Consider the following 115,343-nt stretch of genomic DNA (forward strand, 5'->3'; position numbering starts at 1 on the left):
AGTGGGGCATCAACGCAAGTTATGGCTATCGAGATGATGATCCCTTAGGCAATAGTAGAGCTGATTTATTCTCTGTCGGCGTGACTTTTGATCTGCCGCTATTTACTGATAATCGTCAAGATATGACAGTAAAATCAGCTGTGTCAGCAACAGAAGCGGTAAAAACCGAAAAAATATTATTACTGCGTCAGTTACTCGGAGCATTTTCGAGTGCACAAGGGCGTTTATCACGATTAAACAATCGTAAAATACTCTACCAAACAAGACTGTTGCCACAAATTCACGATCAAGCAGAAGCTTCATTAACAGCATATACCAACGATGATGGCGATTTTTCAGAAGTCGTACGATCACGCATCGCCGAACTTAATGCTGAAATAGAACAACTAAAAATTGCGGTTGAACAGCAAAAAATAATTTTAGAACTGAATTACCTTTTTGTCGGTAGTTTGGCTATGAACAAAACGTCGAACAATCCGCAGCAAACTTTTGCTCAGCGTGAGGAAAAATAATGACTATCAACCAACATACCAACGACTCAGTAGAACGCCCTGTAGTAAAAGTCAGACACATTACGTTAACAGGCATAATTTTAGGCTTAGTTTTTGGAGTACTAATTACCTTAGCTTTAACAAACTTTTTCCCCACTACAACAAGTGTTAGTGATAACAAAACCAAAGAAAATAAACCTTTATATTGGGTTGCTCCAATGGATGCAAACTATAGACGTGACCAACCGGGTTTATCTCCCATGGGCATGGATTTGATCCCTTATTATGGTAGTCAAAACAATACGATTGATGAAGGTGCCGGCACCATCAAAATTTCACCTAGTGTTATTAATAACTTAGGTGTACGTACTACCACAGCGACTTATAGCCCACTAAAGACCACGATAGAAACAGTGGGTTATGTCACTTATGATGAGGATAAATTAGTACATATTCACCCTCGTATCGCCGGCTGGGTTGAAAAGCTCTATATCAATGCTATTGGTGATCCAGTGACTAAGGGTCAAGCACTTTATGACATCTATTCACCTGAATTAGTCAATGCACAAGAAGAATTACTACTGGCATTAGATCGAAAAAATAAACGTTTAATAACCGCCGCAGAGAATCGTCTTATCGCCTTACAAATTCCTCAAAAGACTATTAAGGCGTTAAAAAAAGATAAAAAAGTTCAACTGAACGTTACTTTTTACGCGCCACAAAATGGTGTCGTAGAAAGTTTGTTTATCAGGGAAGGTTTCTATGTAAAGCCAGAAACCATGATGTTATCTATCGTCGATTTAACGCAAGTCTGGGTGAAAGCAGAAGTATTTGAGCGCGATGTATTTAAAGTCGCTATCGGTGATAGTGCCAGTATGCGTTTGGATTATTTACCGTCTAAACAATGGCAGGGTAAAGTTGAACACGTACATCCAATGTTAAACCCAAATACCAGAACAGGTATTGTTAGACTGCATTTTAATAACCCGAACGGTGATTTAAGACCGAATATGTTCGCGCAAATTTCAATTGCCATCAATGACAACGAATCCGCTTTGCAAGTGCCAAGAGAAGCCGTTATTCGTACAGGTAATCAAGACAGAGTGGTTTTAGCACTAGGTGAGGGTTATTTTAAATCGGTCGCTGTGAAAATTGGCCGTTTTGACCGTGATAATATCGAAATTATTGCAGGCCTTTCTGCAGGAGAAAAGGTGGTCAGCTCTGCTCAATTTCTACTTGATTCTGAGTCCAGTAAAACTTCAGACTTTAAACGTATGCATATTGAGGAATTTCAATCTGATGAGGCTACTGACGAAAGTAATAGTGCTGTGTCTTCGGCAACGGTCCATGGCACAGTCACTTCGGTGATGACCGATCACCGCATGGTGACTATCGATCGTGAAGCGATTGAAAAATGGAACCGAGCGCCTGCCAGTGTAGATTTCATGGTAAGTGACTCCGTGGATATGACTCTTTTTACGCTTGATGCTTATTTAATGTTTACCTTCGAAATTAGCGATGGCGAATTCATTATTGTTAGTGCTATGACCATGGAAAAAGGCATGTCTCATGACATGACTAAGGCAACTATGACTAAAGGAGATACACAATGATTGCTGCCATTATTCGTTGGTCAGTAGGCAATCGTTTCTTCGTCATATTGGCCACTATGATTTTAGTGGGCGTCGGGTTGTATTCAGTAAAAAATACGCCTATTGATGCATTGCCTGATTTATCTGATGTGCAAGTTATTATCAAAACGAGTTATCCCGGACAAGCACCGCAAGTGGTTGAAGATCAGGTAACTTATCCGCTTACTACCGCCATGTTGTCAGTACCTGGCGCGGTAACGGTGCGTGGTTTCTCTTTTTTTGGTGATTCTTATGTCTATATTATTTTTGAAGAAGACACTGACCTTTATTGGGCTCGTTCACGGGTATTAGAATATTTAAGTCAGGTATCTCCTAATTTACCGAGCGATGCAAAACCGCAATTAGGCCCTGATGCGACAGGCGTTGGTTGGGTATACCTCTATTCGTTGATCGACAAAACCGGCCAACATGATTTAAGTCAATTACGTAGCTTACAAGATTGGTTCTTAAAATATGAACTGCAAACAGTCAAAGGTGTTTCAGAGGTAACGGCACTGGGCGGCATGGTCAAACAATACCAAGTACAAGTTGATCCAGACAAGCTGCGTGCTTTTGGTATTCCACTGTCTCTTATCCAAACGGCCATTAAACAGGGTAACCAAGAGATTGGCGCTTCTGTGGTAGAAATGGCTGAAGCTGAATACATGGTAAGAGCAACAGGCTATCTTAAAGGCGTAGACGATCTTGAAAATATTCCCTTAGGTGTTAATAAAAACGGCACTCCCTTGTTACTGAAAGACGTTGCACAAATAGGTACGGGGCCACAAATGCGCCGAGGTATTGCAGAGCTAAATGGTGAAGGTGAAACCGTCGGTGGTATTGTGGTGATGCGCTTTGGTGAGAATGCTCAGCAGGTCATTAATGGCGTAAAAGCTAAACTAGAGCAATTGAAAAAAGGCTTACCTGAAGGGGTAGAAATTGTTCCCGTTTATGACAGATCAGCATTAATTGAACGTGCAGTAAGTAACTTGGCGATGAAACTGTTAGAGGAGTTTGGTGTTGTCGCATTAGTGTGCGTTATTTTCCTCTTTCATTTACGCTCTTCTTTAGTGGTGATCATTAGTATTCCTGTTGGTATTTTAACAGCTTTTATCGTGATGCATGCGCAAGGTTTAAATGCCAACATCATGTCTCTTGGCGGTATCGCCATTGCCATTGGCGCTATGGTTGACGGTGCGATTGTGATGATTGAAAATATGCACAAGCACATGGAGCATTTACCCCAAGATCAACCTTTATCAAATGAAAAACGTTGGCAAATTGTCATTGATTCCGCCAGCGAGGTAGGTCCGGCATTATTCTTTAGCTTGCTCATAATCACAGTCAGCTTTGTGCCGGTATTTACCCTTGAGGCACAAGAAGGTCGGATGTTTTCCCCTCTCGCTTTTACTAAAACCTATGCAATGGCCGCCGCTGCTGCGCTAGCGATCACCTTGGTACCGGTATTAATGGGATATTTTATTCGTGGAAAAGTATTGGCTGAACATAAAAATCCGGTAAATAAATTCTTAACAGCACTATATATGCCGGCACTGAAGACAGTACTACGCTTCCCTAAAGTTACCCTATCAGCCGCTGTCATTGTGCTTATTATTGGCATATATCCATTAGATAAAATCGGTAGTGAATTTATTCCACCGCTCGATGAAGGTGATTTAATGTATATGCCAACCACCTATCCAGGAATATCTATCGGCCAAGCAAGGCAGTTATTACAACAAACCGACAAACTGATTAAAACCGTACCTGAAGTTAAGACCGTGTTTGGTAAAATGGGACGCGCAGAAACGGCAACTGATCCAGCACCGTTAACCATGATAGAAACCTTTATTCAATTTAAGCCAAAAAGTGAATGGCGCGAAGGTATGACTATCGCTCATTTGAAAAAAGAATTAGATACATTAGTAAAACTGCCCGGTGTCACTAATGCTTGGGTTATGCCAATAAAAACCCGCATAGATATGTTAGCTACTGGGATTAAAACACCGGTAGGCATTAAAATATCTGGGCCAAAACTTGATAAAATTCAAGAGATTGGTCAACAACTTGAAAGTATTTTGGCCGACATACCAAGTACTGCTTCGGTTTATTCTGAGCGTGTTGCAGGTGGTCGCTATATCAAGGTTGATATTCAACGTGGTAAAGCGGCACGCTATGGTTTAAATATTAGCGACATTCAACAAGTGGTTGCCACCGCGATTGGTGGTATGAATGTGACCAATACCGTAGAAGGGTTAGAGCGTTATCCGGTTAGTTTACGTTATCCTCAAGACTACCGAGACTCACCAGAGCAACTTTCTCAACTCCCCATAGTGACACCCAATGGCCAGCGAATTTCGTTAGGTGATGTCGCCCATGTATTTATTGAAGAAGGGCCGCCAGGCATCAAATCAGAGAATGCTAGGTTAACTGGCTGGGCTTTCATTGACTTGGCAGATACCAAAGGCGTTGATGTGGGTAGTTACGTGGCCCACGCACAAGCTGTGCTCGATAAGGAATTAAAACTACCTACAGGTTATTCAATTACGTGGGCTGGTCAATATGAGTACATGCAAAGAGCAAAAGCCAAACTGACGTATGTCGTACCGTTAACATTAGCTATTATCATTGTATTACTGTATTTAAATTTCCGAAATGTGATTGAAGTTGCGATGATTTTAGGTACGTTGCCGCTTGCCTTGGTGGGTAGTATCTGGTTAATGTACTTGCAAGGTTTCAACTTCTCTGTTGCAGTAGGTGTCGGTTTTATTGCGCTTGCGGGTGTTGCGGTGGAAATTGGTGTTATTATGCTAGTTTATTTGAATCAAGCATATAATGCCTTAATAGCCGAGAATGCTACATTGGGGAAAATAACGACTAAGGCTGAGCTGTTCCAAGTTGTGCTACATGGCGCTGGTTTACGAGTAAGACCTATTATGATGACCGGAGGAACAGTGATCGTAGGCTTATTACCTATATTATACGGCACAGGTACCGGTTCAGAAGTGATGAGCCGCATTGCTGCACCTATGGTGGGTGGTATGGCGAGTGCTATGCTATTGACCTTGCTCGTTTTACCTGCTCTCTATTATTTATGGCGCTCAGCAAATTTACCAACGACTCTGGTTGAAGTTCAAGAATAATAATATGATAAAACACACTAAAAACTTTATAGCAGTTAGCCTAGCGTTCTGGCTGATATGCACCAGCATTTTTGCTAAACCTGTTCAGGCAAATGTCTTAGTGGTCGCTTCCGATGAATGGTGCCCTTATATCTGCGACGACACTCATCTTCCTGGGTTTTTAGTTGAAATAGTCAATGAAATCGCTGCCAGTAATGGCATTAAGGTAAAGTTTGCTTTGACGCCATTGGCAAAAGCCTTGGACCTCACCCAAAAAGGGAAAGTAGATATATTGCTTGGTTTGACATCACAACATATAAATGATTTTACACTCCAAAAAAGTCGCTTAAGCTTTGGCGGTTTATATAACGACTTTTATGTGCGCGCTAATAACCCATGGCGTTTTCAAAGTATTACAGACTTAGCAATGGCCCTAAAAAATAATGCTATTTTAGGGACAATTAACGGTTATGAGTATGGCGACAATATAGGTAATTTATTGAAAAATAATGCTGCACACATATTTTCAGCGAGTGGTAACTCTCCTTTGCAAAAACAACTGAAAATGTTGCAATTGGGGCGCTTAGACATTTTATTGGATTCAAGATTTACCGTGCAATATCAACTCTCTAAATTGGCAAGTAACTCCTCAATGATAAATGCATCAACCACATCCGAGTCAACAATCATTTATGCTGGCACAGAAGGTGACTTTACCCCATTATTTTTAGGATTTTCTCCACTTTTGAGTAAAGAGCTGATACAACTTTTTGATAATGAGTTAATTAACTTTAGAGAAAATGGGCGACTAAATAAAATTTTAGCAAAATACGGCTTAAGAGATTGGCATCAACAGTCGACTACCGAACGAGATAAGACATCATCGTCCTTGATCGAAGGGTAAAGTCTTTTTGCAAAATCACCCTGTTTTCTTATTACTTTACCCATAAAATGAAGACCATAAATGCACTATTTTAAAATAATATTACATGCTGTCTTAATGAGTTTTCTCGCTATATTTAGTGTCAATGCTAATATAGAAATCATTCAAGTCCCATTAAATAAACATCAATGGAGCTATGATACCGACCCTTATGGTAGCGAAGCGATTATTAATGAGAAACTTATTAGGCATGGTGGTATTTGGATTAAATTTAAGCGAGTACCACGCGTCGATGCCAAACGTAATTCATGGGTTGAATTAATTCACCGTTTACCTAACGCTTCTTTGGCAGGTAGTCAAAAAATACGTTTAACCTACCAATGTGACATCCCCCTCATAATCAAGTTATCTCAACAAGAATATGGTAAACAAGGCGACCGAAGTGATGCCTATTACCAAATAGAATTACCACCAGCGAACCAGTGGTCAACTAAGGAAGTTAATTTGCAAGATTTTTCTAGACCAGATTGGACACCGGCTCACTCATACGATCATGGTTTAATACTCGATCATATTGATGCCATTTATCTAAGTCCTAGCATGACAGATAAAGACGGTGGCGAAGCGATTTTACAAGTACGTTCAATTACCCTATTACCTTAAAAGATCTTTTTCGCGATAACCGTGTATTAACACGCCTTCAATCAAAATAACCAATCTACCTGAAAGCGCTTTGTTACTAACTATATTTTCATGTGAAACCAAAATATATATTGGTTGGAAAGGTGCTTATGGACTGTCTACAACAGCTCAACACTATGGTAAAAACCTATGAGCTTAACGCTATTTTCTAGAAGATGAATGGAGTTTAAGATACTATTTTTTCAAGCCAACAATACTATATTCGCCCCCGACAGTAAGCTGAACCGTCACAGGCTTGTTTGATGTATTTTTCCAGTACCAACCATGAATACCGGCAAATGGCGTAGTAAAACTACCTTTCATTTCCGTTAACGTCGCAATAGCATAACTTTCATAATAACCTGTGGTATCTCCTTCAGGCTCGCCGTGTAAATCAAAGAAAAGTGGAGCGCCATCAGTATGCCATTGATATTCCATTTTTTTAAACTGCGCCATGGCAAACTTATACTCAACCCCACGTCCAGCAGGAACAATTACGTCAATACTATCTGTTTTATGCTGAGCATCTGTGCTGAGTTTCTCACTTTGTTCTGTATTAATTATCGCAGTCCCCTCAGGATTGGCTAACGCCGTTAAACCAAGTTGAGTGCCAATACCTGTAGGATCTATATTGTATTCTGCTGGCAAGATAAAACTGATCAGTACTACGCCAGCAATCATCAGCGCGATAACGGTTGATTTAAATAAAGCCTTATTTGATAACGTATGTTGCATAAATACCCGTTCTACTTGAAGATGCATGACTCAGCTGGATTTAGGGAATGCTGAGCAAATCATACTCTACGTTAGATTTCTTTTTAAGGGAATGACCCTTACTAAAAAAATGCGCCTTGATTATGAATCGCTCAGACTTCCTGAAACGAGCATATTCAAGTCGAACGGGGATTTGTCTCTTAAATATCGAATTGCGTCAATGAGTGTATTGCTAATATTGAAAAAACCGCTAACCAGTAAAATAACCCGTTAACTGAAAGCCTATCAACATAAAACCCGCACTCATTAATATCGTATTACTTACCGTTGAAAATTGTGCAAACGAATGATGTTTTCGCCAAAAGCTAATGAGCAGTAATATAAAGGTTAGTGCAGCAAACTGCCCTAACTCTACCCCTAAATTAAAGGCGATCAAGTTCTGCCACAAGCCCGCTTGGGGCAGTTGAAACTCTTGTAGTTTTGTCGCTAAACCAAAACCATGGAACAAACCAAAAATCAGTACGGCTATTTTAGCATTTGGGCTAAAACCTAAGAGACGCTGAAAACCACCCAAGTTATCAAAGCCCTTGTAAACCACAGACAAACCAATAATGGCATCAATGATATAAGCATTCACTTGCACATCACCAAGCACACCAAAGAGCAAGGTTAAGCTATGCCCCAAGGTAAACATGCTGACATACAATAAAATATCTTTGCTCTTGTATAGAAAGAATATTACGCCTGCTAAAAACAGCAAATGGTCATACCCGGTCACCATATGTTTGGCACCAATGTACATAAAAGGAAAGAATTGCACGCCGGTATTATTTTGTAAAAAAAGCCGAGTACTTTCATCTACGCCGTGAGCCATGGCATTGAAAGAGGCTAAACTCACCACACTCAATATTAGGGTGATTAAGGCTAGGCGACTACTTCGAGAAAACATTAATAACTCCGCTGATTTGCAGACTGTATTGAGTGATTAAGATAATTGCTAAAAGATATCGCAATTAAACTGAGTACATAATGCCAGTTAAATAATTTCAGACAAGCCCTGTCATTAAGATTTATCTGCTCGCTCAGCACAGACAAAACACAAACAACACAAACAACACAATATTCAATGCGCGTTAATTTCACATGATGAAATTTTCATCAATATTTTGTCGTGAAAAACATTGCCGTAAAAATGCAATTCACTTTTTAAAACCCTACACCAACGCACTGTTTTAGCAGAACTTCATCGCTTAATATCCGTTTTTTATACTGCCTTTAACCAAGTATTAAGTAAGTTTTATTAGCCTTCTGTGACACTTTCGGTAACAAAAACATCAAAGCTGACACTTGTGTCAAGTTATGATTCTGCTATAGTAAATCCATACGAATATTCAACTCGACACAAAAAATCAAAATTAAAGCGGAAAGAATAATGGTAGCAAATACAATAAAATTCCTGTTAAACAATGAGCTGGTAAAGATTGAAAACTTAGATCCTAACAAGACTGTTTTACAATATTTACGTGAAGAGCAATTTAAATCTGGCACAAAAGAAGGCTGTGCTTCAGGTGATTGCGGGGCTTGTACCGTGGTATTAGCTGAACTAGATAGTGAAAACCCTGCTCAGCTTAGTTATAAGTCGATTAACTCTTGTATTACTTTCGTCGGTAATTTACATGGTAAGCAATTGATCACCGTCGAAGATTTGAAAGAAGGTGCTCAGTTGCATCACGCTCAACAAACCATTGTTGATAACCACGGTTCACAATGTGGATTCTGTACCCCTGGATTTGTTATGTCTTCTTTTGCCTTGCATAAGCAAAATAACAAACCAAATCGCGCTGAGGTATTAGAAGCTTTAGCGGGTAATTTATGTCGTTGTACTGGCTACCGCTCAATTATCGAAGCGGCAATTACCTCGAGTGAAAGTGCTGCAGAAGATTCATTTGCTAAACACTACCAACAAACAGTTGCCGCACTTACAGAATTACAACAATCACCTACGCCAGCTTTAGCGGGTAATGGCCATCACTATATTGCGCCAAAAAATATTGATGAGTTAGCAACTGAGTTAACCAATGAACCTACATCAATGTTAGTGGCTGGTGGTACTGATTTAGCCCTGTCGGTTACTCAAAATTTAGCCACGATTGATAAGCTTGTGTATGTCGGTAATGTTGCAGAGTTAACTACTATCGAAGAAACTGATGATGAGATAATTATTGGCTCTGCTCTACCTTACAGTGAATTTATCGATACCTTGCATCATTACTACCCTGATTTAGGGGAGATGATTGAACGTATTGGCTCTAAGCAAGTACGTAATACCGGTACCTTAGGCGGCAACGTTGGAAATGCCTCACCTATTGGTGATATGCCACCGGCATTGATCGCTTTGGGCGCGACTATGACGCTGCATGTTCAAGGTCAAGAACGTACTATCTTAGTTGAAGACTACTTTGTCGACTACAAGAAAACGGTGCTCAAATCATCCGAGTTTATTAAATCAATCCAAATACCTAAGCCCACCAAGGGTCAAACATTAAAGCTTTATAAGATATCAAAACGTATAGATGACGATATCTCAGCGGTATTAGCTGCCTTTTTCATCGAACAAACTGGCCAAAAAGTTACCAATGTCCGTTTAGCATTTGGTGGTATGGCCGCTATTCCTAAACGTGGTCCAGCAGCAGAAGCGGCATTAATAAATGAAGACTTAACAAAAGAGTCTGTCGCGCGAGCTAAAACGGCCTTAGCCACTGACTTCCAACCTATGTCAGATGTGCGTGCTTCTGATAAGTACCGAATGACCGTAGCGCAAAACCTGATTGAAAAATGCTATTTAGAGCTGCAAAGCACCAATGCAAGAGAAGTTATTGAAACACGAGTGGTAAATTATGCGTAGTCTTATTGATGTAAAGAAAGCCGTTACTAATAAAGTACAAACTAACACAGACAAAAGTGTTGTTAACGGACAACAACATGTTGGTTTAGGTGGCGTAGGTCGTTCTAAAAAACATGAAAGTGCTGACAAGCAAGTTGCTGGTGAAGCTATTTATGTTGATGATCGCCCATCACTGCGCGGTGAGTTACATGCTGCAGTAGGTCAATCGACCATGGCACACGCCAATATTATTTCAATGGACTTATCAGCCGTTAAAGCTGCTGAGGGTGTGGTAGCTGTCATTACGGTTGAAGATGTGCCGGGACATACCGATATTGGCCCAGTATTTCCTGGCGACCCAGTTCTTGCTATTGGTAAAGTTGAATTTATTGGCCAACCGCTTTTCGCCGTCGCAGCAACCAGTTTCGATCTTGCGCGTAAAGCTGTAAAACTGGCGAGAATTGAATACCAAGAACTTGAAGCGGTACTTACCGTGAAAGATGCCTTAGCAAAACAAAGCTTTGTTCGTCCACCGTTTACCATGAAACGTGGTGATTCTGCATCAGCTATAGCAGCAGCAGAACATCAATTATCGGGTGAAATCCTAGTAGGTGGTCAAGAGCATATGTATCTTGAAGGGCAAGTATCAACGGCTGAACCAACCGAAGATGGCGGCATGAGTATTTTCACATCTTCGCAGCACCCGAGTGAAGTACAAAAGTTAGTGGCTGAAGTGTTGGATATACCACTAAACAAAGTATTAGTTGATATGCGCCGTATGGGTGGTGGTTTTGGTGGTAAAGAAACACAGGCCGCACCTTGGGCATGTATCGCCGCTTTATTAGCAAATGTTACGCAACGTCCTGTTAAGTTTAAGTTAGCCCGTATGGACGATATGGTAATGACAGGTAAACGTCATCCCTTTGAAAATAACTACACCGTAGGCTTTGACCAAGATGGTCAGATCAAAGGTATTAACATCGAAGTTAATGGTAATTGTGGATACTCACCAGATTTATCTGATGCCATTGTTGATAGAGCGATGTTCCACTCAGATAACGCTTACTACTTAGATCAAGCCACAGTTACTGGTAATCGTTGTAAACTGAATACCGTATCTCATACTGCTTACCGTGGTTTTGGTGGTCCGCAAGGCATGATGACCATTGAAATGGTAATGGATGATATCGCCCGTCATTTAGGTAAAGACCCGTTAGAAATTCGTAAAATCAACTTATATGGCAGTGATGACCGTAACGAAACCCACTACCATCAACAAGTTGAGCATAATAACTTAAGCGAAGTTATTGAGTCATTAGAAGAAAGCTCTGATTACCAAGCGCGTCGAAAAGCTGTAACTCAATTCAATGCCACTAACAGTATATTGAAAAAAGGCATTGCCTTAACGCCTGTTAAATTTGGTATTTCCTTTACCGTTCAGCATTTGAACCAAGCTGGTGCACTTGTTCATATATACACTGACGGCACCATTCACTTAAGCCATGGTGGCAGTGAAATGGGTCAGGGGTTGAATACTAAAGTTGCGCAAATTGTTGCAGAAGAATTCCAAGTTGATGTTGATACAGTTGCCTGTTCTGCTGCACGTACTGATAAAGTACCAAACTCATCACCAACAGCAGCCTCATCAGGTACGGATTTAAATGGTAAAGCAGCAGAAGCAGCCGCGAAAACCATTAAACAACGCCTCATTAATTTTGCTTGTGAAAAATACCAAGTTGAAGCAGAGCAAGTTCAATTTGAAAACAATAATATCATTGTCGGTGAACAAACGTTCTCTTTCGCTGAATTCTCACAAATAGCGTACATGGCTCGCGTATCTTTATCTTCTACAGGCTTCTATAAGACACCTAAAATTCACTTTGATCGTGCTACAGGTAAAGGTCGCCCGTTCTTCTATTATGCAACAGGTGCTGCGGTATCAGAGGTTGTCATTGATACCTTAACGGGTGAATACAAAACCTTACGTACCGATATTTTACAAGATGTAGGTCACTCAATTAACCCCGCCATTGATATTGGTCAAATTGAAGGCGCTTTTGTACAGGGTATGGGTTGGTTAACCACTGAAGAATTAGTCTGGAACGAGCAAGGTCGCTTACTTTCAAACAATCCAGCGACCTACAAAATACCAGCAATAAATGATGCACCTGAAGATTTCCGTGTTGCCTTAGTACCTGATGCACCAAACCGCGAGCACACCATTTACAACTCTAAAGCCGTTGGTGAGCCCCCCTTTATGTTAGGTATTTCCGTTTGGTCTGCACTTAAAGATGCTATTGCCAGTGTCAATAATTACCAAACAAGTCCTGCGCTAGACACACCTGCAACACCAGAACGAGTGCTGTTTGCTGTTGAAGCAGCTAAACAAAGTCAAGGCGCAGCGAAGTAATTCGTCTTATTGAGGAATCTCATCATGAAAATGAATTGGACCGGTGCAGCGCACCAACTGAACAAGCAAGGTAAAGCCTATGTTATTGCAACAATTGTTGGGGTAACCGGTTCAACACCGCGTAATAGCGGCACCAAAATGGTGATTACCCATGATGAAATTTTTGACACTGTAGGTGGTGGACATCTAGAGCATAAAGTCATTAAACATGCACATCAGCTGTTAGTGTCTGGAGATGAATGCCAGCAACTTGAACACTTTCAGCTAGGAGCACAACTTGGTCAATGTTGTGGTGGTAATGCCAGCGTCTTATTTGAAAGTTTCAAAGCCAGTGGAGTCAATATAATGCTGTTTGGCGCGGGTCATGTAGGCAAAGCTCTCATGCCTATTCTTGCGGGATTACCCTGCAGCATTACCTGGGTTGATAGCCGTATAGAACAATTCCCTGAAGATGCTAGCCATTATCATAATGTCAGCACACTGGTCAGCGAGGATCCGGCTGAAGAAGTTGCGCTTATGCCTGCGAATAGTTATTACATTGTCATGACGCATAACCATCAACTGGATTTTGAGATTAGTCACAATATTTTAAAACGCGCTGATTTTGCGTATTTAGGATTAATTGCCTCTGATACTAAATGGCGCCGTTTTCAACAAAGATTTCAGCATCGTGATATTGATAAAAACTTAGTCAATAGGATGAATTGCCCAATTGGTTTACCACAAGTTCAAGGTAAGTTGCCTATGGAAGTCGCGGTGTCAGTCGCGGGTGAAATTATTCAACTTTATCAAGCTGAACTAGCATCACAAGCATTAGTAAATCCCGATGCCAATAAACAAAAAGATGCCAAACCACAAAGTACTAAACAAGGTATTGCTTGGCACGAATTAAAAAACTTAATAACTGAAGAAGTCAGTTAGCCAATTTATGCCGTCATATTAATCAGTATCCTAAACGTTCGCGTTTATCAAATTTAAGGAGAAGCAAGGTGTCTCATTTTGCTCTACAAAGTACACAAGTAGTCATTGCAGGAAAAATGATCGCAGCCTGCGTCGAAATTAAAGACCAGCTGATTCATGCTATTCATGCTTATGGGCAAGAATTAAGTTGCGAAGTTAAAGACTTTGGTGAACAAGTGATTATGCCTGGCTTGGTCGACTCTCATGTTCATATTAATGAACCTGGCCGTACTGAATGGGAAGGTTTTAATACCGCGACACAAGCTGCTGCTGCAGGTGGTATCACTGCCTTAGTAGATATGCCGTTAAACTGTATTCCAGTGACAACAACCAAAGCCGCTTTTCAAGAAAAACTCGACTCTGTTGACGATAAACTTTGGGTCGATTGTGGTTTTTGGGGCGGAGTTATCCCTGATAATATTGATGAACTTGATGATTTACTCAACGCGGGTGTTTTAGGGGTTAAATCTTTTTTAATTGATTCTGGTATCGAAGAGTTTCCTCCTGTAGAAGCAAAAGATATGCGTGCTGCTATGCCAATTTTAGCTAAACATGATGTGCCCTATTTGATTCATGCAGAACTTGATTGTGGTCATTTTGATGATGTTGAAATCACTAAAGAATATGACTCTTTCTTAGAGTCACGGCCAAAAAGCTGGGAAAACAATGCTATCTCATTAATGGTTGATATGGCTCGTGAATCTAAAGCAGCTGGTGATAACTGTAAAGTGCATATCGTGCATTTATCTTCTGATGAAGCATTAAGCACTATTGCTCAAGCAAAAGCTGAGGGATTACGTTTTACGGCAGAAACCTGCCCTCATTATTTAACTATCGCCTCTGAAAATATTCCAGATGGCAAAACATTATTCAAATGTTGTCCACCAATTCGTGAAAACAAAAACCGTGAACACTTATGGCAAGCCGTTACCGATGGCCGCTTAGATTTTATCGTTTCGGATCACTCACCTTGTACACCAGAACTAAAACATATTGATACCGGCGATATTGAAAAAGCATGGGGTGGTATTTCAGCGCTGCAATTTGGTCTAGCTCTGATTTGGACTGAAGCGAAAAACCGTGGTTTCACCTTGGTAGATCTCGCACGTTTAATGTCACAAGAAACCGCTAAATTTGCTGGTTTAGACAGTATTAAAGGCGCAATTAAAGTGGGTAACCACGCCGATTTTTGTGTGTTTGATGAAAAGTTTGAATACACCATTACCACTGAAATGATCAAGCACAAACATAACATTACCCCTTATGCCGGTCGTAAGGTGTTTGGCCAAGTAAACCATACCTTTGTCCGTGGTTTTCATGTGTATCAGCAAGATGAATTCATTAATTCGCCCGTAGGCCGCCCCTTACTTAAAGGTCAGTTGTAAGGCTTTTAATAAATACTTAATAGTTAATATAAAAAGAACACAAAAAATAACATACACGCAATGTATCAGAGTCGACACAGGCTTGCCTGACAATGCAGTAACTGGAGATTAAAAATGATTGAAGATTGGTTAGCACAAAACAAATTGTCGGCAGAAGAAGCTGTATTAGAGCAAAAATTAAAGACACATTATGTCGATTTAGCTAGCGAACGTGTTGGTGGTGAAACTCTATCTTGTAGTGATGATTTTTTTGCTGAAATGGAAAACTTAATAAAACCAGGTCGTGGTATTTTTATCGAAGAAAAGTTTACTGAACGTGGTAAATGGATGGACGGTTGGGAGTCTCGCAGAAGTTATGGCCGTAACAATGGTCGTGATTCAGACTGGTGTATTATTCGTTTAGGTATCAGTGGTGTTATCCGTGCTTTTGATATCGACACCAACTACTTTCGTGGTAATGCCCCAGAAAAAGTATCGGTGGAAGCCTGCGTCAGCGAAGTGCAACCCAACAAAGATACCGTTTGGCAGCCAGTTTTTGAAGCGACTGATGTTAAAGCGCATAGCCAAAATCTTTTCGAAATATCGAATGAGACTGCTTTCACTCATGTGCGTTTAACTATGTTTCCAGATGGCGGTATTGCGCGTTTTCGTGTCTACGGTGAAGCAGACGTTAACTGGAATGATTTTGTTGATGGTGAATTAATCGATTTAGCATCGATTAGAAATGGCGCTAAGGCATTATTAGTTAGCGACATGTTTTTCAGCGATAAAAATAATCTGATTATGCCTGGCCGTGGCGTGAATATGGGGGATGGCTGGGAAACCAAACGTCGCCGTGATCCGGGTCCTGATTGGTCCATCGTAAAACTTGCTGCAACGGGTAGTGTCAATAAAGTCATTATAGATACCTGTCACTTTAAAGGTAACTTCCCAGACACCTTTATGCTTGAAGGTTGCATTAGCGATAGTGATGACTTCACAGACAACGCCGCTAGCGTAACTTGGACACCGATTATCCCAAGCACTAAATTATATGCGCATCGTGAACATTTATTCACCAAAGAAATTATCACCGAAAAAGATCAACCTTTTACCCATGTGCGATTAAGCATCTTCCCAGATGGTGGTATTTCTCGTATGCGTGTTTTTGGTAACCGCCAAGGTTAATAAGCACTTTATTAGCCATATTAAGTACACGGTACTGTTAATCAGTGCCGTTACTAGAAGCGAATAATGATTGGCCACTACTGCCTTTACTAATAGGCAGAAGTGATTAAAGGAAACTAAAATGATATTAGAAGATTTAAACCAATTACCCGCAGCAGAGGCTAACCACACCTTTATGCAGTGTTGCACCTCAAGTACTTGGGTAAATAAAATGGTTGCAGCGCGTCCTTTTAGTTCTGCGCTAGCAATAAAAAAAGCCGCTGACGATGCGTGGCAAGGTTTGGCTGAGCAAGATTATTTCGAAGCATTTGAAGGTCACCCCAAAATTGGTGACGTCAACAGTTTGCGTGCAAAATATGCAAACACCAAAGAATTAGCAGGTAACGAGCAAGGACTAGTGAAAGAAGCCAATGACGAAGTACTCAAAGTGCTGTCTCAAGGCAATGCAGATTATGAAGCAAAGTTTGGCTTTATTTTTATTGTCTGTGCGACAGGGAAAAGTGCAAAGCAAATGTCAGATTTACTGCAAGCGCGTTTACCAAATAACAAAGCACAAGAGCTTATTAATGCTGCAGAAGAGCAACGTAAGATTTTTCAACTGCGTATCGATAAAGCCTTAGCTGAAGCTTAACCGCAATTGTTTTGAACAATAATGCCATTTTTTAAGGAAAAGTTATGAGTCAAATTACTACCCACATACTTGATACTACCCGTGGTTTACCTGCACAAAATGTACCCATCACCTTGTTTTCGCAGGACGGAGATGCTTGGAACAAAATCAATGGCGGTGTTACTAATGAGGACGGGCGTCTTCCCGGCTTGTTAGCTGCAGATGAGACATTACCAGCAGGTATTTATCGTATGCACTTTGCTACAGCCGTTTATTTTGAAGCCAACAACGAAACAGGTTTTTATCCTTACGTTGATATCGTTTTTGAAATAGATGCCAGTGGCACTCATTACCATATTCCATTATTGCTAACTGCGTACGGGTACTCTACTTATCGTGGTAGCTAACTTCTCGTTAAGTAGTAGTTAAAACAGTTTTAAACCATAACAGCAAACCGAGAGAGTAAGATGAGCGACAAAATCATTAATGTTGTACCCCAGCAATTAACAGCAGACAACTTTGCTATGTATGGCGATGTCATTTCAGTGTCCGACAATGCTGAACATTTTGCTATTAATGATGGCCATACCATACGTTATCACGATCTTGCCAACGTTGATGTGGCTGAGCAACAAGGTAAAACCCTGCTTAATATTTTTCGTTCTACCCCGCTGGCTTTTCCGTTACCGATAGAAATGATGGAGCGTCACCCCTTAGGCAGCCAAGCATTTATCCCTATGAGCAACCAACCTTATGTGGTTGTCGTTGCACCATCAGGTGAGCTTGATACCAGCAAAATTGAAGTGTTTTTAGCCACGAGTAAACAAGGGGTTAATTACCATAAAGGTACTTGGCATCACTTTTGTTTAGCGCTCAATGAAGTGAGTGACTTTCTCGTGGTCGACCGTGGCGGTAAAGGCGATAACTGCGATGTTGAAAAACTCGACGGTTCACTTGTCATCACCTTATCAACAGAGAAGTAAAAGATAAAACTAACACATTGAATGAACAGCACGGTATGAAACCGTGAACAACAGCACTACACCCAGTAATAGCAAAATTAAATAAGTAATAGGTTAAGAAATATGTCGAACAACACTGCAAACACTTCTTCAACAAGTGAAGCAATAAATAAAGCTACAAGTACCGGCCGAAAAGCCTACCGTGGCGAAGTGCTGCACTTTTTAGCAGATCCTGCCAAAGTATCTGAAGAAGAGAGTTATCAGTACTTTGAAGATGGACTGTTAGTCATCAATAATGGTTTAGTGGAAACGTTAGGCAACGCGAAAGATGTACTGAGAACGTTATCTACTGACGTTGTCATTACCCAATATGATAATGGTCTTATCATGCCAGGCTTTATTGATACGCATGTTCATTATGCACAATCTGAAATGGTTGCTTCTTACGGCGAACAGTTACTCGAGTGGTTAGAAAACTATACCTTCCCTGAAGAAAAACAATTTGCCGATATGGAGCATGGTAAACGTGTTGCTGAATTTTTCTTAAGCCAATTATTAGATGCGGGCACCACCACGGCATTAGTTTTTGGCACAGTACATAAAGAGTCAGTCGAAGCCTTTTTTACCGTCGCTCAACAGAAAAAATTACGCATGATTTGCGGTAAAGTATTGATGAATCAAAACTGTCCTGAGGATTTATCAGATACGGTCGAATCAGGTTACGCCGACAGTAAAGCGCTCATTGAAAAGTGGCATAACATTGACAGATTACAGTATGCAGTAACGCCACGTTTTGCACCTACCTGTTCAACAGAGCAACTTAATAAAGCCGGTGAGTTATTAAAAGAATATCCAGGTGTTTACCTGCATACCCACTTATCTGAAAACAAAGATGAAATCGCTTGGGTAAGTGATCTATTCCCTGACAGTGATGGTTACCTTGATGTGTACGATAAAAGCAGTTTATTAGGTCGCCGTAGTGTTTTTGCTCACGGTGTACATTTGCATGACCATGAGTGCCAGCGCTTAAGTGATACGGACTCAGCAATTGCTTTTTGCCCAACTTCAAATTTATTTTTAGGCAGTGGTTGTTTTAACTTAAAACAAGCAGAAGCATTTGATGTGAATGTTGGCTTAGGCACTGACATCGGTGCCGGCAGCAGTTTCTCTATGTTAACCACACTCAATGAAGGTTACAAAACTCAACAGTTACGTGGTGATAAATTAAGCCCCTACAAATCCTTATATTTAGCGACCTTAGGTGGCGCTATTGCCTTAGATTTAGCAGGGACTATTGGTAATTTTGTTCCAGGAGCTGAAGCTGATTTTATTGTGCTTGATTATCAAGCAACACCTTTAATGGATGTACGCATTAAACGTTGTAAAACCTTAACCGAAAAATTGTTCGTCTTGAGTATGTTAGGCGACGATCGACACGTCAAAGCCACACACATCATGGGTGAACGTGTTTAATTAACAAATTATTTAATAGCTGAAACTTGCGAATACCGCATCAGAAGTACTCACAAACTTCAGTTATCAACTAATTCACTCATGGTAGATTTATTTTAAAAAGCTTCACTTACTAAAAATTAAGAAGCCAATAAAAATACCAGTACTAGATTTAACAGGCGGTTGCCAAGCGCGGGGCTATGGCAACATCACTTACAAACCATATTTTAAAAATATTAGTTAATCATAAAATTATAAAACGTCTACCCAAGGTAGGCGTACAAAAGGAAAGACTATGGACCCGTATATTACTGAGTGGTTAAATTTAATCATTCGCTTCGCACATCTTATTGTTGGTATCGCTTGGATCGGTGCATCATTTTACTTTGTTTGGTTAGATAACCATCTTGAAAAACCGCCCGAAGAAAAAGCTGAAAAAGGCATTTCTGGTGATCTTTGGGCCATTCATGGTGGTGGCTTCTATGAAGTAGCCAAATATAAATTAGCACCACCTAAAATGCCAACCACATTACATTGGTTTAAGTGGGAAGCTTACACCACTTGGATCACAGGTTTCTTATTACTCTCACTTATGTTCTATGTTGGCGCTGAGTCTTATCTGATTGACCCACGCGTGCAAGCATTAACTCAATGGCAAGCCATCGGCTTAGGTCTAGGTGCTATTACTGTGGGTGTCGGTAGCTATGAATTATTAGTACGCACTAAGCTTAAAGATCATGGCTTAGTATTAGCCGTTATTTTATTTATTATTGCCACCGCTTTGTCTTATGGCTTAACGCAGGTATTTAGCGCCCGTGGTGCTTATATGCATATGGGAGCTATTTTAGGTACCATCATGGCTGGTAACGTATTTTTTGGTATCATGCCATCTCAACGAGCGTTAGTGAACGCCGTAGAAGAAGGTGCTACCCCTGACGCTAAATATGGTCTTAACGCCAAGTTACGCTCAACGCACAACACGTATATCACCTTACCTGTGTTGTTTATCATGATTTCAAATCACTACCCGATCACCTATAACCACAGTGTAAATTGGTTAGTATTAATGGCCATCATATTAATCACTGCCGCCGTACGTCAGTATTTTGTTTTACGCCATTTTGGTAAACAAAAACCTATGGTGCTAGTCAGCTCAATTATTGCCACTATCGTACTTGCCTATGTTATTGCGCCTAAATCTGTCGAACTTTCTGCAGAGCAAAAACTGCACGACGTCAGTAATGCACAAGTACAACAGATTATTGAAAATCGTTGCAGTACCTGTCATTCAGAAGTACCAACAGATGATGTATTTAAATCACCGCAAGGTGGCGTTATCTTTTCTGACATTGCTTCAATCAAACAATGGGCACCCCGCATTGAAGCACGCGTTGTGCACTCTAAAGACATGCCGTTTATGAACAAAACTCAAATGACAGAGGAAGAACGCCTAACGCTGTCGCTGTGGTTAAGCAAAAATGAAGAGCAAGAGAAAGGATAAAGAATGAAGCAAAAAACAATCAAGCACGGTTATAAGGTTGCAGGCTGTTTGTATAACTTAGTCAATCATGAAGTATTACCTGGCCTTAGCATTCATGCCAATGACTTCTGGAATTCTGTGGCTGAGGTATTAGCTGAATTTACTCCACGTAATCAGCAACTACTGGTTACCAGAGCCAATTTGCAGAGCCATATTGATGTTTGGCACACCGATACCGCAAATCAGCCTTTTAACCAGCAGCGCTATGAGTTGTTTTTAAAAGAGATAGGCTATTTAGTCGATGAAAAAGCAGATTTTACTATTTCGACTAAAAATGTTGATGATGAGGTTGCCCTTGTCGCGGGCCCTCAATTAGTCGTGCCCTTGATGAATGCCCGATTTTCACTTAATGCAGCTAACGCACGCTGGGGCAGTTTGTATGACGCTTTATATGGTACCGATGTTATTGGTGAAGATAATGGTGCTCAACAAACCAAGGAGTTTAATCCGGTTCGAGGACGCAGAGTGCAAGCATACGCACGCAGATTTTTAGACGAAACCTTACCGTTAACCCGTGGTAGCCATATTGATGCAGTGAAGTACCATATCGTCAAGCAAAAATTTACTGTGACTCTGTTTACGGGTGAACAAGTACAGCTCAAAAATGCTGAACAGTTTGTCGGTTATAACGGCTCGATCGCTGCTCCGTCCGCACTGCTTTGCCGTCACAATGGCTTGCATATTGAGATCCAAGTAGATAAAGATAATGTTGTTGGCAAAACCGATGCTGCTTCAGTTAAAGATATCGTCTTAGAATCAGCATTAAGTACTATTCAAGACTGTGAGGATTCCATTGCGGCGGTTGATGCCTCTGACAAGACCTCAGTTTATCGTAACTGGTTAGGCTTAATGAAAGGCGACCTTGCTGAGATCATTCAAAAAGGCAATAAAACCATCACCCGAAGTCTGAATCACGATCGACATTATTTATCTCCTAAGCAAGAAAAAATGACGTTACCTGGTAGAAGTCTGCAATTTATTCGTAACGTAGGTCACTTGATGACGACCGATGCTATTGTAACGGCCACAGATGAAAAAGTGCCTGAAGGCATTGTTGATGGCCTTATCACCAGTTTAATTTCACTGCATGATTTACAAGGTAACTCGAAATTTAAAAACTCTAAACAAGGCAGTATTTATATTGTAAAGCCTAAAATGCATGGCCCTGAAGAAGTTAGCTTTAGTCATGATTTATTTAGCGCCATTGAACGTCATCTGGGATTAGTCCAAAACACCATCAAAATGGGTATCATGGATGAAGAACGTCGCACTTCTGCTAATTTAAAAGAGTGTATTCGCGCCGCACAAACACGTCTTGCCTTCATTAATACCGGATTTTTAGATCGCACAGGCGATGAAATTCATACCAGTATGCACGCCGGCGCTATGACACAAAAAGCCTTGATGAAAGATGAGCCTTGGATTACAGCCTATGAAGATAGAAATGTTAGAATTGGATTGCAAGCAGGCCTACAAGGTAAAGCGCAAATAGGTAAAGGTATGTGGGCAATACCCGACCAAATGGCAGAAATGGTAAAAAGTAAGATTGCCCACCCAAAATCAGGAGCAAATTGTGCTTGGGTTCCCTCGCCTACTGCCGCTACCTTGCATGTCATGCATTATCATAAAGTTAATGTACAAGACATTCAAAGTGCCATGAAAGCTGAATTTTCTTTACCTGGTACCATTGATGATTTAAGCGAATTATTAACCATTCCCTTGCTAAAAAATCAAACTGAATTATCAACAACGGCCATTCAAAAAGAATTAGACAACAACATTCAAGGTTTATTGGGTTATGTCGTCCGTTGGGTGAATCAAGGCATTGGCTGTTCTAAAGTGCCCGATATCGACAACATTGCGCGCATGGAAGATAGAGCGACCTTACGGATATCGAGTCAACATGTTTGTAACTGGCTTCATCATGGTGTGATAAATGAGAGCCAAGTGCTTGAATCGCTCAGACGCATGGCTGAAGTGGTCGATTTTCAAAATGCTGGCGATAGTAGCTACATTGCTATCGGAACAGATTTTAATCATAGTATTGCTTTTACGGCTGCCGTAGATCTTATTTTTCAAGGTAAAGAACAACCAAGCGGTTATACAGAACCATTATTACATCAAAAACGTCAAGAAGTGAAAGCCATGCATTAGCTTTATAAGTAACAATTGACTCACCATTTAACGTTCACTTCACCGTGTTTAAGAACCATATTACTGCCACATAAGTAATGTGGTTCTTGCTTTATAAATAAACGCAAAACTCAACACCAGCAATCAATCATAACTTCGATTAAGTCAAAGTAATTGTTATTTATACTATGGCTGCCAGATAACATTTGTTATAACATTATTTTCTGCATCATCAATGAAGTTATGAGGTATTTGTGTCGGTAAAAAAAGAATCCGTAGGGCAAGTTCGCCAAAGGAATGTTGCGCTTATTTTAACGGCTGCTAAAACAGAGTTTGTTTCACATGGTTTTAAAGGTGCGTCAATTAAGCGCATTGCAGAACGCGCAAATATTCCCCGAGCAAATATTCATTATTATTTCAATGATAAAACCGACCTTTACCAACAATTGCTTACCGAAATAATTGTCAGTTGGAATACCAGTTTCGATACTTTAAGCATTAATGATGATCCAAAAACAATTCTTACTGCTTATATCCATGAAAAAATTATGCATGCTAAGCACGACCCTGATGGTTCAAAAATATTTGCCAGTGAAGTCATCCACGGTGCACCTATACTTAAAGACTATTTACATACCGAATTTAAACAATGGTTAGATGAAAAAATAACAGTCATTGAAACATGGATTAAACAAGGGCAAATAGACGTGGTTAATCCACATCATTTGTTATTCCTAATTTGGAGTTCTACACAGCATTATGCCGACTTTAGTGTCCAGGTATTAGCTGGTTTTGGTAAAGAAGCAATGAACGATGATGATTTTGATGATGTCATACAATCACTGACCTCAATTATCTTGAAAGGTTGTGGTTTGGCATAAATTGCATCACTAACTTTCTTTGGCAGAGTTAAAGCTATCTAGCTACACAGACAACTTTACTGGCATTGTTGACAAGATTTATTGAAAGGCATACTGTCATCTTAGTTTTGACAGTTCCTAGACCCTGAGAAAACGTAATAGATATTTAAAATATGAAAATTGAAGAGATAATGAGTGAAGAAGTCACATGCATAAATTTAGATGATAGATTATCTGTTGTCAGAGAACTATTTATTAAGCATAAGTTTCATCATCTCATGGTTACTGATAGTAAAAACCAACTGATCGCTGTCATTTCTGAAAGAGATTATTTAAAAGCAACCAATTCAAACATAGAGCTTCCCGCCGCTAATGAAAAAGATTTAGCGATGCTTAATAAACGTGTGCATCAAATAGTATCGAAAAAGTTAGTTGCCATTAAGCAATTTAGCCCCTTTAGTGAAGCAATAAAGACCTTTCATGATACCGGTATGTCCTGCCTTCCGGTAATCAATAGCAATAATCAACCTGTCGGAGTTATTACGTCTCGAGACATAATAAAGTGGCTATATAGTAAAGTGAATTCAGCTAAGTCTTAGTCCAAAGACTTTAAACAAGGTAAATTTCATCAACTAATACTGTCGAGTTATCTCATTAATATCGACTCAACAGCGTAATTATTGTCATCATAACTTGAGCACAAAGGGAAGAAATCGTATTTCAACGAGCCAAATTTGCAAATACTTAGTATACTTTTCGATAATTCTCCCAAATTCGACGCCTCAAAAAGCACTTTGTATTTCACATAATGAAAACTTAAGGTGAAATTTTTCGCAAAAAAGCGCTTTAACTTTCACTATGTGAAAAAAAAGACCATCGAAAGATGGTCTTTTTTCATTAATAAAAATTTTCGTTAAGGTTTTATTGGGATAACGCGTCCTTTAATGCTGTTAAACATAAGGCAACATTCTCACTTTTAGCGGCATGTCCCATCAGCCCAATACGCCATGCTTTACCAGCAAAAGCCCCTAATCCTGCGCCTATTTCAAGGTTGTAGTGCTCTAATAGGTATTCTCGTATTTTTGCATCATCAGCCCCCTCAGGAATGTAGATAGCATTCAACTGAGGTAAGCGTTCTTCTTCAGGCACAATGAACTCAATACCTAGTTCTTTCAAGCCCTTAGCTAATACTTCGTGTTGTTCTTTATGGCGTGCCCAGCTGTTTTCTAGCCCTTCATCATGCAGCATGACTAACGCTTCATGTAAGGCGTATAAAGAATTCACCGGGGCTGTATGGTGGTAGCTACGCTTACCTTCACCAGACCAGTAGCCCATCACTAAGGTTTGATCTAAGAACCAACTTTGTATCTGCGTTTTACGATTTTGTACTACCGCTACAGCCTTAGGGCTAAAGGATAGAGGCGATATGCCAGGCACACAGGACATACATTTTTGCGTCCCCGAATAGATAGCATCTATGCCCCATTCGTCCACTTTAAGCTCCACACCGCCTAATGACGTCACTGCATCAACAATTGTTAAACAATCATGCTCTTGTGCCATTTTACATAGGGCTTTGGCGTCTGAAACCGCACCCGTTGAGGTTTCAGCATGAACAAAGGCTAAGAATTTGGCGTCTGGATGGTCATGCAATGCCGCTTTTACCTTGTGCGTTTCAACAGCACGCGCCCAAGGAGAGTCAACAACCACGGCCTCTGCGCCTATTCTGTTCACGTTTTGAATCATACGGTCACCAAAAACACCATTGCGACAAACAATTACCTTGTCACCCGCTTCAACTAAGTTGACAAAACAGGCTTCCATCCCTGCTGAACCGGGGGCTGATAAGGCAATAGTGAATTCATTTTTGGTTTGAAAAGCGAATTGCAATAATGTTTTTACTTCATCCATCATATTGATAAATAAAGGATCAAGGTGACCAACTGTTGGTCTAGCTAGTGCAGACAGAACACGGGCACTTACATCTGAGGGACCAGGGCCCATTAAAATTCTTTGTGGGGGGTTAAATGAGTTAAATGTCATAATTGCTCTACCTTCTCTTTTAGTTTCAATTTTTAGTTGTGTTTATAAAACAACCTGATGTATCGTAGTAAATCGCAACCTGACACAAGTGTCAAGTTATGGAAGATTTGCGAAACATAGACATATTGAAAAAAAATATAATTAAAATTAAAATTAACACTACATAACATTAAGAGAGACAATATGAAAATTTCAGCACCACTTACCGCCCTTGCATTAACCGCTGCGTTAAATGCACCTATGGTTTCAGCAGAAATCTGGGGAAATACAGAAGTACAATTACAAGCACTAGGTGAATTAGAGCGACCAGGTACAGGTGGCACCGCTGATACGACCATCATCACCTTCCAACATGCTGGTGGCTGGGAATATGGCGATAACTTCTTCTTCATGGATTATTCTCGTTATTCAGTAAATAACGATGCTAACTTCCCTGTAGCAGACTCAAGCGAGCTTTACGGCGAGTGGTATTCAAACTTTAGTTTAGGCGCAATTAGCGGTAATGACCTTAGTTTTGGCCCGGTAAAAGATATCGGTGTAGTCGCGGGCTTTAACTTTGCCCCTGAAGTGGACAGTGCTTGGGTATTACCTGGTGTTAGATTTGCCTTAGATTTACCCGGTTTTGCGTTTGCACAAATTGATGTCACTGGTTATATCCATCAAGGTGGTGGCAGCGCTGATTCTCCTGTCTTTACTGTTGTTGATGAAGACTCTAGTTTTATGGTTGATTTTGCTTGGGCGTACCCGTTCAAAATTGGTTCAACAAGCTGGAGCATAGAAGGTCACCTAGAGTACATTGATGGTCGAACACAAGTGAATAACTTTGGCACCACAGAACTCGAATCTTGGATTTTGTTTCAACCACAAATTCGCCTAGATTTAGGTGAAGTATTAGGACAAAAAGCGCAACGTTTATTCGTTGGTATTGAATACCAATACTGGAAAAACAAACTGGGTGAGAAAGGAACTGATGATAATACCGCACAATTTCTTGCGGTATGGCGTTTCTAATGAGCCAAAGTTTCTTTGTCGCTATGCTGTTTGAAAATATCGGCTTCAGCAAAGATTAGCGGCATAAAAACTCAAGTAGCTAGGCTATGAATTCGTTATTTTAGTAACGAGAATAATTAAAAAACCTGCCAATTTCATTGTGCTTATTGGCAGGGGTTTTACTATCCACATTTTGAAGATTCCAAATTACATCGCGCCACTTTAGCGCAAAAATTTGTACAATTTAACCCTACTTATATTCTTATTAGCAGGGATTTCAGCTGCTCTCTCAATGAAAGGTGCATTTCACTGATCTAGCTGAAGTTTATTTACGTAAAACCACCATATACATTTATTAAAAATTATTACCAATTGCATTAATTCTGGCATTCAACAGCCCACACCAAGCGGCGTATTGATTACCGTATTAACTTATCACCTAACACTATAAAAATAGGTCAATTATGTCTGATTTTAAACAAGCAGCACTGGATTATCACGCCTTGCCAACAGCAGGAAAAATCGCTATTGCTATCACAACTCCCGCTGAAACAAGCAGCGATCTATCACTCGCCTATAGTCCTGGTGTCGCTGAGCCTTGTCGAGAAATTGCCAAAAACCCTGACGATGTTTATAAGTACACTGGAAAAGGCAATACCGTTGCCGTTATCTCAAACGGTACTGCAGTATTAGGTTTAGGCAACTTAGGTCCTATGGCATCAAAACCAGTCATGGAGGGCAAAGCATTACTATTTAAACGTTTTGCTGATATAAACTCATTCGATATTGAAGTAACGCATCGAACCCCTGAAGATTTCATTAACACAGTTGCCGCTATCGCAGATAGTTTTGGTGGTATTAACCTAGAAGATATCAAAGCACCTGAGTGTTTTATCATCGAAAAAGCCTTAAAAGAGCGCTGTAAAATACCCATATTTCATGATGATCAACACGGTACTGCCATAGTGACCGCTGCTGCAATGATCAATGCTTTAGAGATTCAGAATAAGAAAATTGAACAAGCTGATATCGTTTGTTTAGGTGCTGGTGCTGCGGCTATTGCCTGTATGGAATTACTGATCCAATGCGGTGCAATGCGTGAGAAAATATACATGCTCGACACCAAAGGTGTTATTCATACTCGCCGTGATGATTTATCTGAATATAAAACCCGTTTTGCCAATAACACAGACAAGCGCACACTCGATGATGTCATTGAAGGTGCTGATGTATTCTTGGGTGTTTCTGGTCCTAACTTGCTCAGCGCCGAGCAGTTAAAGAAAATGGCTAACAACCCTGTGGTATTTGCTTGTTCTAACCCAGATCCAGAAATAAAACCAGAGCTAGCACATAGTGTTAGAAGTGATTTAATTATGGCGACCGGTCGCTCTGATTATCCAAACCAAGTGAACAATGTTTTATGTTTCCCGTTTATTTTCCGTGGTGCATTAGATGTCCGAGCGCGTAAAATTAATAATGAAATGAAAGTAGCCGCGGTGCATGCAATTAGAGAACTAGCCAAGCAAGACGTTCCGGAAAGCGTGTTAAAAGCGAGTAATGAAAAGCAGCTTTCTTTTGGTAAAGGTTACATTATTCCTCGTCCAATGGATCCAAGGTTATTCAAAAATGTCGCCTTAGCGGTTGCTAAAGCTGCCGTTGATTCAGGTGTTGCTGCTTTACCTTTACCTGCTAACTATATGGATAATTTTTAAAATTTTTTCTCTCATTACAAAAAAGCCGCTTTTTAGCGGCTTATTTATTACGACTTTTTATAGCTAAATCATGATTATTATAAAAACTACATCTAATAACGAATGATTCGCATCCAACTATATTTTATTTTTTAAAAATGTTTTACAATCCTCAAAATATCACTTCAATGCTGACAAAGCTCCCCTGTTAAGTTATCTCGTTTGCTAGCTCAGGGCTTGTCAGTGCTAGATCTAGGTCACTTTATGAATATAAGAAAAACGTTATTTTGGTTGCATTTAATCGTAGGCTGTAGTGCAGCTATTTTTATTTTTTTAATGTCTATCACGGGCGTTGCATTAACCTATGAACGTCAGATGATTCAAGCTGCCGAACAAAGCGATTACCCAGCAGCACCAGCCACATCAAATGCCAAATTACCACTAACAAAACTGTTGAATATCGCTAAGCAATATCCAAGTGAAAAAATCGCTCAAGTGGTGGTAGAAAATCAGCCCAATGCACCGATTATGATTAAAGATGGCAGAAAAACACTCGCTTACCTGAACCCTTATACCGGAGCAGAAATAGCGATACCGGGTCAAGGGACCAAAACCTTCTTCCGCAAATTAAGAGCTTTTCATCGTTGGCTAACTTTTGATGGAAGTTTCAGTCAATCCGGTCGAGAGATTAATGGTATTGCCAATATCATTTTTATTATTTTAATACTTTCAGGGCTTTATTTATGGCTACCTAAGCGCTTTAACAACAGGGCATTCAAACAAAGATTAACCTTGTCTGGAAATTATCCTAACAAGCGTGCGAGAAATTACCGATGGCATAATGTTTTTGGCATCTATATCGCGCCAGCACTCTTTATCGTGGCAGTTACTGCGATATTCTTTTCCTATAAATGGCCCGCTCAAACACTTAAAAGCTATGCCTCTACCGAGTCTACTAAGCTCACTAAACCGGTCGAAGTTTCAGCTCAACAAGGTGAGTCGCAATTGCCTATTGCTAAGCAGCTGGGAAAAATAAAACAATATTACCCACAATGGCAACGTATTCAGTTTTCATTAGATAACAACCCGACGAGCAGTAAAATTTACCGTGTTGATATGGGCAATGGGGGCGAGCCACAAAAACGTATCTCGATATTATTAGACGCTTCAACTGGGGCGATGATCCAAGAACAAAGATTTGAGCAACTATCAACATATAGCAAGCTACGTAGCTACATTAGATTTCTGCATACGGGTGAAGTCTTTGGACCACTTGGACAAACAATTGCTGGCTTAGCGTCGCTATTTGCATGTTTGTTAGTCTATACCGGTGTAATGCTTTCTTGGAAACGTTGGAAAAATAGTAGAAAAGTAAGCGACAATGTATCCGCGCAAGTCAATTAACAATGATTTCACAACATTGCTATCAGTAGGGCCTTACTTGGCTCTACTTAAGCGAAGGCATTAATCGCGTTTATATAAAGACTCTATCGTGCTTGTCGCAATAGTATTCGCATTAATCATATAACCCGTTAACGCGCCTGATGCTCCTTCTGGTAACTCAAGTTTCTCTACTGATAATGCATGAACAGTAAAGCGATAATGATGAATTCCGTGGCCTTTTGGCGGACAAGCACCGCCGAACCCTCGATAACCAAAATCATTTGCAATTTGCATACTGCCCTTAGGTGCTAAACCTTTTGTAGCATTGCCGGCGCCTGTGGCTATTTCGGTCACAGTGTGAGGGATATTTATTATTTGCCAATGCCACCAACCACTTCCTGTTGGCGCATCAGGGTCATAAACGGTAATCGCAAAACTTTTCGTCCCTTCTGGCACACCTGACCATGTTAACTGTGGTGATAAATCACTACCATCACAACCAAAGCCGTTAAACTCTTGAGCTTTAGTCATAAATCCGCCTGCTGTAATGTCTTTACTTTTTAAGGTAAAGGTATCGGCCAAAGTACTAAAAGAAAAACTGCTTAAGAGCAAGGTGGCTAATGTGAATGACTTAAACATAACAATGAACCTTATTTTATAAATTGCTATTTGCTAGTTAGCAATTGATTAATGATAGTTAAACATTATAGCGATATCATAGCCATTTTACGGTATCGATACTACTAATGTTGTCTTAACCATTCTGTTAGACAAATTTTATTTAAACTTACACATACCATGTCCTAAAACGTCATTAGGCCTTAGGATGTATCCATAACGACTATAGAAAGCCTCTTTTCCATGTGCAGCCAACAAACCTATAGTAGCGCCTTGAGTAGTAGCATTAGATAAATAGTCTTCAATACTTGCCATTAACGCCGCACCAATACCAAGCTTTTGGTAACTTGGCTCAACAACCACATCTTGAATATAGAAATACATGGCACCATCACCAACGACTCTTCCCATGCCAACAAGTTGGTCATCGTGGTAAATAGCTACATGAAACAAGCTATTACTTAAGCTCCTTTCAGCGAGGAGTGCATCAAGGTTGCCCCAACCTACTTTGCTGCGCAGTATCAAAAAATCTTCAACTGACGGGCTTTCTAATTTTAAGCAAAATTTTGCGGTTGACACTGTCATCTTCCTATATGCTAACGAGGTTAATAGTATTACCAATCAAACAGTAACACTGTAGTGAGTTTTTTTGAATAGCCATTTTAACGGCTCGATAAGAGCTTTAAAATATACTACTAACTTAACTTCTGGGATAAAAGGCATCATGAAGTTGGCTAATTTAATTTTTAGAAAGCAAAAAATTGACTGTTTAAATGAATAAACAGTCATTGTGAATTGTTGCCCATAAAAGGCCTATTTATTAACTGAGTTAAAAATAGTGTCAAAGAGTGAAATACGTTGCTTGCCCTTTAGCTTCAGCTAATTCAGCTGCGACAGAAGCTACAGCTAAATCTTGTAAGCCAACGCCTGTGCCATCAAACAAGGTGATTTCTTCTGCCGATGTTCGACCGGCTTTAGTACCGTTAATCACTTCGCCAATTGGCACAATATCACTCTGTTGAATAAGCTTTTGTGCAATCGCATGTTGTGCTTCACCAAGGGTAATGGATTGCGCTAATTCATCGGTAAAGACCTTAGCAACTGACAGCAATTTAGCATCAACCTCTTGCTTGCCGACAGTGTCGGTTCCCATACACGCAATGTGAGTACCTGGCTTGATCCAATCCTTTTCGATTAGCGCTTCAAATGCTGACGTAATGGTAATAATAACATCTGCTTGAGCACAAAGTGCTTCACGTGTTACCGACTCAAACGGTAAACCTAATTCTTTCGCAACAGCAGCAAGCTTAGGTATTTGCTCAGGGTGAAAATTCCAGCAAACAATTTTTTCAAAGTCACGTTGCTCAACAGCGGCACGTAATTGAAAAGTAGATTGGTGACCGGCACCGACCATGCCGAGCACTTTTGAATCTTTACGCGCTAAATGCGCGATAGACACAGCAGAAGAGGCTGCCGTTCGCACGGCTGTTAAGTAGTTACCACCAACAAGAGATCTTAATTGACCCGTGTCAGGGTTAAATAAAATGACTGTAGACTGGTGGTTAGTCAGGTCCTTTTGTACGTTGCCCGGCCAGTAGCCACCTGACTTTAAACCTAATACCATACCATCACGGTCAAAGCCTGATTTAAAACCATAGAGGGCATCCGCATGACCAATGGCTTCGCGTATAACCGGAAAATTGTAAGCGGTATTTTTAGCCATGGCAGAAAATACGTTTTCTACCGCGGTAAAAGCATCTGCTCTGCCCATAACTTGTTGGCAAACCGCTTCTGAAACAACGGATACACCCTTGTTAGCGGGTATAGCGTTTTTTTGTGACTGGTTTTCTTTTGAATCACTCATCATTAATGTCCTAAAAATGGGAAAACTCTCAACAGAAGCTGAGAGCATAAATAGTTTATTAGTAAGCTTTACCACGCGCAGAAACTGGCCATAAGGTTTCTACCTTGCCATTACGGACGCCAACATAATAATCGTGTACGTTACACGTTGGATCACAATGCCCTGGTACTAGTTTTAGCTTTTCATTAATTTTAAGTGCGCCGTTAACGTCTGAAATAACACCATGTTCATCAGAACATTTAATATATTCAACATCGTCACGACCAAAGATATACGGTAAACCACTATCTACTGATTGCGCTTTAAGCCCTGCATCACAAATAGCTTTGTCAGCTTTAGTGTGGCTCATAACAGAGGTTAAGATGAATAATGAGTTTTCAAATTCTGAAATACGCTCACCTTTTTCATCATGAATGCGCTGGTAATCTGCATCCATAAAAGCGTAAGAGCCACATTGTAATTCATTGAAAACACCCGAGTTACCTTCAAAGTAATATGAGCCTGTACCGCCACCGCCAACAATGTCACACTCGAGCCCTTCCGCTTTAAGCATGTCGATTGTACGAGCAACCATGCCTACTGCAATGTCAATTTTCTCTTTACGTTCTTGATAGTTTTCCATGTGCTGCATAGCACCTTGATAAGCCTGAATACCCGAAAACGTAAGACCTGGCGTGGCAGAAATCGCTTTAGCAATATCAACAACAGGCTGACCTTCACTCACACCACAACGACCCGCGCCACAGTCAATTTCAACTAAACATTCAATTTGCGTATCGTGCTTATTCACCGCCGCCGCAAGTTCAGCAACGTTTTCAAGATCATCAACACAGACCAAGATACGAGCGCCAAGTTTAGGTAAACGCGCTAACCGATCAATTTTTGCGGGTTCACGTACTTGGTTAGACACTAAAACATCTTTGATACCGCCCCGTGCAAAGACTTCGGCTTCTGATACTTTTTGACAACACACACCGCAGCTGTCACCAAGCTTTTCTTGTAAAAAAGCGATATCTACAGACTTATGCATTTTTCCATGCACACGATGGCGAACGCCCATCTCTTTAGCAAATTGTCCCATCTTAGTAATATTACGTTCTAACGCGTCTAAATCGATGACTAGACATGGCGTTTGAATATCTGCTTCATTCATCCCTGGCAGCGCTGGAACGTCGTAACCTACTTCTAAATCGTTTACTTTTGTCATCTTCTTCTCCAAAATTTTAATGAGTACTTAGTTAATTTTTAATTTTAGCTTTGTATAAGGTTCAATCTGAATGTGATTTTATTTTTTTGTAACAGTGCTTCTGCTTAGGTCTTCATCCACGGTAATTTATCTAAATCGACATTACCGCCGGTAAGAATCACCCCAATACGCTTGCCTTTAAATACCTCGGGGTTTTTCAAAATAATAGCGAGCGTTACTGCACTGCTTGGCTCTACGACAATTTTCATGCGGATCCAAATAAGCTTCATTGCCGCAACAATTTCATCTTCAGTTGCCGTTAAAATATCGGTGACATGGTTTTTCACAAAATGCCAGGTTAAGTCTTTTAACGGAACCTTAAGGCCATCTGCGACTGTATTTGGTGCATCGTCAGCAATGATGTGACCTGCTTTAAATGAACGCGCAGCATCATCTGCATTGAGAGGCTCAGCCGCATAAATTTTTATTGTTGGATTGGTAGTCGACAGCGTTAAACACGTGCCTGAAATCATGCCGCCACCACCAATTGGCGCGACTACGGAATCTAAATTAAGCACTTGATTAACGAGTTCTTTTGCACAAGTTGCTTGTCCAGCAATAACACGTGGATCGTTATAGGGGTGAACAAAGTCAGCCCCTGACTTAGCAACAACATCAGCAAAAACTGCTTCACGCGAACTAGTAGAAGGCTCACATTCAACTATGACTCCGCCATAACCTATGACAGCATCTTTTTTAGCTTGTGGTGCTGTACTTGGCATCACTACAGTCACGGGTATGCCACGCCTTCCCGCAGCATAAGACAATGACAAAGCGTGATTACCTGATGAGTGTGTGGCAACGCCAATTTTTGCTTCGGCATCAGTTAAGCCAAAGACGGCATTACAGGCACCGCGCACTTTAAAAGCGGCTGCCTTTTGCAAGTTTTCACATTTAAAAAACAACTCAGCACCCGTTAATTCATTGAGGAAACGTGAGGTTAATACTGGTGTTTCATGAATAAAGGGTTTAATGCGTTCGTGAGCAACGAGTACATCTTCGTAGCGTGGAATTGTCATGGTTGGGTTAGGTGAACTGCTCATAAGTGCCTCTTATATATTTCTTGCGGTTTTTGCCGTCATCGTAGTCATGGTTTTAACCGTGACGTTCATCATGTGGTAAGTCGTATTTATCTTTATGAGCCTTACGGTGACTCGTAATTTGTAGATGGTGCTTACCTTCTCAATATTTTTCGCTTCAATTTCACCTTATGGAAAACAGCTAGCTCAGGCAATCAGGATGAATTTCAGCATGTGGAATAGCGATTTATTAGCACAATAAAATGTCTTACAGACCACTGATAAATAAGGGAGTATATGAATGTCGAACACACAGAATCCTATGAATTCCACTATGTGAAATAGGCAATTACAAACTAATGCTGGTTTTTGTCAGTTTTAGCTTTATATTAAAAATTGAAAACAAAAAGTTGACACAAGAGTCAAGAAAGAGGATGTTATAACAGTTCAATTAATTATTGGTTCATTTTTAATATGAGTAAATCTTCAAAATAACGATGTTATTGGATAGAAAGACGCTATAAAAAGAGCATTTAGATAGTTTGATTGGTATTCGATAAATTTTACACTGAGCGGCAATATTATGACTAAAGTTAAACCAGAATCTCGCATTCAAGTAATCGATAGAGCAGCCACATTACTAGACGCTATTTCACGCTATACCATGCCGGTAACACTTAAAGCGCTTAGTGCCGATACCAATTTAGCACCATCTACTGCTTTTCGAATATTACATTCTCTTATCGATAATCACTTTGTTGACCGAGACAACTCAGGTAAGTACCAGCTTAGTGGCAGGCTCATTAGACTCAGCAACTACCAATCTCAGCACGTAGATTTTCGTAAGATAGCATTGCCTTACATGGAAAAACTGCGTGATAAATTTGGTGAAACGATTAATCTCACTACACGTGAAGGCGATGTGATCATTTACGTAGAAAAAGCCATTCCCAATAGAATGATGCATGTTCAACAAATCATAGGCAGCCGTGCGCCGCTGCATGTTACAGGTGTCGGTAAAATGATGTTAGGTATGGAAGGTAGTGAAGGGATCAGTGGCTATGCCCAGCGCACAAATTTGCCAACCTATACCCGTAAGACATTTTCAAGTATTGAGAGTTTAGAACGTGAATGCATGCATTGTGTTGAGCAAGGTTTTGCCTATGACAATGAAGAAGCTGAAATAGGCGTAGGCTGCATTGGCGTTTTATTATATGACAGATATGGTGAAGTGGTCGCTGGATTATCCGTATCAGCCCCCATTGAAAGACGTAAAGATGAATGGGTTAAACACTTAATCAAAGCAGGGAAATCAATTTCCGTTGAGCTTGGTTTTGTAAAAAATCAACAGCCAATTAAAGAAGCCAGCTAAGCAAAATTAACTCCGCAAGGGTATTTTATCACCGCCACCTTCATCTCTGCGGTAAACCCATCCCCTCAGAAAGGAGCTCAGGATATAAACCAGATTTAAAATTAAAGAGTGGAAACTATGTTAACAATAAATAGACTAAGCCAAAAAGAAGCAAAAACCATCATAGATGGTGCAGTAAATAAAGCTAATGAACTCGGTGTTCCAATGTGCATTTCGGTGGTAGATGAGTCAGGTAATTTAATTGCCTTTGAACGAATGGATGGTGGTAAAGTTCACAGCATTACCATCTCGCAAGATAAAGCCTTTACTGCAGCATCCGCACGTAAAGGTACTCATGAATTTAACAAAGCATGTATTCCAGGGCATAAAAATAATTTATTTGGAATTCATACTGCTTTAGGCGGTCGTATGTGTATTGTTGGCGGTGGTTTGCCTATCACCTTTAATGGCAACGTGGTCGGTGGTATTGGCGTTAGCTCAGGCTCCCCTGAGCAAGATTTAGGTTGCGCTCAAGCAGGCATTGATAGTTTTAGTCATGCCTATGGCTAACGAGTCAGGCAAAGGTGAATAGGTGTTTTGGGCCACCACAATATCATTCGCTTTTGCCTAATTTAAACCCCACGTCACTACCCCATAATTCTTGCTATCATTCTGCTCATAAGCGAGACAAAATCCCCTCAGGAGCAGAGTACTTCAATACGAAATGGGACACCATTGTAAATATATATTAAACTTAATCGTACTAGGGTCTGTTGATTTTCGCGGTTAAATTTTGTTCGCATTTTTTAAAGGAAGTAAATCGTTTTAATCGCGTCGAGTAGTGTGTAGTCTAGTCACTCTAAGCAAATACTACTCAACAATGAGTAAGACGCTTTTAGCCGAATCCTTCGGACAGCGTTCGTTGGACATTTTTACGGCGTTATCGCCTTTTTATGTGGAACAACCACATGGCAAAGGCTCTGCCTTGTATAAATACCCAACAAACCGCTGCAAAAACAATCTCGAAAGTTCAGCAGACCCTAGCCTCTTGGAAATAGTAGTAACGGGTGACTTTTATTTCTTATTCGCGATAAAATTCAGTCTTAGCTTCATTACCTTTTATTTGAAGCACGGCGAACCTCGTTTAACCCTTAGGCTAAATATGCAGCATAGTTATTACGTTAAGACATTATTATCATTACTCTTCTTTTCCAGCACATTATGGTCCAAACCCTCACACCTGTCAGATAAAGTCGTCATTCCAACAAATAACTGGTCAAGCCAACGGGTATTGTCCAATGTTGTTGGTCAGTTAATTGAAAATTTAGATGTGCCAGTAGAATATGTCAACATCAGTGCTGACCGTCAATGGGGGGCGCTAAAACGCGGCGTTATTCATTTTCAAATAGAAGTATGGGAGCCCTCTATGGGACAAGAATTTAATCAGCTGGTCGCTAGCGGTGACATTATTGATTTAGGCACACACGAAGCTAAAGTAATAGAGGATTGGTGGTACCCTAAATATGTCGAAAATTTATGTCCTGAACTCCCCCAATGGCAAGCATTAAACCAGTGTAGAGCACTTTTTAAGGGCTCAAAAACAATGGGCAAGGGTATATATTTTGGTGGCCCATGGAATTATGGTGATGCTGATATTATTCGAGCACTAGGGCTAAACTTTTCCATCGAACGTTTACCTGATGCTGCTGCCCTGTGGAAAGAGCTTAGTCGTGCGACTCAACAAAAACGCCCTATCCTTATGTTAAATTGGAGCCCTAATTGGACTGACGATTACATCGACGGTGAGTTTGTCAATTTTCCACTTTATTCAGAGCAATGTGAAAAAGAACCAGAATGGGGACTCAATAAAAAATTAGTTAAAGACTGTGGCAACCGTAGAGGCGGATGGTTAAAAAAAGCAGCGACCCCCAATTTAAAGCAAAGATTTCCTTGTGTGTATAACTTAATTCAAAACATTAGTTTTACTAATCGAATGATTTCAGATGCTGCTTCTTTAGCTGTTGTTGAAAAACTATCAGATCAAGCCGCAGCTATTGAATGGTCAAAGAAATATGCTAACAGCATCAAAAAATGGTCATCACTAACATGCCAGCAGTAAATCCAATGTTATATTGCTAAGTGCAGTATTTAGCCTCTTTAAAATTAAATTTAATATACGTCAGTAAAAGTATTCCACACGCAACAATACCGGCGGTTATATATAAAGCGGGATTATAACTATTAAATTGTTCAATCAACGCCACGCAATATAATGGTGCGATTATTTGTCCAAACCCGTATGCCGATGTTATTGCTCCCATAATGAAAACAGGATTTTTATAACAAAGCTGACCGCCAAAATTCATAAACAGGGCGACTAAGCCAATAAAGGTAGCACCAAAAAACATCCCACTCATAAGGTTCATAATAATATTATTCGAAAATGTCGGGATTAAAATGCCAATAATCTGTAAAAACATTGCGATTATCATGATATTAATACTGCCAAAATGATGTGCTAAGCGCATCCACAAAATACACGACGGGATCCCAGCAAGTCCGACCGCTAACCAGACAAAACCACCACTACCTCCTAGTCCATCTAATGAGTTGACTATATCCGGCAGAAATGTTGCTTGTACCACCATGCCAACCCCTTCGGTAAAATAGGCACAGATAAGTAAGATAGCAATAGGAGAAAAAAGTGACTTATCAAATTTATGCTTAACAATGTCATTGCTAGCTTGTTTATCAAAGCGTAAGACATAAGCAGAATAACAAGCGAAAAGCGCACCAAACCCGGCCAAAACCAACCAAGCATCTTGCCAATTTCCACCATAATAAAAGACGCTTCGCATCAGAAGATCAGTAATGACGATTGAAAAACCTAAGCCGGTGAAATGTATTCCCATGGCCTTAGTTTTATTAGTCGACTGTAGCTTCAGCATGACAATCGCAGAACCAACAACAAGCGCCATTGCCGCTCCAAACCCGGCCAAAAATCGAGTAATAACCCACACGGTACTATTTTCAGTAACACCTAAAGCAAAAGAGCAAATGACACATAACAATAAGCCGAATCTGAAATATTTTACTTTGGCATATATATCTTTAATAAAAATAGAAAAAATAGAGCCACTTAAATAACCAAAGTAATTTATTGCGGCAAGTACACCTGCAAAAGCAATGCTAATTGAATCTTCTAGCATCGCTGGCAACAGTGAAGTGAAAACAAAACGAGCAACGCCAACTCCCACGACGAGAGCTAAAATACCGGCCAATAAAATTGCACTATTACTCTGTCGATTAAACTGCACCCTATGGCTCCATCAAAATATTCTTCACTATACCTTGCAGTGTATAACCAACAGAGATAAATACGTAAATCACCAATGATGATGGCTAATATTTAAAATGAAGATATCAAAAAGCTGATTTTTAAATATAATATTAAGCTTGTTCTTATTGAGGACAGAGAGTGTTTAGATATGTTGATGCCATAAAATACGAATTTCTTGCAATAACGCTTTAACAACAGGATCTTTTGCTCTATTTTTAGCAACGACAAAGTATAAAGGAGCTTTAAAATCTAGTGCAGAAATAACTTGTACTCTGTTATCTTTTTCCGCTATCCGAGCTTCTTCCAGGGTGGAAAAACTCAGACCAAAACACTTTTTAACCAACGCTAAACGGGTGCCATCATCACTAGACTTTAATACTGAGATAATATTTTTTCCCAGCTTAGCTTTGAGTAAATCATCAAAGGGACAATATTCCCCCATCATTATCCAAGGTTGTTGACTGAGCGCTGATGCGGTTAAGGCTTGGTTAACATCAAAAGTTAACGGTGCAATCGTCGTTATTATCTGCTCCGATACCTTAATACTCATAAAATCATCTGGGATCTCACCAAAAACATAACCGCCATCTAGTTGCTGACTACGAATATCTTTCAGTGTTTTACCGCTAGATTGTTGTTGAATAGCCAAACTTATGCCCGGACAATTTTCTTGTAAATTTTCCGCAAGCTCAGCCAATCTAACTTGCTCAACATTCAGGTTATTGCCTAGTCTAAAGGTGCCAATAATTTCATGTTGATTATCAGCAGCAAGATTGACTAAATCTACTGCGCTATCTAACGTTACTTGCGCTTTTGTTAACAGTAATTGCCCTTTTGCAGTCAAAGCCATACCTTTACTAGAACGAGTAAATAGAGATGTTGCCAACTCTGCTTCTAAGCTTTTAATATGGGCGCTTATCGCAGGTGGCGTAGTATATAAGCGTTTAGCTGCTTGAGTTAGGTTACCTGTTTGAGCAACGGCAACAAATGAACGCAGGTGATAAAACTCCACAGAAAACTCCCTCAATTTCTTTCTTGATGTTAACGTTTAAACGCTCTTATCACGCCTACTCTACCCTTTTCATACTATTGACAACCATTCATTTATACCGAAGACAACCTAAAGGATAAATGAATTCATCTAGTCAAATAGCCACGTTATTCTGAAGTTTTTCTACTTAAGGAACAACGATGACTCATTATAGTAATGCATTTTCTCAACAATTAATTCCAACACAACAAGTGAATAATTATTTTGCAGCCAAACTTGCCAGCGAAACCGATTGTTCTGATGTTTATAGCGATATAATACAAGACAGTAAACACTATGTGTTATTAGATGTGCGCGCTAAAGAAGCTTTTAAAAAAAGCCACGCTATTACCGCGGTCAACTTACCCCACAATGAAATAAGTGCTGAGTCTTTAGCTAACTATGAAAAAGATACTTTGTTTGTTGTGTACTGTTGGGGACCCGGCTGTAATGGTGGCGCAAAAGCCGCATTGAAGATTTCTGCCTTGGGTTATGGTGTTAAAGAAATGTTGGGCGGTATTCATTATTGGGAAGATTTTGAACGATACCCAGTCAACCGTCATGCAAATAAAGCACAAACCTAGGGCGATATCCGCTCCACTTAAAGGTGTATGATTCTGTCGGAATTAGATAGCTTTTAGGTATAATGCCTACGAGGTATATTCTATACAAGGCAATAAAGCCGTTGATATTTCGGCTTTATTGCCTAATTACCATGCCATAGAAAAATTATGCTGTTCAGGGCTATTTCCTACTGCTTCAAGCTTTTGAACGTCGCTTAACAGCACTTGCTTAATTTCATGCCCCTCAAGAATGCTTAGATATTCTTGCTTTTCAATCAGCTCGATATCTGATGCTACGCCATGATAGTGTTGATTTTTTTTGGTTGTAACCTTAATTAGGCTACGGCGCATGCAGACAATTTCAAAATAGTCATGCGCCTGACAACTGATGTTCTTTACCATAAATTACTCCCGCCCTTTACAATAGCAATTTTCCAGCATTATTTGATGCCAAATCGATAGTAAATGAATTATAAACGAATAATACTGTGCCCTTGGTTAGCAATACGCTCTTGCACCTCGAGATCAGCAAGTTCGCTATGGCAAAAATTGCAGCGGCTTTGCTTAATATTGTCTATTTTCACTCCTAGTGTCTCGAGATATTGTGCAGCATATAGTTCTACCTTCTTGATATTTTCATTATCCACCAAGACATCAAAATGAATATATTGGCCTGAGGTAGTCATTACATGAGTATCAAAAACATGAATTTGCATATACATTACTCCTACTCAGCAGCTTTATTGGCTTTTACCGGGTAAACTTAAATCACCTGATGCGATGTCAAAAACATCGGTGACACACAGTAAAGGCGCATGAACTTGCTGGTTTATTTTTAATCCTGCAGTAACGCCATCAAATGAAAAGCTTTCAGGAAAACCAACTGCAGATAACGGCACTCTGATTAACACTTCAGATTTTGCTAAAGTAAAGTCAAATCCTGGACTATCTATAAAGAGAGGTAAATTTGGCCAGGTTATTGGTAATTTGGGAGAGCTACCCTGTGCTATATCTTTCACTTTTAGAGCGCCTTCACCACAATCATTATCAGGCACAAGGACTACCCAGTGACTGTGCCATTTATCTCCATCATTAGTTTTATTGCCATCACCATCTTCGTCATATAAAGGCGTATCGTCAAAGTCTGGATGCACAGTCAAAGCTAAAGATAGAATACCTTGATCAGCTTCAAAACCTGCTGCAGAACTGTTTAATGAAGTTGGCCAGACATAGCTATATACCCCTGCCCCCGCTAACTGGCCAGTTTTCTTGGGTTGTTTATTACCAACCTTGCCTGTTACGGCTTGTTGAAAAACCAGATGACTGCCTTGGGTAATCACCTTAGCATGGACAATATCAAACTCAGTAGCAATAGCCGCTGATCTCGATGCTTGAATGTGACCGCTGTGCTTATTATGAGCGAAGGTAGTTGTTGTCAGCAGCAGGGTGCTCAATGATGCTGCAATTAATATCGGTAAAGTTTTCATAATTAATCCTTTCACTTAACTTATCTATGGGTGGATCACTACTTACTACGGAATTCAATTTGCTATATTCATATCAAACATGGTTTCGACTCAAAACAACTTATATTTAAGCACAAGAAAACTCTGCTTGTCAAATATGTTTTGACTCGATACTATTAGAGTATGAATGATGAACTATTTAATTTAATCGAGCGTTTAGCCAATTTACTCCGGCAAGAAACGCGACTGGAAGGGCAAAGTTTAGGCTTGCAACCTATACAGCAAGAAGCTTTGTATTACTTATCAACTTGTAATCGTTACTCAGATACCACCTTAGCGGTCACCGAGTTTTTAGGATTAACTAAAGGCACGGTATCACAATCGTTAAAAATTCTGGAAAGCAAGGCCTTAATTAGTAAAGTAAAAGACAAAAAAGATAAGCGCATTACCCATTTAAACGTCACTGAAGCAGGTCGTGAGTTTTTAAAGAAAACGTGTCCACCACAGAAGTTTACCGATGCTATAACCAGTTTGTCTATTGATGAAGAGTTTGAAACAAAAACATTACTGAAAAAAGTATTAAGTAACTATCAACAGGCTACTGGGCGAACTGCCTTTGGCGTTTGTCAGCATTGTAAGTTTAATCGCAAGACGAGTGACGGCATTTTATGTGATTTAACTAAAGAGGCTTTAAGCAGCGATGATATTATGCTTATCTGCAGAGAGTATGTCGTTTAAGCATGATCTAACAACCTAAAATTCCAATTTTCTACTTCATTATTGACCAGGCGTTGTTCCACTTTTTCCATCCAACTAGCAGATAAGGTGTTTTGCTCTTTTAATTTTAACAGTTTCTCTGTGTTCAAAGGGTCACCAAAAAACGTCTCACACACTGCAGTGATTGTCATGGCATTGTCAACGCGATCGATTAACTCTAACGGTTCTTCAACACTGACCATGCCGGGTTGAATAACGCGATATAACCAACCACTACGACTAACATCCTGCATATCAACCGATAAACCTTCGATTCCCCAACGTTTATTGAGTTTAAAACAAGGAGATCGAGGTTGACTCACTTCGATAATCGCTTCTCCCCATTGATAGCGATCGCCCAAACAGACAGTCTGCTCTGTCATACCTATTGAGCTCATATTCTCGCCCATACCGGCAGCTTGCCAAGCACTATTGCTATTATATTTCTCTTGCCAATAGCCATAATGCTCAGCTGGATATTGATGTAACGCACGCTCTAAGCCACCATGATGCAGTTTGTCAGCACACTCATCACCTGCTAATCCATCAAATGATAAATACACATTAGTATTTATCGGTTGCTTGTCTATTGCGGTTTCAATACCGTAACGTACAGCCACTTTTCCGCAATAAATATTGGTCAAATAATGTGTATTGTTCATGCGCAATCCTTTGGTTAAATTATGTTTTGGACGGTAATTTTCTGACGGCTGAATAATAGAAAAATAAACAGGCCAAAAACCATAAATCTTTAATGAGAAAATGTCCCGTCGTTGATAATAATGTTTCACTTGATAATGAAGCAGAAAAACTGATTAAAAAGGTTTGAGTTACCACAAAAACCATGCCGGACATCAAAATCGCCGGCACAGTCAATTTCGGCGAATAAATAGCTAAGATTAACATAACAACAGCAATTAAATCATATACGCCAATAATATTTGACGTTGTTTGTATGCTAAAGAAATTATACAACCAGCCCATAAAAGGAGAGCTTTTTACTAAGCCTTCTATCCCTTGTGCTTCAAGTAAAGTGAATTTCATACCGCCAATCCACAATAAAACTAGCAATACTGGCAAGATACTGATCCAAGCTTTGACTAGCGGAGAAAATGTGCGTTTTACTAACAAGACTCCTATCGATAATAAGGCGAAATACTTAATCACCCCTTGGCCAGAGCCGATAACAGGAAATCCGCCCATAGAGGCTATCCACATAGCGTTACTCAGCAAAGACCCCAAAGGCACTATGCTAATCGCGATCAGTAAATACCCCAAAATGGATCGAAAGTTATGTTGCTTTATAGATAAAAATGCCAATACCGCACTCGAAATAAAAGCGAAAGCGGCAATCGAGTTAAATACTTGGGCGGGTAATATATCAGAAATGAGATAAAAATCTGTCGTTAAGGTTATATGCTTATGAGGGCCCAACAGTAATATGCTTAGTCCTAACAGTGCAGTAGAAATACCAATTAAGAGTAAAGTAAAGTTAAGATGTAGCGTCTTCATATAGATCCTGAGCGTATAAAATAATAAGTGCCAATAAGACCTGATTAACTGGATATTATTTCGTAAGCAAAGAATAAATTAACCCGTGAATGTTATGCAACATGGAAACATATAATGACCTTTCCATTAGCTAATCAGCCAGCAAGTTTGTAGTCCATATACGAATATCTTTAGTGACCTGAGGTAATGGACGCACACCCGATGTTAAAATAACATCATGAAATGCAGCTATGTCGAACGAATTTCCTAATATTTCTGTTGCACGTTGTCGTTCGGACAAGATTAAATCCGCCCCTAACATATAACTCAAGGATTGCCCTGGCATGGCAAGGTAGCGATCAACTTCAATTTCTATTTCTGCTCGTGACATAACTGTATTCTTTATCATAAAATGAATGGCATCATCGCGTGACCAGCCATGCACATGTAAACCTGGTTCTACAATAAGACGACTAGCTGTCCATAGATGCTTAGTAAGCATGCCTTGACGATCAAATGTTGAACTGTATAGCCCTATTTCATCAGCTAAATATTCAGCATATAATGCCCAACCTTCAAGGATGCCAGAGTTATACCCCTTGGACGGTGTCTCCCGTGGATATGTCACCCAGAGATGATGGCCAGGTATACCTTCATGAAAAGCAATCACCTCGGACATTAAATGCCTTTCATTCGACCGTGATGTATTAATAATATAACTCGCGGGTTCGTCTCCTTGAGCTCTACTATAATACCCAGCTGGTGCGGAGTCTTGCATATATTTAGGCATCACAGTAATAGCAATTTTTTTATTTATTTCTTTAGAAAACCAATGCTGAGATTTATTTTTTGCTCGTGAAATGGCGCTTTCTGAGAGTGTGATCAATTCATTAGGCAAAATACCATTTTCTTTAGCTTGAGCACGTAAATCAGCAAGTATACTTTCAACTGTATCCCCTGCTTTCCCCGTAGCTAATAATTGCTTTCGCGACTCGTTAAGGTGCTTTTGACCAATAGCTTCGATTTCAGCCAAGGAAGGATTCAAAGTGGTCCACCATTTAACTGCACTCGAGAAACATTTATTGCCACCTTTAAAAGATGAAAAGCCTGAATCTGCTGTTGAGGCTGGCATATATTCTTGATGGATAAAATCTTCGAACTCTGCAACTGCAGGAGCAATTTCATGTTTGATTAATGTATTCCACTTAATCGCATTTTTATTCTTCGTCTCCCTAAAGATATATTTGGAATTTTTACTCGTTAGGGCTTCAACAAGGTCACGAACCTGTTGGTGCACACGTATCACCACCGCACGTGGTGCCGTTTGCTTAGTAGGAATATTGGTACGTAAAGTGTCTATTGTTTCATTAATAGCTGCAGGAACCTGTGACCACCTTACAAGAGCTTCATTTATAGAGTCTGGCGAAGAGGCGATCGTCCCTTGCCATTGCCTAGGCCATTTGACTTGCCAACCAAGCACTTGGTTTAAATATCTTAAATCAGTTTTGCAAGCTTGTAGTGGTTTTGCCGCTATGCCAGCATCTGCAACAAGAGTTTTGGCTTGTATTGTGCTACAAAACAGAAAAGTTATGGCGATCAAGCCGGTAGTTACGTTATTCATATCCTTGAAACCTTATTTAATTTCTACCGCTAAATACGTCATTGATATGCCTGTTAGGCGAGCATACGCATGGTTCAGGTATATCTTAGGAAAATACACTTTTACCACATTTCACACAGTAGGCCTGACAATTGAAAGCAAGATGGGATTGCTTTTTATATCAATAATCATTTTCCTGTTTGAGTAACAATGAAGTTGATGAGCATATCCGCGCTGTTCGAGCCCACTTTATGATTTACCTTAATATTGCATATTTTCAACCTGTTAATAAAAATAGAAATGTAACAATGAATGACAAGGACAACGAGTAGCAGGCTAAAGAGCTTGAAACCCAGATAAAAAACAAAGCAAAATCACTGCTACATTTGCTTACATTTACGCAGCTTACAATTTCACCTAATCATTGTATTTTACAGTCTCATTAATTTAAGGCTTTGCTATGAATGGATTTCAGATGAATAAATGGACAGCAAAAATTATTTTACTTATAGCGCTAGTTACACTGACAGCTTGCGGTGGCGGCAGCGATACTAGTACCAATAGTAACGAAGTGGAAAAAAGTGAACCAGCGATACCAAGAGATACTTCACCAGAAGCCTTTAGTTTTGAACATAAAACAGAACAGCCGTTAGCAACAAAAATCACATCTAACTCAGTGAAGGTGACGGGTATCAATGCATCCAGTCCCATTAGTATCAGTGGTGGCGAGTATGCTATTGATGGTGGTGATTTTTCAACTGCCTCTGGCACAGTTACCGATCAACAATCCGTTACCGTGAGAGTTCAATCCTCAGCAAGCTATTCAACATCAAGTGAGGTCATTCTCACTATTGGCGGTATTAGTGAGAGTTTCTCTGTGACAACTCATAGTAGTCTGACTAAGTTTGCTCACGAATTAAGCACTGACCTAGACGCTCGCTATGCCATCGTTAACCAACCAGCTCGAGGGCGTGTAATAGTTAGCCCTGACCTAAAAAAATTAACTTTTCAGGCGATGAATAGCTTTGATTACTTACAGGAAGGAGAAACAACCCAAGAAACAATTCAGGTAACGCTTTTAGGTGATAAAGAAAATACAACTTATGATCTGAGTTTTACCATCGCAGGGCATCTAAACTCATCCATTTGTGATGATAGAGCAATTATTAACTTATTACCTAACGAAGTGGGCCAACCTTTGCCTCATATTCCTGAAGGTAATTGTGTTAGTGTTGATGCTTCGAGTGTCAATAAAGGAGGCTCTTGGGTTATATGGACCGGTGACGATGGAGGAGCTCGTCCAATGATACTGTCAATTGCGGGCGCTAATAACACAAGCGCTATTTTAAAATTCTTACCCCCAACCAAAGGACAATATAACCTTAGTTGGTGTCCTGCGTCTGGCGAGTGTCTCTTAAGCTTTCATTTCTACAGTGACATGCCTGAGACAATAAAACCGTTAGATGTTTCCCTTAATGTTCATAGTTTCCATCCAGAAGATGAGATTTACTTATCTGTTACTGAAGATAATCACGCAGACACATCAGGTTATAGCTATCACTGGATTATTCACAATTGGACGGGAGAATATAATAAATTTATCGATATTTTAACGACGGAAAACAAATTGAAATTACCTATTTCATCGGCCAATAATAATTACACCATCAAGGTGGTGGTCGATGATAATATTATTCAACTTGAGGGTGGCTTTAGTACAGTATCGAGTGGCCTCTACGGTAAAATAAAACTTGATGTCAATACGATAGGTAATTATAAAATCTTGTCTGATATTGTTGCTATTCGAGATGAAAATTCGGATCAAAAAGCGCCAAGCTTAGTCGTCATGATTGATGGTGATGCAACGCGATACCTTGACAACAAAGATACAGCTATTGTTATCAAAGCCATGACGGGCTCTCAACTCACTTTTGATCTATCTGAAACCTCTGATGAAAATGGTGATACTTTAGGTTATTACATTAACAGCGTTTTATACGAAAATTCGTCTAATCGCTTTACCTTCACGGTTAGCAAGAGTGTCCACTACACTATATGCGCTAGTGACGGTTTCCCATGGACTAATGAGGAAAATCCATGCCTACTGTTTGATATCATTGCACAATAAAAACTAATTAATACTGCCGCAGAGTATTGAGCTTGTTAACAACCTCAAAGGCCTTTTATGGCAAGGCATGTCCTCTTGCGCAAAGCCAAAGTGCATACCAATGCTCTCTGGTTAGCTTAATTTTACCTGCAGCAGCACAAGCTTTAATACGCTCAATATTGGTGGTACCAATAACAGGTTGAATATTCGCAGGATGACGCATTAACCAAGATAAGACTATCACCTCTTTACTCACCTGGTATTCAGCAGCTAATTGACAGACCAGCTCTGCCGTCTTTTGTATCTGAAGCGGCGCTTGAGAGATATCACGTCCGCTAAATAGCCCCTGGCTTAAACAGCCCCATGATTGCAACTGTATATTGTTTTGTCGGCAATACTCAAGCGTTCCCGCAGCATAATTAGTTGTAGGCTCTCCTGAATTCCCAGAGGTTACCCCTTCTTCCAACCAAGCCAAATGGCTTAAGCTGAGCTCAACTTGATTGACCACTAAAGGTTGTGATAATGCTGATGATAAAAATAAAATTTGATGCTGCTGCATATTAGAAACACCAAAATGTTTAACTTTTCCGCTAGCCGATAATGTATCAAAAGCTTGTGCAACTAATTCTGGCTCCATCAGAGGGTCGGGACGATGGAGCATTAAAATGTCGAGTTGCTCTACGTTTAATCGAGATAAGCTATTCTCAACAGAACTTATAATCCACTCAGGGGAGCAATCATATCGCTGGGGTGAGAAATTATCTTCAAATCTAATGCCACATTTTGATTGAATAGATATTAACTCGCGTAATTCGGGACGTGATTTCAATACTTCACCAAACACTTGTTCAGCTTTACCTAAAGTATATATATCAGCATGGTCAAAAAGGGTAATATCTGAATCAATAGCCGCATCAACAACCTCATTTGCTTTTTTTATATCTACTGCACTAATAGGATCTTTATCCCAACGCCCCCCTAATCCCATACAGCCCAACACAAGCGAGCTATTATTTGTTATTGCACTAGATAGTGGGTATTTATTACGGTTCATTTCATTTCCTACTGACATTGATAGACGATTTTGTGCCGAACTGTGTACGTATTCTTCCCTAAAACATTAGCAATTAAAATATGACAAAAAAATATTCATTGTTTAGTATAAAAAATAATAATTGATATTTGATGTAAGCTAATGATGAAAGATCACAAGAAACTTGAGCGTTTAATGCTATTTAGTGAAGTCGCTGAGCAGTTAAGTTTTACCCTAGCGGCTGAAAAACTCAATATCTCTCGCGGGCACCTTTCCAGTCAAATCAGACGTTTAGAGCAGGATATGGCCATGGTACTATTGATTCGTTCAACTAGAAGCGTTCGCTTAACACCAGAAGGGGAACGTGTGCTCGCCGGTATGAATAAGATCCGCCATGACCTATTAGAATTAGAAAGAAGCGCAGAACATGAAGGTAATAAAATAGAGGGAAAGATAAAAATTACCGCTCCAGCAGGCTTTGCCGAACGATTTTTATTTGAAATTTTTTCCAAGTTTAAACAATTACACCCTGCCATTGAGTTTTCAATTAATTGTAGTTACACCCGATTTGATTTAAACAGAAGTGACTTTGATTTAGCCTTTCGAGCAACTAGCGAGCCACCACAAAACATGGTTGCGAAGCAGTTATTATCTTATCAACATTGCTGTTGTGCATCCCCCGAGTATTTTGCCAATAAAGGCATACCTAAAGTGCCCAGTGACTTAATAAACCATCAATGCCTGAACGGCCAAGATCGAACCACATGGCAATTTCAACAAGAAGCAATCCATACTCAAGGCTGGTTAGAAGTCAATGATAATAATATGCTAAAAGGACTCGCTATCGAAGGAAAAGGCATCATTCGGGTGCCTAGATACCTTGTAGATAAGGAAGTAAAGTCAGGGAAACTTAAAGCTATTTTTGAAGAAAACATGCCAAGTGGCTCAAAGATTTACCTGATACATCCGCAGCGAATTCATCAGTCAAAAAGAATAACAACTTTCCTCGCGTATACTCAGCAGTACTTTGATGATGAGTATTAAATAGCAAACTAAATATCTACTGAATTGATTAAAAAATAAGTTGGCCAGATTTCTCGTACTTGAGACTCCCATTCAGGGTCTATTTTTCCACTTGGCAGTTGTAACAACCAATACTTTGCCCAAGTACGAACAATTTTTCCAGATTTACTAAGTTTCAATGGCGAGAACCGCCGTTGATAACTGTTTCCACCATACTCAACAACAGTATTATTTTTAGCTCTTTTATGTAAGAAGTCTAATGCTGTACTGATTATTTCAACCTCGGTAAACTCAATTGTCCCCTGCTTTTTTAAACAAGAGAGAATCTCAGCTTTCTTGATACTGACCTGCATATAGTCATCAATATATGGCGTATATACCATACCTGTTAAGCCATAAATAGATGCACGTTCTTTATCTGCAAGTGCCTTTAAAGGGGAAATTTTCGCATTAATTTCATCTAATTCACTGATATTATGCAGCTTGGTGGACTCTTTAGACAATTGCGACGCTCTCATGTGTATTCATACGTTTCTCAGTGCACTCATTAACTTTGAACAATATTGTTGATTAACTCTTTTTCAGCGACTTCATCGCAACCGTTGCAGTAATAAAGTTTTTGATATCAGACAATCTATAAGGCTTGTCAATTTTATCAGTAAAGCAAGCATCCATTGCGACATCGAGCTCTCCGGTAATTAATACCTTTATCGACTCACTGGTGATTGCTTTAGCGACATCAGTGCCATTTTGTTTTTTCAGTCGGTAATCAATAAATATCAACTCGGGGTGGTGCTGATTACAATACGCTATGCCAGACTCTTCATCAGTAAAAACGGCAAGGTCAAATTCATCTGACTGTAGGTATTCTTTGAACATTTGGCACAACACCTCTTCATCATCGATATAAACAACCTTTATGGACATATTAATCCTCATTACCTATGCTTTTTATTTTGGGAAAGTGGATAACAAAACAAGTATTTTTACTGTTATTATCAATGGATATTTGTGCGCCATGATTATCTAAAATCCCCTTTACAATAGATAAGCCAAGCCCCGTACCCTCGCCCGTATTTTTTGTGGTAAAAAAAGGTTCAAATATTGATAACTGTTTTTCTATTGGAATGGTTAAGCCAGCGTCTGTGATTGAAATAATGTAATCTTGTCTCGTTTCTGTCACCAAGATATCAATCCATTTTTCAGGCAGATCTGACAGCGCGTCTATCGCATTATTAATTAAGTTTACAATAACTTGTTCAATTTCAATTTCAATTTCATTACATAGAATTTTACTCTCTGCAATATAATCACATCGTAAATCTACCATGCACAATTTTATTTTGGGTCGAGTGAGCACTATAGCCTCATTAATCAGGCTTTGAAGTGAGCAAACTGTACGTTGAATAACTTCATCACTTCGAGAGAATTTTTTCAAACTCTTAACTATGTGGGTAATACGATCACAAGACCTTAAAATAATAGTTGATTTAGCTAAAATATCATCTGGAGAAGCCGATTCATTGGTCAATTGTAATAGTTCAGCATAGCCCGAAATAACACCTAACGGGTTATTTATCTCATGCGCAACACTTGCTGATAGTTCGCCTAGCGCGGCAAACTTTGCGTTCATTATACTTTTTTGTCTTTCTTGATTGTACTTAATTTCCGTAATTTTACGTTGATGGATATCTTGAATAGTGCCTGAAATTGTTTCAATTCTACCATCTTTATAGTTAGCTTTACCGCTAGTATAAATCCACTTTACTTCACCTTTGGGTGTTCTTGCTTGCAACTCTAAACCATAAGATTCGCCGAACTCAACAGCTCTTTGTACAGCGTTCTCAATAATGGGCTGGTCTTTTTCAACAAAGAGCTGCAACCCTTCGGGTAACATGGGCGATAATCCGTCAACCTGTTCTACGTCTAATATTCTAAAGGTTTCATTGGTCCATGTTAGCTTTCCTGTCGCAACATCCATTTCCCAACCGCCAACTTTTGCTGCAGAACTTGTTTCACTGAGGATTTCAAGCGCCTTTAAACGATCATGCTCACTATTTACTTTATCGGTTATATCTTGTCGTATCGCAATATAATTCGAGATTTTGTCGTTATTATCAAAGATAGGGACAAGGATGCTTTGTACAAAATAGTAGGTACCATTTTTCTTTCGATTTTTAATGGCGCCTGACCAAATTTTTCCTGATGATATTCTTCTCCATATCTCAGCAAAAAAAGAGGCGGAGTGATGATCTGAATTGACTATCTTGTGCGTTTGTCCTATTAATTCTTCCTTTGAGTATCCCGATATTTCACAAAAGTTATCGTTCACTTTGGTAATAACACCACTTAAATCGGTTTCAGCATAAATTGTTTCTTGCGCTAATGCGCGCTGAAGGTGTTGCAATTTATTTCTAACTTTAACTTGCTCGGTAATATCACGAGCGACGGCATAAATGAGTCCAGATGCCCCGTCAATATAGCCATTCCATGAAAAAGTTAAATAATGATTATTTTTATGGCGATACCTATTTTCAAAAAATAAAGAGTCTTTCCCCGCGTTTAATTTAGCAAACTCTTGGGCTGTTTTCTCGACATCATCTGGGTGCAAGAAATCAAGAATAGGTACTGAGAGTAACTCTTCTTCGCTATAACCTAATACTTGGGTAAATGAGGGATTGACGGTTTTAAAAAATCCCTCTGTATTTGCTACGCATAACATATCAATAGATAGGTTAAAGAATTTCTCGTAAATATTCTGTTCTTCTTTGCTTGGCATCGTTAAAACTCTATAAAGGCGAGTGTGTCTACTAGTCGTAAAACAGAGTGAATAAGACGCGTGCTAAAACTGAGAAATCGCCTTTTTTTGCTCTAAAAGTTGCTTAATTGTCTTTTCTACAAGTGTAAAATCCAATGGTTTCCCAAAGCAAGTATCAGCACCTAGCGCCATGACTTTATTGACATTACTATCAGTAAATGCGCCAGTCATTGCCAGCACTTTTATAGTTGAAGTTGCTAACGTACTTTTTATTCGGTGACAAATAGAGAAGCCATCCATCCCTGCCATCATCAAATCTAGCATGACCACATCAGGCTTAAAAGTATGCAGTAGATCACCAGCATCAAAAGGATTATAAGCTATTTTTATTTTCGCATGTGGAAAAAGGTTTTCTAAAAACTGAGTCAGCATGTCTGCAAACGCTTGATCATCTTCAATGATCAAAATAGAGAATTCATTTTTAACATCAGTTTTTGGGGGAGACATTAAAGCTAAAATGTCCTTTTTATCAAAACGTCTATGGCCACCCGGTGTAGAGATAAAAGGTAATCGGCCAATTTGAGCCCAATGACGAATTGTCGTGGGTGCTACATGCAAAAGCTTAGCCGCTTCTGCAGGTGTTAGCAGAGACTTTTTACTGATATCCAACTAAATAATCCTTAATAAAACAAGTAGATCTCACTATAACAGTATACCACCCGCTACTATTAACCTAGATCAATGTAGCTATTTTATTTATTGAGCTCCTATGATATTTCAGTTATATTCCACAAATATTATCGTTTTTGTCGCTTTTGTCGTTTTATTGATGGCGTAATATATTTTTGTTACTAGGCTGTAATTATCATTGATTTATATAAAAGGAATTTACAATGACAAAAAGGAAGCAACCGCTGATTAATGAAGAAGTTAATTTTCAAAGTGATATTGAATTAATTTCAACCACAGATAAAAACGGCGTCATTACCTATGCCAACCCAGAGTTCTGCCGAATTGCTGGCTTCTCTCTCGATGAACTAATCGGACAACATCATAATATTGTAAGGCACCCAGATATGCCGTCTGCTGCATTTAAAGATTTGTGGCAAAATTTGCAGTCTGGTTTACCTTGGCGTGGAGTTGTCAAAAACCGCTGTAAGGATGGCCGATATTATTGGGTAGACGCCTTTGTCACGCCCATTTTTGAGTTTGGTGAGCTCATCGGTTATCAGTCAGTCAGAACGCGTTTAGATGATAAAATCAAAAGCAATGCCATTTCGTCTTATCAGGCACTGCAAAGTGGAAAATCTTTAACTAAATGGTACCAAAATACCACCATTAAAAACCTAGTCTATTGCTCAATGAGCATCAGCACACTAATAAGCGCCATCTATTACCCATACTTAATGGTCTTGTTACCTTTACTCCCGTTGATAATCTATAAAAATGAAATAATAGACACGCCTAAATACCTTAAAAAACTAGAACTTGATTATGACAGCGTTTCACGTTTAATTTATTGTGGCACTAAACCACAAGGCATTGCAGATTTTCATTTAAAGGTTGCTGAAGGTAAGATAAAGACCATTTTGGGTCGCATCATCGATAGCAGTAATTTACTAAGCTCCGGTGCCTGTAACCTAGAGCAAGCCGCACAAACAGCTAAAGAAGGCGCAGAACAAGAAACAACAGAGCTACAACAAGTGTCTACTGCCGTTGAAGAAATGGTCGCCACCATAGATGAAGTGGCGAAGAACACCACACTCACCTCTCAAAAAGTCAATCAAGCACATTCAGATTGTCAAATAGCGACAAAAGCAATGCACCTCACAATGGAAAAAGTGAACTTATTAGCGCTAGACGTCGCAGATTCAGCATCTTCAGCAACAGAGTTGGCGAGTGAAGTAGAAAAAGTTGGTAATATTATGCATGAAATCCAAGGGATTGCAGACCAAACCAATTTATTAGCGCTCAATGCGGCAATCGAAGCAGCAAGAGCTGGCGAACATGGTCGAGGCTTTTCAGTTGTAGCTGATGAAGTGAGAGCTTTATCCAGTAGAACCCATGCAGCAACAGAGCAAATACAAACCTCAATATCTGAAATGCAAAGTACGCTATTGTCTTGGGTGCAAACAATGACCAAGGGTAAGGAATCTGCAGAAAGTTGTGTTGAAAAAGCCACTCAAGCTCATGATGTTGTTGATAAAGTCTATTCATCCATTACCGACATTTCTGACTTGGCGATTCAAATATCTACGGCTTCAGAAGAGCAAAGCATGGTATCACAAGAAATTAGCCGCAATATTATCAATATCAGCGATGCCTCTCAAAATAATCTTCATCAAGCCAATGCCGTAGAAAGTGAAACTGAAAACATAAAAACAAGAGCCAACTCACTTGGAGCATTAGGGCAAGCGTTTAACGGGTAAAGTTAATGACTGATGATGCAAGCTTATGAATGCATTCACCGATATTTGTTACTTGTAGACAGTAATAATTTATCGGTCATCATTATGATACCGTCAATCTGTGCATTCACTTACTTGCCTAATTTAGCGGGTTGTTCGATAACATCAACAGCAATGGCAGCCGATCCAGCTCTTCTGGGGTCTGCCGCGCCTAAAAATACATCATTATGTTTCATAATGGCTTGAAGGCTGCCCAACGAACTCGACACTTTAACCTTGTAGCCTATCGCCTTTAAGATATCAACGGTATCCGCAGGGATATTCCTTTCAACAGACAATACATCAGGTTGCCATTGATGATGGACTCGCGGTGCATTAGTAGCTTCTGCAATATTCATTTCAAAATGTAAAACATTAACCAATTGTTGGAATACCGAGGTAATGATTTTGCTGCCGCCAGGCGTACCTGTAGCAAGGTAAGGCTCACCATCTTTTAACACTATAGTAGGCGTCATAGAACTAAGCGGTCGTTTTTTGCCCGCAATAGCATTGGCTTCACCGCCAATTAAACCATAACTATTTGGGCTACCCGGTTTTACCGAAAAATCATCCATAGTATTGTTCAATAAAATTCCGGTACCCGGAATAGTTATACCATTACCGTAATTATGATTTAACGTATACGTACTACTAACCACATTACCCGCGGCATCCATGACAGAAAAATGCGTAGTATCAGGGCTTTCATATTTATTGGGTTTGCCAGGTTTAATATCACTTGAAGGAGTTATTTTATTCCGTGAAATATTTTTACTAAGCTCTTTTGCGTATATTTTGCTCGTTAAGCCTTTGCTTGGCACATTAACAAAAGCGGGATCGCCTAAAAAGGAGCTTCTATCAGCATAAGCGCGTTTAAATATTTCAGTTTGCAGATGTATCAGCGCTGCTGAACCCTGCTGAATATCTTCTAAATCAAGCGTTTCAAACATATTTAACATTTGAATAAGGTGCACACCACCTGAGCTTGGTGGCGGCATAGTTAATATTTCAAATCCCTTATATGTACCTCGAATAGGTGCGACTTCATTCACTCGATAATCTGCTAGGTCTTTTGCAGTAATAAGGCCATCACCCTGCTCCATTGCTGTGACAATCTTTTTTGCAATATCGCCTTGGTAAAACCCAGACTTACCTTGCTCACGCAGGTACGCTAAGCTGTTTGCAAGATCTGTTTGTAGCCATAGGTCGCCAGCTAGATAAGGCTGGCAATTTGCTTTTAAAAATACTCGACATGTTTCTGAATTCATAGATAAAAACATCTGCTCTTTGTAAAAGAAACGCGCCATATCATCGTCAACCACAACACCATTTCTAGCGAGTTTTTCTGCAGGTTCAATAACCTCAGACCAAGACATCGAGCCATAGTTTTCTAGCGCATAGTGTAAACCTGCGACTGTGCCTGGTACACCTGAAGCCGACAATGTTTTTAATGACTTGTTTACTATCGGGTAGCCATATTTATCAAGAAAAACATCTTTGTATGCTGAAGCGGGAGCGACTTCTCGATAGTCTATGGCAATTGTTTTCTTTTTATCGGCTAAATGGACCAACATAAAACCACCACCCGCTAAATTTCCAGCACGTGGTAAAACAACAGATAACGCAAAACCAACGGCAACAGCGGCATCTACCGCATTACCTCCTTGCCTTAGAATATCAGCCCCGACTTCACTAGCTATTCGCTTTTGACTCACGACCATGCCTTGTCTGCCAATAACAGGGTGAGAGATATCATGATAATCAACTAATTGCCATAATCGCGGTAACTCATCTGTGCTAGCCTGCGGGCTTGGTGTAGTTGCGACACTATTTGTAGCGATTAACGCTAAAAAACAACAGGTTAGTTTTGCATACACATATTGATGTTTTTTTACGGGGAATGCACTGAAAAACAATCGATGTTGAATCTTGGTAATAAAATTATTTTTCATAGTTATTTCTTAAGTCCATGAAATTTTCCACAGTGGAAAGTGGATGAATGAACTGCCTAGTTACTACTAGGCAGTTTGTTATTCAAAATAGTATTAACATTGTAAAACATTTCAATAACATTAAGCAGTTATGCTTTGTATCATGACGTGTCAAATCGATATTAGGTCTAGGTAAAAACTATGTTATTGGTTTTTCAGATATCCATAGTTTAATGTTTCCTTTAACGACAACAACATCATTTTCATCGTATGCCGTGATATCGACAAGCATATCCCCCGGCTGCCAGTCTTCAGCATTAACCTTTGCTACACATCGAATGTCACTACCTGCTTTTGCCGTATAGTCGACGGTCATTCCTTTTGGGATCCAGCGAAGATGTTTAGGCACGGATGCTTCAGCCATGACACCCATAGCCATTTCTAAACCATTACAAATAGCGATCACATGAACCGTTTTGATATGATTAAATACCTTTTTTCTTTTTTTGATCAGACAAGTACATTGATTAGGGATTAATTCGGAAATTTTTGGATTAATTGTCGCAAAATAAGGTGCGATTCGACTCACCATAATTGAAAATAGTTTATTGCCAAAAGGGTATTTTTCAAGTTTATGGTATAACGATAATGTTTTATTGGTCTGGTTCATAATCTGCTTATAATTGTTATTTTAATTTACCTGAACAGAGTCAGTTTCTAATAGGATAACTTATCATTAGGTGAATATCTCTTCAAACAAATGCCATTGTCTTGAATATTCTTGCGGTGAATATACTTGTAATAAATAGTCATTAGCTGCTGACTACTTCACTTCAAGCATGTTCAGATTAAATAACTTATAAAGTGTTCAACCACGTAATCTTTGAATACTTTTAAACGCAGTGGCTGATGTCTATCTTGTAAATAAACCAAATAAAAAGGTGTAGGTTCAACCTGCCATTGTTCAAACACTGGTACCAGTAACCCTTGCGCAAGTTCTGTTTGACAATATAACTCAGGCACTCTTATGATGCCATTGCCTGAAATAGCTGATGAGACCATCACTCGACCACTTTTACAGGTAAGATTTCCTGCGACCGTCACTTCAACTTTTTTATGGTTGTTATCATGAATAAAAGTCCAGTTTCTTAGACTGCCAGCAATACAGCGATGACGTAACAAATCTTTTGGCTCATTAGGTTTACCATGTTTTGCTAAGTACTTTGGACTGACATAGGTATTTATTTTTATATCGGTTAGTTTCCTCGCAATAAGCGATGAGTCCGTTAATTCCCCCATGCGAAAAACAAAATCAAACTCGCCTGAAACCAGATCTACTCGTCGACTAGAGAAATCTAATTCAATATTAATATCGGGGTGTTGAACCATAAAGTCACTGATCAAGGAAGCAATGATCTCTTCAGCAATATAGCCACCCACACAATTGATGCGAATATTACCCGTTAAAGAGTCAGCACTTTCAACAACTCGATCAATAGCATGGGATATGCCATTGAGTGACTGTTTGCAGCGCTCGTAAAATGCTTCGCCCTGTGGCGTTAAATGCTGCGTGCGAGTAGTCCTAATCAAAAGACTAACGCCGAGGCTAGACTCTAATTGAGCCAATTGCTTAGAAATATGTGACCTTGAACACGCTAACTTTTCACCCGCTTTAGTAAAGCTCCCTTGCTCAGCCAGCACAACAAAGGTTCTAATATCAGCAAGACTTACCTGTTTTTTCATACCACCTCTTTGTCAACTTAGAGTCAACAGATGTAACTTTTAATGCATATATATCACCAAAAAATAATAAAGTAAAACGGTGTTATTAGTGACTTATCATCAGAAAAAATAGCCTCTAAGCCACAGTTATAGCTAACTCAGGGGAAATTAAAGAGTTATAAAATGTACGACAAAGCAATCCATTGGTATCTCTTAGTCATCAATGATGTAAGTAAAGTGGCATATATCAATACCTAAAGTTTCTTTATTATCAATACCAAATCAAATAAGTTTGTTCGCACTCAGAGCTTGTTAGCGGTTTGAGAAGAAACTTACTTGAATTGGTATTGCCCAACAGACAACAATCTATGACGAGGTCTTATTATGAAAAATTTAGTGGTTATTACGGGCGCAAGTTCAGGCATTGGTAAAGAACTGGCAAAACAAATGAGTGCACAAGGTCATCCTTTATTGTTACTCGCGAGAAGAGTGGAAAAACTTGAGGCTCTTGGACTTGTAAATACCCTGTGCATGAAAGTCGATGTTACCGATAAAGAAGCGGTTGAAAATGCAATTAGCATCGCTACTGATAAGTACGGTCCTGTTGATCTACTGGTGAATAATGCAGGTCTTATGCAACTTGGCCAAGTAGATGTTCAAGACCCAGTTGAGTGGCAAACAATGTATGATGTCAATGTAATAGGCTTGTTAAATGGCATGCAAAGCGTACTAAGGTCAATGAAGCAACGTAATACGGGCACTATCATCAATATTAGTTCAATTGCTGGCAGAAAAACATTTGGTGATCATGCCGCTTATTGTGGGACTAAATTTGCTGTCCATGCCATTTCTGAGAACGTAAGAGAAGAAGTGGCTAATAACAATGTCAGAGTCATCACTATTGCCCCTGGTGCTGTTGAAACAGAGTTATTATCACACACTAGCTCTGATGAAATCATTTCAGGGTATGAGTCTTGGAAAAAAGACATGGGCGGTGTTTTAGCCCCAATTGATGTATCTAATGCAATCTCATATGCCTATAATCAACCACAAAATGTTTGTATTCGTGAAATTGTTCTTGCACCAACTAAACAGCAACCGTAATTAAATCCATCTAATAGCAATCGTATTTATTTTCCTACGTGATTAAAGCACTTGATCTTTATTAAGTGCTCTCCTTCTATTCGTTAAAAGCAGAAAAAAAGTATTGTTCAACAGATAACTATCCCCCATAAACACACCCTAGCACTGCATTATTTACTCACGCCATTAATTAACATGGTTAGGTAAGTTAGTTCAATTACTCCTTTTTAAGATAAGCACCAAAAAATTAAAGCAACACACTGTGCTATAGCAACCTATATATGTTCTGTTCTTATAATATATACATCACACCTCATTGCAAATAATAACGATTACCATTAAGATTCGCGTTAATGAGTTTTTCACAAAAGAAAAATTCCTTAACTAGCGAAAACAAAGCTGCTTTTTTCAATTTAAACACTGATGGATTACCAAGCCATAAGAGATACAAGATTCAAAAATACTGAAAACAATAAAAGCTAGTTATCTCACCATCAGCACTCACTAAAACAACACTAACTATTAACATGTATAGGACAAAACAATGAATAAGCTTGCCCTGCAAGAGATAACCCCAAATAACTACCCATTTAAAAAATGCAAAGTCGCACTATCAATTGCGTTAACTTTTACAGCAATTGCTTCTAACCAAACAGCTCATGCAGAAGATAATAATCAAGAGTACGAAAGAATTATGGTCACCGGCCAAAAAATCACCCGTACTTTACAAGAAACACCCGCGAGTATTGCAGTATTTAGTAGCGCAAAAATCGAACAACAAAATTTAGGCGAAATTAGTGAAGTACTCTTTGAAACAGCCAATGTGCACTCTACAGGCAATGGCAGTTTCAACATTCGTGGTATTGATGCTTTTAATGTGTCTGGATCAGGAACGAGTGCGTTAGCTAGTGTTTATATTGATGCCGCAGCGATACCTGAAAGGATTATTCGGAATGGTTTTTCTACTTGGGATGCGAGTCAAATTGAAATATTGCGCGGGCCACAGTCAACCTTACAAGGCCGTAATTCCCTTGCGGGTGCTATAGTCATGACGACTACCGCGCCGTCACATGAATGGAACGGTAAATATAGAGTACAAGTTGGTGAAAATGGCGAACAAGAAGCCGCGATTGCTTTTGGTGGTAGTCTTATTGAAGACCAATTAGCCTTCCGTTTTAGTGCTGAAAAAGAAGATTTTGATGGCTATAATTACAATATCACCCGCAATGAAGATGCTGACTTTAAAAACGATGAACTGTTTCGCTTGAAATTGTTATATACCCCTAACGCAATTCCTGACTTGTCTGCACAACTTAGCTTTACGCGTGCTACAACAAAACAAGGTACAGCTAGCGTCAATGTACCTACAAGTGGTGATCCATTTAAACAACGCTTTGTGACCAATAACGCACCACAGACGTCGAATTTTGACACGGATATCACGACATTAGAAGTAAATTACCCGCTGAATGATATTTGGAGCCTTACGTCAGTGTCCACTTATTCTGACGTAACAACCGGCTGGAATAATTTCGACAGTGATAATGGCCCAGAAGATGGTGGTACACGATTTAACAACGAGAGCATTAAAACTTTTAGCCAAGAATTTAGATTAACCTTAGATGGTGACCGACTAAGTGGTTTAATTGGCGCCTATTATTTTGATCAAGATTTTGCTGGAAAATATGGCGGAAAAAACAGTGTTTCTCTAGCGTCACTAGGTCTTACTAGCTCAACGTTAATGAGTCGATTCGGTCTAGACCAAGCGACGGCTGATTTTACCATTAGTCAATACGCAGATTTTGACCCCGCTAAAATTGATACGCGAAATAGCGGTGAAGAAGAAATTAAATCGTCAGCATTATTTGCTGATTTTACCTACGAGATAAATGAACAGTGGAATATTTTCGCTGGCTTTAGATGGGATCGTGAAAAGCAAGATAATGCTAGTGATTCAAATATTAGTGCCGAAAATTTAGCAGCACTACCCGGCGCAAATAATTATCCAGTCCCTCTCAATAATCTTATTGGTGGCATTAATGCTCAGCTGCTTAGCTTTGTCGCTGATGCGAGTAACGTAGCGCCTGTTACTGATGCTAGTTTTAACGAGTTTATTCCTAAACTTGGTTTTAGCTATATGTGGAATGATGATTTAACCACTAGCTTTACCTATCAAAAAGGATATCGTTCTGGTGGTGTCGGTGTTAATACCGCAAAATCAACTCCTTACCAGTTTGGTTCAGAATCTACCAGTAATTATGAATTTTCATTTCGTTCATTTTGGCTCGATGGCGACTTAATGTTTAATGCAAATGCTTTTTATATTGATTGGAAAGATCAACAAGTTGATGTACAGCTTTCAGAAAATTCATTCGACACAGAAACTAAAAATGCTGGTAGTTCGACGGTTAAAGGATTCGAACTAGAAGCTTTTTATCAACTATCTGAAGAATTAGAGTTGTCCGCCTCTTTGGGTCGTGCAAAAACTGAATTTACTGACTTTATCATTACTATTCCAACCAATAGTGAACCTACTGTTTTTGACTTAACAGGTAGAAGTTTTGCAAATTCGCCAGAGTTTACTGCCAATCTAGCGGCAACTTATTCAGGTGATAACGGTATTTTTGCCAATATTAGTATGAACTATGCTGACAACTCAAATGCAGATACAAATCCGTACAGTAGAGGATTGCAAGAAGGTGACGATAACTTTGATTTGCAAAACGATAGCCGTACTTTAGTTAATATGAAAGTGGGTTATCAATGGAAATCTGTTGGCTTGTACCTCATAGGTAAAAATGTACTGGATAAAGAGTATATCTCTGGTGCAGCATTTGGCACAGGAAGACGCGTTGTGAAGCAAAATTTAGGCGCTCCACGTCAATTTAGCGTCAGCTTACAAGGGACTTTTTAAACGCATTTCACCTTAAATTAAGTATGACTTAATTGAATGTAACTCACTAAAAAGGGCTATTTATTAATTTAAATAGCCCTTTTGATGTTATTAGGTAATATCTCGAGCGTGTCTTTAAAGAGTACGGTAAGTAATAAAACCATACTCTCACATCACGACCATTAACGGTTCACTAAGCAGTGACCAATTCTCCTGGCGTTTCATTTCCCAATTTTGTTTTTTTCTTTGCTAGTTTATGTGCAATATAAATAAACAAAAAGGCAATAACCGCTAAACCAGCTTGCATACCAAAAACAGTTAATTCATTAGCACGCCAGAGCAATTGTAAGTTTTCACTATACATTAACCAATCACTACATACAGTGAGTATCAACACAATACTAGCAATCACAAAACTACCGACAAGCAATGTTTGCTTGTTAATATAAACCGCCACAATGGCCGACAAGACTAAACAACTAACAAAAGCATAAATAACAAAGTCTGCACGGTTACTTAATGCAACAGGTAACAGTCGTTCAGCTAAAAAGGCCACACAACAGGCTAAACCAACACCCAATGTGCTAACCAGCGTAGTATGGGTCAAAAATTTCACCGAACGCTGTGAGGCATGACGTCGTTTCTGGCGTTTTTCAATCCATAACATATTACCTGTTACAATGAGTGCACAAACAGCAATACCCAATATGAAGTAAATAAAACGTAAATTTATACCAGCAAACCCGCCAAAGTGTAATTCACTCAAGGTATCAACACCGTGACGCACCTCACTATGTTGTTTGGCATCATCTTTAAAAATGATCGAATCATCACTAAGGTTAAGTGCCACTTCATAACGTTGCGCAAACATGCCATCAACGCGACCTATTAAGTGCATTGCCGCACTCTTATCACCATAATTATACATGCGAACTACTGCCGGCATATGACCAAATTCATGACGATATTGCTCGATTAAATGATCAATATGTTGATAATGGTGCGGTTTACTCTGCCATTCAACTTCAACGCTATGCACGCCAGCATCATTTAACAACGCCTCTTGGTCTCCTTTATATAAAATAATGGCAAAGGCAATTTGGTAGATAATAACTAGATTAAAAATTAAACCACTCAGTGCATACATTAAGGTAAACGGTAAACTAATAGTGCCAATAACATTATGCATATCTAACAGTTTACTGCGCGAATGTGGATCCGTACGATATTGAAAGAAATTGGCTATTAATTTTCTTGCGTGCATCAAAATACCTGACAACACCATAAAAAAGAAAAAAAGTGTGACAAAGCCAATGAGATAAACACCATAAGGAATGTTTAGGTCACGGTGAAGACGATACATAAACTCTGCTAAAATAAATTGATCAATTTCACCCACCACCTTTCCACTAACGGGATCCAACAGCAAGCCGATATATTCCCGACCAGCTTCTTCTTCAATTAAATCGACATACGCTTTGTAGTATGGGGTTTCTTCAGAAGGTGGGATTATCGTTAAGTGCTCTTTAGCATTAAAAGGGCGGTCTGCTATAGCCAATTGCATAATTTTGCTTACCGATAAGATCTCACCTTGCTCAATTGTTTGTGTCGGTTGAACAGACCATTGAAAAATTTCATCACGAAAAAGGCTAATCGATCCGGTAAAAAATACGGTGAAAAGCAAACTAGAAATAATAATGCCAAGCCAGCCATGTGCATCTGTTAAATTTGTCAGTGTGTATTTTTTCATTACTTAACCTATAAAATAAAAAGCGTTTATAGACATGGAAACCACTAACGGATAACCACAGCGTTTCCAGGCTTGTTTTGCAGACTTCGATGAATAACTCATCACCATAGCAATCGCCCACATAGGAAAAGCTACTAATAAGCCAATAATCAACTTCTGATCAATGTTTAGCGGCAAAAGATAATTAAGATTAAGCATGATTGAGATTGAAAGTAAGCAACCCGCTAAAATGGCCACTATTGTTTTATGTAGCATACTGCCCACCTAGACTGACTAACACAGATAAAAGCATCACTGCTGTAATAGCAGTAGGAAAATTTTTATTCTTGATATGGCCATGCATAAAAATAATGATAATCCAAAAAGTCATTACCAAGGCTAAAACATAAAAACAGGCAATAACCACTATATGCCATTGCGATGCTGCGATATAAGCACCAGTTAAAAAGATAATAAAACCACCCCAAGCCAATGGCTTGTTAAGCGGTTTATTGAATAATTTTTGATTTATTGAAGCAGAGTAACTTAATAGGCAAGCAACCCAGGTTAAAAAAAACGTCAGTTCCATTTGATTCCACTTATACAGTTGTTAATCATTCGTATTAGCATTTGTATTTTAGTGGTTTTCTAAAAAATTAACAGCATTAATTTTGATGACAGATATTATCAAACAAAAATTCAATAATATCTGAAGGATATAGCATAGTACGTGCTATAAAAGCCGTACCGCTTCATGATAAAACGCTTTTGCTTTGGAAAGTCTGAGAGATACATGCCAAATTTCAGGGTTCATATTGACAAGCAAAAACAATCGAAAAACTTATCGTCTAGTACAAATTAACCACTATCTTTCGCTTACTGATGCCAATAATAAACTATATAGACAGTTAGCCGCAGAGCCCGTTTTATCAGCTTTTGGCAATGTTAGGTGTAATGGAACATGATAACGATTTGAACGCTCTACATTGAGAGTAACCAAGTCAGATTCATTTTGACTTTTGATAATATGCTCAGGTATACGGCAATAGCCCAATCCATGTTTAACTGCTTGTAAAGCATGGTCAAAATTATCTACCGTGATACGTTGATTTGATTTCAACCACCCAACATCCTTTGTTAAGGACTCTCCTAAATCTCGAATGACAATTTGCTTATTTACTGCCAGATCAGCCAAGCAAACTTCTGGCTTACTGGCTAACGGGTGACTTTTCATCACAACAGGTAACATATTTACAGTGCCAAAAGATTCACAAGGGTAGTTGGTTATCGGAAGCGTTATGATTGAAATATCGGCACTTTCTTGCTCTACCATGTTAGAGGTCTTTGATAATGAAGTCTCAATAACTTTAACAGAAGTTGTGCTATTCCCCTCAAGGAAAGCAGCTAGCGGTTCATACAACCACTTTCGATCGCACAAATGATCAATGGCAATAATTATTTCTGATTCAACTCCTTGTGCTAACTGAATGCTGATCTCTTCTAAGGCTTGAGCTTGCTCTATCATCGATTGTGCTCGCCGTAATAAAGATTTGCCATCATCTGTCAGCACAGCACGACGCCCTTCAACTTTTAACACGGGAAGACCGAGCTGATTTTCTAGTTTCTTGATGGCATATATCAATGTGGTATGGCTTTTATTCAACGCTGTTGCCGCCGCCTGAATACTGCCAGCTTTATCTATTTCAGATAGGGTTAACCATTGGTCTAGCGTTGTCTTTAATCTCATAGGTCTATTTATTCCACAGTTATACGCAGTTTTATGAACTTTAATGTGTAATTTTTATAGGTAACATAGCATATATCACATAAACAAAGCGCAACATTTTGCGATGACCTTAACTAACACAACACTATTGGAGAAATACCATGACAACACTATTACAGGTAGATTTCGATTTTACGGGCCCATTTGGCAAAGAGATGTCAACCATGTTAATTGGACTAGCAGAATCTATTAATAATGAACCTGGCTTGATTTGGAAAATTTGGACTGAAAACCCAAAAGAGCAATTAGGTGGTGGAGTTTATTTGTTTGAAAGTGAAGCTTACGCTCAAGCTTATCTAACCATGCATGCTGCGCGCTTAAAAGAGATGGGAGTTAAAGAAATAAGAGGGAATATCTTCGAAATAAACCTGCCTTTATCCACAATTAATAATGCTCCTCTCGATAATGCAGCACGAAATGAGGTAATTAAAGATGAACAATAAAACCTTTTTAACTGTACACGGTGGGATTTATGTCGTATTTGCACTAGCACTGTTTTTTATTCCCTCTCTTGTATGGCCAATATACGGCGTGGAATTAAACGATCAATATGCCTATTTCTTGTCACAACATACCAGTATCTTCTTAGGTGGGCTAGGTGCTATTAGCCTATTGTTAAGGGATATCGAACAAGGCTACATTGCTAAAAGGTTATTTTTGGCTTTATTCATCACAAATAGTCTGGGTGTTGCAATTACCTTATATGCAGGGTTTATAGGTATTTTTACTGGTTTTGGTTGGAGTGATCCTGCTTTTTTTACCGCTTTGTCTGTGCTCAGTTTTTATCAATTTAAAAAGCAGTAATACAAAACCCTACCTTTTATAAATTATGAACTCTTTTTATAAAAAGCATCATATAAAGTAGGTACTACATACCGCACTGTAAATGAAATATAAATAGGCCTTCTTTAATATTACTAAGTAAAATCAACTGGTTGATGAGTTTTTTTATGTCAGAGTAATTTACACCCTGCATATATTTCTATAGTTTTGCGCCTCTATTCTGTTGAAAAAATTGCATTTTTTAAAACTGGTACGATTAGTGCTTTAATCAATATAAAAATATTATAATTAATATTTGCGCTCGTATTTATTTAAAACTTATTAAAGAGATTCAATATGAACATAAAACTTCTCCCGCTTTTAGTATTCACAGCGACTCTTGCTTTGCTAACGCCTACGGCTAATGCAAGTTTGATTCTTGGCACTGGTACGTCAGCATTAGTTGGTGGCGATTTAACTGACCCTGAAAATGATGGTTTAGTTAATTCTAACGTCAACTATGATGCAACATTTCGCTCAAGTGTAGAGCCAGGATTTGGCGGTGGTGAATTTGCCTTTAATGTCTTTGATAACACATTAACAAGTCGCAATGGTAAATGGTGTTGTAATGGTGGCAATGTTTGGGTCGAAGCTGACTTTGGCACTGACCGTTATATACTGGATATGTTCACACTGTCTTCAGCAAATGATGTACCTAATAGAGATTCAGATCAATGGAGAATCTTAGGCTCAAACGATGGTATTAATTACACTGCACTTTTTTCATATGATGTAGCTGGTCAGTCTATTTGGGGAGCAGATCGTTTTGAAGTAGTGCAATTTTCTAATAACGATGACTATAACGTTAATACCGCTTATAGCATCTTCCGTTACCAATCAACTTCAGTTGTTGCTGGTTCAATGCATCAATTAGGTGAAATTGAGTTTTTTGGTACTAAGATCCCAGAGCCTTCAACCATCGCTATTTTTGCCCTAGCTCTTATTGGTTTAGCATCGCGTCAACTTAAAAAATAATGTTGAGTACTAAACCGATATAAACTATAAAAAACACTGATTGTAATGGTCAGTGTTTTTTTCATAAAGGTTAGCCCTTGATAAACGGTAGTAAATATCCTCTATACAGTGTATTCCCATTGTTACATTTTCTGAAGCCAACCCTTACCAATAATTCAGCCAGGTTAAACTCTGCTCTCAACATCGTTTACTATATTAACGAAGCACTTATAAACAAGATCTCTTCCTTAAAAGATGAAAGACGCTGTTCAATAAAGTCAGTCGCTTTTTTCTCCCACGATTCAACTGTCCGCTATTATTTTTACAAAAATTGACAAGAATTAGTTTCAATATTTTTACTTGGTTGACGTAAGATAATGAAAAGATTAAGGTCTTATTAGATAAGGTAGCAAATATTTAAGATTATCCCATTCGATATCGGCCATAAATATTAACTAAGCATAATAAGCTAATAGATAATGTTCAGCTTCAGAAAGGGTTCGTAATGTATTTCAACTCTACCATTAGAACAACAAAATAGTTAAGTGACTAATGCCGTACATATCTGCTAAAACGAATTTATTCCAAAATTATAACCAATACTTCTTAGCACTTTTTTTTGGCGCTATTGGAGCATTAGTCAACTTATACCCAATAGAATTAGCCTATAGTATCGCACTCATTTTGGGTAACACCGCCTATATTCTTGCTGCTTCTTTTCTACGTCCAAGTTTGACATTACTTTGCGCACTCATCAGCGTAATTCCGCTGTATTTCTATTGGGGTCACCCATATGGTTTCCTTACTTTTGGCCTTGAAGCTTGGTTTATTTCAATGCTGCGAGCAAGAGGTTGGTATGTTCTCACTGCTGATTTACTTTATTGGCTACTCATTGGCATGCCGCTAACAACGGTGCTTATTTGGGTCAATATGGAGCCTACGCAAACTTTCATGCTCTTTAGCGTATTAAAACAAGCTATCAATGCGATGCTATATACTTCCTTGGCCTGTATTTTATTATTTACCTTTAATGATTATTTTCAATCAATAAAGTCAAATCAGCCACCTTTAGTAAAAAGCTTACCCAAATGGCTTTTGTATTCGTTTTGGAGTATTTCCTCTTTCTTTGTTATATGTGTGTCATTAGGGCTCAGTACCAGCTTAGGTGACTTTCAGAAGACCCAACTGGAAAAAGAGTTAGAAATAAACAATAACTATATTTCTCATATTGGCAATAGTTATTTAAATGAACATAAGCAGGCGATCGAAAGTATTGCATTCCAACTTTCCAGCATAACTGAAGCGGCTGAAAGGCAAAAAGCACTTTCAAAGTTTCATCATTTATACCCTGGCTTTTTGACAATGCTTACCGCCTCCAAACAAGGGGATATTGAACTAGCATCACCTAATTCCATTATGGAAAAATTAGCGATTAAGCAACTTTCAGTGGTCGACCGTCCTTACTTTATTCATGCTATGCAAGAACAGAAATTATTTGTCTCTTCTGTTTTTCTTGGAAGAGGCTTTGGCAATGATCCCATTGTGGCTATCAGCGCGCCAATTTATGCTAACAATGAGACCCAGACACCTTCAGGAATAGTTGAAGGTTCATTGAATTTAGGAAAATTCGGACTTTATGACAAAATCGGTTTTGATGATAAACAAATTAAAACCATTGTGACTGATCAAAATAACCGAATTATTTATGCATCGGGAAGCCTAGGATTAGAAATATTATCAGGGCTTACCTACCAAAATCACGCCTCGAAAAGCTCGCCCTATTTAATCAGCTTAAAATTAAAAGGTAATGAAGGTGCAATGTTCATTCATAAGAAAACGCAATTAATGAACAACTGGAAAATTCATTCTCTGATAGAGCATGAATTTTCTTTAAAAATGACAGAAAACATGTATTTAGTCATGTCGCTCACACTTTTTATTACCTTACTAACAGCCAGTTTTTTTGCAAAAAGATTCGCCATTCATTTAAGTCGACCGCTGGCATTCGTTATGGGTGAGTTATCTAAAGGCAAAAAGACTATCGCTTTTAGGGATATTCCTTACGAAACTCCTACAGAAATTCAAAAGCTGTATCAAGAATTGAAACTCAACCGTCTAGCACTGATTAAAAATCAAAAAGAACTACAAGATCAGGTGCTCGAAAGAACGAAAGAGCTTAACCAAGCAAATCGTAAATTAACAGAACAAGCCAATACCGACACATTAACAAAGCTTTATAACCGACGATATTTTGAAGAAAATTTTAAAGTAATGCAGTCCATTTTTTCTCGAAATAATTCGAGTGTAATGTATGCAATAGTTGATTTAGATTTCTTCAAGAAAATTAATGATACCCATGGTCACTTGTTTGGTGACTATTGTTTGGTTACCGTGGCAAGCATGTTGAAGACATTTTTCAATCGCGATTCTGATCTTGTTGCTCGCTTTGGCGGGGAAGAGTTTGTCGTTGTTTCCCAATGCGATAATGTTGAAATACTGCGATCACGCATGAATAAATTTCTACAGAAAGTTGCTGATCATCAATTTCAGTATGAGGGTAAAGGACCTGTATCATTAACCATTTCAGTTGGCATAGCGGTTGGTAAAGCCAGTTATTCTGATTTAGGAGAGGATTGGTTCTCACTTGCTGATGAGTGTCTTTACGAGGCTAAAGGTAATGGTCGAAATCAAATAAAAATAACCGTGATTGAAAGTGCACTTAACATTAGCGCTAGCGTTTAGCACGAAAAAAGCGACTACTCTATGAGTAAGTCGCTTTTTCATTTGAAGGTTGTTTTCTTGTCGTAGTTATTTATTCAACAGTCACTGATTTTGCTAAGTTACGCGGTTGATCAACGTCAGTACCTTTGATAATAGCTACATAGTAAGAAAGCAACTGTAACGGCAAGGTATAGACGATTGGTGCGATGATATCGTCACACACAGGCACATCAATCACCTTCATAGTGTCATCACTCGAAAAGTTAGCATCATTATCAGCAAAGACATACATTAAACCGCCACGGGCACGTACTTCTTCAACATTAGATTTAAGCTTCTCAATTAAATCATTTTTTGGCGCAACAACTATAACCGGCATTTCTGCATCAATAAGTGCTAATGGCCCATGTTTAAGTTCGCCCGCTGCATAAGCTTCTGCATGAATATAAGAAATCTCTTTCAGCTTCAATGCACCTTCCATTGCGATAGGATATTGATCACCACGGCCTAAAAAGAGTGCATGGTGTTTATCAGCAAAGTCTTCTGCTAAATCTTCAATTGAAGAGGCAAGCGCTAATACTTCATCTAATTTTGCTGGCAACGACATTAATGACTGAGTAATCTCAGCTTGCTTTTTATCAGACATACCGTGATGCTGCCCAATAGCTAGGGTCATCATTAATAAACCAACCAGCTGAGTAGTAAAAGCTTTGGTTGATGCTACGCCAATTTCAGCGCCCGCTCTGGTCATAAAAGCAAGATCAGATTCACGTACTAAAGATGAACCAGGCACATTACAAATGACTAAACTAGACTGATAACCTATTTCTTTTGCTAAACGTAACGCAGCTAACGTATCAGCTGTTTCGCCAGATTGAGAAATAGTCACCAATAAAGAGTTTTTAGGGACAAATGATTTACGGTATCTAAACTCACTAGCAATTTCAATATTACACGAAACACCAGCAAGCTCTTCTAACCAGTATCTTGCAACCATGCCAGAGTGGTAACTAGTGCCACAGGCAATAATTTGTACATGCTCTACATTTTTGAATATCTCATCAGCACCTTCGCCAAACGTATTGATATCTAGCATACCTCCAACTAAACGACCTTCTAAGGAATTACGGATAGCGGTAGGTTGTTCATAGGTTTCTTTTAACATGTAGTGACGATACTCACCTTTATCGCCACTGTCGTGCGATACGTTAGCTTCTTTCGCTTCACGTTCAACTGGCTCGCCATGAGTATCAAAAATACTGACGTTAAAGCGACTGATTTGCGCAACATCGCCCTCTTCAAGATAAGAGAATTTACGTGTTACTGGGAGTAAGGCCATAATGTCTGAAGCAATGAAGTTTTCGCCTAAACCATAGCCAATAACTAATGGACTGCCAGAGCGTGCAACAATAATGTTGTCTTGATCGCGACTATCCATCACTACGGTACCGTATGCGCCCTCAAGCTGTTTAACGGTTTTTTGTACTGCTGCTAATAAAGTATCACTGGTTTTTAATTCATGATGAACTAGGTGTGTAATAACTTCAGTATCTGTTTGCGATAAAAATTCATACCCTAAACCTTGCAACTGACTACGCAAGCTTTGATGATTTTCAATAATGCCGTTATGTACTACAGCAATAGTATTATTTGAAACATGTGGGTGAGCATTCACTTCACTTGGAATGCCATGTGTAGCCCAACGAGTGTGCGCTATACCCGTACCACCAGTGACAGGCTGTTGCTCTAATGCCTGAGCTAGTTCTTGTACTTTACCTAAACGTTTTGTGGCTTGTAATTCGTTATTATTATTGATCACTGCAACACCGGCAGAATCATAACCGCGATATTCTAATCGCTTTAAACCTTCGACTAAAATATCTGCTACATCGCGTTGAGCTACTGCACCGACTATACCGCACATAATTTTGATTCCTTTTTCATTTCTACATATTTAATATTTTTGAACTGGGTTAACATCATTATTTTAAATAAATTAGCTAAGTTAACCTTTGGCGATTAGTAATTTTACGCCTTGCTCAGTTAGGGCTGTTCGCATTTCTTCAGAAAGACCATCATCGGTGATCACTGTCTGAATTTGCTGCCAGTTTAGTTCTAAATTAGGTATTTTCTTTGTTATTTTCGCTGATTCAACCATCACAATCACTTCGCGAGCGACTTCTGCCATGACACGACTCAAACCAATTAGTTCATTAAATGTAGTCGTTCCACGCTTAATGTCTATACCATCAGCACCGATAAACAGTTGGTCAAAATCATACGACCTTAAAACTTGTTCTGCAACTTGTCCCTGAAAAGCTTCAGAGTTAGCATCCCAAGTCCCACCAGTCATCAATAAGGTAGGTTCATTTTCTAATGCATGAATTTCATTAGCAATACTAAGGGCATTAGTCATCACCACTAAACCTTTCTTATTTGCTAACTCGCTTACTAAAGCAGACGTCGTTTGGCCACTATCAATAATAATACGATTGTGATCTCGAATAAGCGTGGCTGCTTTTTTCGCAATATGTAACTTTTGTTGAGATAGTTGATCTGCTTTTGCTTCAGTTATTTCACTGGGCAAGGCAACCGCACCACCATAACGTCTTAATAACAAACCACTGGTTTCAAGAGCTGCAAGGTCTTTTCTAATGGTGACTTCTGATGTATCAAATTGCTTGGCTAAGCTATCAACACTGACTTCGCCCTGTGCATTTAAGTCTGCAATTATATTATGACGACGTTGTTGTGTATTTCGTTTCGACATAGGATTTTATAGTTTACTTATCTGATTAAATTATCTCGAATAGTTTCGAGTTGCGTAACTTAGTTTCGCTATGGGCCGTATTATGTTTCATACCGAAAGATATTGCAATTTTTAGTTCGCTTTTCATAATAATTTACGCATAAAATTTAGACATTAAAAAAGCGCTATAAAAATAGCGCCTTCAATAAAGCAATTTTTTCTCAGATAATTAACTCTTTTTAACTGGTCGCTGCCATCCAGCAACATTTCGTTGCTTGGCTCGCGTTAGCGCTAAATCATTATCTTCTACTTCTTTACTAATTACAGACCCCGCCCCAACCGTGGCTGAATGACCAATAGACACGGGTGCGACTAATGAGCTGTTAGAGCCGATAAAGGCATTATCACCAATTTCAGTGGTTGATTTATTCACGCCATCATAATTACACGTAATAGTGCCTGCGCCTATATTTACCTTAGTGCCAATTTCGGCATTACCAAGATAGCTTAAGTGCCCTGCTTTACTGCCTACACCTAAAGTAGTTTTTTTCATTTCAACAAAGTTACCAACATGTGAGTCTTGCTTCATCACTGAACCTGGACGAAGGCGGGCAAATGGTCCTACTGAACAATCGGCTTCAATAATGCTATCTTCAATAATACTGCTTGGCTTAATTTCAACATTAGCCCCAATAGTACTGTTTTTAATAATACAGTTCGCGCCTATCTGCACGTTATCAGCAAGCTTAACCTCACCTTCAAAAATACAGTTTATATCGATACTCACTTCACTGCCTGTGGTTAAATTACCACGAATATCAATGCGTGCAGGGTCGCGTAAACTTGCGCCAGCTATCATCAACTCTTCCGCAAGTCTCGCTTGGTAGGCTCGTTCTAATGTTGCCAATTGCACGCGGTTATTAGCACCTTCGACTTCGATTTCTGTCTCAGGGTGAGCAGTAGCAATAACCTTACCTTCACCATGAGCAGCAGCAATAATATCTGTTAAGTAATATTCACCCTGAGCATTATCACTTGATAAATTGCTTAACCAACGTTTTAGATCGCCGCCATTAGCTAATAAAATGCCAGTATTGGCTTCATTAATTTTCAGTTGCTCTGGGCTCGCATCTTTTTGCTCAATAATACCAACAACTTGCTGCTGTCCTGAAATTTCTTGGCGAACAATTCGGCCATAGCCCATTGGATTAGCTAAATGAACCGTTAATAGCGCCATGCCATCAATTGGCTTAGCGGCCAAGAGACTATCTAACGTAGAAACTTTAGTTAACGGCACATCACCATAAAGTACTAATACATCTTCATCATCGGTTAAAAATGGTGAAGCTTGATCGACGGCATGGCCAGTGCCTAATTGCTCTTTTTGCTCAACAAAGGTTAGGTCATCACCATGAATGCGAGCTTTTAATACATCACCACCAAAACCATACACGACATAAATATTGTTAGCGCCCAGTTGGCGAGCACTGTCGATAACATGACCAACCATAGGTTTTTCAGCGACGCTATGAAGTACTTTAGGTAAAGAAGAACGCATACGGGTACCTTTACCCGCGGCAAGAATAACAACAGAGAGTGACATGATAAATCCATTCATTGAGCATTTTAAGAGCGCATATTGTACCCAAGTTTATAGTGCTTAGGCTAGTAGCCTTGGATAAAATAGTTGCTCTGTAGTTATACGTTCCTGCACTAAAAAAGCCTTAACCAGTTGCAAGCTCTGTCACTAGTTCAATGGGACTTGCTTTATGTTGGCTAATTAAATTAGCCAGTTCAGGCTTACAAGACCCACATTTAGTGCCACATTTAAGTTTCTCACCTAAGGCGTCAACGCTACTGCAACCCTGTGTTATCGCTATCTTAATAGTTTTTTCACCAACATTATAACAACTACAAACTTGCTTACCTTGATTGAATTCGTCGCTAGCAATGCCAAGTAACAACGATTGAATGGTAGCAAACGCTAGCTTTTCTTCAGCAAAAACATGTTCAAGCCATGCTGGCTCTATTTCAGGCCAGTTTGTTGAAAAATAGCTTAAAAAGACAAGTTTACCTGCTTGTAAGCACACAATATAAAACTTATCTTCTTCGCTAAACGTCAACCATTCGCCTGATAAACCCGTGGTTTGTTGACACCATAATAAAGCATCCGCTGTCGATTCTTCCAAAGCGACTTGATAAGTATCACCATAAGCGGTTGTACTTTTGACCCAAAAATCAGCACTTAATGAAAGGCTACTCGTGGTATGCACGCTTATATATTGTTTATATGCTTTTTTACGTAAGGCGACTGCACCTTGTTTACTCTCCGCTTGGCCAGAAAGAGGGTCAACACTACTTTGATATAAATCACTAACATTACCATGTGAGGCATAACTCTGATTCCAGTGAATTGGCATAAAACATTCACCTAAACGCTGCTTTTCATCGACTTTTACGTGCGCTATCGCTTGTCCTGTACTTGCGGTAATCATTAACATATCGTTATTTTGTACGGCTAAACCTTGCGCATCTTTAGGATGTAAATATAGATAAGGTTTGTCAGTGTGCGCTGAAAGCTTATGAGTTTTACCGGTACGTGTCATGGTGTGCCATTGATCTCGCAGACGACCACTGTTTAATACAAACGGGTATTTTGTAGAAGTACGCTGTATAGGTAATTGTGGTGCTACCGGAATAAATTGTGCTTTACTTGACGGGGTAGTAAATTTTCCATCAGCATAAACCCGGGCACAACCTTCAGGGTAACTCTCGTTTACTGGCCATTGTATTGGTGCCAGTTCATTATATTCTTTCGTTGTTAATTGACTTAAACCGCTTAAATCAAGTAATCGCTCGCCGTTATTTTCAAATTGAGTGAGTTGGGCATGTTCTTTAAACACGTCACTAACTTCATTAAAGTCAAAACCACTAAAGCCCATCTTGGTGGCAACATCTTGGATAATTTGCCAGTCATGCTTAGCCTGTCCGGCAGGTAAAACGGCATTACGTTGACGAGAAATACGGCGCTCTGAGTTCGTCACAGTGCCATTTTTTTCTAACCAAGGGGTTGCTGGCAACTTTACATCAGCAAACGCCAAAGTATCATTTTTCTCAACACAATCTGATACCACTACCAGTTCACACTGTTTCAGTGCAGCAGTAATTTTATCTCGATTAGGCAAGCTTACCAAAGGATTCGTTGCCATAATCCATACGGCTTTAATATCACCTGAGGCAAGTTTATCAAACAAATCTATCGCTTTAGCACCTTGTTTATTAGCAATAGTTGGCGATTGCCAAAAGCGTTGCACTTTATCTAGATGTATTGGATTATCGATATCCATATGCGCAGCAAGCTGGTTAGCTAATCCGCCAACTTCTCTACCGCCCATGGCATTCGGCTGCCCTGTTATAGAGAAAGGGCCATTGCCAATTGTACCGATTTTACCGCTGGCTAAATGACAATTAATAATGCTTTGGCATTTATCTACTCCTGAAGAAGATTGATTGATACCCATAGAATAGAAGGTAATTGCTTTTTTACTGCGGCAAAATAATTGATAAACCGTGGTAAGCTCTTCTATGCTAACTTGGCAAAATTCTGCAACCTTTGCTGTCGTCCAACTAGCTGCAGTTGCAAGAGCTAGTTCGAAGCCTTCGGTGTATTGAGCAATATAATCAGTATCTAACCCTTGATTTTCACTTAAAAACTGCAACAAACCATTGAAAAACGCACCATCAGTGCCTGGTTTTAATTGAATAAAGTTATCAGCTAGCTCACAAGTCGCTGTTTTTCTAGGATCAATCACCACGACTTTCATGGCAGGATTAATTTTTTTGGCGCGCTCAATGCGTTGATATAATACAGGGTGGGTCCATGCTGCATTAGAGCCAGTGAGTAATAATAATTCAGTTTGCTCAAGATCTTGATAAGTACACGGCACCACGTCTTCACCAAACGCACGTTTATATGCTGATACTGCCGACGACATACAAAGACGAGAGTTTGTATCAATATTGCCTGAGCCGATATAACCTTTCATCAATTTATTGGCAAGGTAATAATCTTCTGTCAATAACTGGCCTGAAACATAAAAAGCAACCGAATCTTTACCGTGCTTTTGTATAATATCGTTAAATTGCTCAGCAACATAATCAGTCGCTTTATCCCAACTAACTTGCTCGCCGGCAATTTCAGGGGCTAGTAAACGACCCGTTAAATCAATGGTATTAAGTAAATTACTACCTTTAACGCATAATCTGCCGTAGTTTGAAGGATGGGCGGCTGAGCCTGTTAATGACGTTGCTTTGCCCCCTGCTACGCCAATATCAACGCCACAACCTACGCCACAATAGGCACAAGTACTTTGGATAAGTGACGGTTCACCCGCTTTAATGACAGGTGAGATAAGCGGTGATGTCGGTAATAAATCGCTCAAACTAAACTCCTAAAAACACTATATTCATACCCGTCACAGTTAAACTCGTAGTAACCGTTTGGTGTGGGACGGGGGTATTTGATAACAAGTTAGTAAAACAGTTGAACTTGCTCGTTTTCAATACGAATATCGTAAACAGCAATCGTCTGCTCCTCTTGTAAACAACGCCCTGTTTTTAACGAGTAGTGTTGTTTATATAAAGGCGAAGAAACCACTGGTTCATCGTTGATACATCCCACAAGACCACGGTACAATACGTTGGCTTGGCCAATAGGATCGTAGTTACCTACGGCATATATTTTTTCTTCGCTATTAGGAATATGGAAAATAGCAACCTGTTCATCTTCACCCGCCGAGTTTGCAATTAAAGCACTGATACCAGAATCTTTTACTAGATCTGTTGTTTCACAAATAGTGCGCCATGATTTTTCAGCTTTTTCTGTGGTTAAGTTCGTCATTTTTTGCTCCTCTTAAGCTTCTTCAGCGATGGCTTCTTTCTTAGTTGCATCGATAACTTTAACATCAATTTTTTCTTGTCCACGTGCAGGACGAATTTGCTCGCGTTCAGTTACAAACTGGATATTGCTATCACTTTTGTCTGAGTTAACAAATGGTTGGAAACGTTTTAATGCTTCAGGATCTTCAATGGTTGTTTTCCATTCACATTGATAGGTTCCAACAATTGACTGCATTTGCGTTTCTAGCACATCGTTAATGCCTAAACTGTCCTTTATGATAACGTCTTGTAAGTAAGCTAAACCGCCTTCTAAGTTATCCATCCATGTTGAAGTACGCTGTAATCTGTCACCCGTTTGTACATAAAACATCAAGATACGGTCAACATAATTGACTAAGGTTTCATCATCTAAATCAGTAGCGAATAAATCACCGTGGCGAGGTTTCATACCACCGTTACCGGCTACATAAAGATTCCAACCATTATCTGTAGCGATAATACCGATATCTTTACCTTGTGCTTCAGCACATTCACGCGTACAACCAGAGACACCGAACTTAATCTTATGAGGAGCACGTAATCCTTTGTATCTGTGCTCTAAGTCGATTGCCATGCTCATGCTGTCTTGCACACCGTAACGGCACCAAGTCGAACCAACACAGGATTTAACAGTACGTAATGATTTACCGTAGGCGTGGCCTGTTTCAAAACCAGCCTCCACTAATTCTTTCCAAATGGGGGGTAATTGCTCAACCCGTGCACCAAATAAATCAACCCGCGCGCCACCAGTAATTTTGGTATATAAGTTATATTTTTTAGCCACTTCGCCTAACACAATAAGTTTATCAGGGGTTATTTCACCACCAGCAATACGAGGCACAACGGAGTAAGTGCCATCTTTTTGCATGTTACCTAGATAAGTATCATTGGTATCTTGTAGTGATAAATGAGGTTTTTTAAGAATGTAGTCATTCCATACTGAGGCAAGTACAGAGCCTGCTACGGGTTTACAAATTTCACAACCTAAACCGCGGCCATGTTTTTCAAGTAGCTCATCAAAGGTTTTGATTTTTTCAACACTGACAATATCGAATAATTCACGACGTGAGTAAGCAAAATGTTCACAAATATCTTTTTTAACTTCAACACCGCGCTTTTCAAATTCGTTATCAGCAACGCTTTTAACCAAGGCGGCACAACCACCACAACCCGATCCGGCTTTAGTACAGCTTTTAACATCGCCAACAGTCATTGCGCCGGCATCAATAGAAGCAATGATGTCGCCTTTAGTCACGTTATGACATGAACAAATGGTTGCTGTATCAGGTAATGCATCAACGCCTAATGTTGGCTTGTCAGCCGCCATTGGCAGGATCAGACCTTCAGGAGAATCAGGTAATTCAATGGCGTTAAGCATATATTGTAGTAGGGTGTCGTAGTCACTGGTATCACCGATAAGTACCGCACCTAGTAAGTTTTTTTTGTCGGCAGAGACAACAATTTTTTTATAAACACCTTCAGGTTGGTTTTCATAAGTGTAGGTTAAAGCACCTGCAGTTTTACCGTGAGCATCACCAATTGAGCCAACTTCTACGCCCATTAATTTTAACTTAGTGCTCATATCTGCGCCGGTAAAGGCTGCAATTTCGCCGTTTTCGCTGGTAATGCCAGCAATGTGTTTAGCTGCTACTTTAGCCATGGTGTAACCCGGCGCAACTAGACCAAAAATAAAGTTATTCCACAAGGCACACTCACCTATAGCGTAAATATTTTCATCCGATGTTTGACATTGATTGTTAACAACGATTCCGCCACGTTCGCCTAAAGTCAGGTCAAATTCACGTGCAAGGTTGTCATATGGGCGGATACCCGCCGAAAATAAAATTAAATCAGTTTCTAACTCGGTATCATCGCTAAAGCATAATTTATAACGACTAGTATCGCCTTTTTCGATAACACTTGTCGCTTTTGAGGTATGGACTTGAACCCCTAAATCTTCAATTTTTTCTCTTAATAAGCGACCGCCACCGCCATCAATTTGTACACCCATTAATTGTGGTGCAAACTCAACAACATGTGTTTGTAGGCCTAATTGTTTAATAGCATTTGCCGCTTCAAGACCTAATAACCCCCCACCAATAACAACGCCAACTTTACTTTCTTTAGCACTCGCTGCGATGTCTTCTAAATCGTCTATGGTCCGATAAACTAAACAATGCTCTTGGTCTTTGCCAGGAATCGGTGGAACAAACGGATAAGATCCTGTCGCTAAAATTAATTTATCGTAATGGTAGGTCTCACCACTTTCAGTGGTGACATATTGAACTATTTTATCAATCAAGATTACTTTCGCATTGGTTTTAAAAGTCACACCCAATTCTTCGTAATGCTCCGGTGTAGTCATTGCTAAGTCGTCAGCAGTTTTGCCTGCAAAATATTCTGACAAATGAACTCTATCGTAAGCTAAGCGAGACTCCGCTGAGAGCACTGTTATTTGGTAATTTGGATTTTTAGCCATTTCCTCAACAAAGTGATGGCCAACCATGCCGTTACCTACCACAACAATATTTGATTTGGTTAATAGCTGTTTATCTGTACTCATAAGGACAATCCTACTCAAAATGCGGGAAAAAAATAAAACCGATTAGTTAAGACACGCTATTAACAAGGTTTTATTCAAGATGCCTTTAGTAGAGCAATCTAGATGCCAATATTTTTTTAACCTATTTAACAACAACTTAATTGTGGAAGAGTAGTATTGCATTAAGCCATTGCACTAGAGTGAATGTTATTTAGCACTCGGACGGTGCAAGCACTCAAAATATGTAAACAACATTCTTATGGGTTTTTAATTGCTAAGCAGCTAAGTAATTACTCATGCCACCAGGGACAATGCTGTCACCTTATGACAGCATTACTGTGAGAAGAAACTTCATATCCGCATTATAACTGACTTGCTATGTGCTTCCCCTCGAAGGGACTAAGTGGAAAAGTCAGTTGAATATCGCCACTAGAGGCATTTTCTTAAGTCGCTGTAGTTGATACAGTCCATTTACCATTAGGATATTTACTTTCTTCAGAGACGCTGAATTTTTTAATAAAGGCGCTGGCTGGCATAGGCTTGCCAGTATAATAACCTTGTACATAATCACACTTCTCGTCTTGTAGGTAGTGTAGTTGCGCTTCAGTTTCGACACCTTCAGCAAGTACATGTAAACCTAACGAGTGACTCATCTGAATAATAGCAGTGGTAATAGATTTACTATCATCATCATTCTCAAGGTCTGAAATAAAACTTCGGTCTATCTTCATTTTTTGAATGGGAAAGCGCTTGAGATAACTGAGCGAAGAATAGCCTGTACCAAAATCATCCATCGCCAACTGAAAGCCTGCATCGTGCAAGGCTTGCATTGTCTCAATAGCTTGATCAACATTATCCATCACCGCACCTTCTGTGATTTCAAGCTCTATAAAATCAGGGCTTACATCATGTCGCGCTAGAATCATTAACATATGCTGTAAAAGATCTTTTCGCCTAAATTGCACAGGTGAAATGTTAATCGCAATCTTAAAGTCTGTAATACCCACATTGACAAAGTTTTTTATTTCACGACAGGCCTGCGCTAATACCCAATCACCCAATTCATTGATCAGTCCACTCTTCTCAGCAACGGCAATAAATTTATCCGGAGGGACCATGCCCTTTTCAGGGTGATGCCATCTTATCAACGCCTCCGCCCCCACAAGAGTATCTTGCTCAATAGTAAAAAGTGGTTGGTAATAGAGTTCAAAATGCTCTTGAGTCAAAGACTCAGTTAAATCAGTCAAAATCTCCTTATTTTTTTGCAATTTTGCATTCATCTCACGAGTAAAAAAGCGCACGGTATTACGACCATCATCCTTAGCTTGATACATAGCAATATCAGCATTACGCAATAATTCTTCACTATTAGCTGCATCGTCTGGATAAATAGTGATACCAATACTACTGCCCATATTAATATTATTGCCATTGACCTCTACCGGAATTTTCAATAATTTGTTGAGTCGCTTGGCAAAACTTACTGCATCCTTGACTGCATCAACTTTAGTGATAATAAAAGCAAATTCATCACCGCCTAGCCTAGCTACCGTATCCATTTTACGCCCTGTGTCAGAGAGCCTTGAGGAAACCTCTTTAAGTAATTCATCACCCGCTTCATGACCCATAGTGTCATTAATGATCTTAAAATTATCAAGATCCATAAAAAATACGGCAAATTTATGTTGATGACGATTTGACAAGGCTATCGCCTGTTGTAGACGATCTTGAAATAATAACCTGTTAGGCAAACCAGTAAGAGGATCATGCAGTGCCAGATGTTTTAATTGATTTTCTGCCTGTTTACGTTCATTGATCTGTAGTTTTAGATCTCGGTTATTATTATCGAGTGCCATTTTAGACTGATTAAAGTGATAAGCCAGCAGGCCGAATTCATCCTTTCTCTGGTCATCGAGCAGCTCAGGAGAAACCGACTCTCCTTCTTTAGTTGGCCGCTGAAGTTGGTTAACCATCTGATAAATAGGCACAATTAAACTACGACGACAATAAATAAAACCCAAAAAAGCCGCAATGATCATAATGGCAATGAGTAACATTAAGATCAGGTTTGCTACCTTACTTGCACTAATTATCGCCACCTGTTGTGGCGTGACCACAACAACCTTCCACAGAGTTTTTGGGATCATGAAGACCGAGATAATGACGGGCTCTCCGAGTAAAAAATCCTGCTTACTGAGCATCGAAATAGTCTTAGTATTACGGTGTTCATTCTGATCTTGTTGGGCCAAAACCTTGGCGGAAATTATCTGTGCATTTAAAGGAGATATTTGCTTATTTTGTGCTGTAAGATTGTCAGCCGGTAAGTTTTTGTGATCGGTTATAGATTGAATTAACGATTGATTTATTCCGGTTAAGATATCAGCAACAGGTTTGAATGACCCAAGCTTCTCAGCCAGTTGATTCACAGTAATATACTCTTGAGTTAAATGATTGCTAACGCGATTACTGATTTTAGTTAGTTCATCATCGGGAAAAGACAAAAATTTATTATTACGATCTACTGCATAAGCATACCCTCTTAGTTTGGCACTTCCCTGACGTAAAATACTCTTAAGATTTTGAAGGCTAACATCAACCGTTGCATTACCTGAAAAGATTCCCTGTTTGAACATGGCAACAGTACAAGTCACCATTGGCGCTAATGTGTACGGGTCCATATAAGATTTAGACCACAAGCATTCCCCCTGTTTACTATAACGACCTGGCACATACCATTCTTCATCATGATATCCAGTTCCCTCGATATCATTATATTGGTCAAAATATTGCAATTTCCCTACATTGTCTCGCCCCCAGAAAAAGCTCCGTCGCACAACACCTGGGGTGAATTGCAAAGGTTCAGGCCACACGCCACCGCCAGCAATAATATCTTTATATTCGTTCATATCTAACATTTGAGGAATAACTTTATAGAAAAGCTCGGGGTCTTGCGGCCACGTTTCCCCAGCGGCAGCTAAATGTCGAGTTAAGGTTTCTGCGACACTAATACGCTGCGATATCTCTGATACTATATGAGAACCGATATCATCAATAGATTCTTTATTTTTGTTGACCAGATAATCTTTAACAACAAGGTCAACCACCATATAAGTCGCCGCAGTCATCACTAAAAACAACAGAGTCATGCCAAAAGAAAACTTAAACAAAATGGTGTTCTTAGCTTTTACAATCGATCTATTCGAAGACATCCTTTCACCTTGGCACTAGAAACATGAATAATGAAAATTGAAGTTCCTCTTCAATATAAAGTTAACAATTACGCTATTTTTCAGATAGTCAGTGCCTAAACCTAGCGTAAATAATTCTATTTCTCAAGCGCATTAAGAATCACTTACAATTTATCAAGGGGAGTGGCTTTTGAGGAAGTGTCTACAAGCAAGCGAGGACTAACGAATGAAGGGCACGTTGTCACCGATCAATTTACTGTTTTAAGAGCTTAACACGATATAGCATCAACAAAGGGTTTATTAAAATAATACCGCTGATAACCATAAAATAAAGAAAAATGCCGTTACGCCTTGCCAAAAAAGTACAGGATTACGCTGCAAGATTGGCTGGCTTTTATATTCTTCCAATGCTGAAGCTGTAGGTTTGCGCAAATCAGCTTTCAGTTCAGAGAATGCCTGCAAGCGCAATTTGGGATCTGCTTGAGTCGCTTTTGATAACACCATATCAAGCCAAAAAGGTAAGTCGCTACGAAATTGCCTAATGCTGCGGTACTGCCATTGTGAGTAATTCTCAACACGAGTTTGTTTATTATTGATTGTATAGTTATGACAATTTATATCAGCTCTTTGCATGGGTTTGAAAGGGAGCTCTCCGCAAAGCATTTCATAGGTAATAACTCCCAAAGAGAACAAATCACTTTGGTGGTCCGCATGTAGAGTCAACAGCGTTTCTGGGGCTATATAATTCAAAGTACCTTGAGGCACGGTTTCGGTCACAACATCATTATTTTCCGCCAGTGATGCAATAAGCGCAGTACCATAATCGATGAGAAAAACCTTACCGTAAGCATCAATCATAATATTATCAGGCTTTAAATCCCGATGAATCACCTCCAAGCGCTGAAATGAGCGCAAGGCGATAATGATTTGCTCAATAATATCACGAACTTGCGCAAGGTTAGGTTTGGGGTTGTCGAACATCCATTGCCCTAACGTTTGCCCCTCAATATATTCGCAAACATGGTAAAGAAAGCGACTTTTATCACTGCCGCGCTTTATTTTCATCACGTGGCTATTGTTTAGCCTTTCTCCCAACCAAGCCTCACGTATAAAACCTTGTAAATAGCTACTATCATCAGCGAGGTTTTGAGAAGGAACTTTAAGTACGCATGGCTCAACTTCGTCAGGGTGCTTGGCTAAATATAGATGTGAACGAATACTGGCATGAATAACTTTGCAAATCTCATAGTTATCAATACTATTTCCAATTGATAACGCAGGTGGTATCGCTTTGTTTAGCAGCTCACGTTCGATTTCAACTAATGCCCTATTTGGGGTACCGCCAATATAAACCAATAAACAACTGACATTATCTTTACTGCCATTTTCGATAGCTAATTCTGTCAGTAATTTTGCCATCTGCTCTAGTGCAAGTGTACTCGGAGATTGCGTTAACTGACTCAACTGTTTTTTAATTAGTTGAGCCGATAAATATTCATGAACACCATCACAGGTTAAGACAAAAATATCTCCTGCTCGAACAGCAACTTGTTGAACATCTACTTGCAACCGATGATCAGCACCCAGAGCTCGGGTTAACACACTATGCGATGGCCCCTGTTTTTGTTGATGATCTTTGGTTAAGACCTCAAGCTCATCCTGACGATACTGGCTGATACGCGTATCACCAACATGAAAAATATAGCCGGTAGATGATTTAACGATCAATGCTGAAAAAGTAGTTAACCATTGCAGCGTATAACCTGATACCGCATCAGTTTGTGCATATAACCATTGATTTAAGCTAGATAACACCTTACTAGCAGACTTTTGAGTTGACCATGTTTGCGGTGTTGCGTAATAGTCATTAATAAATTGTGTCACTGATAATTGCGCCGCGTCGGCAGCTTTATTGGCACTTGAAACCCCATCAGCAATAACAGCAACAACACCTTTCGCAGTTAACTCAGCTTCTTTAGGAACGAGTGAAGCAAAAGCATCTTCATTCGTAGCTTTTATGCCGGCACTACTATAACCACCCAAGAACACCTGTAATTTTGCCTGTGTAAACGGTGTTGATTGAGTGGCATTAGCGGCTTGTGCTGCTTGCTTTGTATCAGCCTTATTATCAGTTTCCATTTAATCCCTATTTAAATTTACCATCGGTGAAGTTAATACTACTTAACTTGAATAAGCTCTACAGTACCGTCTTCATTCACTTCGGTAATAGCGCCTTTTGGCTCTTGCATAAAGAGCAAAGTAACAAAACCCAAGACTGCAGTTGCCGCAATCACCAAGAAAAAGCTTTGGTAACTCACCATAGATAATACCGTTAAATAAACCACAGCGCCGACATTACCATAGGCACCTGTCATGCCAGCTATTTGCCCCGTTAATCTTCGCTTAATTAAAGGTACTGCAGCAAATACTGCGCCCTCTCCAGCTTGGACAAAGAAAGAACAAGCCATTGCAGTAAGTACAGCAAGCACTAACGGCCAAGAGCTATCAATTAGTGCCATAGCCAAATACCCCAAAGCTAAACCAGCGGTTAATATCAACAAGGTTTTCTTACGACCATATTTATCACTTAACCACCCACCACCAGGTCGAGACATTAGGTTCATAAAAGCATATAACGAAGCGAGCATACCTGCATAAACCATATCTAAACTAAAGGTTTCAGCAAAAAATAGTGGCAACATGGACACAACGGCTAATTCAGAGCCAAATGTCGCAAAATACAAAACATTTAACACAGCCACTTGCTTGAATTGATACTGGTGAATTTCTGGGACTTTTTCATTAAATAAATGGCCATTAACTTGATATGTTTTCCACACTTCGACAATTAGCAATATCACTAAAGCAACATAAGCGATTATGGTCATATTACTTGATAATAAACTCACGCCTTGCGGCGATAACTTCCAAGTAAGCAATGCTAAAGCACCGTACATAGGCAATTTCATCAATAAGAGTAAATAAAAATCACCGACACTGGTAACTTCCATCGCCCCCGTTTGTTTTGGCTTAAAATACGTTGCACCTTTGGGTGTATCGCTGACATTGGCATACCAGATGAAACTGAAAAGTAAGCTCATCAAACCCGTTAAGGCAATAGCATAACGCCACGCCTCTTCAACACCGAATGTTTTACCTATGTATAGCGTGATTAAAGGTAATGACATTGCTGCTGCCGCAGAACCAAAATTACCCCAACCACCATATAGACCTTCAGCAGTGCCTAGTTCATTAGCAGGGAACCATTCACTGACCATACGTATACCAATAACAAAACCGGCACCAATAAAGCCTAATAAAAAACGCGCTAAAGCGGCTTGCTCAAAATTTTGCGCTAAAGCAAACATAAAGCAAGGCAAGCTACATATAGCTAGCAGAACGGCAAAGGTTAACCGAGGACCATATTTATCCGTCAACATACCAATGATAATACGAGCAGGTATGGTTAACGCCACATTCAAAATAAGCAACGTTTTTATTTCACTACTACTCAAACCTAAGCTGTCGGCAATCACCGCCATTAATGGTGCATGGTTAAACCAGACCATGAAGGTGATAAAAAAGGCCATCCAACTTAAATGTAGAACTTTCATTTTCCCAGTAAATGACCACAGCTTAATGCCAATTTCGCTACTCATTGATTTACTCCTTAAAGTTTATATACCTTATATAGAGCAAGCTAAATGCCAGTAAGTAATATTAATTTATAACCTTATTTATCATAACATTAGGTATTTTCATGATGCAGTAGACGCTAATGTATGCACTTTTTATGGGGCATCGCACCTAGACAGTGCAGTGTGATCAAAGCAGAAAGAAGGTTGATCGCAGAGAAATGGCAATCAATTAACGAAGTAGAGAGTAATGACTACATCACAGTCGTCGTAGTCATTTGAAAATTTAATTATGTTTATTGTAAATCAATCATTGTTTGTTTAGCTGTATAGATAACTCGAAGTATTGATTGATTATAATAGTTCAATTTACAGTGCATTGATCACTGCCAGTTTCATGCTGACAGCTTCATTTACACAATGTAATAAGCCGTTTATTTTACTGTTTGCGTGTAAAATTCGCCTATATATTGGCCACCTTTAATTTTTGCAATTAACCGTAGCTTATAACTATCTCCTTTATTAGCCACTAAGCTTCCTAAAGGGGTATTGCTACGCCAATAATACGGACTCTTTTTCATGCCTAAAGGAAAGGGAGTCATTTTATCACTTTTATCAACGAGAAATAGGGTTGCACTATCTAATGGAAAGGTTGAATTAACTTCTGTTACACCCGCTTCATCAGAGACATTTACTTTAAATTCACCTGAGATAAGTACACAGCTTTTATTAGCGACATCACAGTGCCCCTCTGGTTCGAGCATGATTATTTTATTCTCTGAAGCTTCATTCTCTTCATAATAATCAGCCGCAATAAAGCCGACAACAGCAAGAATAGGTGCGACCATGAAGGCAAGTTTTAGGTGTTTATTCATAAGGTTATCTTTAAGTTAAATTGGATTGTTCATCTTTGATTTAATTAGAACAAATTGCCCTAGAAAAAGAAAGGCTAGGCGACTTTTATAATGGGTCGTCTAGCCTTTTAGTTTTACTTTTTGATAAGTGTTAGTGGTAAGCCCCCTAACACTGCAAACACTTTTCTAGTGATCGTGTGCTGCACTAACAGTACCTGGGATACGCATATTCTCGACCATATCTTGAATATGAGCTGGTGCTGGACCTGTTACTTTAAGTACCGCGAAGGCTACTGCAAAGTTAACTATCGCACCTACTGCACCAAATGCATTAGGTGAAATACCGAAGAACCAGTTTGGACCCATATCACCTAAGAATGAAGTACCTGGAATAAACATAATACCTTTATGTTGGAATACATAAAGCATAGTTACACCGATACCAGAACACATACCTGCAATTGCTGCTGTGCCACTAATTTTCTTAGAGAATATACCCATCATCAGTGCTGGGAAGATACTTGACGCTGCTAAACCAAAGGCTAGCGCAACTGTACCTGCTGCGAACCCTGGAGGATGTAAGCCAAGATAACCGGAGACTAATATTGCGATAGTCATCACCACTCGACCAGCAAGTAACTCATTTTTCTCTGATAAATCAGGTGTTAACACCCCTTTCATTAAATCATGTGAGATGGATGAGGATATCGCTAACAATAAACCAGCCGCAGTTGATAACGCAGCCGCTAGACCACCGGCAGCAACTAATGCAATAACCCAGTTTGGTAAGTTAGCAATCGCTGGGTTAGCTAGTACCATAATGTCACGGTCAACTTTCACCATTTCATTTGTTGCTTTATCAGCAGTGTACTGGATTTTCCCGTCGCCATTTTTGTCTTCAAATTTTAATAAACCCGTTTTTTCCCAGTCTTTAAACCATTGTGGACGTTCGTCATAAACAAGGTTTTCGCCTGCTACTGGTTCAATGGTATTCATCAAGTTAAGACGAGCCATAGCACCAACTGCTGGAGCAACTGTGTAAAGTAATGCGATACAAACTAAAGCATAACCAGCTGAAGAACGAGCAGCTTGTACTGAAGGAACAGTAAAGAAGCGCATAATTACATGAGGAAGACCCGCAGTACCAATCATAAGAGAAATAGTATAAGCGAACATATTCAATGTACCGCCTAGATTAGAGGTAGTGTACTCTTTGAAGCCTAAATCAGTCACAACCATATCTAACTTATCAAGTAAGTAAACACCACTGCCATCGGCTAACGTACTACCTAAACCTAATTGTGGAATTGGGTTACCCGTAAGTTGCAAAGAAATAAAGATTGCAGGAATTGTATAAGCGAAGATCATCACAACATATTGTGCGATTTGCGTATAAGTAATACCTTTCATACCACCCATTACAGCATATACCCAAACAACAGCCATACCGATGCCTAAGCCTAAACCATAATCAACTTCTAAAAAGCGAGAGAAAGCAACACCCACACCTTTCATTTGACCGATGATGTAAGTTAATGATGCGATAATTAAACAAGCAACAGCAACAATACGTGCAGTCTTAGAATAATATCTATCAAAAATAAACTCAGGTACGGTGAACTTACCGTGTTTACGCATGTAAGGTGCAAGTAGCATTGCTAACAATACATAACCACCAGTCCAACCCATTAAGAATACTGAGCCGCCGTAACCTAAGAAAGCAATTAAACCTGCCATTGAAATAAATGATGCCGCTGACATCCAATCGGCACCAATTGCCATACCGTTTTGTAATGGCGTAACACCACCACCAGCTACATAGAAATCACTGGTTGAACCCGCACGAGCCCACCATGCAATAGCAAAATATAAGGCGAATGTGCCAAATACTGCAATGTAAGTATATAGTTTTAACTCATCCATCTCTTAGCCCTCTGCGTGATATTTTTTATCAAGCTTGTTCATTTTGGCACCATACCAAAAAATCAAACCTAAAAATGAATAAATTGAACCTTGCTGTGCAAACCAAAAACCAAGTTTGTACCCACCTAGACGAAATTCATTTAGTGGCTCTACCAAAAGTAAACCTAAACCAAACGAAACCACAAACCAGATTGCAAGACAGATAAAGATCAAGCGCAAGTTTTCCTGCCAATATGCTTCTTTATTTTCCACAATAGTCTCCTAGCGACATAGCGTTTTTTAGCGATTTGTTTTTTTATTTCGCTTTATTACGCCTTAACTTAAAAAATAGTTAGTAATAATTTATCAACATGTAGTCAAAGTGTGGATATAGATTTCTGTCAAAATATCTCTAAGAGCTAACAGTGGCAAAAATCCATATTCAACTTTTAACTGTTAATTACACTAACAAGCTTTGTTTTGGTGGGATATTAGCCTTTAGTCTAGATCACAAAAAAAGCGTAAAAACAGCACATTAACTGAGTAAATAGTCTATTTTTTCATTTTCCGCAATTGCCCCCTTGTTTTGTAACTTGCACTTAATAAACAAGGTGTTTTTATCCGTTATGCACCCTTTATTGCAACAACGTATCGAACTTTAGTCTAGGTTTAGCCAATAACACTTGTTTAACGAACAACAAAACTCTAAATTAACGATATCACCCGATATTTGGTCATTAATACCTAAAGGAAAAGGCAATAGCATGGATACTGAACTTTCCGAAATTAGCACCTTTATTCACAGCATTCCTCCTTTTGATAGTTTACCTAAGCAAGTGCTTGCACAGCTTGTTCGTGAATTAAATATCAATTACGTTAGAAAAGGTGATGAATTACCGCCCAAGGGCATCACCGAACCCAGGTTATACATATTGCGAAAAGGTGCACTTAGCTGCCTTTCTGTCGATGGGGAACTCGTTAATCGCTTAGGTGAAGGTGACTTGTGTGATGCCTTTTATCATAGTGATAGTCAACTGCTCAGTAACAACTCTACCGCGGTAGAAAATCAACTTAACGTTCATTCTGATGAAGATTGTTTAGTCTACAGCGTCGAGTCGAGCGTTTTACATGAAATAGGTGAACGCTTCCCCAGTATTAGTGATTATTTCAGTCAAAATTCAGCTCAGCGTTTAAAAACGAAAATGAGTCAGGTTAATGAAGAGGCCATTTTATCTTCCACCTTGATGAATACTTCAGTCAGCAATTTTTATCAAAGCCCTGTTGCTTCAATTGGTGTTGAACAAACAATTCAGCAAGCCGCGGTGCAAATGACAGAACAGGGTTACTCTTGTTTAGTTGTGGTCGAAAATAATAACCCTGTCGGCATTGTTACCGACAAAGATATTCGCCGTCGTTGTGTTGCAGAAGGTCTTTCAACCAGTGAAGTGATTAGTAAAATCATGACACGAGATATGTGCACGATTGATGTAAAAAGCAATGCCTATGATGCCTTAATGATGATGACAGCTAAGCATATTCATCACCTTCCGGTCACCAAATATGACAACCTTGTTGGTATGGTAACCGTGACAGACTTAATCAATAATGAAGGCCATAATGCCATCAATTTATCTGGCATTATCAATAAAGCGAATACAATTAACGAGTTAAAAGAAATTAGCCAATTATTACCTAAACTGCAAATTAGGTTAGCAAAATTAGGCAGCAGTGCCGATCACGTTGGTAAAAGTGTCAGTGCAATTACCATGGCCTTTACCAAACGCCTGATTGAAATGGCTGAGTACAAATTTGGTCAGGCTCCTGTACCTTATGCATGGCTTGCTGCGGGGTCACAAGCACGGCAAGAACAATTGGCTCATTCCGATCAAGATAATGCCATTATCATCTGTGATTCGATGAAACGCTATGATGATGCTTGGTTTGAAAGTCTTGCTACTTTTGTCTGCGATGGTTTAGCCGAGTGTGGTTTTATCTATTGCCCTGGCGATATTATGGCGACCAATCCAAAATGGCGACAACCCCAAAAAATTTGGCACAGCTATTTTACCGATTGGGTAGAAACCCCGAGCCCAAAAGCCTTGCTCAATAGTAGCGTATTTTTTGATTTAGAAACCATTTATGGGGATGTTTCTTTACTAAACAATGTAAGGAAACAGCTGCTCAAAAAAACACAAAACAGTACACTGTTTATTGCGCACTTATCAAAAAATGCCTTAAATTTACGTCCACCGCTTGGTTTTTTCCGTGATTTTGTTTTAAAGCAAAATGGTAAGCATAAAGCGACTCTGGATTTAAAACATAATGGTATCGCACCTGTGGTTGATTTAGCGCGAATTTACGCCCTTGCAGAAGGTATCAGCGCGGTGAATACCATAGAAAGAATTCAACAGGCCGCGGGTACTCCTTCTTTAACAAAATCCTCGGCAGAAAACTTAATTGATGCTTATGAGTTTTTAGGCATGCTCAGAGTTGAGCACCAAGCGAAAGAATTAATGCGAGGTGAAAGTGCTGATAATTTCTTATCACCCAAAGAAATATCTAAGTTAGAGCGTGAGCACCTTAAAGATGCCTTCAAAGTCATTAAAAGTCTGCAAGACGCTAGACAATCGAGTTACTAATGACCAGTACGACCCTAGCAAATTCACCTATGTTTGGTTGGTTACTTGGTTATGAAGCCAAGCGAAAACAGCTGTTAAAAAAGGCGCCCGCAGGCGCGTTACGCGATTATTTATCGGTACCTTTACCTGACATAAATACCCGTATTGATAAAGTAGACATTTTAGCGGTCGATTTTGAAACAACAGGCCTTAATGCCAAACAAGATAAGCTATTAAGTGTTGGCTTTATCACCCTGAAAAATCAGCAAATATCACTTAAAACAAGCTATCATCAAATTATCAAAACTAAAGAGCAGCTTGAAGAAAGTAATGTCATAATTCATCATATTACCGACAGTCAAAAAGAACAGGGACATGCATTAGCGATAGTAGTTGAAGCATTACTAAAGGCCTTAGCAGGTAAAGTGATGCTGGTACATTTTGCTCGTATTGAAAAGCAGTTTTTGACTGAAGCTTGTTATGAGCTTTATGGTATGGCACCAATTTTCCCCATGATAGACACGCTAGCACTCGCTAAACGCCGCTTAGACAAACGTGATGTGGCTTACGATCCCTCAGAGTTACGTTTAACCAACTTACGAAATAATTTTAAGCTACCCATACACCATGCTCATAATGCATTAAATGATGCTATTGCCACTGCTGAATTATTTATGGCGCAAATGAGTAAAGCCAATAAAGACGGCAAAACCACACTCAAAGATGTTTTATTGTAATAACATCAATACATTTATTTTGTTAATTTAAATGTGCTTTTGAGCTGCCCCCCTTCCGCTTTGCCGTGCTTAGGTTACAATCATGGAATGCTAGATTAATATCGAGACAAAGATACAAAGGATGCTCATGAATAACTTATTGAACGCAGAAAACAACGGCACACCGTTAACCGTCATTGAAAATGATGCCTACCAAGCTTGGCTTAAAAGCCAAACCGAACAAAGTCAAACATGGTTATCAAATACACAATTTAGCGGTAAAGGCTTAGCGCTTATTCCTAATAATCAAGGCGAGCTTAGCCAAGCATTATTTGTCGTTAAAGATGCCAGCAACTTCTTTGCTTGTGGTGATCTAATCAAGCAATTACCGCAAGGGCAATACTTATTACAAGCAGAGCCAAAACATGTGGAACCAATCAGCTTTGGTTGGTTAGTGGGCGCTTACCAATTTGATAGGTACATTAGCGATAAATCAAACAAACAATTAGCCAGTTTAGCGATTAACAACGATGTGATTGTAGACAGTGCGATAAAATTTGCTCAAGCAACAGCATTAACCCGTGACTTAGTGAATACGCCTGCTGCTGATATGATGCCTGTAGATATTGCGCAAACTGCATTAGAACTTGCCGAGCAATTTAATGGTAAGGTTAAACAAATTATTGGCGATGAACTATTAGTCCAAAATTACCCAACCATACATGCCGTTGGCCGCGCCAGTGTACATACCCCTCGTTTAGTCGACTTAACATGGGGCGACAGTAATAACCCGCAAGTAACATTAGTTGGCAAAGGTGTTTGCTTTGATAGCGGTGGTTTAGATATGAAACCTGCTGCAGGTATGCGGAACATGAAAAAAGACATGGGTGGTGCTGCACATGTCTTAGGTCTAGCTCAATTAATTATGGCTCATAACTTACCGATCAATTTACGGGTATTAATTCCTGCGGTAGAAAACGCAGTATCAAGTAATGCACTTCGTCCAGGCGATATAGTTACAACCCGCAAAGGTCTTACTGTCGAAATTCATAATACTGATGCGGAGGGTCGTTTAGTGTTATGTGATGCTCTTGCTGAGGCAGAAAATGATGAACCTGAATTAATAATAGATTTCGCCACCCTTACGGGTGCAATGCGGGTGGCATTAGGTACAGAGTTACCTGGTTTTTTCTCGACCAATGATGAAGTTGCCGCAGGCATTACTTTAGCAGGTAGCAAAATTAGCGATCCCGTATGGCGAATGCCACTTTTTAGTCCCTACGACAATATGTTCGACAGCACCATTGCTGATATGACTAACTGTCCTACACAGCCCTTTGGCGGTGCGATTACTGCGGCATTATATTTACAACGTTTTGTTGAAAAGACAGATTGGGTACATTTTGACGTAATGGCGTTTAATATTCGCCACTTATCAGGGCGTCCAGTCGGTGGTGAGGCATTCGGCATACGTGCTGTCTTTGATTATTTAGCTGCTAGGTTCAGCTAAGTTGGAGTTAAAGGAGAGTACTTTAGGAGATAACACCTTCAGCTAAAAAAAGCCTGCACTGCATCGTTAATATAATAGTGCAGGCTTTTTAGTGCGTACACTTTTCACTACATTAATTAATCTCAATTTTCACACCTCTCATCGAATTTAAGTCTCTTTTCATTGGTTTACCCTGCAAAAAAACATAAACTCATGGATGAAATTTTTTCGAATAGACCTTTAGGACTAGAAATGAAACTAAAAATAAACTCATTAAAGCGAGCCTTTGCAATCAGCTTAGGTTTGCTTACTTGTTCTGTCGCAACGGCTGAGCACGTAGGTAAAGTCATTACTGCTGAAAACCTTGCTACATTGCAAGCTGTAAGCCAAGCAAAAGTAAGCCCAAGCGGTGAGTACATTGCTTACACTCGCTCCGTTCCTCGTGAAATCTATGTTGAAAAAGATGGTAAAAACTGGGGTGAGCTTTATCTGGTCAATGATAAAGGCGTAGAACGTCCTTTTATTACCGGTGAAGTAAATATTAAAAATATTCAATGGTCAGCTGACGGCTCACTTATCTATTTCTTAGCAAAAATGAATGAAGATAAATTTACCTCGCTTTATCAAATTCCAGTAAACGGTGGTCAAGCTCAAAAAACTATCGTGTTAAAAGACACGAATGTTAGTCACTACGCACTGAGCAGTGATAACAAAAAAATCGCTATTTTAGCTAAAAAGGCAAAAGACGAGTCCATTAAAAAATTAAAAGATTTAGGTTTCAAAGCTGAAGTATTCGAAGAAGAGCTTACAAATCAGCTTTTATATGTAACGGATCTGACGCAATCTGATAAAGCAATTACTCCTGAAGCATGGGATATCAAAGGATATGTTTCTGATGTCCATTTTTCACCAACGGGGAAAGACTTATTAATAAAGACGCAACCGACGGCGCTTATTGATGACAAATACATGAAGTCACAATGGCACATTGTCGATATCGCAAAAAAAGCAGTGAAAACGTCTTTTGCTACTGAAGGTAAATTAGGCGCTGCGGAATTTTCATACGATGGCCAATATGTTGCCTTACACGGCGCACAAGACAAACATGATCCCGCAAATGGTCGTTTATTTATTGCCAATGTAGACTCAGGCAAAATAAAAAACTGGTTACCAAACTTTAAAGGTCACGTCAGTGATTTTGAATGGTCTAATAAGCGTAATGAATTATTCTTTATCGCAAATATTGGCACACAATCAGTAGTTGCCAAAATTAAACCAGGTGCTAACAAATACAAAACAGTGGTCAATGCAGGTAAATTTATTGCCAGTAATTTAAGTATTTCCAATTCAGACAAAACTGTTGTGGTAAAAGGTCATACCGCCCAACATCCAAATGAAATATTTATGTTACGTGGCAAAAAACAAACACGCTTAACTGACTCGAATACTTGGTTAAATGATGTTGCTTTAGCTAAACAAGAAAGTTTAATAATTAAAGCGCGTGACGGTATTGAGATTGGTGGCGTTTTAGTCTACCCACTTGATTACAAAAAGGGTCAACGTTACCCATTAATCATGTCAGTACATGGCGGCCCAGAAAGCCACGATAAAGATGGTTGGATGACAGCATATTCTCGTCCTGGCCAATTAGCGGCAGCACAAGGTTACGCGGTATTTTATCCCAACTACCGAGGTAGCACAGGTAAAGGCGTAGACTACTCTAAATTAGGTCAAAATGATTATGCAGGCAAAGAGTTTGATGATTTAGTCGATCTTAAAAACCATTTAGTTAACATTGGTTTAGTCAATGAGAAAAAAGTTGGTATTACCGGTGGCTCATACGGTGGTTATGCTTCAGCCTGGGGTGCAACTAAATTAACTAAGCATTTTGCTGCAAGCGTTATGTTTGTTGGTATTTCTAACCAATTATCAAAATTTGGTACAACAGATATTTCTAACGAAATGAACTTAGTTCATGCTCGTTCATACCCGTGGGATAAATGGCAATGGTACTTAGAGCGCAGCCCTATTTATTGGGTAGAGCAATCTGAAACGCCTCTACTGATTATGCACGGAAAAGCCGATCCTCGCGTACATCCTGCACAATCTATGGAAATGTACCGCTATATGAAAGTTCGCGGCAAAACGGTGCGTTTAGTATATTACCCAGGCGAAGGCCACGGCAATAAACGTGCGGCGGCAAAATATGATTACAGCTTACGTTTAATGCGTTGGATGGATAACTACCTAAAACATGATAACAAGCCTATGCCTGCTCATGACCTACCGCATTCTGCTAACTTAAACGCGCAGAAAGAAGCTGAAAACAAATAGTCAGCTGTCACTTAAGTGACTCTTTACTTATAAAAGGCCAGCTTAGCTGGCCTTTTTATTATCTACCATTAACGGCTTTGAATCATTTAGTGAGTATTTTAAACATCTCAGCAGCTATATATTAGCAGTTAGCTATCAGCTGTAATTGTTTTGCTTTTGTAACAAAGATGTCCTAAATCAAATCATTAAAAAATATCTTAAATAAAACCACAACAGCTATTGCAAACAACAATCATTATCATTAGACTTCGCACCATTATTAATATCTAGTTTTTTATTCTAGTAACCATTAAGGTTTGAGTCATTTATGAAGTTTTCTCCACTATTCTTAGCCGTGAGTGCGGTACTTTCATCCACAGCAGTTTTTGCCGACACAGCTGACAGTGCAACTGACAGCTCATCAAATAAACAGGCCATGGAAGTCATTGAAGTGAAAGGTACTTATTTCCATGGTTATAAAGTTGATGAAGCCCATGGTGCTATGCGTGCAGACATTTCATTATTAGAAACCGCGCAATCGGTCACCGTTATTCCTGACACTGTGATCAATGAGCAGTTAGCGACAACCTTAGGCGAAGTATTGGGTAATGATGCCAGCTTAACTGCTGGTTCAAAACAACGTAACCGTGAAGTATTTAACTTACGTGGCTTTGAATTAAGCTCTTCAAACGGCTATTTACGAGATGGTCACCAGCACTGGTCTCATTATCAGCAACCCATTGAAACACTAGAAAGCATAGAAGTCATCAAAGGTCCTTCAAGCATATTATACGGGCAATCAGGCCCTGGTGGTTTGGTTAATATGGTGACAAAAAAACCAACGGCAAATAGCATTTTTAATATTGGCATCGATTTTGACCAAGAAGGCTCTTCTCGTTACACATTAGATGCGGGTGGTGCAATCACGGAAGATGAATCATTGCGTTATCGTGCAAACTTAGTAAAGCAAGACGTCACTTACCAACGTGAATACCAAAATGGTGAACAAAGAGAGCGCGAACGCTTTCTGGGCGCGCTAGTGGTTGATTATGATGTCAATGACGATTTACTTATAAGCGTGCATTACGATCGAACCAATGACAAAGCGGGTTTAGATACTGGTGCATGGCTTGATGATAATGGCAATGTCATTGGTGATGACAAAACAATTCGTGACATGTCTTGGGCGTTTACCGATATTACAGTAGAAAACTATGGTATTGATGTAGATTACATTTTAAATGATGCATGGCAAGTCAGTATTGGTTATAACGAGCAAACATTCGAGCGTCAACGTTTTGAATCTGCACCAAAAAAACCGAGTGATTTTGTCGAAGGAGATAGCTATACCTCAAACCCTTACGATCGTCATGATGATTGGCAATTTACTACCGCATTTATTGATTTTACCGGCGAATTTGAACTAGCTGGCGTAGACCACAATTTACTGATTGGTGCTAACTACCTTGATTATTATTATGGTCAACTTAGAACTAAAAATAAGTCTGATTCATTCGAATACTCTGCTGGTCAAGTTGAACCTTCTCGCCCTGACATCAGCTATGCAACGGATGACAGTTTATATACCAGCGAATATGATTATTATGGCATTTATATCCAAGATTTAATCACCATAAACCAAGAGTGGCAAGTGATGATTGGTGGTCGTTACGATAAGCAAAGTAAAACTGGTGCTGACAATGAGTCGGTACTACCTAAAACCGGATTACTTTACCACCCAAGTGATAATGCCACTTTTTATGCAAGCTATAGCGAAGGTTTTGAACCTCAAAGCAGTGAAACCATTAATGACGAGGACGATTTAAACTACGGTATGGAAATCGATGCTAAGACATCGAAGCAATATGAAATCGGTGCCAAATGGCAGCTACTTGATGACCGTTTACTACTCACGTCAGCAATCTTCGACATCACAAAATCAGGTGTGTTAGTCACTGAGTATTATGATGATGATAGTTATAGAACCTCTCAAGTCGGAGAGCAACGTCACAAGGGTTTTGAAATGGCAGCACAAGGTGCTGTAACCGATAAACTTTTTGTCATGACATCAGTGATGAACCTAGATGCTGTCTATGAAAATGATGAAGAATACACAGGTAAAACACCTGTGGATGCACCAGAATGGTCAGCTTCTATCTGGTCTCGTTATGAAATCACCGAAAATTTTGCCATCAATGCAGGGGCTTTTTATGAAGGCGAACGCTTTGCAGATCAAGACAATACCATAGTAAAAGATGCCTACACCCGTATCGATGTTGGGGCAACGTATAAAATTGCTTTGCAAAATACCGATATTAACTTACGCTTTAACGTGCAAAACTTATTTGATACCGATTATCTTGCTGGTGGTGGTGTATCTAACGTGACTGTTGGAGATGGTCGAAGCTTCCGTGTTGCTATGCAGCTTGCTTTTTAATTAGCTAAAAACCTTATTTAGGACGGGTCACACCAATTAAAAAAGCCTAGAGTATTTCTCTAGGCTTTTTTATTTCTGATACTTTTCCGAGCACTTATACCATTACCCGCACCTACTTTTGAGTAGCCACTAATTTAGCGTTAATAATATTAAACTGCCACTGATTGGCTTTTTGCTTTTCTGCGACCGCCAGTGCCTTTTGATAATACTTATGTGCCATGCCTTTATCTTCTAATCGCTCATAAGTACTCGCAATCGCTTTTAGATGATCAATTGATTGTGAAAATTCTTTTTCTACCTTTAATAATAGAGGTAGTGATGCTTTGGGGGAGTCAAAATGCGCAACATACTTAGCTTGCATGGTAATCAAGGCTTGTTTAGAGGCGGGTAATTTCTTGATAGTCTCTGTAATAAACGTAGGTAATAAGGCTACGTTTTTATTACGATAATGGCGTCGAAATAATTCTTGTACACTGGTAGATGGCATAGGTTGACTAAAACCATTTTCGCTCATCACTTTTTGATAATGCGCTACTATCGATTCTGGCGATTTAAAAGTAGATAATTTATTTTCAACAATATACCAAGGCTTATAAATTGATTTTAAGCTATCTCGTAAAGCAATAATACCTACAGAGTTATGATTTTCATCAGGATAATGTGTAAATTGCCAATCAATGGTATTGGGTTGGGTTAGATCTAAGGTATTAATAAGATCATATTGTCCCATACGTGTTTCATCCGCGAGTGATAAATATAATGCCACGGGTTTGTGTTGCGCCTTGGTCAGTTTTTCTTTCGCTTTAGCTACAATACCTTGATCGGCAACCCAAACTGATGGGCTAATTGCGACATAATTATTAAAAGCAGACGGCTGCTCGAGCAACATATTTAACACAAATAACCCTCCCATGGAGTGCCCAACTAGGGTCGAGTTTTCTGCAGTACGGAAGTTGTTTTCAATATAGGGCTTTACTTCTGTCGTAATAAAGCGGATAAATTCAGCAGCTTTGCCCTTACTTGGTTTCGCTTTTGAATCAAAGACGCTGGGCGTCATATATTCATGATATTGACTCGTCCCCTTATCAGCAATACCCACTAAAATAACATCAGGAATTAATTGTCCTTTATTGGCCAGTAAATCCAACATGCCTGATACACCATGAAAATTATAATCTCCGTCAATCAAATAAATCACAGGGTAAGTACTAGTGCTGTTCGCATCATAATTTTCAGGTAGTAAAACTTGCAGCTCACGTTCTGTTGACAGTACTTTCGAGTCAATAGAAACTCTATTACCTAAGCTAAATGGACCAGCGGTGACTTCAGCAGTATATCCACATAAAAACAAGACAAACAAAATAACGCATTTTTTCATAACCCTTCCTTAGACTTCCTTAATGAACTTTTCTCTTATCGCTAGATTAACACGCCAATGATCCCGATGAGTTTTTTTATGATTCCTATATTACTCAACAACTTAAAACTGTAAACAATAACTGACAACAACATAATAATCATCATTAAGTCTACCATTGCAACACTAAAGTCTAATAGCTGAATCATTGTTTTTAGTGCTGTAATGTTAAACTTAGCGGCTGATTACTAGCGAATTTTCAAGGATTTATTATTAAATCAGGAATAGCCGAAACTAGAGATTATTTAATCATATTTTACAGTGCCTTATGCACTAAACTGTTAATGAGAATACCATGAATAAGAAGTTACTCTCTATTGTCATTTTACTATCAACCTTAATAACGCTACTAGCTCACTTAAGCCAACTCTATTTAGATTCAATACTACTTTCTACGTTTTCTATCTTCATCATCATAGGTAGTTCTTTATTACTGTTCTACCGCTTTATTCACAAACAAACTTTGCAAGCTGCAGCTCTTTCTACTGACAGTGGGAATAACCATAGTAGTGATGAACTTGGGGTGATTGGCGGTGAAATAAACAGTAAAGCCAGCGAGCTTGCAATTAACTCAGCCGAAATAAGCTTTTTCTTAGGGCAACTAAGTAGCGCGATTGAACAATCAAGTGAAGATGTTGATCGATTAGCAACCGCAGCAGAAGAAATGTCTGCCAACTCAAAACAGATTAACGACAACGCGACACTCGCTTCACAGCAAGCAAGTCATGCCATGTCCGCCAGTAATGCAAGCTCAGCACAATTAAGTGACAACATTGATATTGTCCATCAACTAAATGTTTCCGTAAATAGTGCTTCTGAAAAAATACGTTCTCTCGAACAAAAAACATTAGCTATTCAAAGCATTACTGATGTAATTGATGGCATTTCAGCGCAAACAAATTTATTAGCATTAAATGCAGCAATTGAAGCTGCGCGAGCTGGAGAACAGGGCCGAGGTTTTGCCGTGGTTGCCGATGAAGTTAGAGCGTTAGCAGGTAAAACTGCTGATGCAACGGCACAAATAGGGGAAATGCTCAAACAAACAAGTGATGAAACTAGTGCAACAACCCTAGCAATGTCTCAGATTGTTATGCAAACTGACAGCGTTGTAACCACGATGACTGAGTTATCAAAAGGCTTTGCTGAAATTGATCTGTTGCTAACTGACTCTTCTGCAGCAAGCGATCAAATAAGTCATGCGTTAACTGAGCAGGACTTCGCAGCAGCCGAAATATCATCATCTATAGTGCGTTTACATGATTTCTTATTGAGCAAAAGTAGTGAGACACAAGCGGCTTCAATTCAAGCACAAACATTATCCAATAGTACCGAATCAATCTTTGTTCATATCTCTTCTTTTGAAAGTAGCTCCCTCATTGCCACTATGTGCCAGCAAGCACAACTTTCTGCCAATCAAGTCAGTCAATTGTTTGAGCAAAGTATTGAGAAAGCCTTGATTTCTGAACAAAAACTATTCGACTTTACTTACAAACAACTAGGTAACTGTGAACCCAAAAAATACAGCACCTCTTTTGATAAATTTACTGATCAACACTTACCTCAGATTCAAGAACCCTTGTTAGTTAATTTTCCTGAGATGATATACGCTGGCGCCGTTGATATTAACAGCTATTTCCCAACTCATAATAAGTGCTTCTCAAAGCCACTAACAGGAAACCCCGAAATTGATTTTATCAATAACCGTACCAAACGACTATTTGATGATCCTACAGGAATCCGTTGCGGTAAACACATTGATAAGTTTTTACTACAGACATACAAGCGTGATACGGGTGAAATTATGCACGATGTTTCAGCACCAATAATTGTCAATGGCAAACATTGGGGTGGTTTTAGAATCGGCTTTAAAGCCGGATAAAGATATAAATAGCTAAGAACTTACTTTAAATCGACTAAAGTCTACCCCCTTTTATTAGCAATGTAGACTTAGGTCTAATTCCTTTTGTTCACTTTACGCACTAACTTATTATTCGATAACAAAAATTAACAACCAAGCAAACCGTAATGAAAAAATAAGAGGCACTTAAGACCTCATAATAATAAGTCACACTAAAAACAAATAAAACAAAATGGGAAATACAATGTTTAATAATTCAATATTTAAATTAAAGAAAGTAGTACTCGCAACAAGTTTATTAGCTGTTACTGGTGCCGCTAATGCTGGCTACACAGTAAAATTAGATGACGGTGACACCATTACCTTTGGTGGTTACATCAAAGCAGACGTTCGTTCAATCAGTGGTGATGTGAGCTCGCCAGTAACCAATGATGATTACTGGATTGGTCACGCAGCGGTAGTTGATGATATATCATCAACAAAATTTTCAGCCAATGAAACACGCTTCAATACTAAATATGTTCACGGCGATGTTACTGGATTTATCGAATTAGATTTTTACGGTGGCGGCGGTAACGAAATTGTTTCTAACTCATCTCACCCAAGATTACGCCACGCGTTTATAAAATATAAAAACATATTGGTTGGCCAAACTTGGACAACCTTTATGAATACTAGCGCGATTGCAGAGGCTGCAAACTTTGGTGGTCCATTAAATGCCACTGCGTTTATTAGACAAGGGCAGGTTCGTTATACCAATGGCGGTTTGCAACTTTCTTTAGAGAACCCTCATTCAGATAAAGGTGACAGCAGCCAAGATTCTATTCCTGACTTCATTGCCAAATATAACTTTAAAGGTGATTGGGGTAATGTGTCAGTGTCTGCATTAGCTCGTCAGTTGAACACTGTCGGCGGTAATACAGAGTCAGCCGTTGGTTTTGGTATTGCAGGTCGTATTAAAACCTTTGGTAAAGATGATTTACGCTTTCAAGTGCACGGTGGCAACACAGGTCGCTACGTTGGTGTAGTTGCTGCGAGAGATTTAGTGGGTGAAGAGGCAGAAGAAAGCACATCATACATGGTAGCTTACCGCCATTTTTGGACTGATGATATGCGCTCAACCGTATTTTATGGTAGCACAGAAGCTGATTTAGCCGATACAAAGCGTAATCATGTTGCAGTTAACTTATTTAAAAACTTTACCAAGCAACTCTCTTTTGGTGTAGAAGTAGGCAATTTCGAAATGGATGAAGTCAGCAAAGACTCGAACTACTTACAATTCTCTGCTAAATACGTTTTATAATTTTACTACCCACCCACGACTAAACCCTTTAGTTAGTCGTACAACTTGCGTTAGTTAGCCTCTTTTGGGGTTATTTTATAGGGAAGCATATGCTTCCCTTTTTTTATGCTTAGCCATTAGTTATTCACCTCTCTACTATGAATTCTCACCAAAACCGTAACGCGAAATTTTCAGTATGATAACTTTAATTTCCCTTGTTCGTGAATATTAGCAAAATTGAGCTACACTAAAATTGAACTAGATTAACTAATACAGTGTACTAATTTAAAAGGGATTTTTATGGATTTTTTAAGAAAGTTTACCATACAGAAAAGGCTATCCATGTTAGTGGTATTAATTATTATTGGCCTTACAGTGCTTGATGTTATGAGTTTATCAGGAGAATACAAATCATTAATGGCACAAAAAAAGCACTCAACTAAAGAACTCGTTGATAGTGTTTATGGCATTGTTGAACATCACTATGCGCTACAGCAGAAAGGTGAGCTCAGTGAAAGCAAGGCCAAAGAACAAACCTTAAGCATTCTTGCCAGTTTGCGTTATGACACTAATAACTATTTTTGGGTAAATGACTTTATCCCTAATATGATAATGCACCCAATAAAACCAACACTTAACGGAAAAAATGTCGCTGGTATTAAAGATGCCGATGGTAAAGCATTATTCATCGATATGGTTGATGTTGCTAAAGCTCAGGGTGATGGTTTCGTTTATTACAAATGGGCTAAACCAGGGTTTGACGATCCTATCGATAAAATTGGTTTTGTTAAGGGCTTTTCGCCCTGGCAATGGATTATTGGCTCTGGTACATACCTCGATGATATTGAAGCCACTTTCGCCAAGCAACGTAACATGCTCGTCATTGATAGCCTCATTATCGCATTACTTATTGTTCTGTTAAGTTATGTTATCGGCAATAGTATCTTAAAGCCTACTCGATCAGCCGCAGAATTGATGAAAGATATTGCACAGGGAGATGGTGATCTCACTAATTCATTAGACGATACAGGCCATGATGAGATTTCTCGATTATCTAACTATTTTAATCATTTTACCGGTAAAATGCGTGAATCATTGCAGGATGTATCTAACAATACCGCACAAGTTTTAGATCATGCACTTGCTGTTTCTGGTGCTAGCGATAGCGCCCAAGCCCTTATTCAAAGTCAAAATGATATTACAACGCAAGTCGCAACGGCTATGGAAGAAATGACATCGCAAATAAAGGAAGTGAGTGATAATGCTAGCTCAGCTGAGCAAGCAGCAAACGATGCGCGAAATAATACCACTGACGGTAAAAAAATTATCTCGAGCACTATTACGCAGATGCAATCACTGTCGACTAATATCGATGAGGTTAGTCATGTTGTTGAAAGCCTTGCATCAGAAAGTGACAATATCGGCTCAGTGCTCGATGTGATCCGAGGCATTGCTGAACAGACTAATTTGTTGGCACTCAATGCAGCTATTGAAGCGGCTCGTGCTGGTGAGCAAGGCCGTGGGTTTGCCGTAGTCGCAGATGAAGTGCGTACCTTAGCTAACCGTACCGAACAAAGTACTAATGAAATTCAGCAGATGATACAAAAGTTACAAGCAGGTGCTCAAGCTGCGGTTTCTGCAGTGAAGGTGAGCCAAGATATTTCAGTGCAAACAGTGACTCAAACAACAAGAGCAGATAATTCCCTTACCGAAATAGACAGATTGATGGAAGTTATTTCAGATATGAATACTCAAATTGCTAGAGCAACCGAGCAACAGAGCGAAGCTGCGGATGAGGTGAATTTACGCATTAATGAGCTAGCAGGAATGACCGATGAGTCTCTAGCCACCACTCAACAGCTTAGTGAAACTAGCCAACAATTAAAAACGAGCAGTAACAATATGTCTGAAGTAGTCGGTCGATTTAAAATTGCATAACAAATTACAGTCAATAACATGCAAGCAAAAAAAAACCAGTAATACTTGCTAGAAAGAAAGTGTTACTGGTAAACCATCAAAAAATTTTAAAATCGAAATAAAAATGTAGAGCCACAAAGTGGCACTTAGTGGTTATGTGTCCTGGAACATAACCACTAAGTTCCGTGCTTTGCACGTTACCTATTTAGTGAGAGAGCATTCACTGCCTAAGCAACGAAACAAATGATAATCATTCTCATTTAAATAGTCAATACTCTTTTCAACTTTTTTTAATGTTAAAAATATAGAACCAAATTGATACAACAGGCATAAAAAAGCCAGTGACACTCACCATCAAGAAAGTGTTACTGGCTAAACCATCAAAAATTTAATGTCGAATAAACTCCGAAGAATCCCAAAGTGGTCACTTAGTGGTTATGTGTCCTGGAGCATAACCACTAAGTTCCGTACTTTGCACATTGCCTATTTAGTGAGAGAGCATTCACTGCCTAGGTAACGAAACAAATGATAATAATTCTCATTAAGATAGTCAACATTATTTTAACAAATTATTTAAAATAGTTGTTTTTTATTTTTTCAGCTTAGCAAAAGCATCGGCGAAAGCGTTGCCCATAGCGGCGTTATCCACTTTTTTACTTTTCGACTTATTATGCCTTACCTGTGCTTTCTCCTGATTATTTCTATTATTTTCATAACTCTTTGTTTTATTGTTACTTTGCTTGCCATCACTTTTAGCAGAGGTAACTCTGCTAGTTTGACCATTAATCGCTTCATCTAGACGCATAGTTAAACTAATACGTTTTCGAGCTACATCTACTTCAACTACCTTCACCTTAACAACCTCGCCAGCCTTGACAATTTCACGTGGGTCACTGATAAACTTATCGGTAATTGAAGAGATATGCACCAATCCATCTTGATGTACGCCAATATCAACAAAGGCCCCAAAGTTAGCCACGTTAGAAACCACGCCCTCAAGTATCATACCAGGGGTTAAATCTTCCATGGTATTTACACCCTCAGCAAAACGTGCGGTTTTAAAGGCCGGTCTTGGATCTCTACTTGGTTTAGCTAACTCTTTAATGATGTCTTTAACGGTCATTTCACCGGTATCACTATCAGTTAACTGAGTAATATCGAGTGATTGTAATTGCTCATAGTTATTAAGTACTTTATTAACATCCAATTTTAATAGGCTAAGGATCTTCTCCACCACAGGGTAACTTTCAGGATGAAGCGCTGATTGATCTAACGGATTTTCACCGTCCGTTATCCGTAAAAAACCTGCAGCCTGTTCAAACGCTTTTGGTCCTAAACGTGCAACTTTTTTCAATTGTTTTCTATTGGTAAAACGACCTTGGCAATCGCGATAAGCAACAATGTTACCAGCCATTGTTTTATTTAGCCCAGACACCCGAGTTAATAACGCTGCTGAAGCACTGTTCAGATCTACGCCAACGGCATTTACACAATCTTCAACGACATCATCAAGGGTTTTACTAAGCTGACTCTGGCTAACATCATGTTGATACTGACCAACCCCGATTGCTTTAGGGTCTATTTTTACTAGCTCAGCCAATGGGTCTTGTAGACGTCGGGCAATAGAAACAGCACCACGCAAAGATACATCTAAATCAGGAAACTCACTGGCAGCAAATTCAGACGCAGAATAAACAGAGGCTCCAGCCTCACTAACCACCATTTTAGTTAGCTGTAGTTTGCTTTCATCCGCTTTAAACGTTTGGATTACCTCAGCAACTAATTTGTCGCTTTCTCTTGAACCGGTACCATTACCAATGGCCACTAACTCAACTTTATGCTGTCGACAAATATTCACCAGAGTACGAAGTGATTTATCCCAATGGTTTTGAGGCACGTGCGGAAATATAGTAGCTGTATGTAAGAGTTTACCTGTGCCATCGACAATGGCAATTTTACAGCCAGTTCTTAAGCCAGGATCTAAACCTAAAGTTACTTTCGGTCCCGCAGGTGCTGCCATTAACACATCGGTCAGGTTAGTTGAAAATACATCTATTGCTTGTGTTTCTGCCTGCTCACGTAAACTCGTGATCAATTCAGTTGTTAAACTGATATTTAATTTAGCTTTCCATGTTAGCTGCACAGTTTTCGTTAAAAAATCCGCTGCGGGTTGTTTACTACCTGCTGACAAACATTTAAGGGTTAAGTGTTCGATAATAATTTGTTCTGCACTATTAAACGCTGCAGGAATTTTTCCTGGATCAACATCAATATTAAGCTGTAAGAAACCTTCATTTCTACCACGTAACATGGCTAACATACGATGAGATGGGACTGTTCTAAGCTTTTCACTATGCTCAAAGTAATCGCGAAACTTGGCTCCCGATCTTTCTTGGCCTTTCACAAGTTTACTGACCAAATGTGCCTGTTTTAATAAATGACTACGTAGTTTTGCCAGTAAATTAGCATCTTCACTAAATCGCTCAGCTAAAATATAACTCGCGCCCTCTAACACAGCTTTTACATCAGCAAAGCCAGCCTTTTCATTAATAAAATCATTAGCTTCGGTTGTTGGAGATAGTTGCCAATTATTAAAAAGCTTATTTGCTAAAGGTGTTATACCGGCTTCACTGGCTATTTTACCCTTAGTACGACGCTTTGGCTTGTAGGGTAAATATAAATCTTCTAAGCGAGTTTTGTTATCCGCTTGTTTAATATGCTTCTCTAATTCAGCACTGAGCTTATCTTGTTGTTTAATGCTCACTAGAATGACCTGTCGACGGTCTTCTAGCTCACGTAAATAACTTAAACGCTGCGCTAAATGACGAAGATGGTTATCATCTAATCCTTGCGTTGCTTCTTTACGGTAACGGGCAATAAATGGCACAGTTGCACCATCATCGAGTAAGGTAATAGCGGCATTAATTTGTGCCGCGTTAACATTGAGTTCTTGAGCTATTTGCTCGGCAATAGTTAACATTAAAAGACAGTTCCAGCAGGATAATATGTTGGCCCGCATAATAACAGAAAACTGTTGAGACGAAAATTATACTGCTAAACGTTAGTTATCCCAATACTTAGGCTATTTTCGATTTTTTTAACAAAGCGCGACTTTATTATGTAAAATAGCACGATGAAAAGATCAAATTATATAACCCGCACAGGCTGGGATCGTTTAGATAAGGAGCTTAAGTTTCTTTGGAAAGACGAACGCCCCAAAATTACTCGCTCAGTCAGTGAAGCAGCAGCACAAGGCGATCGCAGTGAAAATGCTGAGTATATTTATGGTAAGCGCCGTTTGCGTGAAATAGATCGTCGAGTTCGCTTTTTAATGAAGCGTACCGAAGATTTAACCATAGTATACCCAGATCCTCAGCAGGAAGGACGAGTCTTTTTTGGTGCTTGGGTGACGTTAATTGACGAAAATGATATTGAACTAGTTTATCGTTTAGTTGGGCCAGATGAATGGGACGTCAAACGAGGAGAAATTAGTATCGACTCACCTATGGCTCGTGCTTTATTAGGTAAAGCCGTTGATGATGAGGTCGTTGTATATACCCCTGAAGGTGAGCGCATTTTTGATATTGTAAACATTAGCTACAAGTTAGAAAAATAAGGCTTATAAACTGCGTTATTGATTTTGATATTGACGCTGAATAAATGCAGCTTTTTAGAGGATGTAGGAGATTTTCTCCTGAATAACCATAACCGACAATCAATGCCTTGCCTATAAATCTTTAAATCCTCGCTAAGCGATCACTTTCTTATACGGATTGGTATTAGTAATCAAATTGTACGCCTAAGCGAATATTTACACCACGTAGCATCTTACTACCATCTAACGTGACGGTATCGAGTGTCGTTGCCACATCAAGGTTAATAAATTTCATCACAGTTACCCCAGCATTCAGGTAGCTTAATTTTGACCCAGCCAAATTACGGCTAAAACCTAAACGGGCACTCGGTAGCCACCAGCTATCTGCTGCATATCCACCGGTCAACGTGAACCACTGGTATTCATCATACATAGGATCTTCAACGGGGTTAGCATCTAATTCAACATTTAAGCTCCAATGACGTTGATCGGTAAAAATACCGGCTTCAAGCTTTAATTGTCGTTCCATAGTATAAGCACTGTGTTGATTAAGTTGCTTCAATATCTTTAATGAAGTAAATTTTTCTCTATCAAAGTCAGGAAACTCATACGAATGTTCAAAGATATTGCTTAGAGAAACCCCTAACTGATAATGATCTGCAGCCCATACGAGACCCAAATCAACATCAAAGCCATTTTCATAGATAAAATCAGCATTTTTGATATCATCAAATAAACCTTCTGTATCAGTTACTTGCCCAATACGCGTGCTTACATTAGTTAAGCCAACTCGATAAAAAGTAGGCTTTATACCCCAATATAAATCGCCAGCATCGTTTTGAATAGCAAGGCGACTGTAAGAAAAAGAAAACTGCGCTATTTTAGTTGCTTTAACCAGTAACAGGCTGTCATTGTCGATAGACATTTTTACTTTATTATTTGAAGGGTCATAAAATAAACTGATGCCACCGGATAAATCAAGTTCCTGAATTGGATCATTTTCATCAAAGTCAGGTATTGTTTTTAATTGCGCTTTTGCTAGATCGGAATCAAAGATAATTTCTTCAAAAATACCAACGGCTTTTGAATTCCCTTTATATGCCATACCAAAGAGTAAAGTGCCACCGAAAAAGTCTTCATTTAAAACAAAACTGGCTTCACTGGTAAGTTCTGCTTTACCGTAACCTTCCGCTGCGATTAAGGCTAATAAACCGGCAGTAGTAGCAACTTTTGTTTTAGCAATATCAAGGCGGTCTTCTAACTCAGGATACTCAGTAAAGAGGTCTTCCCATTGATAATCTCTTACAGGATTTTCTGGTGTAGGCGGTAATTCATTATCACCTTCACTGGGGGGATTAAACAATAAAGATAATTCATCCATTTTGGCAAATAATTCATCTAAATTGCCATATTCTATCCCGCCACCGAGTTCAATTATTCCCCCTGTCATCACATGAGGATCTTTACGCGCAATAATCAGTGCCGCCGCAGCAGGATTACCAGTATTGGAGAGTGACTTTTGCGAATAATTAAGGCTCGCACTGCGCGGCTGAATATCAGCCCATGCAGAATTATTCACGACTGACAGACTAACAAAAGTAATAAATACAACTAATAAATTATTTTTAAATGATATTTTCAGAGGGTGATTTATTAATGGTTTTAATGAAAAAAGTAGCAAAACACCCTCCCAGAGTAACGGTTAATCATAACAAATTGTATTATAAATAACCTATTTTAGCATACCTAAAACATGTGAACACTGCTGACAAATTGAAATTACAAAGTCATAACAATTTTACACCGTCATTTTTCCACCTTTAAACACACTGAGTTAACTAACCTGAACTCTGGTTATGATATCGTTCAGGTTAACTCGTTTTATTTCACTCGCCGACTTCTAATTGGGATCTGACAAACATCGAGTACTGGTGGTGGCTTTTTATAGAAAAAAGCACCTTCTCGGGCCTTACGTTTCACCAGACGTTCAGCAAACTTTGTTGATTCAGTATTCTCTACTTCAATATGAATTCGATCTGCTTTTGCTACATCACTCATCAATTGCATAGTGACTATTTTAGTATAGTCACGGTGATCTACAGCGTAATCACCTTCAACGGCTTCTGTTCGTTGTATTGCCTGTATATGTTGCATACCGTAAACGACACGGCCAAAAATAGTCATAATACCATCTAAATACCGTGGCGCTTGGCCAATAACAACATAGAAGTGACTCGAAGCAGAGTCCACTTCATTATTTCTAGCCATAGCGACAGTGCCAGGACAATGTGTTAACCAAGCTTTACCAAAATTACTGTCTTTACTGGCTTGGTAGCCAAGCGCAAAACTGTCTTTAAAACCTGTCTGCTCGGCAAATAAATCATTTGCCTGTACTGGGGTGTATGTCCACTTTTTATCTGTCTGCCATTCAGATTCCATCGCCAGTAATGGCACAGAACGGTCTTCCTTACTGCCATCCTTCGGACCCGCTTGCGCGACAAAGCCATCTATCACACGATAGAAACTTGTTTGATCATAAAAGCCTTGTTGGGTTAATTGGCTGAACTGGGCAACGTGCTTTGGAGAAAACTGTGGAGCTAATTCAATGACCACTTTGCCATGGGGCAAGGTCAATAACACTGTATCTTTTAGTGGTAATGCTCGCCAAACAGAATCTGCTGAGTTATCTGCACCACAGGCGTTTATGAAAAATAACGTTGTTAACGTCATGATACTTTTCAGAGAAACAGTCATCGCTGGATTATCTATTTTTAAGGTATGTAAATTAAATGCTATCATAGCTGCCTAAAAAATTTAACTAATACCAACCAGACTAACTAAGTGATCTTTTTAAATGGTCTAAATAGCCGATAACATCGTTGCTTTCAATCTCAATAGCCAGCTATTGCTCATTCAAGCGCCTTATTATTGAAAATTTATTCTCATGAAATTTGAACCATTAATTAATCTGATTGGTATAAATCATCTTGGAGTATTTCGTGAACAAAAGCCTTATCACTAACCTTATTGCATTAACTTGTACAATAGGGGGCTATGTTAGCGAGCATCATATACTTTTCACCTTAGGCATTTTTGCCTTATCTGGTGCAATCACTAACTGGCTTGCAGTCTATATGTTATTTGAAAAGGTGCCTTTATTGTACGGCTCAGGTGTCATTCCTGCACGCTTTGAAGAGTTCAAAATTGCAATTCGTCAATTGATGATGGAGCAGTTTTTTACTGAGCAAAACATTGACCGATTTCTTTCTGACAGTTCGGGCAAAGCCAGTACCATTGATTTAACCCCTGTAATCGAGAGGATTGACCTATCCCCTGCCTTTGACAGTTTAGTTGCTGTCATTGAAAGTTCTTCATTTGGTAGCATGCTTGCTATGGTCGGTGGTAGCGAAGCTTTGCAACCTATGAGAGAGCCATTCATTGATAAAATGAAAGTTTCAATTCAAGATATCGCACAAAGTGAACAATTTAACACCTTATTACGTGAAGAATTAGAACAACCAGATATCATTTCCGGCATGCGAGATAAAGTAAGTGATATTATTGAAAAACGCCTTAATGAGTTAACCCCACAATTGGTGAAAGAAATCGTGCAAAAGATGATAAAAAAACACCTAGGTTGGCTCGTTGTTTGGGGTGGTATCTTTGGCGGTGTTATCGGCGTGATTGCTGCAATTACCAATAATTTCTAGTTAGTTTTATCAGCAATAAAATCGCTAATTCAATAAATAATTTTTCACTTATAAAATAATGAGCAACATCCGCACAAATTAATCTTACTTTTGTCACTATATGGTACAAAAATGACTTTAATTACGCCCTAACTTTACGTTATGCTTGAATGATTAAAAATTAGAGGGTTTGAGCTCATAAGCGCGATGATGCCTTATGGACATAACTCTCTTCAAACCATAAGGTAAACTTCTGTCATGTTTGGTAGTTTAAAGGCTTTGCCTGCCGATCCAATTCTTGGATTATTGGCTAAATATAAAAAAGATAACAACCCAAATAAAATTGATCTAGGTGTTGGCGTATTCAAAAACGAAGCAGGCCATACTGCGGTTTTAGATTGTGTGAAAAAAGCTGAACAACATCGTACCAATACTGAAGATAGTAAAGTTTACATTGGCCCAACAGGCTCACCTGTTTTCAATGACGAAATGGCTAAGCTTATTTTTGGCGCTGAGCATAAAGTATTAAATGAAAATCGTGCTCGCACCATTTCAACCCCTGGTGGTACTGGCGCTTTACGTGTAGCTGCAGAATTTATTAAATCTTGTAAAGCAGGCGCAACTATTTGGGTTAGTAACCCAACATGGGCAAACCACACAGGTTTATTTGCAGCCGCGGGCTTAAATGTTAAAACCTATCCTTATTACGATTATGAAAACAAAAGCTTAGACTTTGACGGTATGTTAAATACCCTCAAAGAAGTTAGCAGTGACGATGTTGTGTTATTACACGCTTGTTGTCATAACCCAAGTGGTATGGATTTAAGCAACGAGCAGTGGCAACAAGTTGCTGATGTTG

The 115,343-nt window shown here is 39.2% G+C and carries 91 protein-coding genes and 1 pseudogene (2 of these 92 running past the window's edge); 48 read left to right on the forward strand and 44 right to left on the reverse strand.

What is annotated here, in order from left to right:
- The 5 genes in view from ND2E_RS17380 to ND2E_RS17360 are tightly spaced (at most 60 nt apart) and all read left to right on the forward strand, a layout consistent with a single transcriptional unit that may run on beyond the window.
- Positions 1 to 512, forward strand: partial view of a TolC family protein gene (locus ND2E_RS17380; protein ID WP_033092522.1) — the final stretch only. It extends 952 nt beyond the left edge of the window; only the last 512 of its 1,464 coding nucleotides appear in the window; its start codon lies beyond the left edge, outside the window; its stop codon occupies positions 510 to 512.
- Positions 512 to 2,104 (forward strand): efflux RND transporter periplasmic adaptor subunit, encoded by a 1,593-nt coding sequence (locus ND2E_RS17375; RefSeq protein WP_052056237.1) that lies wholly within the window; start codon positions 512 to 514, stop codon positions 2,102 to 2,104. The genes ND2E_RS17380 and ND2E_RS17375 overlap by 1 nt, the downstream gene beginning before the upstream one ends.
- Positions 2,101 to 5,265, forward strand: a complete 3,165-nt coding sequence (locus ND2E_RS17370; RefSeq protein ID WP_033092523.1) for an efflux RND transporter permease subunit — start codon at positions 2,101 to 2,103, stop codon at positions 5,263 to 5,265. The genes ND2E_RS17375 and ND2E_RS17370 overlap by 4 nt, the downstream gene beginning before the upstream one ends.
- A gap of 4 nt (positions 5,266 to 5,269) precedes the next feature.
- Entirely contained in the window at positions 5,270 to 6,148 is an 879-nt protein-coding gene (locus tag ND2E_RS17365) for a substrate-binding periplasmic protein (RefSeq protein ID WP_033092524.1), read from the forward strand.
- Positions 6,149 to 6,208: 60 nt separating this feature from the next.
- Positions 6,209 to 6,790, forward strand: a complete 582-nt coding sequence (locus tag ND2E_RS17360) for a hypothetical protein (protein ID WP_052056238.1) — start codon at positions 6,209 to 6,211, stop codon at positions 6,788 to 6,790.
- Between the two features lie 213 nt (positions 6,791 to 7,003).
- On the opposite strand, the gene ND2E_RS17355 is transcribed toward ND2E_RS17360, so the two are convergent.
- Positions 7,004 to 7,543 carry a hypothetical protein gene (locus ND2E_RS17355; RefSeq protein WP_033092739.1) on the reverse strand — a complete coding sequence of 180 codons (540 nt, stop codon included), beginning with the start codon at positions 7,541 to 7,543 and terminating at the stop codon, positions 7,004 to 7,006.
- Between the two features lie 229 nt (positions 7,544 to 7,772).
- Entirely contained in the window at positions 7,773 to 8,471 is a 699-nt protein-coding gene (locus ND2E_RS17350; protein WP_033092526.1) for a HupE/UreJ family protein, read from the reverse strand.
- A 483-nt stretch (positions 8,472 to 8,954) separates the two neighbouring features.
- Between ND2E_RS17350 and xdhA the strand changes: the two genes are divergently transcribed.
- The 13 genes from xdhA to ND2E_RS17290 all read left to right on the forward strand — a co-directional run bounded on the left by xdhA (position 8,955) and on the right by ND2E_RS17290 (position 24,484).
- Entirely contained in the window at positions 8,955 to 10,427 is a 1,473-nt protein-coding gene (gene xdhA, locus ND2E_RS17345; protein ID WP_033092527.1) for a xanthine dehydrogenase small subunit, read from the forward strand.
- Entirely contained in the window at positions 10,420 to 12,816 is a 2,397-nt protein-coding gene (xdhB, locus tag ND2E_RS17340) for a xanthine dehydrogenase molybdopterin binding subunit (protein ID WP_033092528.1), read from the forward strand. The genes xdhA and xdhB overlap by 8 nt, the downstream gene beginning before the upstream one ends.
- Positions 12,817 to 12,840: 24 nt before the next feature.
- Positions 12,841 to 13,737 (forward strand): xanthine dehydrogenase accessory protein XdhC, encoded by an 897-nt coding sequence (xdhC, locus tag ND2E_RS0121220; RefSeq protein WP_052056239.1) that lies wholly within the window; start codon positions 12,841 to 12,843, stop codon positions 13,735 to 13,737.
- 68 nt (positions 13,738 to 13,805) lie between these two features.
- A complete protein-coding gene (gene allB / locus ND2E_RS17335) occupies positions 13,806 to 15,161 on the forward strand; it encodes an allantoinase AllB (RefSeq protein WP_033092529.1) in 1,356 nt (451 codons plus the stop codon).
- Between the two features lie 114 nt (positions 15,162 to 15,275).
- Positions 15,276 to 16,328: an allantoicase gene (gene alc, locus ND2E_RS17330; RefSeq protein WP_033092530.1), complete on the forward strand. Its 1,053-nt coding sequence runs from the start codon at positions 15,276 to 15,278 to the stop codon at positions 16,326 to 16,328.
- A 121-nt stretch (positions 16,329 to 16,449) separates the two neighbouring features.
- Positions 16,450 to 16,959, forward strand: coding sequence for a 2-oxo-4-hydroxy-4-carboxy-5-ureidoimidazoline decarboxylase (gene uraD, locus ND2E_RS17325; RefSeq protein ID WP_033092531.1), 510 nt, complete (start codon positions 16,450 to 16,452; stop codon positions 16,957 to 16,959).
- A 44-nt stretch (positions 16,960 to 17,003) separates the two neighbouring features.
- Positions 17,004 to 17,345 (forward strand): hydroxyisourate hydrolase, encoded by a 342-nt coding sequence (gene uraH, locus ND2E_RS17320; protein ID WP_033092532.1) that lies wholly within the window; start codon positions 17,004 to 17,006, stop codon positions 17,343 to 17,345.
- Positions 17,346 to 17,405: 60 nt separating this feature from the next.
- Positions 17,406 to 17,921 (forward strand): ureidoglycolate lyase, encoded by a 516-nt coding sequence (locus tag ND2E_RS17315; protein WP_033092533.1) that lies wholly within the window; start codon positions 17,406 to 17,408, stop codon positions 17,919 to 17,921.
- A 102-nt stretch (positions 17,922 to 18,023) separates the two neighbouring features.
- Positions 18,024 to 19,373, forward strand: a complete 1,350-nt coding sequence (guaD, locus tag ND2E_RS17310; RefSeq protein WP_033092534.1) for a guanine deaminase — start codon at positions 18,024 to 18,026, stop codon at positions 19,371 to 19,373.
- 274 nt (positions 19,374 to 19,647) lie between these two features.
- The gene (locus tag ND2E_RS17305; protein ID WP_033092535.1) at positions 19,648 to 20,853 is read left to right on the forward strand and encodes a urate hydroxylase PuuD; all 1,206 of its coding nucleotides are present in this window, start codon (positions 19,648 to 19,650) and stop codon (positions 20,851 to 20,853) included.
- A 3-nt stretch (positions 20,854 to 20,856) separates the two neighbouring features.
- Positions 20,857 to 23,046 (forward strand): malate synthase G, encoded by a 2,190-nt coding sequence (locus ND2E_RS17300; RefSeq protein WP_033092536.1) that lies wholly within the window; start codon positions 20,857 to 20,859, stop codon positions 23,044 to 23,046.
- A gap of 233 nt (positions 23,047 to 23,279) precedes the next feature.
- The gene (locus ND2E_RS17295) at positions 23,280 to 23,906 is read left to right on the forward strand and encodes a TetR/AcrR family transcriptional regulator (RefSeq protein WP_033092537.1); all 627 of its coding nucleotides are present in this window, start codon (positions 23,280 to 23,282) and stop codon (positions 23,904 to 23,906) included.
- 170 nt (positions 23,907 to 24,076) lie between these two features.
- Positions 24,077 to 24,484 (forward strand): CBS domain-containing protein, encoded by a 408-nt coding sequence (locus ND2E_RS17290; RefSeq protein WP_223303531.1) that lies wholly within the window; start codon positions 24,077 to 24,079, stop codon positions 24,482 to 24,484.
- A gap of 322 nt (positions 24,485 to 24,806) precedes the next feature.
- Here ND2E_RS17290 and ND2E_RS17285 read toward each other — a convergent pair whose 3' ends face one another.
- Entirely contained in the window at positions 24,807 to 25,928 is a 1,122-nt protein-coding gene (locus tag ND2E_RS17285) for a pyridoxal-phosphate-dependent aminotransferase family protein (RefSeq protein WP_033092539.1), read from the reverse strand.
- Between the two features lie 183 nt (positions 25,929 to 26,111).
- Between ND2E_RS17285 and ND2E_RS17280 the strand changes: the two genes are divergently transcribed.
- The 3 genes from ND2E_RS17280 (at position 26,112) to ND2E_RS17270 (ending at position 30,013) form a co-directional block, all read left to right on the forward strand.
- On the forward strand, positions 26,112 to 26,939 hold the full coding sequence (locus ND2E_RS17280; protein WP_033092540.1) for an outer membrane protein OmpK: 828 nt from the start codon (positions 26,112 to 26,114) through the stop codon (positions 26,937 to 26,939).
- Between the two features lie 443 nt (positions 26,940 to 27,382).
- Positions 27,383 to 28,630 (forward strand): malic enzyme-like NAD(P)-binding protein, encoded by a 1,248-nt coding sequence (locus ND2E_RS17275; protein WP_033092541.1) that lies wholly within the window; start codon positions 27,383 to 27,385, stop codon positions 28,628 to 28,630.
- Between the two features lie 243 nt (positions 28,631 to 28,873).
- Positions 28,874 to 30,013 carry a PepSY-associated TM helix domain-containing protein gene (locus ND2E_RS17270; protein WP_033092542.1) on the forward strand — a complete coding sequence of 380 codons (1,140 nt, stop codon included), beginning with the start codon at positions 28,874 to 28,876 and terminating at the stop codon, positions 30,011 to 30,013.
- A 60-nt stretch (positions 30,014 to 30,073) separates the two neighbouring features.
- Here ND2E_RS17270 and ND2E_RS17265 read toward each other — a convergent pair whose 3' ends face one another.
- The 5 genes from ND2E_RS17265 to bhcB all read right to left on the reverse strand — a co-directional run bounded on the left by ND2E_RS17265 (position 30,074) and on the right by bhcB (position 34,763).
- A complete protein-coding gene (locus ND2E_RS17265) occupies positions 30,074 to 30,631 on the reverse strand; it encodes a YbhB/YbcL family Raf kinase inhibitor-like protein (protein WP_033092543.1) in 558 nt (185 codons plus the stop codon).
- A 138-nt stretch (positions 30,632 to 30,769) separates the two neighbouring features.
- On the reverse strand, positions 30,770 to 31,195 hold the full coding sequence (locus ND2E_RS17260; RefSeq protein ID WP_033092544.1) for a GNAT family N-acetyltransferase: 426 nt from the start codon (positions 31,193 to 31,195) through the stop codon (positions 30,770 to 30,772).
- Positions 31,196 to 31,451: 256 nt separating this feature from the next.
- Positions 31,452 to 32,477 (reverse strand): iminosuccinate reductase BhcD, encoded by a 1,026-nt coding sequence (gene bhcD / locus ND2E_RS17255; RefSeq protein WP_223303532.1) that lies wholly within the window; start codon positions 32,475 to 32,477, stop codon positions 31,452 to 31,454.
- Between the two features lie 55 nt (positions 32,478 to 32,532).
- Positions 32,533 to 33,681, reverse strand: a complete 1,149-nt coding sequence (gene bhcC / locus ND2E_RS17250; protein ID WP_033092545.1) for a 3-hydroxy-D-aspartate aldolase BhcC — start codon at positions 33,679 to 33,681, stop codon at positions 32,533 to 32,535.
- Between the two features lie 104 nt (positions 33,682 to 33,785).
- On the reverse strand, positions 33,786 to 34,763 hold the full coding sequence (gene bhcB / locus ND2E_RS17245; RefSeq protein ID WP_033092546.1) for a beta-hydroxyaspartate dehydratase BhcB: 978 nt from the start codon (positions 34,761 to 34,763) through the stop codon (positions 33,786 to 33,788).
- Positions 34,764 to 35,322: 559 nt separating this feature from the next.
- Here bhcB and ND2E_RS17240 point away from each other — a divergent pair.
- From ND2E_RS17240 to ND2E_RS0121225, 4 genes and pseudogenes are all read left to right on the forward strand, one after another.
- Complete coding sequence (locus ND2E_RS17240) at positions 35,323 to 36,111, forward strand: IclR family transcriptional regulator (RefSeq protein WP_033092547.1); 789 nt, start codon at positions 35,323 to 35,325, stop codon at positions 36,109 to 36,111.
- Between the two features lie 117 nt (positions 36,112 to 36,228).
- Positions 36,229 to 36,660: a GlcG/HbpS family heme-binding protein gene (locus ND2E_RS17235; protein ID WP_033092548.1), complete on the forward strand. Its 432-nt coding sequence runs from the start codon at positions 36,229 to 36,231 to the stop codon at positions 36,658 to 36,660.
- A gap of 271 nt (positions 36,661 to 36,931) precedes the next feature.
- Positions 36,932 to 37,135 (forward strand): annotated as a pseudogene (locus ND2E_RS23275) (hypothetical protein); the annotation flags it as partial.
- A gap of 117 nt (positions 37,136 to 37,252) precedes the next feature.
- Positions 37,253 to 38,209: an ABC transporter substrate-binding protein gene (locus ND2E_RS0121225; protein ID WP_033092742.1), complete on the forward strand. Its 957-nt coding sequence runs from the start codon at positions 37,253 to 37,255 to the stop codon at positions 38,207 to 38,209.
- Positions 38,210 to 38,225: 16 nt separating this feature from the next.
- On the opposite strand, the gene ND2E_RS17230 is transcribed toward ND2E_RS0121225, so the two are convergent.
- The gene (locus tag ND2E_RS17230; RefSeq protein ID WP_033092549.1) at positions 38,226 to 39,407 is read right to left on the reverse strand and encodes a YbfB/YjiJ family MFS transporter; all 1,182 of its coding nucleotides are present in this window, start codon (positions 39,405 to 39,407) and stop codon (positions 38,226 to 38,228) included.
- Between the two features lie 165 nt (positions 39,408 to 39,572).
- Positions 39,573 to 40,442: a LysR family transcriptional regulator gene (locus ND2E_RS17225; protein WP_033092550.1), complete on the reverse strand. Its 870-nt coding sequence runs from the start codon at positions 40,440 to 40,442 to the stop codon at positions 39,573 to 39,575.
- Between the two features lie 179 nt (positions 40,443 to 40,621).
- Here ND2E_RS17225 and ND2E_RS17220 point away from each other — a divergent pair, with 179 nt between their 5' ends.
- Entirely contained in the window at positions 40,622 to 41,044 is a 423-nt protein-coding gene (locus tag ND2E_RS17220; RefSeq protein ID WP_052056241.1) for a rhodanese-like domain-containing protein, read from the forward strand.
- A gap of 126 nt (positions 41,045 to 41,170) precedes the next feature.
- On the opposite strand, the gene ND2E_RS17215 is transcribed toward ND2E_RS17220, so the two are convergent.
- The 3 genes from ND2E_RS17215 to ND2E_RS17205 form a co-directional block, all read right to left on the reverse strand.
- Entirely contained in the window at positions 41,171 to 41,425 is a 255-nt protein-coding gene (locus tag ND2E_RS17215) for a Rho-binding antiterminator (RefSeq protein WP_033092551.1), read from the reverse strand.
- Between the two features lie 68 nt (positions 41,426 to 41,493).
- The gene (locus ND2E_RS17210; protein ID WP_033092552.1) at positions 41,494 to 41,739 is read right to left on the reverse strand and encodes a DUF2024 family protein; all 246 of its coding nucleotides are present in this window, start codon (positions 41,737 to 41,739) and stop codon (positions 41,494 to 41,496) included.
- Between the two features lie 24 nt (positions 41,740 to 41,763).
- Positions 41,764 to 42,510, reverse strand: coding sequence for a hypothetical protein (locus ND2E_RS17205; RefSeq protein WP_033092553.1), 747 nt, complete (start codon positions 42,508 to 42,510; stop codon positions 41,764 to 41,766).
- 162 nt (positions 42,511 to 42,672) lie between these two features.
- Here ND2E_RS17205 and ND2E_RS17200 point away from each other — a divergent pair, with 162 nt between their 5' ends.
- Positions 42,673 to 43,227, forward strand: a complete 555-nt coding sequence (locus ND2E_RS17200) for a MarR family winged helix-turn-helix transcriptional regulator (RefSeq protein ID WP_033092554.1) — start codon at positions 42,673 to 42,675, stop codon at positions 43,225 to 43,227.
- Here the strand turns inward: ND2E_RS17200 and ND2E_RS17195 are convergent.
- The 3 genes from ND2E_RS17195 to ND2E_RS22310 form a co-directional block, all read right to left on the reverse strand.
- Positions 43,224 to 43,907 (reverse strand): MOSC domain-containing protein, encoded by a 684-nt coding sequence (locus tag ND2E_RS17195; RefSeq protein ID WP_033092555.1) that lies wholly within the window; start codon positions 43,905 to 43,907, stop codon positions 43,224 to 43,226. The two genes, ND2E_RS17200 and ND2E_RS17195, sit on opposite strands and share 4 nt — an antisense overlap.
- 19 nt (positions 43,908 to 43,926) lie before the next feature.
- A complete protein-coding gene (locus tag ND2E_RS17190; protein ID WP_033092556.1) occupies positions 43,927 to 44,757 on the reverse strand; it encodes a DUF417 family protein in 831 nt (276 codons plus the stop codon).
- A gap of 130 nt (positions 44,758 to 44,887) precedes the next feature.
- Positions 44,888 to 46,357, reverse strand: coding sequence for a DUF885 domain-containing protein (locus ND2E_RS22310; protein ID WP_052056242.1), 1,470 nt, complete (start codon positions 46,355 to 46,357; stop codon positions 44,888 to 44,890).
- A 454-nt stretch (positions 46,358 to 46,811) separates the two neighbouring features.
- Between ND2E_RS22310 and ND2E_RS17185 the strand changes: the two genes are divergently transcribed.
- Complete coding sequence (locus ND2E_RS17185; protein ID WP_033092557.1) at positions 46,812 to 48,464, forward strand: hypothetical protein; 1,653 nt, start codon at positions 46,812 to 46,814, stop codon at positions 48,462 to 48,464.
- Between the two features lie 55 nt (positions 48,465 to 48,519).
- On the opposite strand, the gene ND2E_RS17180 is transcribed toward ND2E_RS17185, so the two are convergent.
- A complete protein-coding gene (locus ND2E_RS17180; RefSeq protein ID WP_033092558.1) occupies positions 48,520 to 49,497 on the reverse strand; it encodes an aldo/keto reductase in 978 nt (325 codons plus the stop codon).
- 141 nt (positions 49,498 to 49,638) lie between these two features.
- On the opposite strand from ND2E_RS17180, the gene ND2E_RS17175 reads away from it, so the two are divergent.
- Positions 49,639 to 50,520 carry a LysR family transcriptional regulator gene (locus ND2E_RS17175; RefSeq protein WP_190277799.1) on the forward strand — a complete coding sequence of 294 codons (882 nt, stop codon included), beginning with the start codon at positions 49,639 to 49,641 and terminating at the stop codon, positions 50,518 to 50,520.
- Positions 50,521 to 50,528: 8 nt separating this feature from the next.
- Here ND2E_RS17175 and ND2E_RS17170 read toward each other — a convergent pair whose 3' ends face one another.
- The 4 genes from ND2E_RS17170 to ND2E_RS17155 form a co-directional block, all read right to left on the reverse strand.
- Positions 50,529 to 51,017 (reverse strand): hypothetical protein, encoded by a 489-nt coding sequence (locus ND2E_RS17170; protein WP_223303533.1) that lies wholly within the window; start codon positions 51,015 to 51,017, stop codon positions 50,529 to 50,531.
- A gap of 52 nt (positions 51,018 to 51,069) precedes the next feature.
- Positions 51,070 to 51,426, reverse strand: coding sequence for a response regulator (locus tag ND2E_RS17165; RefSeq protein WP_052056263.1), 357 nt, complete (start codon positions 51,424 to 51,426; stop codon positions 51,070 to 51,072).
- Between the two features lies 1 nt (position 51,427).
- Positions 51,428 to 53,278: a PAS domain-containing sensor histidine kinase gene (locus ND2E_RS17160; protein WP_033092560.1), complete on the reverse strand. Its 1,851-nt coding sequence runs from the start codon at positions 53,276 to 53,278 to the stop codon at positions 51,428 to 51,430.
- 63 nt (positions 53,279 to 53,341) lie between these two features.
- A complete protein-coding gene (locus tag ND2E_RS17155; protein WP_033092561.1) occupies positions 53,342 to 53,926 on the reverse strand; it encodes a response regulator in 585 nt (194 codons plus the stop codon).
- A 224-nt stretch (positions 53,927 to 54,150) separates the two neighbouring features.
- Here ND2E_RS17155 and ND2E_RS17150 point away from each other — a divergent pair, with 224 nt between their 5' ends.
- Complete coding sequence (locus ND2E_RS17150) at positions 54,151 to 55,686, forward strand: methyl-accepting chemotaxis protein (protein WP_033092562.1); 1,536 nt, start codon at positions 54,151 to 54,153, stop codon at positions 55,684 to 55,686.
- A 110-nt stretch (positions 55,687 to 55,796) separates the two neighbouring features.
- On the opposite strand, the gene ggt is transcribed toward ND2E_RS17150, so the two are convergent.
- From ggt to ND2E_RS17135, 3 genes are all read right to left on the reverse strand, one after another.
- On the reverse strand, positions 55,797 to 57,656 hold the full coding sequence (ggt, locus tag ND2E_RS17145; protein ID WP_033092563.1) for a gamma-glutamyltransferase: 1,860 nt from the start codon (positions 57,654 to 57,656) through the stop codon (positions 55,797 to 55,799).
- A 178-nt stretch (positions 57,657 to 57,834) separates the two neighbouring features.
- Entirely contained in the window at positions 57,835 to 58,305 is a 471-nt protein-coding gene (locus tag ND2E_RS17140) for a hotdog fold domain-containing protein (protein ID WP_033092564.1), read from the reverse strand.
- Positions 58,306 to 58,478: 173 nt separating this feature from the next.
- On the reverse strand, positions 58,479 to 59,378 hold the full coding sequence (locus ND2E_RS17135; RefSeq protein ID WP_033092565.1) for a LysR family transcriptional regulator: 900 nt from the start codon (positions 59,376 to 59,378) through the stop codon (positions 58,479 to 58,481).
- Positions 59,379 to 59,741: 363 nt separating this feature from the next.
- Here ND2E_RS17135 and ND2E_RS17130 point away from each other — a divergent pair, with 363 nt between their 5' ends.
- Complete coding sequence (locus tag ND2E_RS17130; RefSeq protein ID WP_033092566.1) at positions 59,742 to 60,461, forward strand: SDR family oxidoreductase; 720 nt, start codon at positions 59,742 to 59,744, stop codon at positions 60,459 to 60,461.
- A 523-nt stretch (positions 60,462 to 60,984) separates the two neighbouring features.
- Complete coding sequence (locus ND2E_RS17125; protein ID WP_052056243.1) at positions 60,985 to 63,354, forward strand: TonB-dependent receptor; 2,370 nt, start codon at positions 60,985 to 60,987, stop codon at positions 63,352 to 63,354.
- A 172-nt stretch (positions 63,355 to 63,526) separates the two neighbouring features.
- Here the strand turns inward: ND2E_RS17125 and ND2E_RS17120 are convergent, their stop codons facing one another.
- From ND2E_RS17120 to ND2E_RS17105, 4 genes are all read right to left on the reverse strand, one after another.
- Positions 63,527 to 65,083 (reverse strand): PepSY-associated TM helix domain-containing protein, encoded by a 1,557-nt coding sequence (locus tag ND2E_RS17120; RefSeq protein WP_033092567.1) that lies wholly within the window; start codon positions 65,081 to 65,083, stop codon positions 63,527 to 63,529.
- Positions 65,084 to 65,086: 3 nt separating this feature from the next.
- Positions 65,087 to 65,338: a hypothetical protein gene (locus ND2E_RS17115; RefSeq protein WP_033092568.1), complete on the reverse strand. Its 252-nt coding sequence runs from the start codon at positions 65,336 to 65,338 to the stop codon at positions 65,087 to 65,089.
- Entirely contained in the window at positions 65,328 to 65,651 is a 324-nt protein-coding gene (locus ND2E_RS17110) for a hypothetical protein (protein ID WP_033092569.1), read from the reverse strand. The genes ND2E_RS17115 and ND2E_RS17110 overlap by 11 nt, the downstream gene beginning before the upstream one ends.
- A 276-nt stretch (positions 65,652 to 65,927) precedes the next feature.
- Complete coding sequence (locus ND2E_RS17105; RefSeq protein ID WP_033092570.1) at positions 65,928 to 66,809, reverse strand: LysR family transcriptional regulator; 882 nt, start codon at positions 66,807 to 66,809, stop codon at positions 65,928 to 65,930.
- 140 nt (positions 66,810 to 66,949) lie between these two features.
- Between ND2E_RS17105 and ND2E_RS17100 the strand changes: the two genes are divergently transcribed.
- The 4 genes from ND2E_RS17100 to ND2E_RS17085 all read left to right on the forward strand — a co-directional run bounded on the left by ND2E_RS17100 (position 66,950) and on the right by ND2E_RS17085 (position 71,366).
- Entirely contained in the window at positions 66,950 to 67,291 is a 342-nt protein-coding gene (locus ND2E_RS17100) for a monooxygenase (protein WP_033092571.1), read from the forward strand.
- Complete coding sequence (locus ND2E_RS17095; RefSeq protein ID WP_033092572.1) at positions 67,281 to 67,652, forward strand: hypothetical protein; 372 nt, start codon at positions 67,281 to 67,283, stop codon at positions 67,650 to 67,652. Before ND2E_RS17100 ends, ND2E_RS17095 begins: the two co-directional genes overlap by 11 nt.
- A gap of 315 nt (positions 67,653 to 67,967) precedes the next feature.
- A complete protein-coding gene (locus tag ND2E_RS17090) occupies positions 67,968 to 68,645 on the forward strand; it encodes a PEP-CTERM sorting domain-containing protein (protein WP_033092573.1) in 678 nt (225 codons plus the stop codon).
- A 531-nt stretch (positions 68,646 to 69,176) separates the two neighbouring features.
- Positions 69,177 to 71,366, forward strand: a complete 2,190-nt coding sequence (locus ND2E_RS17085) for a sensor domain-containing diguanylate cyclase (RefSeq protein WP_033092574.1) — start codon at positions 69,177 to 69,179, stop codon at positions 71,364 to 71,366.
- A 70-nt stretch (positions 71,367 to 71,436) separates the two neighbouring features.
- Here the strand turns inward: ND2E_RS17085 and glmS are convergent, their stop codons facing one another.
- The 9 genes from glmS to ND2E_RS17040 form a co-directional block, all read right to left on the reverse strand.
- Positions 71,437 to 73,269, reverse strand: coding sequence for a glutamine--fructose-6-phosphate transaminase (isomerizing) (glmS, locus tag ND2E_RS17080; RefSeq protein WP_033092575.1), 1,833 nt, complete (start codon positions 73,267 to 73,269; stop codon positions 71,437 to 71,439).
- A gap of 81 nt (positions 73,270 to 73,350) precedes the next feature.
- Positions 73,351 to 74,115, reverse strand: coding sequence for a DeoR/GlpR family DNA-binding transcription regulator (locus ND2E_RS17075; protein WP_033092576.1), 765 nt, complete (start codon positions 74,113 to 74,115; stop codon positions 73,351 to 73,353).
- A 208-nt stretch (positions 74,116 to 74,323) separates the two neighbouring features.
- Complete coding sequence (glmU, locus tag ND2E_RS17070) at positions 74,324 to 75,697, reverse strand: bifunctional UDP-N-acetylglucosamine diphosphorylase/glucosamine-1-phosphate N-acetyltransferase GlmU (protein ID WP_033092577.1); 1,374 nt, start codon at positions 75,695 to 75,697, stop codon at positions 74,324 to 74,326.
- A 121-nt stretch (positions 75,698 to 75,818) separates the two neighbouring features.
- Positions 75,819 to 78,536, reverse strand: coding sequence for a nitrate reductase (locus tag ND2E_RS17065; RefSeq protein WP_081961965.1), 2,718 nt, complete (start codon positions 78,534 to 78,536; stop codon positions 75,819 to 75,821).
- 89 nt (positions 78,537 to 78,625) lie between these two features.
- On the reverse strand, positions 78,626 to 78,994 hold the full coding sequence (gene nirD, locus ND2E_RS17060) for a nitrite reductase small subunit NirD (RefSeq protein ID WP_033092578.1): 369 nt from the start codon (positions 78,992 to 78,994) through the stop codon (positions 78,626 to 78,628).
- 12 nt (positions 78,995 to 79,006) lie between these two features.
- Positions 79,007 to 81,595 carry a nitrite reductase large subunit NirB gene (gene nirB, locus ND2E_RS17055; protein ID WP_033092579.1) on the reverse strand — a complete coding sequence of 863 codons (2,589 nt, stop codon included), beginning with the start codon at positions 81,593 to 81,595 and terminating at the stop codon, positions 79,007 to 79,009.
- A 422-nt stretch (positions 81,596 to 82,017) separates the two neighbouring features.
- Positions 82,018 to 84,783, reverse strand: coding sequence for a bifunctional diguanylate cyclase/phosphodiesterase (locus tag ND2E_RS17050; protein ID WP_033092580.1), 2,766 nt, complete (start codon positions 84,781 to 84,783; stop codon positions 82,018 to 82,020).
- Positions 84,784 to 85,062: 279 nt separating this feature from the next.
- On the reverse strand, positions 85,063 to 86,901 hold the full coding sequence (locus ND2E_RS17045; RefSeq protein ID WP_052056244.1) for a bifunctional protein-serine/threonine kinase/phosphatase: 1,839 nt from the start codon (positions 86,899 to 86,901) through the stop codon (positions 85,063 to 85,065).
- 38 nt (positions 86,902 to 86,939) lie between these two features.
- Entirely contained in the window at positions 86,940 to 88,421 is a 1,482-nt protein-coding gene (locus tag ND2E_RS17040) for a NarK family nitrate/nitrite MFS transporter (protein WP_033092581.1), read from the reverse strand.
- A 123-nt stretch (positions 88,422 to 88,544) separates the two neighbouring features.
- Between ND2E_RS17040 and ND2E_RS23465 the strand changes: the two genes are divergently transcribed.
- Entirely contained in the window at positions 88,545 to 88,679 is a 135-nt protein-coding gene (locus tag ND2E_RS23465) for a hypothetical protein (protein WP_263281871.1), read from the forward strand.
- A gap of 152 nt (positions 88,680 to 88,831) precedes the next feature.
- Here the strand turns inward: ND2E_RS23465 and ND2E_RS17035 are convergent, their stop codons facing one another.
- The 3 genes from ND2E_RS17035 to ND2E_RS17025 form a co-directional block, all read right to left on the reverse strand.
- The gene (locus tag ND2E_RS17035) at positions 88,832 to 89,272 is read right to left on the reverse strand and encodes a hypothetical protein (protein ID WP_033092582.1); all 441 of its coding nucleotides are present in this window, start codon (positions 89,270 to 89,272) and stop codon (positions 88,832 to 88,834) included.
- 165 nt (positions 89,273 to 89,437) lie between these two features.
- Complete coding sequence (locus ND2E_RS17030; RefSeq protein WP_033092583.1) at positions 89,438 to 91,174, reverse strand: sodium:solute symporter family protein; 1,737 nt, start codon at positions 91,172 to 91,174, stop codon at positions 89,438 to 89,440.
- Positions 91,175 to 91,177: 3 nt separating this feature from the next.
- A complete protein-coding gene (locus ND2E_RS17025; RefSeq protein ID WP_033092584.1) occupies positions 91,178 to 91,426 on the reverse strand; it encodes a DUF4212 domain-containing protein in 249 nt (82 codons plus the stop codon).
- A gap of 491 nt (positions 91,427 to 91,917) precedes the next feature.
- On the opposite strand from ND2E_RS17025, the gene ND2E_RS17020 reads away from it, so the two are divergent.
- The 5 genes from ND2E_RS17020 to ND2E_RS17000 all read left to right on the forward strand — a co-directional run bounded on the left by ND2E_RS17020 (position 91,918) and on the right by ND2E_RS17000 (position 100,726).
- Positions 91,918 to 93,792, forward strand: a complete 1,875-nt coding sequence (locus ND2E_RS17020; protein ID WP_033092585.1) for a putative nucleotidyltransferase substrate binding domain-containing protein — start codon at positions 91,918 to 91,920, stop codon at positions 93,790 to 93,792.
- A complete protein-coding gene (locus ND2E_RS17015) occupies positions 93,792 to 94,508 on the forward strand; it encodes an exonuclease domain-containing protein (RefSeq protein WP_223303534.1) in 717 nt (238 codons plus the stop codon). Before ND2E_RS17020 ends, ND2E_RS17015 begins: the two co-directional genes overlap by 1 nt.
- Positions 94,509 to 94,635: 127 nt before the next feature.
- Entirely contained in the window at positions 94,636 to 95,997 is a 1,362-nt protein-coding gene (locus tag ND2E_RS17010) for a leucyl aminopeptidase family protein (RefSeq protein WP_033092586.1), read from the forward strand.
- A gap of 231 nt (positions 95,998 to 96,228) precedes the next feature.
- Positions 96,229 to 98,310, forward strand: a complete 2,082-nt coding sequence (locus tag ND2E_RS17005) for a S9 family peptidase (RefSeq protein ID WP_033092587.1) — start codon at positions 96,229 to 96,231, stop codon at positions 98,308 to 98,310.
- Between the two features lie 307 nt (positions 98,311 to 98,617).
- Entirely contained in the window at positions 98,618 to 100,726 is a 2,109-nt protein-coding gene (locus ND2E_RS17000; RefSeq protein WP_033092588.1) for a TonB-dependent siderophore receptor, read from the forward strand.
- A 112-nt stretch (positions 100,727 to 100,838) separates the two neighbouring features.
- Here the strand turns inward: ND2E_RS17000 and ND2E_RS16995 are convergent, their stop codons facing one another.
- On the reverse strand, positions 100,839 to 102,104 hold the full coding sequence (locus tag ND2E_RS16995; RefSeq protein WP_033092589.1) for an alpha/beta hydrolase: 1,266 nt from the start codon (positions 102,102 to 102,104) through the stop codon (positions 100,839 to 100,841).
- A gap of 334 nt (positions 102,105 to 102,438) precedes the next feature.
- Here ND2E_RS16995 and ND2E_RS16990 point away from each other — a divergent pair, with 334 nt between their 5' ends.
- From ND2E_RS16990 to ND2E_RS16980, 3 genes are all read left to right on the forward strand, one after another.
- The gene (locus ND2E_RS16990) at positions 102,439 to 104,022 is read left to right on the forward strand and encodes a methyl-accepting chemotaxis protein (protein WP_033092590.1); all 1,584 of its coding nucleotides are present in this window, start codon (positions 102,439 to 102,441) and stop codon (positions 104,020 to 104,022) included.
- 223 nt (positions 104,023 to 104,245) lie between these two features.
- Positions 104,246 to 105,304, forward strand: a complete 1,059-nt coding sequence (locus tag ND2E_RS16985) for a DcaP family trimeric outer membrane transporter (protein ID WP_033092591.1) — start codon at positions 104,246 to 104,248, stop codon at positions 105,302 to 105,304.
- A 279-nt stretch (positions 105,305 to 105,583) separates the two neighbouring features.
- Positions 105,584 to 107,221 (forward strand): methyl-accepting chemotaxis protein, encoded by a 1,638-nt coding sequence (locus tag ND2E_RS16980; RefSeq protein ID WP_033092592.1) that lies wholly within the window; start codon positions 105,584 to 105,586, stop codon positions 107,219 to 107,221.
- Positions 107,222 to 107,789: 568 nt separating this feature from the next.
- Here ND2E_RS16980 and ND2E_RS16975 read toward each other — a convergent pair.
- Complete coding sequence (locus ND2E_RS16975; protein WP_033092593.1) at positions 107,790 to 110,180, reverse strand: Tex family protein; 2,391 nt, start codon at positions 110,178 to 110,180, stop codon at positions 107,790 to 107,792.
- A gap of 153 nt (positions 110,181 to 110,333) precedes the next feature.
- Here ND2E_RS16975 and greB point away from each other — a divergent pair, with 153 nt between their 5' ends.
- Positions 110,334 to 110,816: a transcription elongation factor GreB gene (greB, locus tag ND2E_RS16970; RefSeq protein ID WP_033092594.1), complete on the forward strand. Its 483-nt coding sequence runs from the start codon at positions 110,334 to 110,336 to the stop codon at positions 110,814 to 110,816.
- Between the two features lie 163 nt (positions 110,817 to 110,979).
- On the opposite strand, the gene traF is transcribed toward greB, so the two are convergent.
- Positions 110,980 to 112,476, reverse strand: a complete 1,497-nt coding sequence (traF, locus tag ND2E_RS16965; RefSeq protein WP_033092595.1) for a conjugal transfer protein TraF — start codon at positions 112,474 to 112,476, stop codon at positions 110,980 to 110,982.
- 200 nt (positions 112,477 to 112,676) lie between these two features.
- On the reverse strand, positions 112,677 to 113,594 hold the full coding sequence (locus tag ND2E_RS16960) for a peptidylprolyl isomerase (protein WP_033092596.1): 918 nt from the start codon (positions 113,592 to 113,594) through the stop codon (positions 112,677 to 112,679).
- 200 nt (positions 113,595 to 113,794) lie between these two features.
- Here ND2E_RS16960 and ND2E_RS16955 point away from each other — a divergent pair, with 200 nt between their 5' ends.
- Positions 113,795 to 114,505 (forward strand): hypothetical protein, encoded by a 711-nt coding sequence (locus ND2E_RS16955; protein WP_033092597.1) that lies wholly within the window; start codon positions 113,795 to 113,797, stop codon positions 114,503 to 114,505.
- Positions 114,506 to 114,742: 237 nt separating this feature from the next.
- A protein-coding gene (locus ND2E_RS16950; protein WP_033092598.1) for an amino acid aminotransferase crosses the window boundary here: on the forward strand, positions 114,743 to 115,343 show its 5' portion. 590 nt of this gene lie beyond the right edge of the window; only the first 601 of its 1,191 coding nucleotides appear in the window; the start codon lies at positions 114,743 to 114,745; the stop codon falls past the right edge of the window.

The organism is Colwellia psychrerythraea, assembly GCF_000764225.1.
Taxonomy (GTDB): Bacteria; Pseudomonadota; Gammaproteobacteria; order Enterobacterales; family Alteromonadaceae; genus Colwellia; species Colwellia psychrerythraea_D.

Excerpts from the sequence above, each read along its gene's own strand:
- ND2E_RS17375 (WP_052056237.1), top strand. The coding sequence starts at position 512 with ATGACTATCAACCAACATACCAACGACTCAGTAGAACGCCCTGTAGTA.
- ND2E_RS17370 (WP_033092523.1), top strand. The coding sequence starts at position 2,101 with ATGATTGCTGCCATTATTCGTTGGTCAGTAGGCAATCGTTTCTTCGTC.
- ND2E_RS17365 (WP_033092524.1), top strand. The coding sequence starts at position 5,270 with ATGATAAAACACACTAAAAACTTTATAGCAGTTAGCCTAGCGTTCTGG.
- ND2E_RS17360 (WP_052056238.1), top strand. The coding sequence starts at position 6,209 with ATGCACTATTTTAAAATAATATTACATGCTGTCTTAATGAGTTTTCTC.
- ND2E_RS17355 (WP_033092739.1), bottom strand. The coding sequence starts at position 7,543 with ATGCAACATACGTTATCAAATAAGGCTTTATTTAAATCAACCGTTATC.
- ND2E_RS17350 (WP_033092526.1), bottom strand. The coding sequence starts at position 8,471 with ATGTTTTCTCGAAGTAGTCGCCTAGCCTTAATCACCCTAATATTGAGT.
- xdhA (WP_033092527.1), top strand. The coding sequence starts at position 8,955 with ATGGTAGCAAATACAATAAAATTCCTGTTAAACAATGAGCTGGTAAAG.
- xdhB (WP_033092528.1), top strand. The coding sequence starts at position 10,420 with ATGCGTAGTCTTATTGATGTAAAGAAAGCCGTTACTAATAAAGTACAA.
- xdhC (WP_052056239.1), top strand. The coding sequence starts at position 12,841 with ATGAAAATGAATTGGACCGGTGCAGCGCACCAACTGAACAAGCAAGGT.
- alc (WP_033092530.1), top strand. The coding sequence starts at position 15,276 with ATGATTGAAGATTGGTTAGCACAAAACAAATTGTCGGCAGAAGAAGCT.
- uraD (WP_033092531.1), top strand. The coding sequence starts at position 16,450 with ATGATATTAGAAGATTTAAACCAATTACCCGCAGCAGAGGCTAACCAC.
- uraH (WP_033092532.1), top strand. The coding sequence starts at position 17,004 with ATGAGTCAAATTACTACCCACATACTTGATACTACCCGTGGTTTACCT.
- ND2E_RS17315 (WP_033092533.1), top strand. The coding sequence starts at position 17,406 with ATGAGCGACAAAATCATTAATGTTGTACCCCAGCAATTAACAGCAGAC.
- guaD (WP_033092534.1), top strand. The coding sequence starts at position 18,024 with ATGTCGAACAACACTGCAAACACTTCTTCAACAAGTGAAGCAATAAAT.
- ND2E_RS17305 (WP_033092535.1), top strand. The coding sequence starts at position 19,648 with ATGGACCCGTATATTACTGAGTGGTTAAATTTAATCATTCGCTTCGCA.
- ND2E_RS17300 (WP_033092536.1), top strand. The coding sequence starts at position 20,857 with ATGAAGCAAAAAACAATCAAGCACGGTTATAAGGTTGCAGGCTGTTTG.
- ND2E_RS17290 (WP_223303531.1), top strand. The coding sequence starts at position 24,077 with ATGAGTGAAGAAGTCACATGCATAAATTTAGATGATAGATTATCTGTT.
- ND2E_RS17285 (WP_033092539.1), bottom strand. The coding sequence starts at position 25,928 with ATGACATTTAACTCATTTAACCCCCCACAAAGAATTTTAATGGGCCCT.
- ND2E_RS17280 (WP_033092540.1), top strand. The coding sequence starts at position 26,112 with ATGAAAATTTCAGCACCACTTACCGCCCTTGCATTAACCGCTGCGTTA.
- ND2E_RS17275 (WP_033092541.1), top strand. The coding sequence starts at position 27,383 with ATGTCTGATTTTAAACAAGCAGCACTGGATTATCACGCCTTGCCAACA.
- ND2E_RS17270 (WP_033092542.1), top strand. The coding sequence starts at position 28,874 with ATGAATATAAGAAAAACGTTATTTTGGTTGCATTTAATCGTAGGCTGT.
- ND2E_RS17265 (WP_033092543.1), bottom strand. The coding sequence starts at position 30,631 with ATGTTTAAGTCATTCACATTAGCCACCTTGCTCTTAAGCAGTTTTTCT.
- ND2E_RS17260 (WP_033092544.1), bottom strand. The coding sequence starts at position 31,195 with ATGACAGTGTCAACCGCAAAATTTTGCTTAAAATTAGAAAGCCCGTCA.
- bhcD (WP_223303532.1), bottom strand. The coding sequence starts at position 32,477 with ATGATGAGTGATTCAAAAGAAAACCAGTCACAAAAAAACGCTATACCC.
- bhcC (WP_033092545.1), bottom strand. The coding sequence starts at position 33,681 with ATGACAAAAGTAAACGATTTAGAAGTAGGTTACGACGTTCCAGCGCTG.
- bhcB (WP_033092546.1), bottom strand. The coding sequence starts at position 34,763 with ATGAGCAGTTCACCTAACCCAACCATGACAATTCCACGCTACGAAGAT.
- ND2E_RS17240 (WP_033092547.1), top strand. The coding sequence starts at position 35,323 with ATGACTAAAGTTAAACCAGAATCTCGCATTCAAGTAATCGATAGAGCA.
- ND2E_RS17235 (WP_033092548.1), top strand. The coding sequence starts at position 36,229 with ATGTTAACAATAAATAGACTAAGCCAAAAAGAAGCAAAAACCATCATA.
- ND2E_RS0121225 (WP_033092742.1), top strand. The coding sequence starts at position 37,253 with ATGCAGCATAGTTATTACGTTAAGACATTATTATCATTACTCTTCTTT.
- ND2E_RS17220 (WP_052056241.1), top strand. The coding sequence starts at position 40,622 with ATGACTCATTATAGTAATGCATTTTCTCAACAATTAATTCCAACACAA.
- ND2E_RS17215 (WP_033092551.1), bottom strand. The coding sequence starts at position 41,425 with ATGGTAAAGAACATCAGTTGTCAGGCGCATGACTATTTTGAAATTGTC.
- ND2E_RS17210 (WP_033092552.1), bottom strand. The coding sequence starts at position 41,739 with ATGCAAATTCATGTTTTTGATACTCATGTAATGACTACCTCAGGCCAA.
- ND2E_RS17205 (WP_033092553.1), bottom strand. The coding sequence starts at position 42,510 with ATGAAAACTTTACCGATATTAATTGCAGCATCATTGAGCACCCTGCTG.
- ND2E_RS17200 (WP_033092554.1), top strand. The coding sequence starts at position 42,673 with ATGAATGATGAACTATTTAATTTAATCGAGCGTTTAGCCAATTTACTC.
- ND2E_RS17195 (WP_033092555.1), bottom strand. The coding sequence starts at position 43,907 with ATGAACAATACACATTATTTGACCAATATTTATTGCGGAAAAGTGGCT.
- ND2E_RS17190 (WP_033092556.1), bottom strand. The coding sequence starts at position 44,757 with ATGAAGACGCTACATCTTAACTTTACTTTACTCTTAATTGGTATTTCT.
- ND2E_RS22310 (WP_052056242.1), bottom strand. The coding sequence starts at position 46,357 with ATGAATAACGTAACTACCGGCTTGATCGCCATAACTTTTCTGTTTTGT.
- ND2E_RS17185 (WP_033092557.1), top strand. The coding sequence starts at position 46,812 with ATGAATAAATGGACAGCAAAAATTATTTTACTTATAGCGCTAGTTACA.
- ND2E_RS17180 (WP_033092558.1), bottom strand. The coding sequence starts at position 49,497 with ATGAACCGTAATAAATACCCACTATCTAGTGCAATAACAAATAATAGC.
- ND2E_RS17175 (WP_190277799.1), top strand. The coding sequence starts at position 49,639 with ATGATGAAAGATCACAAGAAACTTGAGCGTTTAATGCTATTTAGTGAA.
- ND2E_RS17170 (WP_223303533.1), bottom strand. The coding sequence starts at position 51,017 with ATGAGAGCGTCGCAATTGTCTAAAGAGTCCACCAAGCTGCATAATATC.
- ND2E_RS17165 (WP_052056263.1), bottom strand. The coding sequence starts at position 51,426 with ATGTCCATAAAGGTTGTTTATATCGATGATGAAGAGGTGTTGTGCCAA.
- ND2E_RS17160 (WP_033092560.1), bottom strand. The coding sequence starts at position 53,278 with ATGCCAAGCAAAGAAGAACAGAATATTTACGAGAAATTCTTTAACCTA.
- ND2E_RS17150 (WP_033092562.1), top strand. The coding sequence starts at position 54,151 with ATGACAAAAAGGAAGCAACCGCTGATTAATGAAGAAGTTAATTTTCAA.
- ggt (WP_033092563.1), bottom strand. The coding sequence starts at position 57,656 with ATGAAAAATAATTTTATTACCAAGATTCAACATCGATTGTTTTTCAGT.
- ND2E_RS17140 (WP_033092564.1), bottom strand. The coding sequence starts at position 58,305 with ATGAACCAGACCAATAAAACATTATCGTTATACCATAAACTTGAAAAA.
- ND2E_RS17135 (WP_033092565.1), bottom strand. The coding sequence starts at position 59,378 with ATGAAAAAACAGGTAAGTCTTGCTGATATTAGAACCTTTGTTGTGCTG.
- ND2E_RS17130 (WP_033092566.1), top strand. The coding sequence starts at position 59,742 with ATGAAAAATTTAGTGGTTATTACGGGCGCAAGTTCAGGCATTGGTAAA.
- ND2E_RS17125 (WP_052056243.1), top strand. The coding sequence starts at position 60,985 with ATGAATAAGCTTGCCCTGCAAGAGATAACCCCAAATAACTACCCATTT.
- ND2E_RS17120 (WP_033092567.1), bottom strand. The coding sequence starts at position 65,083 with ATGAAAAAATACACACTGACAAATTTAACAGATGCACATGGCTGGCTT.
- ND2E_RS17115 (WP_033092568.1), bottom strand. The coding sequence starts at position 65,338 with ATGCTACATAAAACAATAGTGGCCATTTTAGCGGGTTGCTTACTTTCA.
- ND2E_RS17110 (WP_033092569.1), bottom strand. The coding sequence starts at position 65,651 with ATGGAACTGACGTTTTTTTTAACCTGGGTTGCTTGCCTATTAAGTTAC.
- ND2E_RS17105 (WP_033092570.1), bottom strand. The coding sequence starts at position 66,809 with ATGAGATTAAAGACAACGCTAGACCAATGGTTAACCCTATCTGAAATA.
- ND2E_RS17100 (WP_033092571.1), top strand. The coding sequence starts at position 66,950 with ATGACAACACTATTACAGGTAGATTTCGATTTTACGGGCCCATTTGGC.
- ND2E_RS17095 (WP_033092572.1), top strand. The coding sequence starts at position 67,281 with ATGAACAATAAAACCTTTTTAACTGTACACGGTGGGATTTATGTCGTA.
- ND2E_RS17090 (WP_033092573.1), top strand. The coding sequence starts at position 67,968 with ATGAACATAAAACTTCTCCCGCTTTTAGTATTCACAGCGACTCTTGCT.
- ND2E_RS17085 (WP_033092574.1), top strand. The coding sequence starts at position 69,177 with ATGCCGTACATATCTGCTAAAACGAATTTATTCCAAAATTATAACCAA.
- glmS (WP_033092575.1), bottom strand. The coding sequence starts at position 73,269 with ATGTGCGGTATAGTCGGTGCAGTAGCTCAACGCGATGTAGCAGATATT.
- ND2E_RS17075 (WP_033092576.1), bottom strand. The coding sequence starts at position 74,115 with ATGTCGAAACGAAATACACAACAACGTCGTCATAATATAATTGCAGAC.
- glmU (WP_033092577.1), bottom strand. The coding sequence starts at position 75,697 with ATGTCACTCTCTGTTGTTATTCTTGCCGCGGGTAAAGGTACCCGTATG.
- nirD (WP_033092578.1), bottom strand. The coding sequence starts at position 78,994 with ATGACGAACTTAACCACAGAAAAAGCTGAAAAATCATGGCGCACTATT.
- nirB (WP_033092579.1), bottom strand. The coding sequence starts at position 81,595 with ATGAGTACAGATAAACAGCTATTAACCAAATCAAATATTGTTGTGGTA.
- ND2E_RS17050 (WP_033092580.1), bottom strand. The coding sequence starts at position 84,783 with ATGTCTTCGAATAGATCGATTGTAAAAGCTAAGAACACCATTTTGTTT.
- ND2E_RS17045 (WP_052056244.1), bottom strand. The coding sequence starts at position 86,901 with ATGGAAACTGATAATAAGGCTGATACAAAGCAAGCAGCACAAGCCGCT.
- ND2E_RS17040 (WP_033092581.1), bottom strand. The coding sequence starts at position 88,421 with ATGAGTAGCGAAATTGGCATTAAGCTGTGGTCATTTACTGGGAAAATG.
- ND2E_RS23465 (WP_263281871.1), top strand. The coding sequence starts at position 88,545 with ATGCACTTTTTATGGGGCATCGCACCTAGACAGTGCAGTGTGATCAAA.
- ND2E_RS17035 (WP_033092582.1), bottom strand. The coding sequence starts at position 89,272 with ATGAATAAACACCTAAAACTTGCCTTCATGGTCGCACCTATTCTTGCT.
- ND2E_RS17030 (WP_033092583.1), bottom strand. The coding sequence starts at position 91,174 with ATGGATGAGTTAAAACTATATACTTACATTGCAGTATTTGGCACATTC.
- ND2E_RS17020 (WP_033092585.1), top strand. The coding sequence starts at position 91,918 with ATGGATACTGAACTTTCCGAAATTAGCACCTTTATTCACAGCATTCCT.
- ND2E_RS17015 (WP_223303534.1), top strand. The coding sequence starts at position 93,792 with ATGACCAGTACGACCCTAGCAAATTCACCTATGTTTGGTTGGTTACTT.
- ND2E_RS17010 (WP_033092586.1), top strand. The coding sequence starts at position 94,636 with ATGAATAACTTATTGAACGCAGAAAACAACGGCACACCGTTAACCGTC.
- ND2E_RS17005 (WP_033092587.1), top strand. The coding sequence starts at position 96,229 with ATGAAACTAAAAATAAACTCATTAAAGCGAGCCTTTGCAATCAGCTTA.
- ND2E_RS17000 (WP_033092588.1), top strand. The coding sequence starts at position 98,618 with ATGAAGTTTTCTCCACTATTCTTAGCCGTGAGTGCGGTACTTTCATCC.
- ND2E_RS16995 (WP_033092589.1), bottom strand. The coding sequence starts at position 102,104 with ATGAAAAAATGCGTTATTTTGTTTGTCTTGTTTTTATGTGGATATACT.
- ND2E_RS16990 (WP_033092590.1), top strand. The coding sequence starts at position 102,439 with ATGAATAAGAAGTTACTCTCTATTGTCATTTTACTATCAACCTTAATA.
- ND2E_RS16985 (WP_033092591.1), top strand. The coding sequence starts at position 104,246 with ATGTTTAATAATTCAATATTTAAATTAAAGAAAGTAGTACTCGCAACA.
- ND2E_RS16980 (WP_033092592.1), top strand. The coding sequence starts at position 105,584 with ATGGATTTTTTAAGAAAGTTTACCATACAGAAAAGGCTATCCATGTTA.
- ND2E_RS16975 (WP_033092593.1), bottom strand. The coding sequence starts at position 110,180 with ATGTTAACTATTGCCGAGCAAATAGCTCAAGAACTCAATGTTAACGCG.
- greB (WP_033092594.1), top strand. The coding sequence starts at position 110,334 with ATGAAAAGATCAAATTATATAACCCGCACAGGCTGGGATCGTTTAGAT.
- ND2E_RS16960 (WP_033092596.1), bottom strand. The coding sequence starts at position 113,594 with ATGATAGCATTTAATTTACATACCTTAAAAATAGATAATCCAGCGATG.